Origin of the sequence: Marinoscillum sp. 108 (genome assembly GCF_902506655.1) — a bacterium.
Lineage (GTDB): Bacteria > Bacteroidota > Bacteroidia > Cytophagales > Cyclobacteriaceae > Marinoscillum > Marinoscillum luteum.
This window is the reverse complement of the sequence record NZ_LR734808.1, coordinates 3,178,976-3,294,318: the sequence shown is the minus strand read 5'-3', so window position 1 is coordinate 3,294,318 and position 115,343 is coordinate 3,178,976. Positions and strand designations below refer to the sequence as shown.

The 115,343-nt window shown below is 44.5% G+C and carries 115 protein-coding genes and 1 riboswitch (2 of these 116 running past the window's edge); of the genes, 53 read left to right on the top strand and 62 right to left on the bottom strand.

What is annotated here, in order from left to right; translation table 11 throughout:
• Positions 1 to 450, bottom strand: partial view of an iron-sulfur cluster repair di-iron protein gene (locus GV030_RS13395; RefSeq protein WP_159582845.1) — the 5' portion only. It extends 267 nt beyond the left edge of the window; the window shows 450 of its 717 coding nt (coding positions 1-450); its start codon is at positions 448 to 450; its stop codon lies beyond the left edge, outside the window.
• A gap of 131 nt (positions 451 to 581) precedes the next feature.
• On the opposite strand from GV030_RS13395, the gene GV030_RS13390 reads away from it, so the two are divergent.
• The 3 genes from GV030_RS13390 (at position 582) to GV030_RS13380 (ending at position 4,577) form a co-directional block, all read left to right on the top strand.
• The gene (locus tag GV030_RS13390) at positions 582 to 2,210 is read left to right on the top strand and encodes a S41 family peptidase (RefSeq protein ID WP_159582843.1); all 1,629 of its coding nucleotides are present in this window, start codon (positions 582 to 584) and stop codon (positions 2,208 to 2,210) included.
• Positions 2,211 to 2,222: 12 nt separating this feature from the next.
• Positions 2,223 to 3,383: a homogentisate 1,2-dioxygenase gene (locus GV030_RS13385; protein WP_159582841.1), complete on the top strand. Its 1,161-nt coding sequence runs from the start codon at positions 2,223 to 2,225 to the stop codon at positions 3,381 to 3,383.
• 84 nt (positions 3,384 to 3,467) lie between these two features.
• Complete coding sequence (locus GV030_RS13380) at positions 3,468 to 4,577, top strand: MBL fold metallo-hydrolase (RefSeq protein ID WP_255465396.1); 1,110 nt, start codon at positions 3,468 to 3,470, stop codon at positions 4,575 to 4,577.
• Here GV030_RS13380 and GV030_RS13375 read toward each other — a convergent pair whose 3' ends face one another.
• The gene (locus GV030_RS13375; protein WP_159582837.1) at positions 4,578 to 6,428 is read right to left on the bottom strand and encodes a glycosyltransferase; all 1,851 of its coding nucleotides are present in this window, start codon (positions 6,426 to 6,428) and stop codon (positions 4,578 to 4,580) included.
• Between the two features lie 158 nt (positions 6,429 to 6,586).
• Here GV030_RS13375 and GV030_RS13370 point away from each other — a divergent pair, with 158 nt between their 5' ends.
• Both GV030_RS13370 and GV030_RS13365 read left to right on the top strand, forming a co-directional pair.
• Positions 6,587 to 6,745, top strand: coding sequence for a hypothetical protein (locus GV030_RS13370; protein ID WP_159582835.1), 159 nt, complete (start codon positions 6,587 to 6,589; stop codon positions 6,743 to 6,745).
• A 197-nt stretch (positions 6,746 to 6,942) separates the two neighbouring features.
• Positions 6,943 to 7,845, top strand: a complete 903-nt coding sequence (locus GV030_RS13365; protein WP_159582833.1) for a hypothetical protein — start codon at positions 6,943 to 6,945, stop codon at positions 7,843 to 7,845.
• 50 nt (positions 7,846 to 7,895) lie between these two features.
• On the opposite strand, the gene GV030_RS13360 is transcribed toward GV030_RS13365, so the two are convergent.
• Both GV030_RS13360 and dusB read right to left on the bottom strand, forming a co-directional pair.
• Complete coding sequence (locus GV030_RS13360; RefSeq protein ID WP_159582831.1) at positions 7,896 to 8,786, bottom strand: DMT family transporter; 891 nt, start codon at positions 8,784 to 8,786, stop codon at positions 7,896 to 7,898.
• A gap of 22 nt (positions 8,787 to 8,808) precedes the next feature.
• Positions 8,809 to 9,801 (bottom strand): tRNA dihydrouridine synthase DusB, encoded by a 993-nt coding sequence (gene dusB / locus GV030_RS13355; RefSeq protein ID WP_159582829.1) that lies wholly within the window; start codon positions 9,799 to 9,801, stop codon positions 8,809 to 8,811.
• A 38-nt stretch (positions 9,802 to 9,839) separates the two neighbouring features.
• Between dusB and GV030_RS13350 the strand changes: the two genes are divergently transcribed.
• From GV030_RS13350 to GV030_RS13315, 8 genes are all read left to right on the top strand, one after another.
• Positions 9,840 to 10,775, top strand: a complete 936-nt coding sequence (locus GV030_RS13350) for a CPBP family intramembrane glutamic endopeptidase (protein ID WP_159582827.1) — start codon at positions 9,840 to 9,842, stop codon at positions 10,773 to 10,775.
• The gene (locus GV030_RS13345; protein ID WP_159582825.1) at positions 10,768 to 10,974 is read left to right on the top strand and encodes a DUF2007 domain-containing protein; all 207 of its coding nucleotides are present in this window, start codon (positions 10,768 to 10,770) and stop codon (positions 10,972 to 10,974) included. Before GV030_RS13350 ends, GV030_RS13345 begins: the two co-directional genes overlap by 8 nt.
• Positions 10,967 to 11,785 (top strand): phosphatidate cytidylyltransferase, encoded by an 819-nt coding sequence (locus GV030_RS13340; RefSeq protein WP_159582823.1) that lies wholly within the window; start codon positions 10,967 to 10,969, stop codon positions 11,783 to 11,785. The genes GV030_RS13345 and GV030_RS13340 overlap by 8 nt, the downstream gene beginning before the upstream one ends.
• Before the next feature lie 68 nt (positions 11,786 to 11,853).
• A complete protein-coding gene (locus GV030_RS13335) occupies positions 11,854 to 13,128 on the top strand; it encodes a Glu/Leu/Phe/Val dehydrogenase (RefSeq protein WP_159582821.1) in 1,275 nt (424 codons plus the stop codon).
• Complete coding sequence (locus GV030_RS13330) at positions 13,128 to 13,784, top strand: phosphatidylserine decarboxylase family protein (protein ID WP_159582819.1); 657 nt, start codon at positions 13,128 to 13,130, stop codon at positions 13,782 to 13,784. The genes GV030_RS13335 and GV030_RS13330 overlap by 1 nt, the downstream gene beginning before the upstream one ends.
• Positions 13,785 to 13,930: 146 nt before the next feature.
• Complete coding sequence (locus tag GV030_RS13325; RefSeq protein WP_159582817.1) at positions 13,931 to 14,515, top strand: DUF4389 domain-containing protein; 585 nt, start codon at positions 13,931 to 13,933, stop codon at positions 14,513 to 14,515.
• Between the two features lie 12 nt (positions 14,516 to 14,527).
• Entirely contained in the window at positions 14,528 to 15,061 is a 534-nt protein-coding gene (locus GV030_RS13320) for a DUF4870 domain-containing protein (RefSeq protein WP_159582815.1), read from the top strand.
• 8 nt (positions 15,062 to 15,069) lie between these two features.
• Positions 15,070 to 15,855 (top strand): M48 family metallopeptidase, encoded by a 786-nt coding sequence (locus GV030_RS13315; protein WP_159582813.1) that lies wholly within the window; start codon positions 15,070 to 15,072, stop codon positions 15,853 to 15,855.
• On the opposite strand, the gene GV030_RS13310 is transcribed toward GV030_RS13315, so the two are convergent.
• Positions 15,856 to 16,326, bottom strand: a complete 471-nt coding sequence (locus tag GV030_RS13310) for a GAF domain-containing protein (RefSeq protein WP_159582811.1) — start codon at positions 16,324 to 16,326, stop codon at positions 15,856 to 15,858.
• A 10-nt stretch (positions 16,327 to 16,336) separates the two neighbouring features.
• Positions 16,337 to 17,356, bottom strand: coding sequence for a bifunctional diaminohydroxyphosphoribosylaminopyrimidine deaminase/5-amino-6-(5-phosphoribosylamino)uracil reductase RibD (ribD, locus tag GV030_RS13305; RefSeq protein WP_159582809.1), 1,020 nt, complete (start codon positions 17,354 to 17,356; stop codon positions 16,337 to 16,339).
• Positions 17,357 to 17,374: 18 nt separating this feature from the next.
• Here ribD and prmC point away from each other — a divergent pair, with 18 nt between their 5' ends.
• The gene (gene prmC / locus GV030_RS13300; protein WP_159582807.1) at positions 17,375 to 18,226 is read left to right on the top strand and encodes a peptide chain release factor N(5)-glutamine methyltransferase; all 852 of its coding nucleotides are present in this window, start codon (positions 17,375 to 17,377) and stop codon (positions 18,224 to 18,226) included.
• 1 nt (position 18,227) lies between these two features.
• Here prmC and GV030_RS13295 read toward each other — a convergent pair whose 3' ends face one another.
• Together GV030_RS13295 and GV030_RS13290 are read right to left on the bottom strand one after the other, a co-directional pair.
• Complete coding sequence (locus GV030_RS13295) at positions 18,228 to 19,529, bottom strand: energy transducer TonB (protein ID WP_159582805.1); 1,302 nt, start codon at positions 19,527 to 19,529, stop codon at positions 18,228 to 18,230.
• Positions 19,516 to 20,091: an RNA polymerase sigma factor gene (locus GV030_RS13290; RefSeq protein ID WP_159582803.1), complete on the bottom strand. Its 576-nt coding sequence runs from the start codon at positions 20,089 to 20,091 to the stop codon at positions 19,516 to 19,518. The genes GV030_RS13295 and GV030_RS13290 overlap by 14 nt, the downstream gene beginning before the upstream one ends.
• A 114-nt stretch (positions 20,092 to 20,205) precedes the next feature.
• Here GV030_RS13290 and GV030_RS13285 point away from each other — a divergent pair, with 114 nt between their 5' ends.
• A complete protein-coding gene (locus GV030_RS13285; RefSeq protein WP_221413342.1) occupies positions 20,206 to 22,023 on the top strand; it encodes a VWA domain-containing protein in 1,818 nt (605 codons plus the stop codon).
• Here the strand turns inward: GV030_RS13285 and GV030_RS13280 are convergent.
• Positions 22,017 to 22,652 (bottom strand): hypothetical protein, encoded by a 636-nt coding sequence (locus GV030_RS13280; RefSeq protein WP_159582801.1) that lies wholly within the window; start codon positions 22,650 to 22,652, stop codon positions 22,017 to 22,019. The two genes, GV030_RS13285 and GV030_RS13280, sit on opposite strands and share 7 nt — an antisense overlap.
• Before the next feature lie 126 nt (positions 22,653 to 22,778).
• Here GV030_RS13280 and GV030_RS13275 point away from each other — a divergent pair, with 126 nt between their 5' ends.
• Positions 22,779 to 23,348: a DUF4136 domain-containing protein gene (locus tag GV030_RS13275; protein WP_159582799.1), complete on the top strand. Its 570-nt coding sequence runs from the start codon at positions 22,779 to 22,781 to the stop codon at positions 23,346 to 23,348.
• Between the two features lie 64 nt (positions 23,349 to 23,412).
• Here GV030_RS13275 and GV030_RS13270 read toward each other — a convergent pair whose 3' ends face one another.
• The 3 genes from GV030_RS13270 to pnuC all read right to left on the bottom strand — a co-directional run bounded on the left by GV030_RS13270 (position 23,413) and on the right by pnuC (position 27,154).
• Complete coding sequence (locus GV030_RS13270; protein WP_159582797.1) at positions 23,413 to 25,863, bottom strand: TonB-dependent receptor; 2,451 nt, start codon at positions 25,861 to 25,863, stop codon at positions 23,413 to 23,415.
• 48 nt (positions 25,864 to 25,911) lie between these two features.
• A riboswitch (TPP riboswitch) is annotated at positions 25,912 to 26,023 on the bottom strand.
• Positions 26,024 to 26,039: 16 nt separating this feature from the next.
• Positions 26,040 to 26,558, bottom strand: a complete 519-nt coding sequence (locus GV030_RS13265) for an AAA family ATPase (protein ID WP_159582795.1) — start codon at positions 26,556 to 26,558, stop codon at positions 26,040 to 26,042.
• Complete coding sequence (pnuC, locus tag GV030_RS13260) at positions 26,555 to 27,154, bottom strand: nicotinamide riboside transporter PnuC (protein WP_159582793.1); 600 nt, start codon at positions 27,152 to 27,154, stop codon at positions 26,555 to 26,557. The genes GV030_RS13265 and pnuC overlap by 4 nt, the downstream gene beginning before the upstream one ends.
• A gap of 87 nt (positions 27,155 to 27,241) precedes the next feature.
• Between pnuC and guaB the strand changes: the two genes are divergently transcribed.
• From guaB to GV030_RS13215, 9 genes are all read left to right on the top strand, one after another.
• Positions 27,242 to 28,711: an IMP dehydrogenase gene (gene guaB, locus GV030_RS13255; RefSeq protein WP_159582791.1), complete on the top strand. Its 1,470-nt coding sequence runs from the start codon at positions 27,242 to 27,244 to the stop codon at positions 28,709 to 28,711.
• Between the two features lie 87 nt (positions 28,712 to 28,798).
• Positions 28,799 to 29,089: a hypothetical protein gene (locus GV030_RS13250; protein WP_159582789.1), complete on the top strand. Its 291-nt coding sequence runs from the start codon at positions 28,799 to 28,801 to the stop codon at positions 29,087 to 29,089.
• A 252-nt stretch (positions 29,090 to 29,341) separates the two neighbouring features.
• Positions 29,342 to 29,818 carry a hypothetical protein gene (locus GV030_RS13245; RefSeq protein ID WP_159582788.1) on the top strand — a complete coding sequence of 159 codons (477 nt, stop codon included), beginning with the start codon at positions 29,342 to 29,344 and terminating at the stop codon, positions 29,816 to 29,818.
• Between the two features lie 235 nt (positions 29,819 to 30,053).
• The gene (locus tag GV030_RS13240; protein WP_159582787.1) at positions 30,054 to 32,099 is read left to right on the top strand and encodes a SpoIIE family protein phosphatase; all 2,046 of its coding nucleotides are present in this window, start codon (positions 30,054 to 30,056) and stop codon (positions 32,097 to 32,099) included.
• Positions 32,100 to 32,104: 5 nt separating this feature from the next.
• Entirely contained in the window at positions 32,105 to 32,446 is a 342-nt protein-coding gene (locus GV030_RS13235) for an STAS domain-containing protein (protein ID WP_159582786.1), read from the top strand.
• Complete coding sequence (locus GV030_RS13230) at positions 32,436 to 32,852, top strand: ATP-binding protein (RefSeq protein ID WP_159582785.1); 417 nt, start codon at positions 32,436 to 32,438, stop codon at positions 32,850 to 32,852. Before GV030_RS13235 ends, GV030_RS13230 begins: the two co-directional genes overlap by 11 nt.
• A complete protein-coding gene (locus GV030_RS13225) occupies positions 32,849 to 33,703 on the top strand; it encodes a peptidyl-prolyl cis-trans isomerase (RefSeq protein WP_159582784.1) in 855 nt (284 codons plus the stop codon). Before GV030_RS13230 ends, GV030_RS13225 begins: the two co-directional genes overlap by 4 nt.
• Entirely contained in the window at positions 33,657 to 35,009 is a 1,353-nt protein-coding gene (locus GV030_RS13220) for a peptidylprolyl isomerase (RefSeq protein ID WP_255465389.1), read from the top strand. Before GV030_RS13225 ends, GV030_RS13220 begins: the two co-directional genes overlap by 47 nt.
• A gap of 15 nt (positions 35,010 to 35,024) precedes the next feature.
• A complete protein-coding gene (locus tag GV030_RS13215) occupies positions 35,025 to 35,990 on the top strand; it encodes a MoxR family ATPase (RefSeq protein ID WP_159582783.1) in 966 nt (321 codons plus the stop codon).
• A gap of 12 nt (positions 35,991 to 36,002) precedes the next feature.
• Here the strand turns inward: GV030_RS13215 and pheS are convergent, their stop codons facing one another.
• The 32 genes from pheS to GV030_RS13055 all read right to left on the bottom strand — a co-directional run bounded on the left by pheS (position 36,003) and on the right by GV030_RS13055 (position 70,114).
• On the bottom strand, positions 36,003 to 37,016 hold the full coding sequence (gene pheS / locus GV030_RS13210) for a phenylalanine--tRNA ligase subunit alpha (protein ID WP_159582782.1): 1,014 nt from the start codon (positions 37,014 to 37,016) through the stop codon (positions 36,003 to 36,005).
• Between the two features lie 40 nt (positions 37,017 to 37,056).
• Entirely contained in the window at positions 37,057 to 38,160 is a 1,104-nt protein-coding gene (locus GV030_RS13205; RefSeq protein WP_159582781.1) for an MraY family glycosyltransferase, read from the bottom strand.
• 106 nt (positions 38,161 to 38,266) lie between these two features.
• Positions 38,267 to 39,652: an undecaprenyl-phosphate glucose phosphotransferase gene (locus GV030_RS13200; RefSeq protein ID WP_159582780.1), complete on the bottom strand. Its 1,386-nt coding sequence runs from the start codon at positions 39,650 to 39,652 to the stop codon at positions 38,267 to 38,269.
• Between the two features lie 56 nt (positions 39,653 to 39,708).
• Positions 39,709 to 40,638 (bottom strand): GDP-L-fucose synthase, encoded by a 930-nt coding sequence (locus GV030_RS13195; RefSeq protein ID WP_159582779.1) that lies wholly within the window; start codon positions 40,636 to 40,638, stop codon positions 39,709 to 39,711.
• Positions 40,639 to 40,696: 58 nt separating this feature from the next.
• On the bottom strand, positions 40,697 to 41,809 hold the full coding sequence (gmd, locus tag GV030_RS13190) for a GDP-mannose 4,6-dehydratase (protein ID WP_159582778.1): 1,113 nt from the start codon (positions 41,807 to 41,809) through the stop codon (positions 40,697 to 40,699).
• Positions 41,810 to 41,958: 149 nt separating this feature from the next.
• Positions 41,959 to 42,321, bottom strand: coding sequence for a cupin domain-containing protein (locus GV030_RS13185; protein ID WP_159582777.1), 363 nt, complete (start codon positions 42,319 to 42,321; stop codon positions 41,959 to 41,961).
• Positions 42,314 to 43,291: an NAD-dependent epimerase/dehydratase family protein gene (locus GV030_RS13180; protein WP_159582776.1), complete on the bottom strand. Its 978-nt coding sequence runs from the start codon at positions 43,289 to 43,291 to the stop codon at positions 42,314 to 42,316. Before GV030_RS13180 ends, GV030_RS13185 begins: the two co-directional genes overlap by 8 nt.
• Positions 43,288 to 44,046 (bottom strand): WecB/TagA/CpsF family glycosyltransferase, encoded by a 759-nt coding sequence (locus tag GV030_RS13175; protein WP_159582775.1) that lies wholly within the window; start codon positions 44,044 to 44,046, stop codon positions 43,288 to 43,290. The genes GV030_RS13180 and GV030_RS13175 overlap by 4 nt, the downstream gene beginning before the upstream one ends.
• Complete coding sequence (locus tag GV030_RS13170) at positions 44,039 to 45,208, bottom strand: glycosyltransferase family 4 protein (protein WP_159582774.1); 1,170 nt, start codon at positions 45,206 to 45,208, stop codon at positions 44,039 to 44,041. Before GV030_RS13170 ends, GV030_RS13175 begins: the two co-directional genes overlap by 8 nt.
• Positions 45,209 to 45,215: 7 nt before the next feature.
• Positions 45,216 to 46,307 carry a polysaccharide pyruvyl transferase family protein gene (locus tag GV030_RS13165; RefSeq protein WP_159582773.1) on the bottom strand — a complete coding sequence of 364 codons (1,092 nt, stop codon included), beginning with the start codon at positions 46,305 to 46,307 and terminating at the stop codon, positions 45,216 to 45,218.
• 1 nt (position 46,308) lies between these two features.
• On the bottom strand, positions 46,309 to 47,547 hold the full coding sequence (locus tag GV030_RS13160) for an O-antigen ligase family protein (RefSeq protein ID WP_159582772.1): 1,239 nt from the start codon (positions 47,545 to 47,547) through the stop codon (positions 46,309 to 46,311).
• On the bottom strand, positions 47,541 to 48,695 hold the full coding sequence (locus GV030_RS13155) for a glycosyltransferase family 4 protein (RefSeq protein WP_159582771.1): 1,155 nt from the start codon (positions 48,693 to 48,695) through the stop codon (positions 47,541 to 47,543). The genes GV030_RS13160 and GV030_RS13155 overlap by 7 nt, the downstream gene beginning before the upstream one ends.
• Entirely contained in the window at positions 48,692 to 49,576 is an 885-nt protein-coding gene (locus tag GV030_RS13150; RefSeq protein WP_159582770.1) for a glycosyltransferase family 2 protein, read from the bottom strand. Before GV030_RS13150 ends, GV030_RS13155 begins: the two co-directional genes overlap by 4 nt.
• Positions 49,577 to 51,013 carry a lipopolysaccharide biosynthesis protein gene (locus tag GV030_RS13145; RefSeq protein ID WP_159582769.1) on the bottom strand — a complete coding sequence of 479 codons (1,437 nt, stop codon included), beginning with the start codon at positions 51,011 to 51,013 and terminating at the stop codon, positions 49,577 to 49,579.
• On the bottom strand, positions 51,010 to 51,954 hold the full coding sequence (locus GV030_RS13140; RefSeq protein WP_159582768.1) for a glycosyltransferase: 945 nt from the start codon (positions 51,952 to 51,954) through the stop codon (positions 51,010 to 51,012). The genes GV030_RS13145 and GV030_RS13140 overlap by 4 nt, the downstream gene beginning before the upstream one ends.
• 51 nt (positions 51,955 to 52,005) lie before the next feature.
• The gene (locus GV030_RS13135) at positions 52,006 to 52,899 is read right to left on the bottom strand and encodes an NAD(P)-dependent oxidoreductase (protein WP_159582767.1); all 894 of its coding nucleotides are present in this window, start codon (positions 52,897 to 52,899) and stop codon (positions 52,006 to 52,008) included.
• A 475-nt stretch (positions 52,900 to 53,374) separates the two neighbouring features.
• A complete protein-coding gene (rfbH, locus tag GV030_RS13130; RefSeq protein WP_159582766.1) occupies positions 53,375 to 54,688 on the bottom strand; it encodes a lipopolysaccharide biosynthesis protein RfbH in 1,314 nt (437 codons plus the stop codon).
• The gene (rfbG, locus tag GV030_RS13125; RefSeq protein ID WP_255465387.1) at positions 54,685 to 55,800 is read right to left on the bottom strand and encodes a CDP-glucose 4,6-dehydratase; all 1,116 of its coding nucleotides are present in this window, start codon (positions 55,798 to 55,800) and stop codon (positions 54,685 to 54,687) included. The genes rfbH and rfbG overlap by 4 nt, the downstream gene beginning before the upstream one ends.
• Positions 55,788 to 56,555 carry a glucose-1-phosphate cytidylyltransferase gene (gene rfbF, locus GV030_RS13120; RefSeq protein ID WP_159582765.1) on the bottom strand — a complete coding sequence of 256 codons (768 nt, stop codon included), beginning with the start codon at positions 56,553 to 56,555 and terminating at the stop codon, positions 55,788 to 55,790. Before rfbF ends, rfbG begins: the two co-directional genes overlap by 13 nt.
• A complete protein-coding gene (locus GV030_RS13115) occupies positions 56,552 to 57,628 on the bottom strand; it encodes a Wzz/FepE/Etk N-terminal domain-containing protein (protein WP_159582764.1) in 1,077 nt (358 codons plus the stop codon). The genes rfbF and GV030_RS13115 overlap by 4 nt, the downstream gene beginning before the upstream one ends.
• A gap of 102 nt (positions 57,629 to 57,730) precedes the next feature.
• Positions 57,731 to 60,214, bottom strand: coding sequence for an SLBB domain-containing protein (locus GV030_RS13110; protein ID WP_159582763.1), 2,484 nt, complete (start codon positions 60,212 to 60,214; stop codon positions 57,731 to 57,733).
• Between the two features lie 75 nt (positions 60,215 to 60,289).
• Positions 60,290 to 61,051 (bottom strand): 3'(2'),5'-bisphosphate nucleotidase CysQ, encoded by a 762-nt coding sequence (gene cysQ / locus GV030_RS13105; protein ID WP_159582762.1) that lies wholly within the window; start codon positions 61,049 to 61,051, stop codon positions 60,290 to 60,292.
• 73 nt (positions 61,052 to 61,124) lie between these two features.
• The gene (gene cysN / locus GV030_RS13100; RefSeq protein ID WP_159582761.1) at positions 61,125 to 62,417 is read right to left on the bottom strand and encodes a sulfate adenylyltransferase subunit CysN; all 1,293 of its coding nucleotides are present in this window, start codon (positions 62,415 to 62,417) and stop codon (positions 61,125 to 61,127) included.
• Between the two features lies 1 nt (position 62,418).
• Positions 62,419 to 62,769, bottom strand: coding sequence for a four helix bundle protein (locus GV030_RS13095; protein ID WP_159582760.1), 351 nt, complete (start codon positions 62,767 to 62,769; stop codon positions 62,419 to 62,421).
• A gap of 94 nt (positions 62,770 to 62,863) precedes the next feature.
• Positions 62,864 to 63,769 (bottom strand): sulfate adenylyltransferase subunit CysD, encoded by a 906-nt coding sequence (gene cysD / locus GV030_RS13090; protein ID WP_159582759.1) that lies wholly within the window; start codon positions 63,767 to 63,769, stop codon positions 62,864 to 62,866.
• A 3-nt stretch (positions 63,770 to 63,772) separates the two neighbouring features.
• A complete protein-coding gene (cysC, locus tag GV030_RS13085) occupies positions 63,773 to 64,363 on the bottom strand; it encodes an adenylyl-sulfate kinase (protein ID WP_370519073.1) in 591 nt (196 codons plus the stop codon).
• Positions 64,364 to 64,433: 70 nt separating this feature from the next.
• Positions 64,434 to 65,687 carry a nucleotide sugar dehydrogenase gene (locus GV030_RS13080; RefSeq protein ID WP_159582758.1) on the bottom strand — a complete coding sequence of 418 codons (1,254 nt, stop codon included), beginning with the start codon at positions 65,685 to 65,687 and terminating at the stop codon, positions 64,434 to 64,436.
• 10 nt (positions 65,688 to 65,697) lie between these two features.
• A complete protein-coding gene (locus GV030_RS13075; RefSeq protein WP_159582757.1) occupies positions 65,698 to 66,642 on the bottom strand; it encodes a UDP-glucuronic acid decarboxylase family protein in 945 nt (314 codons plus the stop codon).
• 1 nt (position 66,643) lies between these two features.
• A complete protein-coding gene (gene rfbC / locus GV030_RS13070; protein WP_159582756.1) occupies positions 66,644 to 67,186 on the bottom strand; it encodes a dTDP-4-dehydrorhamnose 3,5-epimerase in 543 nt (180 codons plus the stop codon).
• Complete coding sequence (gene rfbA, locus GV030_RS13065) at positions 67,177 to 68,043, bottom strand: glucose-1-phosphate thymidylyltransferase RfbA (protein ID WP_159582755.1); 867 nt, start codon at positions 68,041 to 68,043, stop codon at positions 67,177 to 67,179. Before rfbA ends, rfbC begins: the two co-directional genes overlap by 10 nt.
• Positions 68,040 to 69,086, bottom strand: a complete 1,047-nt coding sequence (gene rfbB / locus GV030_RS13060) for a dTDP-glucose 4,6-dehydratase (protein WP_159582754.1) — start codon at positions 69,084 to 69,086, stop codon at positions 68,040 to 68,042. Before rfbB ends, rfbA begins: the two co-directional genes overlap by 4 nt.
• A gap of 8 nt (positions 69,087 to 69,094) precedes the next feature.
• On the bottom strand, positions 69,095 to 70,114 hold the full coding sequence (locus GV030_RS13055; RefSeq protein WP_255465386.1) for an NAD-dependent epimerase: 1,020 nt from the start codon (positions 70,112 to 70,114) through the stop codon (positions 69,095 to 69,097).
• Positions 70,115 to 70,204: 90 nt separating this feature from the next.
• Between GV030_RS13055 and GV030_RS13050 the strand changes: the two genes are divergently transcribed.
• The 14 genes from GV030_RS13050 (at position 70,205) to rodA (ending at position 84,002) form a co-directional block, all read left to right on the top strand.
• Complete coding sequence (locus GV030_RS13050; RefSeq protein WP_159582752.1) at positions 70,205 to 70,858, top strand: heme exporter protein CcmB; 654 nt, start codon at positions 70,205 to 70,207, stop codon at positions 70,856 to 70,858.
• Between the two features lie 14 nt (positions 70,859 to 70,872).
• A complete protein-coding gene (gene ccsA, locus GV030_RS13045; protein ID WP_255465471.1) occupies positions 70,873 to 71,532 on the top strand; it encodes a cytochrome c biogenesis protein CcsA in 660 nt (219 codons plus the stop codon).
• A gap of 4 nt (positions 71,533 to 71,536) precedes the next feature.
• The gene (locus tag GV030_RS21490) at positions 71,537 to 71,746 is read left to right on the top strand and encodes a CcmD family protein (RefSeq protein WP_221413340.1); all 210 of its coding nucleotides are present in this window, start codon (positions 71,537 to 71,539) and stop codon (positions 71,744 to 71,746) included.
• A 3-nt stretch (positions 71,747 to 71,749) separates the two neighbouring features.
• Positions 71,750 to 72,154 (top strand): cytochrome c maturation protein CcmE, encoded by a 405-nt coding sequence (locus tag GV030_RS13035; RefSeq protein WP_159582750.1) that lies wholly within the window; start codon positions 71,750 to 71,752, stop codon positions 72,152 to 72,154.
• 3 nt (positions 72,155 to 72,157) lie between these two features.
• Positions 72,158 to 74,677, top strand: coding sequence for a heme lyase CcmF/NrfE family subunit (locus tag GV030_RS13030; protein ID WP_159582749.1), 2,520 nt, complete (start codon positions 72,158 to 72,160; stop codon positions 74,675 to 74,677).
• An 11-nt stretch (positions 74,678 to 74,688) separates the two neighbouring features.
• A complete protein-coding gene (locus GV030_RS13025) occupies positions 74,689 to 75,468 on the top strand; it encodes a Rossmann-like and DUF2520 domain-containing protein (RefSeq protein ID WP_159582748.1) in 780 nt (259 codons plus the stop codon).
• Complete coding sequence (locus GV030_RS13020; protein WP_159582747.1) at positions 75,465 to 76,340, top strand: geranylgeranylglycerol-phosphate geranylgeranyltransferase; 876 nt, start codon at positions 75,465 to 75,467, stop codon at positions 76,338 to 76,340. Before GV030_RS13025 ends, GV030_RS13020 begins: the two co-directional genes overlap by 4 nt.
• Entirely contained in the window at positions 76,331 to 76,912 is a 582-nt protein-coding gene (gene purN / locus GV030_RS13015) for a phosphoribosylglycinamide formyltransferase (RefSeq protein WP_159582746.1), read from the top strand. The genes GV030_RS13020 and purN overlap by 10 nt, the downstream gene beginning before the upstream one ends.
• A gap of 34 nt (positions 76,913 to 76,946) precedes the next feature.
• Complete coding sequence (gene purH / locus GV030_RS13010; RefSeq protein ID WP_159582745.1) at positions 76,947 to 78,473, top strand: bifunctional phosphoribosylaminoimidazolecarboxamide formyltransferase/IMP cyclohydrolase; 1,527 nt, start codon at positions 76,947 to 76,949, stop codon at positions 78,471 to 78,473.
• A gap of 62 nt (positions 78,474 to 78,535) precedes the next feature.
• Positions 78,536 to 79,564 (top strand): rod shape-determining protein, encoded by a 1,029-nt coding sequence (locus tag GV030_RS13005; protein ID WP_159582744.1) that lies wholly within the window; start codon positions 78,536 to 78,538, stop codon positions 79,562 to 79,564.
• Positions 79,565 to 79,571: 7 nt separating this feature from the next.
• Complete coding sequence (gene mreC / locus GV030_RS13000; RefSeq protein WP_159582743.1) at positions 79,572 to 80,387, top strand: rod shape-determining protein MreC; 816 nt, start codon at positions 79,572 to 79,574, stop codon at positions 80,385 to 80,387.
• Positions 80,384 to 80,899 carry a hypothetical protein gene (locus tag GV030_RS12995; RefSeq protein WP_159582742.1) on the top strand — a complete coding sequence of 172 codons (516 nt, stop codon included), beginning with the start codon at positions 80,384 to 80,386 and terminating at the stop codon, positions 80,897 to 80,899. The genes mreC and GV030_RS12995 overlap by 4 nt, the downstream gene beginning before the upstream one ends.
• Complete coding sequence (locus GV030_RS12990; protein ID WP_159582741.1) at positions 80,896 to 82,737, top strand: penicillin-binding transpeptidase domain-containing protein; 1,842 nt, start codon at positions 80,896 to 80,898, stop codon at positions 82,735 to 82,737. Before GV030_RS12995 ends, GV030_RS12990 begins: the two co-directional genes overlap by 4 nt.
• Positions 82,734 to 84,002, top strand: a complete 1,269-nt coding sequence (rodA, locus tag GV030_RS12985) for a rod shape-determining protein RodA (RefSeq protein WP_159582740.1) — start codon at positions 82,734 to 82,736, stop codon at positions 84,000 to 84,002. Before GV030_RS12990 ends, rodA begins: the two co-directional genes overlap by 4 nt.
• Positions 84,003 to 84,008: 6 nt before the next feature.
• On the opposite strand, the gene GV030_RS12980 is transcribed toward rodA, so the two are convergent.
• Positions 84,009 to 85,361: a hypothetical protein gene (locus GV030_RS12980; RefSeq protein WP_159582739.1), complete on the bottom strand. Its 1,353-nt coding sequence runs from the start codon at positions 85,359 to 85,361 to the stop codon at positions 84,009 to 84,011.
• A 17-nt stretch (positions 85,362 to 85,378) separates the two neighbouring features.
• Between GV030_RS12980 and GV030_RS12975 the strand changes: the two genes are divergently transcribed.
• From GV030_RS12975 to chrA, 6 genes are read left to right on the top strand one after another with little or no spacing between them, the layout of a single operon-like run.
• Positions 85,379 to 85,699 carry a 2Fe-2S iron-sulfur cluster-binding protein gene (locus tag GV030_RS12975; RefSeq protein WP_159582738.1) on the top strand — a complete coding sequence of 107 codons (321 nt, stop codon included), beginning with the start codon at positions 85,379 to 85,381 and terminating at the stop codon, positions 85,697 to 85,699.
• The gene (locus GV030_RS12970; protein WP_159582737.1) at positions 85,700 to 86,293 is read left to right on the top strand and encodes a thymidine kinase; all 594 of its coding nucleotides are present in this window, start codon (positions 85,700 to 85,702) and stop codon (positions 86,291 to 86,293) included.
• Positions 86,265 to 88,427, top strand: a complete 2,163-nt coding sequence (locus tag GV030_RS12965) for a hypothetical protein (RefSeq protein WP_159582736.1) — start codon at positions 86,265 to 86,267, stop codon at positions 88,425 to 88,427. The genes GV030_RS12970 and GV030_RS12965 overlap by 29 nt, the downstream gene beginning before the upstream one ends.
• The gene (recO, locus tag GV030_RS12960) at positions 88,427 to 89,116 is read left to right on the top strand and encodes a DNA repair protein RecO (RefSeq protein ID WP_159582735.1); all 690 of its coding nucleotides are present in this window, start codon (positions 88,427 to 88,429) and stop codon (positions 89,114 to 89,116) included. The genes GV030_RS12965 and recO overlap by 1 nt, the downstream gene beginning before the upstream one ends.
• A gap of 42 nt (positions 89,117 to 89,158) precedes the next feature.
• The gene (locus tag GV030_RS12955) at positions 89,159 to 90,121 is read left to right on the top strand and encodes an isopenicillin N synthase family oxygenase (RefSeq protein ID WP_159582734.1); all 963 of its coding nucleotides are present in this window, start codon (positions 89,159 to 89,161) and stop codon (positions 90,119 to 90,121) included.
• A complete protein-coding gene (gene chrA, locus GV030_RS12950) occupies positions 90,121 to 91,302 on the top strand; it encodes a chromate efflux transporter (RefSeq protein WP_159582733.1) in 1,182 nt (393 codons plus the stop codon). The genes GV030_RS12955 and chrA overlap by 1 nt, the downstream gene beginning before the upstream one ends.
• 141 nt (positions 91,303 to 91,443) lie before the next feature.
• On the opposite strand, the gene GV030_RS12945 is transcribed toward chrA, so the two are convergent.
• From GV030_RS12945 to GV030_RS12895, 11 genes are all read right to left on the bottom strand, one after another.
• The gene (locus GV030_RS12945; RefSeq protein ID WP_159582732.1) at positions 91,444 to 91,986 is read right to left on the bottom strand and encodes an OmpH family outer membrane protein; all 543 of its coding nucleotides are present in this window, start codon (positions 91,984 to 91,986) and stop codon (positions 91,444 to 91,446) included.
• Positions 91,987 to 92,003: 17 nt separating this feature from the next.
• Entirely contained in the window at positions 92,004 to 92,540 is a 537-nt protein-coding gene (locus GV030_RS12940) for an OmpH family outer membrane protein (RefSeq protein WP_159582731.1), read from the bottom strand.
• A 4-nt stretch (positions 92,541 to 92,544) separates the two neighbouring features.
• Complete coding sequence (locus tag GV030_RS12935; protein WP_159582730.1) at positions 92,545 to 95,187, bottom strand: outer membrane protein assembly factor; 2,643 nt, start codon at positions 95,185 to 95,187, stop codon at positions 92,545 to 92,547.
• The gene (locus GV030_RS12930) at positions 95,187 to 95,927 is read right to left on the bottom strand and encodes an isoprenyl transferase (RefSeq protein ID WP_159582729.1); all 741 of its coding nucleotides are present in this window, start codon (positions 95,925 to 95,927) and stop codon (positions 95,187 to 95,189) included. The genes GV030_RS12935 and GV030_RS12930 overlap by 1 nt, the downstream gene beginning before the upstream one ends.
• A gap of 82 nt (positions 95,928 to 96,009) precedes the next feature.
• Positions 96,010 to 96,717 (bottom strand): DUF6089 family protein, encoded by a 708-nt coding sequence (locus tag GV030_RS12925; RefSeq protein ID WP_159582728.1) that lies wholly within the window; start codon positions 96,715 to 96,717, stop codon positions 96,010 to 96,012.
• 3 nt (positions 96,718 to 96,720) lie between these two features.
• Complete coding sequence (locus GV030_RS12920) at positions 96,721 to 97,806, bottom strand: DUF6089 family protein (protein WP_159582727.1); 1,086 nt, start codon at positions 97,804 to 97,806, stop codon at positions 96,721 to 96,723.
• Between the two features lie 69 nt (positions 97,807 to 97,875).
• Positions 97,876 to 98,751: an NAD kinase gene (locus tag GV030_RS12915; RefSeq protein WP_159582726.1), complete on the bottom strand. Its 876-nt coding sequence runs from the start codon at positions 98,749 to 98,751 to the stop codon at positions 97,876 to 97,878.
• A 5-nt stretch (positions 98,752 to 98,756) separates the two neighbouring features.
• Complete coding sequence (locus GV030_RS12910) at positions 98,757 to 99,395, bottom strand: cbs domain containing protein (RefSeq protein WP_159582725.1); 639 nt, start codon at positions 99,393 to 99,395, stop codon at positions 98,757 to 98,759.
• A gap of 23 nt (positions 99,396 to 99,418) precedes the next feature.
• The gene (locus tag GV030_RS12905; RefSeq protein WP_159582724.1) at positions 99,419 to 100,177 is read right to left on the bottom strand and encodes an alpha/beta fold hydrolase; all 759 of its coding nucleotides are present in this window, start codon (positions 100,175 to 100,177) and stop codon (positions 99,419 to 99,421) included.
• A gap of 23 nt (positions 100,178 to 100,200) precedes the next feature.
• Positions 100,201 to 100,746 carry a CvpA family protein gene (locus GV030_RS12900; RefSeq protein ID WP_159582723.1) on the bottom strand — a complete coding sequence of 182 codons (546 nt, stop codon included), beginning with the start codon at positions 100,744 to 100,746 and terminating at the stop codon, positions 100,201 to 100,203.
• Positions 100,747 to 100,749: 3 nt separating this feature from the next.
• Complete coding sequence (locus tag GV030_RS12895) at positions 100,750 to 101,199, bottom strand: GatB/YqeY domain-containing protein (RefSeq protein WP_159582722.1); 450 nt, start codon at positions 101,197 to 101,199, stop codon at positions 100,750 to 100,752.
• 47 nt (positions 101,200 to 101,246) lie between these two features.
• On the opposite strand from GV030_RS12895, the gene GV030_RS12890 reads away from it, so the two are divergent.
• The 8 genes from GV030_RS12890 to GV030_RS12855 all read left to right on the top strand — a co-directional run bounded on the left by GV030_RS12890 (position 101,247) and on the right by GV030_RS12855 (position 107,478).
• Complete coding sequence (locus GV030_RS12890; RefSeq protein WP_159582721.1) at positions 101,247 to 101,960, top strand: pyridoxine 5'-phosphate synthase; 714 nt, start codon at positions 101,247 to 101,249, stop codon at positions 101,958 to 101,960.
• Positions 101,961 to 101,974: 14 nt separating this feature from the next.
• Positions 101,975 to 102,739, top strand: coding sequence for an alpha/beta fold hydrolase (locus tag GV030_RS12885; protein WP_159582720.1), 765 nt, complete (start codon positions 101,975 to 101,977; stop codon positions 102,737 to 102,739).
• An 8-nt stretch (positions 102,740 to 102,747) separates the two neighbouring features.
• Complete coding sequence (locus GV030_RS12880; RefSeq protein ID WP_159582719.1) at positions 102,748 to 103,461, top strand: SAM-dependent methyltransferase; 714 nt, start codon at positions 102,748 to 102,750, stop codon at positions 103,459 to 103,461.
• A 58-nt stretch (positions 103,462 to 103,519) separates the two neighbouring features.
• Entirely contained in the window at positions 103,520 to 104,773 is a 1,254-nt protein-coding gene (gene metK, locus GV030_RS12875; protein ID WP_159582718.1) for a methionine adenosyltransferase, read from the top strand.
• 123 nt (positions 104,774 to 104,896) lie between these two features.
• Positions 104,897 to 105,406: a hypothetical protein gene (locus GV030_RS12870; protein WP_159582717.1), complete on the top strand. Its 510-nt coding sequence runs from the start codon at positions 104,897 to 104,899 to the stop codon at positions 105,404 to 105,406.
• Positions 105,407 to 105,415: 9 nt separating this feature from the next.
• Complete coding sequence (locus GV030_RS12865) at positions 105,416 to 105,952, top strand: RNA polymerase sigma factor (RefSeq protein WP_159582716.1); 537 nt, start codon at positions 105,416 to 105,418, stop codon at positions 105,950 to 105,952.
• The gene (locus GV030_RS12860; protein ID WP_159582715.1) at positions 105,949 to 106,668 is read left to right on the top strand and encodes a hypothetical protein; all 720 of its coding nucleotides are present in this window, start codon (positions 105,949 to 105,951) and stop codon (positions 106,666 to 106,668) included. The genes GV030_RS12865 and GV030_RS12860 overlap by 4 nt, the downstream gene beginning before the upstream one ends.
• A gap of 63 nt (positions 106,669 to 106,731) precedes the next feature.
• Entirely contained in the window at positions 106,732 to 107,478 is a 747-nt protein-coding gene (locus GV030_RS12855; protein WP_159582714.1) for a TerC family protein, read from the top strand.
• Here GV030_RS12855 and GV030_RS12850 read toward each other — a convergent pair.
• The 6 genes from GV030_RS12850 to infB all read right to left on the bottom strand — a co-directional run.
• Positions 107,468 to 107,929 (bottom strand): heme-binding domain-containing protein, encoded by a 462-nt coding sequence (locus GV030_RS12850; protein WP_159582713.1) that lies wholly within the window; start codon positions 107,927 to 107,929, stop codon positions 107,468 to 107,470. The two genes, GV030_RS12855 and GV030_RS12850, sit on opposite strands and share 11 nt — an antisense overlap.
• A 110-nt stretch (positions 107,930 to 108,039) precedes the next feature.
• Positions 108,040 to 109,230, bottom strand: coding sequence for a sodium ion-translocating decarboxylase subunit beta (locus GV030_RS12845; protein WP_221413339.1), 1,191 nt, complete (start codon positions 109,228 to 109,230; stop codon positions 108,040 to 108,042).
• Positions 109,231 to 109,232: 2 nt separating this feature from the next.
• A complete protein-coding gene (locus GV030_RS12840; protein WP_159582712.1) occupies positions 109,233 to 111,083 on the bottom strand; it encodes a biotin/lipoyl-containing protein in 1,851 nt (616 codons plus the stop codon).
• A gap of 6 nt (positions 111,084 to 111,089) precedes the next feature.
• The gene (locus GV030_RS12835) at positions 111,090 to 111,329 is read right to left on the bottom strand and encodes a hypothetical protein (protein WP_221413338.1); all 240 of its coding nucleotides are present in this window, start codon (positions 111,327 to 111,329) and stop codon (positions 111,090 to 111,092) included.
• A gap of 403 nt (positions 111,330 to 111,732) precedes the next feature.
• A complete protein-coding gene (locus GV030_RS12830; protein WP_159582711.1) occupies positions 111,733 to 112,176 on the bottom strand; it encodes a hypothetical protein in 444 nt (147 codons plus the stop codon).
• Positions 112,177 to 112,508: 332 nt separating this feature from the next.
• Positions 112,509 to 115,343, bottom strand: partial view of a translation initiation factor IF-2 gene (infB, locus tag GV030_RS12825; RefSeq protein ID WP_159582710.1) — the 3' portion only. Its footprint extends 27 nt past the window's final position; only the last 2,835 of its 2,862 coding nucleotides appear in the window; the start codon falls outside the window, past its right edge; the stop codon is at positions 112,509 to 112,511.

Sequence of the window (115,343 nt, the reverse complement as noted above, 5' to 3'; positions counted from 1 at the left end):
CTGAGGGTTTGAAACTTCTCCTTTTTGAATCTTCAGAAGCAAATTGATATAAGAGAAAAGGGTGTCCTCCTCCTCATATATGTGATTGATAAACTCTTCTACAAACTCAGGAAAGATCAGCTTGAGGTCATTCAACGTCTCATATTGATGAACCAGATTGGCGATATAAGGCAATTTCTCCTTAATAAAGAGGTGGTGGGCATATTTGAGGTATTCAATCACTATTTCCAAAGGATATTTACCCAGCTCCTGAAAGGAAAACCGATGTGACCGATCAAATAAATAGAAAGCTTTGAGCACCTGACCTTTCTGCAAACCCATCTGACTGCATACCTCTCTGAGCGTACGGTCAGGGTGGCGATAGAAGTCTATCCCCAGGTAACTTAGTGCCCGGGCGTAGATGTAATTTTCATCTACTAGTGATCGTATGGTCAAATCAAATACTCTCATCCACCCTCAAAGATACCAATATGATTGAAAACGATGGGTTGATTTTGGTCAGAAACGTTTTTGATCATCCGCACGTTTAATTTTGACCTCATAAGGCTGTAATTTTAAACGCACAATAAATTCTGAATCCATTGGAGACTCCAAAAAATAGTAAAAGCGCCATCAGACTTCCTTTATATATCGCCCTGGGAATTGCCCTGGGAATTTTCATCGGAGCCAATATGGCGGAAGGCAATGACCCTTCTGACAGCTTGTATGAAAGCATTTACAAGTTTAGGCAGGTGATCACCCACATTCAGAATGACTATGTGGATGAAGTAAATACTGAGGAGCTGGCCGAAACAGCCATTACTGAGATGCTGGAGAAGCTAGATCCACACTCAGTCTATATTCCTGCTAAGGAGCTGGAAATCTCCCAGTCTCAGCTGGAAGGAAACTTTGAAGGCATCGGCATTGAGTTCAATATTTTCAAAGACACCATACATGTGGTGAGTCCACTCAGCGGTGGTCCTTCTGAGCGCCTGGGCATTATGCCAGGTGACAAAATCATTAAGGTAGACGACAAAACTGTGGCTGGCACAGGCATTAACAACCGGGGAGTAATAGACCTGCTCCGTGGAGAGCGCGGTTCTAAAGTGAAGGTGGAAATCCTGCGAAAAGGAAATAGTGACTTGCTGGAGTACATGATTGTGAGGGATGTGATTCCTCAGTACTCAGTGGATGTGTCTTATATGGTAGATGATGAAATTGGCTACATCAAAGTGAGTCGTTTTGCAGCTACTACCTTCATGGAATTCAAAGAAGCCATGAATAAACTCAGTCAGGCTGGCATGCAGCGATTGATTCTGGACCTGACAGGCAACCCGGGTGGCTATATGGATCCGGCTATTAAGATTTCGGATGAGTTGCTGGCGGGTACTCAGATGATCGTCTACACCAAAGGCAAAGATCCACGCCACGATGCAGAATACTTTTCTAAAACAAAAGGCGATTTTGAATCTGGCTCGGTCATCGTGCTCATCGATGAAGGCTCTGCTTCGGCTTCCGAGATTGTGTCAGGCGCCCTTCAGGATCATGACCGGGCACTCATAGTAGGCAGAAGATCTTTTGGAAAAGGGCTGGTGCAGATGCCCATCCAACTGAAAGATGGTTCAGCCCTTCGCCTGACCATCTCCAGATACTACACGCCAAGTGGTCGCTCCATTCAGAAACCTTATGATGGTTCACTCGAAGACTACCATCTGGAGTTTTATGAGCGTTTTCAGAATGGTGAAATCTACTCTCAGGACAGCATCAAATTTGCGGACTCGCTGACTTACCAAACCGACAAGGGTCGCACGGTTTACGGAGGTGGTGGTATCATGCCCGATTATTTTGTGCCGCTGGACACCTCTGCCAACAGCAGCTATATGACCAGACTGTTCAACACCAACAGCATCGCAGAGTTTAGCCTGATCTATGCTGATGAAAACCGATCAAGACTGGAAAAGATGTCTCTGGCAGACTTTAAGTCTTCTTTTCGGATGACAGATAAAATCTGGGCTGACCTGCAAAACACAGGCACCCAAAATGGCGTGAAGTTCAACTCAAAAGAATTCGAAAAGTCCAAACAACTACTGGAAATTTATACCAAAGCTTTCATTGCCAGAAACATCTGGAAAAACGATGGCTTCTACCCCATCTTCAATGAGCAGAATGAGGTATTCCAGAAAGCACTAACCCTAATAGATGAAGCCAACAAGTTGGCAGAAAACCAATAACCCCCAAACAACATGACCTTTTATCATCGACTCGGAGAGATACCCCCAAAGAGACATACCCAGTTTAGACAGCCGGACGGAAGTCTTTACGCGGAAGAACTGGTCTCCTCCAGAGGATTTTCCGGTATCTATTCCAATCTTTATCACATTACGCCCCCTACCAGGATCAAAGCTGTGAAACAGTCGATCCCGTACGACACCAAAATCGTCAAAGAACACGGCCTGAAGCAAACACACCTGAAAACCAGTGGTGTGCGAGAAACGGGGGAGGACTACCTGGGAGCCCGCGAAGTGGTGCTTATGAATAGCGATGTGAAAATGGCATTGTGCAACCCCAGGAGCCGAAGCATGGACTACTATTATAAAAATGCAGAGGCCGACGAAGTAGTCTTTATCCATGATGGAAATGGATACCTCCTCTCACAGTTTGGCAAGCTACGTGTGAAACAAGGAGATTACGTGGTGATCCCGCGAACGACTATTTACAAATTTGAATGGGACGAAGGTCCGTTGAGGTTGCTCGTTATTGAGTCCGCCTCTCCGGTGGAAACGGTCAAGCGATACCGAAACGAGCTGGGTCAGTTAATGGAACACTCACCCTATTGTGAGCGTGATATTAGGCCGCCCAGCGAATTGATTACCGAAAAGGAAAGGGGAAGTTTTCTGATGAAAATCAAGAAAGACGGCATGCTCCATCAATACGAATATGATCAGTCCCCTTTCGATTTGGTAGGCTGGGATGGCTATCTGTTTCCTTATGCCCTTTCGATTCATGATTTTGAACCTATTACCGGGCGCATCCATCAACCACCACCAGCCCATCAGACCTTTCAGAGCCAGGGTTATGTCATTTGCTCCTTTGTTCCCCGATTGTTCGATTATCATCCGCTGGCCATACCGGCTCCTTATAATCACTCCAACATCGATAGTGATGAGGTACTGTACTATGTAGATGGGGATTTTATGAGCCGAAAAGGAATAGACAGAGGCTCCTTCACACTGCACCCCGGAGGTTTACCTCACGGTCCACACCCCGGTACTGTGGAGAAAAGTATTGGTGCCAAGGAGACCAAAGAGCTCGCCGTAATGCTGGACACCTTCAGGCCACTCTATGTGACCGAGGAGGGAATGAAGTATGTGGATGAAAAATATCCCATGAGCTGGACGGAGTAAGCTTTTAGAAAAAGAGAAAACCAAATGAACAGTGATGACGTTATTCATCACTGTTCATTGTTTTTTATGCCCAAAACAAAACGTGTGTTGTTAAAATTCTCAGCCTTTCTTTTGGGCGCCATCCTTCTCTTTTTCCTATCTATTATGGCTTTCATTCATTTTGCGCCTCAGTTTGGCGCTAAACCCTCCGGCGAACATCTGGAGAAAATTGCTCGGTCTCCTAACTACGACAGCAAGCAGTTTATCAACCTGATAGAAACCAAAATGGATAACAGCCTGAGCAATATGTGGGGGATGATCAAAGAGTATGCATCGGCCAAAAACACTGCTCCCTCAGCCACCATCGAAACTCAATTTGGCAAGGAAAATAAATCAACATCGGACACCACCGTGAGGGTCACCTGGTTTGGTCACTCAGCTATATTATTGGAGATCGGGGGCAAGCGCATCTTTCTGGACCCCATGCTGGGGCCAGCAGCCTCACCAGTCCCTTTCTTTGCCAAACGGTTCAAAAACAAACCCGCATTTGACCTGAAAACGCTCGGGAAGCTGGACGCAGTGATTTTTTCTCACGATCACTATGACCACCTGGACTATCCTACTATAAAGGCCATTCAGGATCAGGTGGGACATTTCTACACCCCCCTTGGATTAGGCTCCCATTTGCAGGCGTGGGGCGTTCCCAAAAATAAAATCACTGAACTGGATTGGTGGCAAAGCGCCCAACTGGGTAACCTCACCTTTGTGGCGACTCCTGCCCGTCACTTTTCCGGTCGGGGCACCGTAGATGCCAACAAAACATTGTGGGCCTCCTGGGTCATTCAGGGTTCGGGAAACAATATTTACTTCAGTGGTGACAGTGGCTATGGGCCTCATTTTAAGGAAATAGGAGAAAAATACGGTCCGTTTGACTTTGCCATGATGGAGTGCGGGCAGTATAACGAACGCTGGAAAGCCATCCACATGATGCCTGAGCAAACGATTCAGGCGAGTCTGGATCTAGGGGGCAAGGCTGTTATGCCCATCCACTGGGGAGCCTTCACGCTGGCACCTCATGAATGGTATGAGCCCGCCGAGCGTGTGTTGAAAGCCGCACAAGAAGCTGGGGTCAACCTGATCACTCCACGAATTGGTGACAGCTTCATCCTGGGAGAGACCCTGCCACAAACCACGTGGTGGCACGAAGTGCAGTAGTTATTCTATTTCGAGCGCTCTCAGATAAGCCTGGTCATAATAGCGAATGAGATTGGACCAGTCAAAAAGGGAAGAGGAACTCTCGGTTCTGTTTCGGAGATCAATCCTATCTCTTCTGCTCAGCCGCACATAGTTGTACATTTTATTGGCCAGGTTACCTGCTGCTTCGTCAAATGACTTTTTATTTCTTTTGACCAGGTAAATCCCGCGGCGATCATGGTCTGGCACGTTGTCCTGCACGTAATCACCAAATCCCGCCAGGTCACTGGTGACTGTAGGGACTCCGGAAGCAATACACTCCAGCGGCGTGTAGCCCCAGGGCTCATAGTAGCTGGGGAATACACCAAGGTGACAGCCCCGCACAAACTGACCATACTCCATGGAAAACAGTGGGTTGGTGTAATTGATGAAATCCGGATGATAAACCACTTTCACCCTGTCATACTCATTGTTGATCAGGTTGGAAGTGCGCAAGAAATTAAGAATCTCGTCATTGGCATCATCATGGAGATTGTGCGTAATGATGGGAGGTAAGGAAGTTGATTTCCAGGTCTGGAGCGTCCTTCTAAACCTCAATCTCCAGTAATCGTCCACGAACTCATTGAGTTCAGGAAGTTTGGTGTCTTTTCTACTCACTGCATCGAAAAGCAAACGCTCTCCTACCTGCTTCTTGATGGAATCTATCACATGTCTGAACTCTTCCAGCAACGCCCTGCTCTCAAGGATATCCGGATTGATGCTATAATAGGGCCTTTTGGTGATGAAAAACATCACCACAGTGACATCAGACTTCTCTGTTTGCAGCCGGTGGTTGAGACGCGCCAGGGCCTCCAGTGTAAGGTCGTACCCCTTATTGAGGAATTCGTAGCGTCCAGATGTAAAAAAGTAAAGCGTCTTATCCAGGTCAAAAGTGTAGTTGGAAAAGAAGTGAGTCATCGTGAACGAGTGAATCTTATTCTTGTTTTCCAGGTGCAGATTCTGAAATTCATGCAGCGCTTCGAAGCGCTGATTGTTAATGCCATTCGGCAAAATCACATCGGGATTTCTTCCGAGCAGCTGACGGCATTCTGCAGCAGTGACTTCACTCACCGTACTGAAAACATGTGATCCATGGGCGGCAGCGCGCTCTATCATCACATTCGCTTCAATATTAAAATGCCGGGCCTCCTTTTGCCAATCCATGAAGGAGAGGTGATCATAAAACTGCGGATCATTCATGGCCAGGTACCTGCCCAAAAGTGTGGCATGGGTGGTAAAGATGGTCTTCACGTTCACGCGATCTTTTCTCAGACCAGGGATGCCCGAAGCGGCCATCCATTCATGAAAGTGAGCGATAATTTGTTTATTGCTATCCTTGGTTTCCTCGGCCAGTTCTGTAAGAAAAAGCTTCACCAACTCACCAAAGGCCAGGACGTCATTCAGCAAATGATCATCGCTCGGTGTGGAAATCCCATGGTTTTCCCACAGCAAATATTTGATCTCTCCGAGCTTATGCATGACGCTCCCCAGATCGAAAAGGACCGCCTTGGGTCGGCCAGAAACCAACCACACACCATAGTGCACACCATAGCCCTTTTCACGCATCCGACGCACTGCCCTTCCAATGGGGTCATTATTGAGTGGCTCTTCAGGTTCGAATTCAGCAGTTACATTGGCAGACATGTAAGGGCCCAGCAGGCAGTAATTATTTCCCCACTTGGGGATCACAGTGGGCACTTTGGAGCGGATAACCGTATAAATACCCCCTACCTGATTGAGCACTTCCCACGCTATCTCCAGTAGTAAGGTGTTGGAGGTATGGGTTTTTGTAAGTCGCTTTGCTTTCACCGTTGTTTTGCCCTGCTTAACCATATGTTTGAACGTTTCACTTTACTCTAAAGAAAAACAATTCTTGTGGCTTTTCTCATAACAGGGTCAGTATTTGGTGGTAAAATGTAACGATCCACAGAAAGGAGAGTATTTTTTGAAAAGATGCAACCTTATTGGTCAAAACGTCATCAATACATTGAATGAAGTGGACTAAGCTCATAACGCTATTAATGATCATCTCGCTCCTCACCTACCTGATGGAAATGGAAAGAAGGCTGCGAGACATCATATCGCCTCAGGTTGAGACTATTTCTCTACAGTTGGAGGCCCCCGTGACTCACCTGCTGGCAGCCCAATAAATCCCACAATACCAGCCGTAAGGCTCCATTTCAGCTTAAAAAGTCAAATCAGAACAATTTGTTTTCTCTTTTATTGAATGCTTTATATTAGTTTTCCGCAAATTTGATAGTCCGCCAACATATAAAATGTTTGAGGTTTTAATAATTTTCGGTTAGACATAGCAGTTTAACTTTAGACATTCATCATATAAAGCATTATGAAAACTAACGATTCCTATTTGTCCTTTCTTGATATCTGGCATGTAGCCATGTGGTACCTCTTTCTGGTAGCTATTGGCCTCACCCTTATTTTTGTCATCAGGTATTGGATCAAATATTCCTTTGCTGGCACACTCAAAGAAAAATTTGATGTGGCCAGTCAGTATGAGATCAAAAGTTACCTCCGAGCCAATTATGTGTTAGCCGCCGGTATTTTTTTCTTTCTTAACACGGTATATGATGAAACGGTCGTTCTCAGCCCTGTTTGGTTTTTCATCAGGATTTTTGTCTCCTTTTGCATAGGCACGCTCCATATCTACATCGCATACCTTATTTTCAAATACTACTACCCTGGCCCTCTGGAGAAAAAACTCAAAAAACTGAGATATACACCTCGTATCAATCCGGGCACGGGTAATGAAATGAAGCTTCTGAGCGAGGATGAAGAAGATACGTATCTGGATGAGGGAATGCAGGCTGAAGAAGATGCTTTCTCCGTGGACTACGATGTATGGATAGATCCGGAAACTCAGGAAACCAAGATTGAAAAATATCAGGGTCACCTTAGCGCATTCGAATGCGACCGATGTGGTTTCCAAACCTTGAAACTGGTCAAAGAAGACATCCTGAAACCTGCCACTGATCACGAAGATGGTGAAATACAGAAGGAGTACGAATGCTCTTACTGTGGACGGGTAAAAAGGAAAACGCAGAAACTCTCCAAGAATATTGACAAGGACTCTTTGGTAGCTAAGTCAACGACTCATGCCATCCCTAATATAGAGGCCATCAAAGTGGAGATCCATGACACAGACGGTCACACCAAAATGTTCGAGTTTCAAAACACACAGCAGGCGAAGAAATTCCTGGAAGAATTTGATTTTTCGAAATTGCACGACTAAGGTCTTAGTCTGCCAAAAAAGGCGACCCGATGCTATCGGGTCGCCTTTTTTTATGCCTTCCTCTTACTGGAATTGGCCACATACACTCCTACCAAAATAGCAACTATGCCGAGTATATGACTCAATAGAAGCACCTCGCCATCCAGCACTCCCCACATCACTGCCACGATGGGAATGATATAAGTCACCGAAGAGGTAAAAACAGGATCGGTGAGATTCACCAGCTTATTGAAAATAATCAATGCAATGGCCGTGCCTACCACTCCAAGTGTGAGGATATAGCCAGTAGCCTCCAGTACACCCTCCACCTCCATCACCCTAGTGGGGAAATCTGAAAAGAACACAAGCTGCACAGCAGCGATCGGCCCCACAAAAGCCAGCGATATGCTGGTGATGGTCATAGACCTAAGCTCCTGCAGGTGATGCTTGATGATGTTGAGATTGAGTGCATACATGATCGTGGCCAGCACCACAAAAAATGCATAGAAATTGAAATTGGATAGCTCACCTCCCGAGCCGGCCATGACCAGTGTAGCAGCACCCAAAAACCCTACAAATACTCCCACAAATACCCGTGGAGACTGCTGCTGTTTATAGACAAATAAGCCCACCAGCATGGTGAATATGGGTGTCATGGCATTGAGCACTCCGGTGATCGAACTTTCTAGTCGGGTCTGAGCTATGGCAAATAAAAATGCAGGAATAAAACTCCCGAGAAAGCCAATGGACACCAGATACTTGACCTGATGTCTCTTGACCTTTTTCAGGTTTCGAATCACAAAGGGCAGTAAAAAAATAGATGCAGAGAGGATTCTCAGAGAGCCCACTTCAAAAGGAGTGAGTCCCAAAAGGCCCTTCTTGATCAGGATAAAGGAGCTTCCCCATATCAAGGATAGGGCAAGCAAAAGGCTCCAGGCCTTTACGGTTGGTTTTTGGGTCATATTGGGGTTGGGCTTTGGGGGGTCAGGCGATTATCGCCTCCTGAAATACTTCCGGAATTTCATCCAGAATGCTTTTCAACTCTTCAAATGAAGCAGACTCTACCAGACGTGTACGGTAGGGTTTGAAGTCCGGTATGCCTTTGAAATAGTTGGTGTAATGTCGCCGCATCTCGAAAATCCCTTTCAACTCACCTTTCCACTCTACAGAAAATTCCAGGTGTTTTTTGGCAACAGCTACCCGCTCGGTCAAAGTAGGTTTATCCAGGTGCTCTCCAGTAGCCATGAAGTGCTTGATCTCATTGAAAATCCATGGGTAACCAATGGCCGCTCTCCCGATCATGATTCCATCTATGCCATACTTCTCCTTATACTCCAGGGCCTTCTCGGGACTGTCAATGTCGCCGTTCCCAAAAATGGGAATGTGTATATCGGGATGGTTTTTTACCTCCGCTATTTTGGTCCAGTCTGCTTCGCCCTTATACATCTGCTTTCGCGTACGACCATGAATGGTCAGCGCCTGAATGCCCACATCCTGCAGACGCTTGGCCACCTCCACTATACGGATGGTGCTATCGTCCCAGCCCAGTCGGGTCTTCACCGTCACAGGTTTATTCACCGCTTTCACGATTTCGGCGGTCATTTCCTGCATCTTGGGGATATCCAGCAAAATACCCGCACCCGCTCCTTTACAGGCTACCTTTTTCACAGGACAGCCGTAGTTGATATCAATAATTTCTGGATTGGCCTCCTCGGCAATGGCAGCCGCCTGGCGCATGGAGTCAATTTTATCTCCAAAAATCTGAATGCCTATCGGCCGCTCGTAATCATAAATATCCAATTTCTCCACACTCTTGGCAGCATCTCTGATGAGCCCCTCCGAGGAGATGAATTCCGTATACATCAAATCCGCTCCGTTTTCCTTGCACACGGCACGGAATGGCGGATCGCTCACATCCTCCATAGGTGCAAGCAACAGTGGGAATTCCCCGATTTCTAAGTTTCCTATTTTGACCACAGTCTTATGTCCAATTTTGCCGTAAATTTAGGGCAATTATGCAGAATATCCTGAAAAACACCGATGAGGGTGATTCCACCCCTTGGATGTTACTACTAATTTTGGGTGGTTATGTTTTAGCTGCCCTTTTTTTGTTTTCATTCATTGCCCAGGGGCTGATCATGCTCCTATTTAATTATGACGTACAGGAATCGCTAGGCATTCTCACCAACCCCTACGGGTCTGAAAGTGCCAAATTACCCCTGATGATTATTCAGGCAGTAACCTCCATAGGTGCCTTCATCGTGGTGCCTCTTTTCTTCATCAAAGTCAACCTAAAAGGGCGGTACGCTCCGTTCTTCAATTTTCCAGAGCAGGCGCTTCGCCCCATACTGATGACAGTGGTGATCCTTTTTTGCTTTATGGTGGCCAATAGTGTGGTTATAGAGTGGAATCAGAATGTGGATATGCCCGACATCTTTTCGTGGTTTGAAAACTGGGCGCAGAGTAAAGAAGCACAGCTGGAAAAACTCACCGAATACCTGACTACATTTTCTGGAATTCATGAATACCTGATCGCGCTGGTGGTCATCGCCCTGATACCTGCCGTGGGTGAAGAACTCCTTTTTCGCGGACTGATTCAAAATCTTTTTGGGAAGGCCTTCAACAATCCGCACGTGGCCATCTGGCTATCGGCTATTATTTTCGGTATTTTCCACTTTCAGTTTTACGGAGTGGTCCCCAGGATTTTTCTCGGCGCACTCTTCGGCTATCTGTATTATTGGTCTGGCTACTTGTCACTGGCCATGGTGGGGCATTTTATCAATAACGGGCTCACCCTGACGCTGCTCTATTTCAGTCAGATCAAATTCATCAATTACAATCCTGCGGAAGCGGACTCTTCTCCGCCACTCTATGTGGTGGGAATCTTTTTTCTGGCCGGTGCGGTATTGCTATATTTATTCAGAAATTTATTCCCTGAAAAAAATGCGTGATTGGCAATGCGTGTACCGTGACTCCCTGGAATACCGGGCGGAAATCGTAAAAGCCGTGCTGGAAGATCAGGAAATGAGTCCTGTGGTGTTGAACAAAAAAGATTCTGCATATCAATTCGGTACATTTGAAGTTTTGGTGGCCCCGGAATACATCATCAAAGCAATAAAAATTATAAACGACGAAATCAAATTTGAATAAATTCTCCGACCTCTACCAACGCATCATTTCTGCTACAGCAGGTGCAGCGATCATTGTTTCTTCCCTTATCATCGGCGAGTGGGCCTACTTTGTAGTATTTCTCACCATTTCGTTGCTGGCCCAGTGGGAGTTTTACCGCCTCATCAAACTCCAGAGCTATCTGCCCATCAGGCTACTGGGAGTGGCTATAGGAGGTGGGCTTTTCATTTTGTCCTTCTTTGTGGCCCGTGGCTCGCTCAACTCCAATTTTTACTTTATCATTTTCCCGATCGCCTCCCTGATCTTTTTGATCAAACTATATAAGAAAAATGACAACAACCCATTCCTGAACATTGCACTCTTCTATCTTGGCCTGACCTATGTGGCTCTGCCTTTTGCCCTCATGAATGTGGTGGTGCACTACCACGGCTGGTACAGCTATGAGATATTACTGGGCCTCATGCTGATCATCTGGGCCAGCGATACAGGTGCCTACTTTGCCGGAATCCGTTTTGGCAAACGAAAACTTTTCGAGCGTATCTCCCCAAAAAAATCCTGGGAAGGGGCCATAGGTGGGGCACTGACGGCTGTGGCATTTTCTATTGCCATCAGCAGATACAGCACTGGTCTGGCCATGTGGCAATGGATCATCGTCTCGCTCATAGTGGTCATCGCGGGCACTTACGGTGACCTGGTGGAGTCCATGTTTAAGCGTACTATGCAAATCAAGGATTCGGGTACTTCCATACCCGGACATGGAGGCTTTCTGGACAGGTTTGACAGCCTCATTTTGGCCGTCCCGTTCATCGTTGTTTTCCTCAAACTTTTCTAGTTAAATGTGGGGAAACGCGTAGCTTTGCTGCCAAATAAACAATAACCCCATTTAAATTATTAACAAGCATGGCTTACATTGAACCGGCTCCTATTAAGGATAAAGGAAATCCTTTCGAGTCAATGATGTCAAGATTTCACATTGCAGCGCAACACCTCGGCCTGGATGATGAAGTTTATAATGTATTAAAATCCCCCACCAAGCAAGTCATCGTATCACTCCCCATCACCATGGACAATGGATCTATCCAGGTATTTGAAGGCTATCGAGTGATTCATTCCAATATTCTGGGCCCTTCCAAAGGTGGGATCAGGTATGACATGGATGTGAACCTGGACGAAGTAAAAGCCCTGGCTGCATGGATGACCTGGAAATGTGCGGTGGTCGATATTCCCTATGGAGGTGCCAAGGGTGGCATCAAGTGCAACCCAAGAGCCATGTCTGCCGGAGAAGTGGAACGACTCACCCGATCATTCACGCAATCCATGTTGGAGATTTTCGGTCCCGACCGGGACATTCCGGCACCAGATATGGGTACCGGACCGAGAGAAATGGCCTGGCTAATGGACCACTATTCCAGAGCTCAGGGCATGACCGTCAACTCGGTTGTTACGGGTAAACCGCTGGTATTGGGTGGATCACTGGGCCGAACAGAAGCTACTGGCCGGGGAGTAATGATCTCAGCCATGGCGGCTATGGAGAAGATGAAAATCAATCCATTCAAAGCTACCTGTGCCGTTCAGGGATTTGGTAATGTAGGCTCATGGGCGGCCATCCTGTTGGCAGAAAGAGGTGTCACTGTGGTATCAGTCTCTGACCTTTCGGGTGCTTACTATAACAAAGAAGGCATCAACATCAAGGAAGCCATCAATTACCGAAATGAAAACAACGGATCACTGGAAGGTTTTGCAGGTGCTGAAAAAATAGATCCGGATGAACTCTTGCTACTCGATGTAGACGTGCTGGTGCCCGCTGCTGTGGAAGATGTAATCACTGAAAAGAATGCTGGCCAGATCAAGGCCAAGCTGATCGTGGAGGGAGCCAACGGCCCTACATCCGCCAAGGCTGACGCCATACTCAACGACAATGGCATCATGGCTGTGCCGGACATTCTGGCCAACGCCGGTGGGGTTACCGTCTCTTACTTTGAGTGGGTACAAAACAGGCTGGGTTACAAGTGGACCGCTGAGCGAGTCAACAGAAGGTCTGACAGGATCATGAAAACGGCTTTTGATAAAGTATACGAGACATCTCAACAATATAATGTTTCCTTGCGTATCGCTGCATATATTGTGGCCATAGACAAGGTGGCTAAAACCTATAAATACAGAGGAGGATTCTAATGAACATTCACAAAGAAGGATACAAGATCATACCCATTGCAGCCATTATTCTAGTGCTGCTCTACGCACTGCTTTATTGGCTCATCCCATTTCAGGTGGTGCAGGTCATACTGGGCCTGGCAGCGGTTATTTTCTTCATCCTTGTGGTACGTTTCTTCAGAGATCCTGAGTTTCCTGTGGAAAAAAACCCTTCACAAATCATCGCTCCGGCAGATGGTAAAGTGGTGGTAATCGAAGAAACCGAAGAGTCTGAATACCTGAAAGACAAAAGAATTCAGGTATCGATCTTCATGTCGCCGCTTAACGTGCATGTGAACAGAAGCCCGGTAGCAGGAGAAATCTCTTACTTCAAATATCACCCGGGTAAATTTCTGGTGGCGTGGCATCCCAAATCGAGCACAGACAATGAGCGCACTTCTATCGGGCTGAAACTGGCCTCCGGAGTGGAGATCATGATGCGTCAGGTGGCGGGTGCTGTGGCTCGGAGGATTTGTTTTTATTCGGAAGCAGGAAAACCAGTAGAGCAAGGTGAAAAATTTGGCTTTATCCGTTTCGGTAGCCGAATAGACCTCTATCTTCCACTGGATGCCAAAATCAAAGTAAACATTGATGACATTTCTTACGGAGGCAAAACGGTCATTGCCGAGCTGTCATAATAGAGAAAAGAAGTCATAAAAAAAGGCCTGGTGATCATCAGGCCTTTTTTTTGGCGTTCCCTGTCCACCCGCGGGAGGATTGCAAATAGTTCTTTGATCCTTTTCTAAAAAAAATTAACTTCCGATTTCACAAAACCTAACCTTAAATGAAGTTAACCATCCAACATCAGGAGTACTACTCCCGTGGAGAGCTCATCTTGCGCTCACTCTTTGGTGCGATTTACATCGCATTCCCACACCTCTTTCTCCTTATTTTCGTCAGCATCTGGGGAGCCATCTTACAGTTCATTGCCTGGTGGATTGTCCTTTTTACCGGAAAATACCCTCAAAGCTTTTTTGAGTTTCAGGTGGGTCTGTTGCAGTGGAACCTGCGACTGAATGCCCGATTGATGAACCTTTCTGACGGGTACCCGGCCTTTGGCATCAATGCCTCCGACGAGTACACCTCACTGGAAGTACCTTACCCTGAAAACATCAGCCGAGGATTGCTCCTGCTCCGTGCGTTCTTTGGTTTTATTTATGTGCTTATCCCACATGGATTTATTCTTTATTTCCGTACGCTCTGGGGAATTATCCTCTCTTTTCTCGCCTTTTGGGCCGTGCTTTTCACTGGTAAGTATCCGGAATCCTGGCATACCTTCAATGTGGAAACATTGAGATGGAGCACCCGCGTGAGCTTATACATGGGCTTTATGGATGATCAGTATCCACCATTTTCCGGTAAGGAATAATCACTTAGAAACATGACAGACACATCCGAAAAATACTACCCTATTGAGCAGGTAGAGGATATCAGCATGAGGGATCGGGAAGATGCCATGGGGGCATACCTGATGATGTTTGCCGCTCTGGCGGCAGGCCTCCCTTTGCCTATTTTGAATCTCATCGCTGCGGTGATCTACTATTATGTGAACAAAGGCAAAAGCAGATTTGTGAAATTTCACGCTCTGCAATCCCTCTATTCGCAGATCCCCACCACTCTGATGAACGCAGGGTTGGTTTTTTGGACCTTCCGGATCATCTTCAATGAAGGGTCATTTCGCAGTAGTGATGTGTTTATGGAGGGATTTGCTACCGTATCGGAGCTCTACTGGGGTTACCTGTGGGTGGTAGTGGCAGCCAATCTGTTGTATGTCATTTTCAGTCTGGTGGGAGCCACAAAAGCCCGAAAAGGAAGGTTCTATTATTTCCTTTTCTTTGGCAAGCTGGCTTATCACTTTGCTTATCGCAAAGAGGAGTCTTCTGACGCTCCCGTTCTCAATGAGCCTCCCAAATAATTCAGCAAATGATCAAAGGACTCTATAAGGAACTGCTCATCGTCATTGGGGCATTTCTCATTGGTTGGTTAGCTTTCACCCTGTTTAGATGGGTGCCTGATGCCCCCGAACTGTCCGTGTCTGTGGAAACGGAGCAAGAGCTGGGAGACCTACTGGCCGACCAGGTGCTGCGAGAGTATGAAGCGGTAGAAAACGATACGGTGAGTGAAGCCATTCTGACTATCAAAAAGAGACTCCTGACGGCCATCGGTCCTACCAACTATGACTATCAACTCCATGTGCTGAATGAACCGGAGGTGAACGCTTTTGCTACGCTGGGTGGACATATCTTTATTTTCTCGGGAATCATCAGGCTCTCAGAGAACCCAGAGGAGCTGGCAGCAGTACTGGCCCATGAAATGGGTCATGTGGAAGAACGCCATGTTGTGAATAAAATCCTGAAGGATCTCGGTATCAATGTGGTCTTTTCCATCCTTACCGGAAGTGATCCGGTACTGGTAGGGGAAATAGCCAAAGCCACCATCTCCTCCTCATTTGACAGGACTCAGGAGACAAGTGCGGACCAGTTTGCCTTAAAGACACTGGAAGAAGCAGCCATCAGCCCCCGGTATGTTTCCACGATCTTTAGGCGGCTGAAAGAAAAGTACGGAGAAGGTGACGACCGGCTGGATTTTCTGATGTCTCACCCCAATCTCAATAAGCGCATCAAGGAAGCACTAGAGTATCCACTAAAAGAAAACTTCGAAGCTGAGCCGATGAATATTGACTGGGAGCTGGTGAAGTCAGCACTATAATCAGAGCTTGGAAACCAATCTTTCGAGAAACTCCTGATCCACCTCATCAAAGGTGTTTAGTTGATCACTATCCACATCCAGTACACCTATCACCGCACCATCTTTGATCACAGGCACCACAATCTCTGATTTGCTATCAGAACTGCAGGCGATATGTCCTGGAAACTGGTCTACATCGGGCACGATAATGGTTTGGCCAGTGGCCCAGCTTTGTCCACAAACACCTTTGCCTTTGTTGATCCGAGTACAGGCGATGGGCCCCTGAAACGGAGCCAGCACCAATTGGTCATTTTTGACCAGGTAAAACCCCACCCAAAAGAAATCCATCCCATATTTGAGTGCTGCGGCGATATTGGCCAGGTTAGCAATCAAATCCTCCTCATCAGCAATCAGCGATTCTATTTGCGGTATGAGAGAAGCGTATTTTTCCCTCTTGTCAGTGGTATGGATAATGTTTAGTTCTTCTGCCATGGTAGCGCTTTCAATGATTTTTATAAATTAATAACCGATCTCCTAAAACGTCCTCTGCTGACAAAAGTTCACCGGAAATATGAGGGGCAGCAATGCCTTTACCAAAAGTGTGAGGGGCAATGAAAACCCTGGCTTCATCCCAAAGTCCACGTTCAATGAAAGAGTTGAGTAACCCGCTTCCACCCTCCATAATCAAAGACTGGATTTTCAATTCGCTGATCGAAGCTAAAATGGCTTCAGGTGCAATCTGCTCCTGCTGAATAAATGTCAAATTCTGCCTGTTTTCACCCTCCCCTTCCGTAAAACAATAAGTAGGTACGGTTCCATCCATGAGATGCATTCCCTTGTTCAACAACAACGTTCTGTCAATGAAAAAACGCACAGGATTTTTGCCCTTCCAGTCTCTGGTGGTCAAAGATGGATTATCGTAACGAGCCGTATTGGTCCCCACCAAAATAGCATCCTCCTCAGCACGCCACTTATGCACCAGCTGTCTCGAATAAGTATTGCTGATCCATTTGCTGTCATAGTTTTCACGGGCTACAAAACCATCAGCGGTCTGTGCCCACTTCAGGATCACATAGGGTCTTTTCTTTTCAAATGCAGTGAAAAACCTTCTGTTGAGCACTCTCCCCTCTTCCCTTAACAAACCGATTTCCACTTCAATTCCGGCATTCCTCAGTCGCTCAATGCCCTGCCCGGCTACCAAAGGATTGGGATCCTCATTACAAATGACCACCCGCTTTACCTGATGACGCACCAGCAAGTCGGCACAAGGTGGAGTCTTTCCGAAATGCGAACAGGGCTCCAACGTGACATAAGCGGTGCTCTGAGCCAAAAGGGACTGATCCTTCACAGCTTGTACAGCATTCACTTCCGCATGCGGCCCTCCGTACTGCTCGTGATAGCCCTCCCCAATGATTTTGTCATCTTTCACAATCACGCACCCTACCATAGGGTTGGGGCTCACATTGCCCAAACCCAGACGGGCAAGCTCCAGCGCTCTTTGCATCCATTGTTGATCTGACATATTCGGTAACTTCGTGCTGTGAATCACAAAGTGTCCGCAATTTACAAAGAATCAGTTCTTCAACTCACTCCTATCTATGGAGAAAGAGAGGCAGAGTCAATCATCAATCTCTTGCTGGAAGATCATTTGGGGATCACCCGGATCCACCGACTCACCAATCCTGAAAGAGAGCTTTCGGAAAGTGACCATGAAAAGCTCCGGTCTGCCATGCTACAGCTGCTGAGAAATGTGCCCGTGCAGCACGTCATCGGCTTTGCTTATTTTATGGATCGAAAATATCTGGTGAATAAACATACCCTAATTCCCAGACCAGAAACCGAGGAGCTGGTGGAGTTGATACTTGATGAGAATGATCGTCATCAAAAACTCAATATCCTGGATATAGGTACTGGCACCGGATGCATTGCCATCAGTCTCGCGCTGGCCATGAGGGCCTCAAATGTGACTGGTTGGGACATCTCTGAAGGAGCTGTAAAAACCGCTCAGAAAAACAGCCAGGCGTTGGGAGCTCAAGTCAACATGGAGGTACAGGATGTGTTTGGGGAAATTCCTCCACAGCAGTATGACCTCATCGTGAGTAACCCTCCTTATATACCGGAGGCGGATCGCATCGAAATGCATGAGAATGTGGTGGCCTTTGAGCCGGAAGGGGCACTCTTCGTCTCGAATGATGACCCGCTCATTTTTTACCGACGCATTGCCGAGATTGGGCTAACTCACCTAGCCCCGGGAGGAAAGCTCTATTTCGAAATCCATGAGGCCTTTGGACTGGCAACGAAAGACATGCTGAGAACAAAAGGATACGAAGACGTAAAAGTTTTTCAAGACCTGAATGGCAAAGATCGCATGGTAAGGGCAATACTCCTCTGACCTACTCCGGTTGGAATACCACCTTTACCCGAACCTGACTTTCTACAGGCTCTCCATTTCTGGTGGCTGCTCTCCACGGGGGACCTGTTCGTACCAACCTCATCGCCTCCTCATCACAGCCAAATCCGAGGCTTCGCTTCACTTCAATCGTTCCTATCTCTCCAGTGGCGAGAATGGCAACTTTCAGGATTACTTTACCTGAAACATTGCTGTCGATAGCCGTCCTGGGATAGTTCAGTTCTCGCTCCAGGTAAGACCGGTAGGCTTTTAATCCCTCTGCCGGTTCGGCACTCTCAAAGCTCATTTCATTGGTCTCCGCATAGGTGGTCACTACCACCTCGGAGAGTGCCTGTACATCCGTCTCCAGCTCCACGTTCAACTGCCTTCTGTCGCCTACCTTCAGCTCTATCTGGTCATAACCCACATAGGAGAACACAAGCACAGCGCTTCTATCTGCGAGTTCCAGGTTGTATTGACCATTGCTATCACTCATCACTCCATAGGCGGTGCCTTTCACCACCACCGTCACTCCTGGCAATGGGGTTCCAGCTTCATCAGTGACCGTGCCCGTCACCATATTATCTACCCCCAGAGCTGATCGGGTCACTGCTCCTGTGGATCTGCTCATAGCTACCGCTTCCTTCTTCAGTGCGGAGCTCTCTTCCGGAATCACCTCTTCCATCACCACCTCAGCCAGTGTCTCATCTGCCAGCTCAATGACCTGATCCTCCTCCATCAATTCATCTGCAGAGGGTTCCGGACGCCTGGTAGTGATCGCTACATCTTCCTGAGAAGGACCCTCCTCATTTTCTTCCGTCAGTATGTTTTCTTCGGGCTTTGGTCGGGTTGCTTCAGCAACCGGGACGCTTTCTTCTTTGATGAAAGGTGGCTCCGGGATGACAACCTCTTCTTGCACAATTTTGGAATCTCCCATATCAGCCGCGTCTTTTTCCTGTTTGTCTTCTTCTTTCAGGGATAGCTGGTCACTGGCAGGGTCTAAGGACGGTACCACCAACCAAACAACCACAGCAGCCACCGCAAGGAGTGCGAAAGTAGCTGCCCAACGCCACGCATAACTCTGGCGCTTTTTGGACCTTGCTGCCACCCTTTTCATCAGCCCATCCAGATCCGTTTCGGTAAGTTCTGGATCAAACAGTGCATATCCTTCCATAGCCTCCTCGTCAAAAGGATCATTGAGCAACTGACGCTCCACCGCATGGGCATTTTTGCCCGTCAGTTTTCCCTCCAGATAGTTCCGGATCTGCTCTCTGGTTAATGTGCTATGTTTTCTACCTGTCGGCATGTTGCTTTTCTATACAGATTTTCAAATTTCTCTTCCCATTTTGGATATAGCTCTTCACCTTTTTCAGCGCAAAAGTGGTTTTCGTACTCACCTCTTCGTAACTCAGCTCTTGCAAATAAAACATCCGCAAGCATTTTTGTTGATCATCCCGTAGCTGTTCCAGGCATTTTTCCATGGCATCAAGGTCATCGGTCACATCGGTAGGCATTTCTTCTATTGGATGCAAAAACACCTCATTTTCCATAATTGATCCATTCAAATCTTTGCTGGTTCCGGCTTTGCGAAGCTCCATGAGACAGTGATTTTTAGCCACCATATAGAGCCAGCTCTTGAAATACTTTACGTCATGGTCCAGAAGCTTTTTAAAAAGAGATTCAAAAATGGTCATCACCGCATCCTGTGCGCCATCCCGATCTTTCAGGTACTTCAGGCAAAGTCCATACACCAGATGCACATACCTGCTGAAAAGTGCTCCAATCAAAGCCTTATCGCCAGTCTGTTGGTAGCGGATGAGCAGTGCTTCATCCGGTTGTTCGTCCTTATTTGAAGAAATAAATTTCAAATAACCTGTTGTTTTACAGTCAGTTAAAAATTAAGTAGGGAAATAATTTCACTCCACTTATGGAATTAAGGTCGGTATCACATCTCAAGAATACAAATCAAATATGATACCGATATGAAAAAGCTCTTATTACTTCTCAGCATGGTGATGGTTTTCAGTCTGAATGCCATGACCCTCCCAATAACCGGTTCAGTTTATGACGAATCCGGCAACCCGCTTCCTGGGGTAACCATAGTAGAAAAGGGAACAACGAACGGCGCACAAACGGACAAGTATGGAAAGTACTCCATTCAGGTAAATGATACCAACAGCACCCTGGTCTTTTCATTCGTGGGCTTTCAAACTGAAGAAATCCGCGTCGGAAAAAAACAACAAATCAACGTGATCCTCTACACCGATGTGCAACAGTTACAAGAAGTAGTACTTCAGGATGCTTCATCATCTTCCTTACGTAAGCGATTGAATGCCACAGGGGCAGTATCAAGGGCCGCTGGCCCTTCCTACATGGTAGGTGAGTCCAACCCATTTCACAACACCGAATCCTATGACGCCATTGAGGAAAATATCTTCCACAAAAGTGCCGATAAGCCACTTTCTACTTTTTCAATAGATGTGGACGCCGCTTCCTACAGCAACATGCGCCGCTTTCTCCACATGGGTCAGCTACCGCCCAAAGATGCCGTACGCATAGAAGAGATGATCAACTACTTTCATTACGACTATGAAGGGCCTAAAGACGACAAACCCTTTGCCATACACACTGCTAAAACCAGAGCTCCCTGGAATGAGGATCACCTGTTGGTGAAAATTGGCATTCAGGGGAAAAAACTGGCCATGGAGCAGCTTCCGCCATCCAACATCGTTTTCCTGCTGGATGTCTCCGGCTCCATGAACGCTCCCAACAAACTACCACTCCTCGTCTCCAGTCTAAAAATGTTGACCAATGAACTACGTCCGCAGGATAAGGTGGCCATAGTGGTCTACGCAGGCGCTGCGGGGCTGGTGCTGCCTCCTACAGACGGAGCGAATAAGCCTGCAATCATCGAAGCACTGGAAAATCTGGAAGCAGGGGGCTCCACCGCTGGTGGTGCCGGCATCAAACTGGCGTACAAAGTTGCGAAGGAGCATTTTGTGGAGGGTGGCAACAACCGGGTGATATTGGCCACCGATGGAGACTTCAATATTGGGGCCTCTAGCAATGGAGAGATGCAGCGCCTCATCGAAGAAAAACGGGAGGAGGGTGTATTCCTAACCGTACTGGGCTTTGGTATGGGCAATTACAAAGATTCTAAAATGGAAACCCTGGCTGACAAAGGCAACGGCAACTATGCCTACATCGACAACATCCTGGAAGCCAAAAAAGTATTGGTGACAGAGTTTGGTGGTACTCTTTTCACGATCGCCAAAGACGTGAAAATTCAGGTGGAGTTTAACCCCAATGTGGTGCAGGCCTACCGCCTGATAGGCTATGAAAACAGAAAGCTCAATGATGAGGACTTCAACGATGACAAAAAAGATGCTGGCGAGCTGGGGAGTGGGCACACGGTGACCGCTCTTTACGAAATCATTCCGGTGGGAGTCAAAAGCAATTTCACCAAAGAGGTAGATGACCTGAAGTACCAGTCGCAGACCATCACGGGAGATACAGATGAGTTACTGACCGTAAAATTCAGATACAAGGAGCCAAATAAAAATACCAGTCAACTCATAGAACAGCCTTTGGCCAATGACAGCACATTTGATGAAGACGAAAACCTCAACTGGTCGGCCACGGTAGCCAGCTTCGGGATGGTGTTGAGAGATTCAGAATTTAAGGGAAATCTCACATTCAGCAAAATACTCACCATGGCCCACCAGTCTGTCGGGGTGGACGAATTCGGCTACAGAGCAGAGTTTATCAAACTGGTAAACATTGCTAACAGGATTCAGTAATCTAAATCCTCAACCACCAAGTAAGGGGGATGGCTGCAGTGGATCTCAGCCTCCCCTTCTTTTGCCTTGACCACCTCCAACTCCTGATCATGTGAGGCTTTCACATCTTCCTGAAATCCCACGACATCCCATCTCGAATCCTCACTCAGGGCCATCAATGTAAGCCGCGTACCGGCAGGCAGCCATTTTTTGAATGTCTCATTCTTGACAAAAAGGAACTTTTGTTTTTCTGTAAATACCACCAGATCCAACTGGTTGAGCCACTGGGTAAGCAATTGGATCACATCAAAGACCGACGCTTCATCTGTGATGATATTCACCGCACGATGACCTTCCTTTTGGAGTACTGTCAGCCCGGTCATTAAGAAGTGGGAATCGTCAATGGCGATGATTTTAACGGGCTGTTGATTATCCAGGCGGCCTTTCCAGCTTTCAAAACGGTTTAAACTCACCAGTGCAAAATCCAGCTTATGGCCCAGACTGGTGTATTTATCAATACCCGGTTCACAACAGATCACCGTCGGTGACCACTCCAGGAGTGCATGCAAATGTGAGACCGGAAAGGAGTCCAGGCGGTGCAAAATTAAGGCCGGTTCCTGCTGATCTCTGACAATGTGGTGTGATGACATTCGGAAATATTAAAATTCGGTGCTAAATTATAAGTGTTTAAATAACAGAAATCCAAAACAAAAACAGTTTGTAAAGAATTTAATAGATAAGAACGTTTCACCAAACCCCGCCAAATTTCTACAAAAATGAAAAATTTGCTCATTATTACCTCGTTTATCCTGCTCTCCGGATGCATGGCAGAGCGGGAATTTATCGTAGAGTATGATTACAGTTATCGCGGGAAATTTAAGCGCTACGATACCTTCAATTTTCTAAACCTGGGAGACACCGTAAACTACAATGGCCTTAGTGACAGCATGATCAAAAGAGAAATTGAACGTAGGATGATTTCTCAAGGCTATAAAAAATCCGATAAGCCCTCAATTTACATTGCTTACAAAGTATTCTCCAACGACATGTCTTTCAAAGGCTACGAGCAGCTGGAGCTGGAGAGCTGGGATGCCCTGTACGCAGAGCGCGCTGAGAATGAAAACAACCTGGAGTACATCCGTGAAGCGAAGTATACCAATAAAGCCTATGAACTTAAGAAAGGCACCCTACTGATTGACTTTGTAGACCGCAAGTCCAATGGTGTCATCTGGCAGGGCTATGCCAGTGGGCTATTCGATGACAGAACTTATTTCTCTAAAGACGTGCGGTATTCGGTACGCAGTATTTTGAATCAATACCGACTACTAGCGGCCAGCTACCAGTAAAAATAAAAACGACTCCAAATAAAAAAGCCTTCGGAATCCATATTCCGAAGGCTTTTTTTGACACTTAAAACTTCAGTGATAAGGCCAGCATGAAATTAGTCCCCGCCTGAGGGTAATAGTAATTTTCACGCACCACATAGTCTCCTCCGGCATAGCCAAAGGTGTAGCCATTGCTCACATATTGCACATCGAAAATGTTATTCACCAAAAGTGAGATGCCAATTTGCTTCACCTGCTTGCTGGCAAACGTGAGATCCATTTTCAGGTCATTCACAAAGTAGGCATCAATGCTGCGATCATCATTAGACGTATTGTCCAGATACTGCTTACTCACATACTTGCTCAACAAAGAAATCTCCAGGAAGCTCAGTGGCTTGTAACCAATCTGCGTGCCACCAATCACATTGGGAGAGAATGAGATGTCAGTATCGGTGTATTCATTTTGGATTTCGTTGTACTCGTCAAAGGCCGGACCATAGTCGTAAATCACCTCTGTAAAGTTGGCAATCTTGTTTTTACTGAGGGTCAGATTTCCAGACAGGGTCAGGGCGTCCATCACCTTCACCGCTCCCACAAGCTCCACACCCATCCGGTAGCTATCAGGCACATTGACCCGTATGGATGAACCCACATCATTCACCGCACCGGTGAGCACCAGTTGGTTTTCATAATCCATGAGGTAGTAGTTGGCTGAATAGCTATAATTCCCTGCAGCTTTACGATACCCAACCTCCAGGTTGCGCATGGTCTCTGCCTTTGGAATCTGACCCTCGGCAGCATCTACAAAATCACCACGCACCGGCTCCCGGTTGCCCACGGCGTAAGAGGCATAAAAACTTTCGCCCCGCTTCACCAAATAGGTCATGCCCACCTTTGGGTTGAAAAAGGCGTAAGTGTCTCCTGTATCTATATTCCTCAGGTCGCTGTCCACTCCCTTCGTGTGATAATCCAGCATTCTGACCTGTGCATCTGCAAAGAGGTTCACTTTAGGAGCTACCTGATAGTTTCCCTTCAGGTAAACATTGAAATCGGTTTTCCTTCCGAAATTGTCATAATAACGATCCCGAATGGCACTGGTACTGGCATACTGTGCCCAGATGATTTCACCAAAATGATCCCCATCATATTTGTTCCAGGCACCTCCAAAAGACAAATCCCATTTCTCCTTAGTGTAGTTAGCTGAAAAGGTGAATCCATAAAAGTCGTTGTCCAGCCATCTGCGACGAATCAGGTCTGTGGATGAGATGGTGCTGTCACCAATCACTACATCCGGCAACGCGTAGTCCGCCAGGTCATCATCCGCTCTGTACTGCTCATAGTACCCACGTCCGTAGGTATAGTGCAGGGCTCCGTTCACATTGAAATTAGGATTGAAAACATGACTTAAATGGAGCTGATAGTGGTCTTGCTGATAGTTGTCCACTTCATTGTCATACTGATAGTAGTTGTAGGTGCGTCCTGAGTTGAGCAGATTATCCGCCTGTTCGTCGGAGAGTCCATTGTTGGCAATGACCTCCATCATCCCGTCCACGTCATTGTTCAGCCGGGCCTCAGGAGTACCCCACCAGGCCTGATAAGTCACTTCCTTGCCTGCAAAAACCACAGCTTTCACGGTAGTCTTATCTCCATAGTACCCGCCAGACAGGTAGTAAGACTTCAGATCGGCCGATGCACGATCCAGGTATCCGTCAGAGGATATCTGTGACAATCGCCCCTGAAAAGCCCATTTTTTGTTAATCAGACCGGTATTCATTTCTACCGTGTGTTTCCAGGTATTGAATGACCCAAAACTATTGTCCACTTTGGCGTAAGCCTCCTGAGAAGGCATGTCCGTTTGCAGGTTTACGGAAGCACCGAAGGCTGCCGCACCATTGGTGGACGTACCCACCCCACGCTGAATCTGAATGTTGTTGACAGAAGAGGCCATGTCCGGCATGTTTACCCAAAACGTACCATGCGATTCCGAATCATTGATCGGCACACCATTTACGGTCACGTTGATTCGTGTGGGGTCGCTCCCCCGGATCCTGATCCCTGTATAGCCTACACCATTTCCTGCATCGGAGGTCACCACCATAGAGGGCGTATGCTGCAGAATAAAAGGCAGGTCCTGGCCCATGTTTCGGCCTTCTATCTCCTTGTTGGAAATGTTTGAAAAAGTGGTGGGTGTTTTCTCATTAGCCCGGGTAGCGTAAACAAAAACCTCCTCGCCTTTAATCACATTCTCATTCAGCGAAATCTCCAGAGAAACGTTTTCATTCACCTTCAGTACTTTCGTGTAGGTTTCGTAGCCCACAAAAGAAACACTCAACTCAAAAGTACCCGCTGGCACCTTGCTCAACATAAAAATACCATCCCCATCTGTAGAGGTGGCATACTTAGACTGGTTCAGCCATACGTTGGCTCCGGGCAAAGATTCACCCGCTTCGGTGACTACCTTGCCATCCACAGTGAACTGACCAAACGCACTGAATACAGCGGTCATTGCCAGCATTGACATCCAAAAAACTTTCATTTTAAATTGTTGTTAACATTTAACCATACGGAAAGCGGGGAACTTCCCTACTGGTTTATCATACTTCCCTACGCCGGCATTATCCGGATCAGGTTATTTGGGTATGATCTCAGCCCGATAGACTCCTTTTAGAATCCGTAAGGCACCCCTTTTGTAGCCGCAAACTTAGGCCAAAACTATTTGTTGAAGAAATCCTCGATTAAATCCTGAGCACATTTGACCCTGAGGTCTTCGATCCCTGATACAATGGCATACGGCAGGTCATGCTCCTTCAGGTAGGTTTCGTATACATCAAAAAAGTGCTTTCTCAACTTGGGGTGCTCACGCTGCGGATCAGGCCGCCAAATCAAGTCTATATTACCCAGCAGGTAAAAATCGTACTGGCGCCTCTCCAACTCCTCCAGTATCCAGGGGTCGGCTTCACCATACTTGTGCTCACTCCAGACCTTCATCACAATGAGGTTGGTATCACAAAAAAGATACCCACTGGCCTGCTCGGCCTTATCATCTTCCCAGGCCATCTGGCCCTGCGCTATATGCAGAAGATCCTCTTTTTGGTATTCTCCCTCTAGTCTGTCCAGATAAAAACGAGCGTACTCCGGCACCCATTCGGTATCGTAAATCCGTGCCAGATGCTGGCACAACTCACTTTTCCCGGTAGACTCGGGACCAATTATCGCTATCTTTCTGATCATGACTTAAGCAACGTTTTTCTCCATGAAAAATACCCCCAGGTGGCCAGTACTGTAAACACAAAAAACTGAAAAGCTGTAAATGGCAATCCTTTATACAAGTAAAGCGGCACCGAAATAATATCTGCAATGATCCAGGCAATCCAGTTCTCAATTTTCTTTTCGGCCATCAGCCACATACCTACCAGGGCAAATGATGAGGTAATGGAATCCCAGTTGGGCACATCGCTATCGGTGAAGTAAACCAAAACGGTTCTGATCACAATGAAAGACACAATGAAGAACAAAATACTGATCACATTTTGCTTTTTGCTATTACTTGTAATAGGAATCTGCGGCTTATTCTCGCTATCGGTCCAATGATACCAGCCATACACACTCATCACAAAATAATATCCATTAATACCCATATCGGCATACAGCTTATATTCAAGTGTGAGGTAGATATAAATCAGCACGGACACGATACCGGTGGGATACACCAAAATATTTTCCTGCTTGGAATACCACACACTCAACAACCCAAAAAACACCGCCACAGCTTCCAGCCATGTAGTCTGATACATCTGTTCCAGTAGCTGCGAGAAGAATTCATTCATGCCTGTAAATTATAAATCACATTAAGTTTCGCAATCTCTATAAGACCAGTTAATTTTGCCCGGCAAATAATAACAAATATTGTTTGCATGAATCTCGACGATAAATTCCTCTTTGAAGCACTAACCTATGATGATGTGCTTCTCCTTCCAGGTTACTCTGAAATCCTCCCCAGAGATACCGACACTTCCACCAGAATTACCCGCAATATTAGGCTGAATATCCCACTTGTGTCCGCTGCTATGGATACGGTGACCGAAGCTGAGCTGGCTATTGCCATGGCGCTGGAAGGCGGTCTGGGTTTTATTCATAAGAACATGCCTGCCGACCAGCAAGCCGCACAGGTGCGCAAAGTGAAGCGATCTCAAAGTGGAATGATTCTCGATCCCATCACCCTCTCTCACGATAGTGTGGCCGGAGATGCAGAAAAGATCATGCGCGAAAATAAAATTGGAGGAATACCTGTCATCGACCAAAATAAGAAATTGATCGGGATCATTACCAACCGTGATTTGAGGTTTCAGAAAAACATGAAGCGCCCGATCCGGGAGATCATGACCACAGAAAATCTCGTCACAGCAGAAGTGGAAGTGGGTCTGAAGGAAGCCGAGCAAATTCTGCAAGAATATAAGATAGAAAAGTTGCCAATCATCGATAAAGACGGCAAACTCACAGGGCTTATCACCTACAAGGATATCCTGAAAAACAAAGACCGCCCTAATGCCTGCAAGGACGAATACGGCCGACTGAGAGTAGGCGCAGCTGTGGGTGTGACTCCAGACATGGTAGATCGGATCAAGGCATTGGTAAATGCGGGTGTGGACGTGGTGAGCATAGACACTGCTCACGGTCACTCCAAAGGCGTAATCGACGCAGCTAAAAACGTCAAGAAAGCTTTTCCGGATCTGGAACTCATCGTGGGCAACATTGCTACCTATGAAGCGGCAGAGGCGCTGGCAGCAGCCGGAGCTGATGCAGTGAAAGTAGGTGTAGGTCCTGGAAGTATCTGTACCACCCGCGTGGTTGCGGGCGTAGGCGTACCACAGTTATCAGCCGTGTATGAGGCTGCCAAAGCCCTGAAAGGAAAAGACCTACCCATCATAGCCGATGGAGGTATTCGTTTCTCCGGCGACCTGGTGAAGGCACTTGCTGGTGGTGCCAGCAGTGTGATGATTGGCTCTCTTTTAGCAGGAACCGAAGAAGCTCCAGGGGAGATGATCATCTACGAAGGACGAAAATTCAAAACTTACCGTGGAATGGGCTCCGTGGAAGCCATGGAAGACGGCTCGAAAGACCGTTATTTTCAGGATGCGGAGGACGACATCAAAAAACTGGTACCGGAAGGCATAGTAGGCCGGGTGCCTTACAAAGGCATGGTTTCTGAAGTCCTTTATCAACTCACTGGAGGCCTCAAAGCAGGTATGGGTTACTGTGGAGCCGGGACTATTGAGCAGCTACACAATGCTAAGTTTGTGAAGATCTCTGCAGCCGGAGTGGCAGAAAGCCACCCACATGACATCACCATTACCAGAGAAGCTCCTAACTATAGCAGGAGATAGAGATTCGAGAATTCGTCGGCTCTTTTAGATAGGGGTAAAAACAGTTGCGTTTCATGCGCAGCTTTTTTTATCTTTATCTGAATGCCCATGAAAAATACTTTCCTCGTTATTGTTGGATTTTTATTACTTAGCTGCAAAAAGGACTGCTGCGAGTCCATTCCAGACCGACCTGCATTCAAGTTTGTCAACGCCGATGGACTGGATTTACTAAATCCAATCACCCCAGATTCATTGGAGGCCGACGATATTGAATTTTGGACGATCAAGGACAACAATCAAATTCCATTGTTCGCCTCCATTCAAGAGCGAATAAGATTCACTTCAGACACCAGCTTCTGGTTACTTTCATTCGTGAAGACGGGAAAACTGCCTACATGAACAATAATTCAGGTGCCTGGGAAGTATTCATTCGGTTTAAAAGTAAGGATATAGACACCATCCCCTGGGTCACATCAGGAAAGGGCGGAGCTATCTTTACAGATGAAGTTCGATATAATGGCAAAATTGTTGACTTAGTTCCCTGCGAGACTTCTATACCATTGAGAAGCACTTTGATTAGGGTTTGAGGTGGTCATAAAACAGCCATTCGATTGGGTTTGAGCACTAATTCAGCTAACAAGGTCTAGAGCTATGAAAAAACCACAAGTAATCATTCTGACTTTAATAGCCCTTGCAATGGCCTGCTCTAAAGAGGGAGGTGAAAATCGGGCAACATTTCCAAAACTAAGGCTGGTGACTGACACTGGGGTTGACTTGTTGAACCCCGATAGTCCAGAATCCTATGACCAGAATCAAATGGAGGTTTGGACTATACAAAATGACTCCAAGGTCAGCGGGAAAATAGAAATTTGGCCAAGGGAGATAACTGCCATGGATAGTTCTCTTTTTATATTAGGAGTCGATCTCTTTTATCGAGGGTCAAGATATATTGAAGATACCGGCAACAAGGAGTTCTTTATTAGGTTAACAGAATCAGATATTGATACAATCACTTGGGTGGTAGGAGGCACAAGTAGTTTTAACACCTGGACCTCAGAGGTGAAATATAATGGGCAAACAGTAGAACTTAGTGAACTTCAGGATTACTATGTAATTATAAAGGAGTGACCCATCACCCTCAAATTTACCTTGGTATGCTCTCCAACATAAAGCTCAAAGTAAAGGCTTAGGCTTCTAGAGGCCTTTTACCGCGTCAATGAATAGTTGGTTGATATACTTCTGATATTTTATGGTCACTTAAACCAATAACTGGCTGGAATCGTTAAAAAAAGTGAAAGCCGTCCATACATTATATGGATGGCTTTTTTATTAAGGGTCACCCCCGTATTTTTGCGGCACGCCGATGCTCTCCGAAAAACTCAAAATACGACTTAGCTTTTTAGCAGGCATCCTGTCATGGCTACTGTTTACTTTTTTTGATCTCTACCTCCTTTTTGTAGACCAGTACCAGCTCAATGTAGACTTGTCGGCCATTTTGCCACAGATTTTCCTGACGACCCTGGTGCTTTCCACCCTGTCTTACTACCGGTACACCATCACCAAGGCAGATAGCATCAACTTCATCGATCTATTATGGCGGGTGTTCATTACCGGCCTGGTCACCACCATCGGCTCGCTTTTCATCCGGTTGTTTTTCTATATTTTCGGTAACAGCACCATCAGTGAAAATCCATTCACGGTAAATTTCCTCTACAACATCCTGATCGGGCTAGTGGTCGTCTATCTGGTTTCCACATTTGTGGTTTGGAAACGACTGATCCTGTATCAGAAGTCCAAAAACCTCATCCAGCTCTGGGGATTCTTCGAGTATGCCTTGCTGGGAAGCCTGATTTTTGACCTGTTTGGCAACAAATTTCTCAGCGTCAACTTCAATACGGCACTGATCTTTTTAGGAGGCCTGGGCATTATCCTTGCTTTTAACCTCAAGTGGATTGCCTACCTCAATTTCAAACAGAAGTGGAAAAGCATTCTTTTCATTATTCTCTCAGGCATCTATCTGTACCATTTCCTGCTGAACCTGATGAATTTTTCGGAGACCGGCGCCCTCAATCTGGACCTGCTGGATCGGGCCTACTTCGTTTCGCTGTTTATCTTCATCATATTGTATGCGGGCATTTCCATCCTGGTTACCCTCTTCAACCTACCCACTTCTTCTGTTTTTGAGCGGAAGCTCCAGGAGGCTATTGACTTTCAAAAGCTGAGCCAATCCATTCCGGCAGGGCAGAGTGCCGAGCAGACCTACGACATCCTGCTGGAGAGCTCTATGAGCGCCGTATTTGCGGATGCTGCCTGGCTGGAGATCAGTGGAGAAGAGCCCATCCTACTCACCCGTGGCGTCACTACCCTCACTGTGAAAGATATTAAAGAGAGTGTACGACAGGACTTTATCAAAAAAATACTGAGTCAGCAGGTCTCCAATGAATTTGCCCCCAGCAAGGTCATTGGCACCCTCAATCATCCTGACTTCAAATCCATCATCGCCGTGCCGGTCATGGTTCAAAACGAACAAATAGGTTCTCTGGCTTTACTGCAGGAGGTAGGCGACGCCTTCAACCGGGAGATGGTGGACATCATCACCACGTTTGTAAATCAGGCCAGCATCTCTATTGAAAACTTCCACCTCATCAGGGAGGCACTTGACAATGAGCGTTACAAGGAACAATTGAAGATTGCTAAAAGTGTGCAAAAGAGCCTGTTGCCTTCGGTACTCGAACGCAACGACTGTTTTGAAATAGAAGCCTATAGCATGGCTGCCGATGAAGTGGGGGGAGACTATTATGATATCATTGAGCCTTCTAAGGACATCTTTAACCTGATCATCGGGGATGTGTCTGGTAAAGGCACGTCCGCTGCGTTCAATATGGCTCAGATGAGGGGTATTTTTCACAGCCTGGCCCAGGATGTAAGTACCCCAAAGGAATTTATCACCAAAGCCAACTCCGCCATAGGCCGTTGCCTGGAGAAAAACTCCTTCATTACCGCCATTTTCTTCGTGATCAACACCCGGGAAAAAAAATTCTGCTATGCAAGAGCGGGGCACTGCCCGGCCATGTATTATTCAGCTTCAACCGGAAATATCACCCTTTTAGAGAAAGAAGGACTGGGACTGGGTATCCTGAGAAACTCGCAGTACAACGAATACGTTCAAGAAGAAACCATAAACTACCAGCCAGGTGACTTATTGCTCCTGTACACAGATGGTATTTCAGAAGCCAAAAATGAATACAAGAAGCAATATGGCGCGGATGGCCTGAAATCCTCACTGCAAAACCACATTAATGCGCCTTTGGGTAAACTGAAAGATATGCTCATTAACGATCTGCTGAAATTTTTGAATGGAAACAAATTGGACGATGATTATACACTTACCATCGTCAGGTTTAAATAATAACTATGGTAGAAATAAACATACAGGCTGAGTCGGATTACCAACTCATAGAGGTCAGGGGAGAAGTGGATGCCAGCTCATCGATAGAACTGGACAATGCATTGAAATCGGCAGCTGAAAACTATGCTAAAATACTGATCAACCTCAGCAAACTAGAGTATATCTCTTCCGCTGGGTTGGGGGTGTTTATTTCCTATCTGGAGGAGCTCAAGACCAATGACATCAAATTGGTTATTTTCGGTCTCCAGGAAAAAGTCAGAGAGGTTTTTGACATTCTGGGGCTACAGCATTTGATGAATATTACCAATAACAAAGAAGAAGCCCAGGCGCTTTTGAATGGAAAATAAGCTGACCATATCGTGTAGCAAGCAGAATCTTGCCAAGATCAGACAGTTTGTTGCCGACATCCTACATCGTCAGGCCATCAAAGAAGTGGAAGCACACAAGCTCGTACTTGCAGTGGATGAAATCTGTGCCAACCTGATCATTCACTCCAATCATTGTAATCCCACACAAACCATTGAAGTCTACGTTGATTTTCAGCCAGCCGAGCAAGTCACTTTTGTCATCCGAGACCAGGGGATCAGCTTCAATCTGAGTACTTATGCTGAACCCTCGCTGGATGAGATCGTCTCTTCCAGAAGGAAAGGTGGCGTAGGGCTGATGCTGGTCAAGAGAATAATGGACAAAATAGAGTTCTCTACCGAGAAGAATTACAATATTTGCAAGCTGACTAAAAAGCTGAGTGAATGAAATATGGCTGGATCATAATTTTGGCATTTTCCTACGGATGCGAGTTTTTCAAACCGAAAGAAACAGCCACCGAAGCGCCCATTGCCAGGAGCATGGAGAGCTACCTCTACCCTTCCGATCTGGATGGACTTTTTCCCGCCAATATTTCCTCTGATGACAGCACCAAGCTGGCGGAGAAATACATAGAAGACTGGATCAAGAAGCAGCTGATGATTTCACGATCTTCGCAAGCAGTGGATTTTAACGAGGCAGAAATCGAGCGTAAAGTGTTGGATTATCGCTATGCCCTCATGGTTCATTCTTTCGAGAAAAAATACATCACACAAAACCTGGACCGAGAGGTAAGCACCGAGCAGGTCACCAACTACTACAACGGCAAAGCCGATAACTTTTTGCTCAAGCAAAACATCGTGAAATGCATCTTTGCGCAAGTTCCCAAAAACGCACCCAACCTTGCCCAGTTTCGGCGTAACTTCCGGGCGCATCCCGAAGGAAATCTGGAAGACCTGAAATCATACGTTTCTCAATTTGCCACTAAATCATACCTCGAGGATACTACCTGGATTATTTTCGATGAACTCATCCTGGGAACTCCGCTGGAAACGCTGGAAAACAAAAACCAGTTTCTTTCGAAAAACAAGTACTCCGAAACGACAAATGAGGAATACATCTATTTTCTAAATATCTTCGATTTTAAAATTTCAGATGAGATTTCACCGTTAGAGTTTATCAGAGAAGACATTAAAAACATAATCATCAATAAGAGGAAAATTGCGCTGAAGAAGGAGCTAGAAGAAAAAATTTATGATGAATCAAAGGAACAACATCTGTTTGAAATATATCGCGATTAGCATCGCTCTCATCTTACCGCTTATTACCAATGCCCAAACAGAGGGCGTGGTGGTAGATAAGATTATTGCTAAAGTGGACAATTACATTATCCTCAAATCTGACCTGGAAAAGGCTTATTTGGATTACCTGTCTCGTGGGGAGTTCAGAGGAAGCACTGCCAAATGCAACATACTGGAACAGCTGGTGGTGAACAAAATGCTGGTAGCCAAAGCTGAAATAGACTCTGTGGAGGTAGCCGATGAAGAGGTGCGAAGCAACCTCGGCAGGAGAATGGAGTACATGATCTCTCAGATAGGCTCCCGGGAGGAGATAGAGGCCTATTATAAGAAGTCAATGGATCAGATAGAAGCAGATCTTTTTGACGACATCAAGGAACAAATGGTCATCCAGCGGATGCAGCAAGATATTACTGCTGATCTGAAGGTGTCTCCGGCAGAGGTGAAGAGATTCTTTGGCAAAATTCCTCAGGATAGCCTTCCATTCTTCTCCACCGAGGTGACAGTAGGGCAGATCGTAAAGCAACCCAAAGCTGGTACCAAGCAGAAGGAAGATGTAAAGAAGCTCATGTATGAAATCCGGGGAAGGGTTCTCCAGGGAGAGTCTTTTGCCGCTTTGGCCAGGCAATATTCTGAAGATCCGGGCTCAGCAGCCAGAGGTGGGGAGCTCCCCTTTTACAAGCGGGGAGATTTGGCACCCGAGTTTGAGGCCACAGCCATGACCTTGAAGGAAGGCGAGCTTTCTATGCCCATAGAAACTCAGTTTGGCTATCACCTGATAGAACTTCAGCAAAAACGTGGAAATACCTTCAAAACGCGGCACATACTCATCTCTCCGAAACCTTCGTCTGAGGATGTGATCAAGGCCCGGACTTACCTAGACAGTCTCAGAACCGCCATTGTGAATGACAGCATTACATTTCAGGCGGCAGCTAAGGAATACTCTGATGATCAGCTCACCTCATCCAATGGTGGCTTTTTTCTGGATGATAATGAGTCCAACAGGGTCTCAGTAGATCAATTGGATCCTACCATATTTTTCACATTGGATACCATGAAGATCGGGAGCATCACCAAACCACTGGAATTTCAGCAACCCGATGGCTCCACCGCTTTCAGGATTCTTTATTATAAGAATAGATTGGCCCCTCATCAGGCCAACCTGAAAGATGACTATCAAAAAATAGCAGCAGCTACCCTCAATAATAAAAGAAATAAAATTTTATCCGAATGGTTTGATGATGCCAGGGATGAAGTTTACATTGATATCGATCCAGAATTTGATCACTGTAACCTACTGGAACAATAACCGAAAAGTCTGAATATGTCTGAAATGGAGAATGAAGTAGAAGTGGCGAATGAGTTACATGCCGCTTATCAGAAACTGGAACAAGAAATCGGCAAAGTAGTAATCGGTCAGAAAGAAGTGGTCAGATTGCTCATCACTTCCATTTTCTGTGGCGGACATGCACTGCTGGTGGGTGTTCCTGGTCTGGCGAAAACCCTTCTGGTTCACACCATGGCTCAGTCACTTGGGCTTAATTTCAGCAGGATTCAATTTACTCCCGACCTCATGCCCTCGGATGTACTAGGCGCCGAAACTTTAGATCAGGAGCGCAATTTCCGCTTCATCAAGGGACCTATTTTCTCCAATGTCATCCTGGCAGATGAGATCAACAGAACGCCTCCTAAGACCCAGTCTGCGCTCCTAGAAGCCATGCAGGAAGGCGCGGTAACTACCGGAGGTAATAACTACATACTTGACAAGCCGTTTTTCGTGCTGGCCACGCAAAACCCCATTGAGCAGGAAGGTACTTACCCGCTCCCTGAAGCCCAGCTGGACCGCTTCATGTTTATGATCAAGCTTAATTACCCATCTCTTCAGGAGGAGTTGAGTATTATCAAGCAAACCACTTCGGGTGACGACTATGCTGCAGGTGAAATTCTCACTAAGGAGCAAATTATTAAGTTTCAGAAACTTGTGAGAAAAGTACCTGTGGCTGATAATGTCTTTGAATATGTGGTCAACCTGGTCCATAAGACCAGGCCATTTACTGAAAATGCAGACCCAATTAGCAATGAGTACCTGGAATGGGGAGCAGGGCCTCGGGCCAGTCAGTTTTTAATCCTGGCAGCCAAATGCAATGCGCTCCTCAAAGGAAAATACTCACCAGATATCGAAGACGTACGGGAAGTCGCTAAGCCAGTCCTCGTTCACAGAATCGTAAAAAACTTCAAAGCCGAAGCTGAAGGCAAAACCGAGGAAACCATTATTGATCAGCTGTTATAAGCAAGTGATTCCCTAAAACTGCTTCAAAAACCTAAGGTCATTTTCTGAAAAGAGTCTGATATCATCAATCTGATACTTCAGCATGGTGATTCGCTCAATACCCATACCGAAAGCAAATCCGCTATACTCCTTCGGATCTATACCACAGCTTTTCAGTACATTGGGATCTACCATTCCGGAACCACCAATTTCCACCCAACCTGTGTGCTTACAGATTTTGCAGCCATCGCCCTTGCAAATGAAACAGCTAATGTCGATCTCCGCACTGGGTTCTGTAAAAGGGAAAAATGAAGGCCGAAAACGAATCTGAGTATCTTCTCCAAACAGCTCCTTGGCAAAATGATAAAGCGTCTGTTTCAAATCTTTAAAAGACACGTCCTTGTCTACATACAGGCCTTCCACCTGATTGAAAAAGCAATGGGCACGCGCTGAAATGGCCTCATTTCGAAACACCCTGCCCGGCATGATAGACCGGAATGGGGGCTTACCCTGCTCCATTAGTCTGATTTGCACATTGGATGTGTGGGTTCTGAGCAAAACATCCGGGTTCTTGGAGATAAAATAAGTGTCCTGCATTTCGCGCGCAGGATGGTTTTCGGGAAAGTTGAGTGCTGTGAAATTATGAAAGTCGTCCTCGATTTCAGGCCCTTCTTTGACACTGAACCCTTGCCGCTCAAAGATTTGGATGATCCTGTTCTTAACTTTGGAAAGGGGATGCACAGAGCCCTCTTCCACTATGGGGGGCAGCGTCACATCCAGGTCTTGTGCACCGGCATCACTCATAGAGGAGCCATTCACATGATCAATTAGCTCCTGAAATTTCTCCTGAGCCTTTTGCTTGAGTACATTGAGCTCCCCGCCGATCTCCCTTTTTTGCTCATTCGGGACTTTCTTAAACTCTTCAAAAAGCTCAGTCAACACACCTTTCCGGCTGATAAATCTCAACCTGAACTGTTCGAGCTCTTCCTTATTTTTGGCAATGGCTTTGTCTATGGCCTCTATATATGTCCCGATCTTCTCTTTCATCTTTTCTAGCTATCGGGCAAAAATAATAAACAGAAGCTTCTTAAGCAGACTTAGAAATATAAAGATCAGATGATTTAGTGGCCACCGGAGTAATCTTACCAAGATGCCCCTTTCGTTTGAGTTTGTAACCCAATGTCATAGTCACTCCCACACACATGGCGGTAATGATCAGCATAAGCGAGCCATTTCCCAAATAAGGGTCGAGCAGCAGAGCCATTGACAGAATTAGTAAATTGAACAACCCGAGAAAGATTGTAGCCTGAGCGTGATTCAAGCCTAGCTTTAGTAATCCATGATGTAGGTGATTCCGATCTGGATCCAAAGGATTCTTTCCGTTGCTAAAGCGAATGGTAAAAACACGCACTGTATCAAATATGGGAAGAATCAATGCTGCAATGCAAACCGATACACTGGAAGTAATTTCAAAGTACCCAAGGGTCATCCCTGGAGCTACGTTGATAAACAAGATAGCCAGTGATGAAATAATAAAACCAAGAATCATGGAGCCTGTATCGCCCATAAACACGCGAGATGGATTCCAGTTGTAGAGCAGGAAAGCAAACAATGACCCTACCACAGAAAGGCAGAGTACAGAATATGCATAGTACCCTCCAGTAAGAAACACCCACCCGAAAAAGGATAATATCAGTATACCAATGGTACCCGCCAGACCGTCAATACCATCTATGAGATTAAAGCTATTGGTCAGCCCAACTAATACAAAGATTGTAAACGGAATGCTAAACCATTCTGGCATCTCCCCTATTCCAAACATGCCATAAAAGCCTGTGAGCCGTATGTCCGAAAAGTAGACAACCAAAAAGGCCGCAAATACCTGTGCCAAAAGCTTGTGCTTAGCCATGAGACTCGAGATATCATCCCGGATTCCCATAAAGAATATGATGATCAGTCCAAATAAGAAAAACTTGAGAGTTGCCAATTCAGCCAAAGGAACGGCCATGAAAACAGCGACCATAAAGCCCACGAATATCCCAATACCCCCAAGCGCGGGAGTGGATACCCTGTGAATCTTTCTTCTGTCAGGTGCATCTAACAAATCCACAGACCTGCTTACCTTAATAATGATGGGTAGCAGGATAAAGGTGACAATGAAGGCGGCGATAATAGAAATGATGATAGACATTTAACCAGCTTTAAACCTAGCATCTAAAGTATAAAAATAAATAGATTTAATATTCTTATTTCGATAAAGTAAGAAATAAACTAGTTGGGGCTGTTAATACTAACGTTTAGTAGGCGTTCTCACTGCCCTTCATAATGGAGATCACAGTGAGTAAAATAATTTTAAAGTCCAGCACAAGAGACCAGTTTTTCACATAAAACCGATCCAAACGGACCCGGCCACTCATATCACTAAATACGGAGGTCTCCCCTCTGAAGCCTTTGGCCTGAGCCAATCCGGTAATGCCAGGCTTCACCGCATGACGCTGGATAAAGCGATCGATCTTAGGTTGAAATTGCTCATTGAGCTTGATAGGGTGAGGCCTTGGTCCCACCACAGACATATCTCCCAAAAAGACATTGATAAACTGGGGAAGCTCGTCAATACTCGTCTTTCTCAAAATAGCCCCAATCTTGGTGATTCTGGGATCATTTTTGGTGGCTTGCTTAGAGTCAGCTTCATTGTTCACCACCATCGTTCTGAATTTCCAGCACAAGAATGGGTGATTGTCCCTTCCGTTTCTGTGTTGTTTGAAAAACACCGGACCCGGAGACTCCATTTTAATCAGCAAAGAGATGATAGGAATGAGCCATGAAAAGATAAATATCATCACCAATGAGCTGAAAATAATATCGAAGGCACGCTTTATAACCTGATTGGCCATACTGTCAAGTGGAATTGCCCCCACATTAATGACAGGAATATCGCCATACTTCTGGATACTCAGGCTCTTATTTCCCAATCGGCTGAACTGCGAGATAATTTTGATCTTGATTAGGTTATTTTCTGCAAAATCAATCAGCTTCTTGATCTCCTTGTCATACAATCTGGGGAGACAGCAAAAAATAACGTCCACGGAATGCTTCCCAACATAACTCTTCACCTCATTGACCATCCCCAAATATCTTCCACGGGCCTCCTCAGGGTTATTATCAAAATACCCCAAAAACTTATAACCAATTCCAGGATTATAGCGGAAGTAACGCTCAAGATCAGTGGCCAGCTCACCGTAACCCACAATCACCACATTTCTTAGGTTATATCCCTTCCTTCTGTAATAGCGAATAAAATAATGCCAAGCCGATCTCCAGAAAATAAGGAGCAAAGTGAAAACCAGATAGGTAATGAACAGATGCTGTCGGGAGTAATAAAAAGGTTTAGCCACAAACCACAAGGCAAAAACCACAGAAAGATTGATCACCAGCCCTGTCAAAACCTTATTGAGGTGATCTATCAGCCTGAATTCACGACTGATTTCATGAAGCTTGGTAGAGAAGAAAATCATCAACCAGGCAAGGTTCAAGACCACCTGAAGGGTCAGATAGCTCTCATTGGTATAGAGTAATCCTCCAAACCGCTCGTAGTTAGCCGAAAATATACCCAGATTCAGACAAGCCAGATCTGCGAGTAAAAAAAGAACAGGGAAATATTTGGAAAAACGATGCTCCGACATATTTTAAAAATATGAACGGCAAATATAAATATTATTACAGAAGCGGTAGCAAAATTTTACCAAAGCGATTTATCCACTTCGGAATATACTTTTCGGATACCATCAGCAAGTGAAATTTTGGGCATCCAACCCAACGCGCGTAACTTCGAACTATCCATTAGCTTTCTTGGAGTCCCATCCGGTTTGGTTGAATCAAACACCAAGGCTCCGCTAAAACCTACCACATCCTTTACCATCAGTGCCAAATCTTTTATAGACAAGTCTTCACCAAAGCCCACATTGATGGTCTTCTCGCTACTATAATTCTCCATCAGAAAAAGACAAGCTTCCGCCAAATCATCCACATGGAGAAATTCGCGAAGCGGAGATCCGGTACCCCAAATGGATACTTCCTGAGCATCGGTCGCCTTTGCAGTATGGAATTTACGAATCAGTGCCGGCAGAACGTGAGAGTTGGCCAGGTCATAATTATCGTTGGGCCCATAAAGGTTGGTAGGCATGGCACTGATAAAATCAACACCATACTGTGCCCGATAAGTCTCGCAAAGTTTAATCCCCGCTATTTTGGCGATGGCATAGGGCTCATTGGTCTCTTCCAGCGGACCAGTCAGTAGACTATCCTCTTGTATGGGCTGGTTGGCCATTTTAGGATAGATGCATGAACTACCCAGAAAAAGGAGCTTTTTCACACCGCTCACATAAGACTGGTGGATCACATTGGCCTCAATCATGAGGTTTTCATACAGGAATTGTCCCCGATAAATGTTGTTGGCATTGATGCCCCCTACTTTGGCGGCTGCCAAAAAAACATAATCCGGCTTTTCGTAAGTAAAAAAATCCTCCACCGCTTTTTGGTTGGTGAGATCCAACTCCGAGGAAGTCCTGAACACCAAATTGGTAAACCCATCCTGTTGAAGCTTTCTCACAATAGCGGAGCCCACCATGCCCCGATGGCCGGCGATATATATTTTAGCGTCTTTTTCCATAGTATTGGAAATGTTATTTCTTTAGAAGAATATGATTGATGAATGGGGTTTGGTCTGACTATTCAGCCTGCTTCAAAATATCGTGACCACCTTCGAGCAAATACTTATCCTTCTCGAAAAGTTTGAGATCACTTTCCATCATTTCTTTCACAAGTGCTTTGAGGTCGTACTCTGGCTTCCAACCTAATTTTTCATTGGCCTTGGTCGGGTCACCAATCAGCAAATCCACTTCCGTAGGTCGGAAATACTTTGGATCGATGCGAATCACCTCCTGACCCACCTTGAAGGCATAACCCGCATCAGATATAGCCTGAACATATCCGATTTCATCCACTCCTTCTCCTTTAAAGGCAATTTTTACACCCACTTCTGCAAATGCCATGCGCAGAAAATCACGAATGGTGGTAGTCACACCTGTAGCCAGGACAAAGTCTTCCGACTTGTCCTGCTGTAGCATCAGCCACATACCTCTTACGTAATCCTTGGCGTGGCCCCAGTCCCGCTTAGAGTCAATATTACCCATGAACACTTTATCCTGAAGTCCAAGGGCCATTTTGGCAATAGCCCGGGTAATCTTTCTGGTCACAAAAGTTTCCCCTCTCAACGGTGATTCGTGATTGAAGAGAATCCCATTACAGGCGTACATATTGTAAGCCTCCCGGTAGTTTACCGTGATCCAATAAGCATAAAGCTTGGCGACCCCATATGGAGATCTCGGATAAAAAGGAGTGGTCTCCTTTTGAGGAACTTCCTGTACCAACCCGTAAAGTTCGGAAGTCGATGCTTGATAGATTTTCGTTTTTTGAGTCAGCCCAAGTAACCTTACGGCCTCCAACAACCGAAGCGTTCCAATGCCATCAACATCGGCTACATATTCGGGCGTTTCAAAACTCACTCGCACATGCGACATGGCACCCAAGTTGTAGATTTCATCAGGCTGGATTTCCTGAATCAATCGCGTCAGATTCATCGAATCAGTCAAATCCCCGTAATGCAAAAACAACCTTGTCTCGGAGCTGTGGGGATCCTGATACAAATGATCAATCCGATCAGTATTAAAAGATGAGGCTCTCCGTTTAATCCCATGAACTTCGTATCCTTTTTCCAATAACAGCTCGGATAGGTAAGCTCCGTCTTGCCCTGTGATTCCGGTGATGAGTGCTTTTTTCATATCCTTTGGCAAAGTTACAATAGAAGTGGGACTATTCGATTAAACCTTTAGTGTTCAAGCGCACATAAGCACCGGAAGAAACATAGACAAAATGTTTCACCGGATTGGCCCTGACAGCTTCCTGAATAAATTTTTCGAATAGATCAAATCTAGTTAGAGGAAGAATTCTCTATTGCGATTCCAAAATAAACAAACTCAAGGTTTTCAATACTATCGTTCCGAAACTCATGGGGGGTGTTCGGGGGTATTCTTAAAAAGGTGCCTGGTTTAATCCTAACAAGTTCTCCACCAACCTTATACACACCAAAGCCTGAAATGAAATAAAAACACTCCATCATGGTAGGATGCACATGATTTTCACATTTTTCTCCAGGCATGAACGAAGCATATGCAAATTGGGTTATGGCCGAATCCGTGTCATCACATGTAAGGAAAACCTTCTTAAAGCCAGAAAGGTGAGCAGTTGGCTCACCTTCCATATTCTCTAAGTATTGAGAAATTTTATTAGACATTGGCTGCTTGTTTCTCCCTCACTTGTTCAGAAATCCATTTATAAGTTATCTCAGTTCCCTCCCTAAGAGACATACTTGGAGCCCATTCTAGCTTTTCCCTAATCAACTTATTATCAGAGTTTCTTCCGGCAACACCTGTAGGCCCTTTGATGTTCCTTATGGTAATCTCCTTACCTGAAATATCAATGATCATTTTTGCGAAATCATTAATGGAGATCATTTCCTCAGAACCAATATTGACAGGACCATGAAAATCGGATTCCATTAACCGACGTATCCCTTCTACACATTCATCCACTAACAAGAATGACCTAGTCTGTTTGCCATCCCCCCATACCTCAATAATGCCACCCTCGGGTGTTTCAGCGACTTTCCTACACAATGCGGCTGGCGCTTTCTCCCTTCCTCCGTCCCATGTTCCTAAGGGACCAAAAATATTGTGAAATCGTGCTATTTTTACGTCGATTCCATGGTTCCTACCGTAAGTTAGATATAGACGCTCACTAAACAATTTTTCCCAACCATATTCACTATCCGGAGCTGCAGGATAGGCACTATCCTCACTACACTTAGGATTGTCTGGATCCATCTGGTTATACTCCGGGTACATACATGCAGAGGAGGAATAAAAGATCTTTTTAATACCCTTAATTCTCACCTCTTCCAATACGTTCAAGTTGCATAATGCTGAATTATGCATGATGTCCGAGTCATTGTCTCCAGTAAACACAAAACCAGCTCCGCCCATATCAGCAGCCAATTGATACACTTCATCTAAGTCTTGGGTAACAACCTCTGATACTATCTTAACATCACGCAAATCTCCAATGATAAACTCATCAGCATTGTTATTGCCATACTCGTTATCCTTTAAGTCTACTCCACGTACCCAATAACCCTCTTTTTTCAAACGGTTTACCAAATGACCGCCAATAAACCCGCCGGCCCCACAGACTAATGCTTTCTTCATGATTTTTTCTTGTAAAATTTACCAGTAACGAATTCTGCAAAGTTATAATAAATAAACAAAGGGACAATCTCAAAATATCGTTTCCACAAGCGCTTTGGCTCCATGAACAAACGAAAACACCACTCCATGCCGAGCTTTTGTATCCAAGAAGGCGACTGCCTTACATTACCTATATGAAAATCAAAAGCAGCACCAACGCAGATAATAAATTTTACTTCAGTGAACTTGGACAAATGATAAGCAAATTGCTCCTGCTTGGGCGTGCTCAAACCTATCCAAACAATATCTGCCTTACTCTCTGTGATTATCTTTGCTATCTCCTGATAGTTGTACTCACTCACCGGCTTAAACGGAGGACAAAAGGTTCCTACAACATTATGGTTGCCAAACTTGATTTCACAGACTTCCTTTAGACGGTTGGCCACGCCTTCCTTTCCTCCACAAAAGAAATGACTGATCCCTTTGGAGGCCGTTGATGCGATCATTACCTCTTTAAAGAAATCAGGGCCGTAGCATCGTTGCATTCTTTTGGCTCCTTTCATTCGGCCTACCCATACCCCTGGCATTCCATCGGGGAGGTTTAGGTGAAATGATTCCAATATTGATCTAAATTGAGGTTTTTTTCGAGAGTAGACTAGCCCGTGAGCACCTGTGGCGCTCAGACATTTATTGTCCCTTTCTTGCTCAGAAAGGATTTGTCCGATAGCAGTCGAAATATCTCTATCATAGAGTGCGATGCCTAATACTTTAACCATTATTCTTACTCATTGCTAGCCGATATGCTTCAACATGTCTCTCGACACATTTGCTTGTGTCAAACAATTCAATTGCATCTTGCCGGTTGTTTATTGAGAACATCCGTCTCTTCTCTGGATCCATGTACAATTCTTCGATAGCAGACTTCACAGAACTTAAATCATCAAAATCATATAGGAATCCATTTCTTTGATCCTTGACTATTTCTGGTATGGATCCAACCTTAGTGCTAATGATGGGTAAACCCACCGACATTGCCTCTAAAATTGCAGTAGGCACTCCCTCTGCAAAAGATGTTAAAAGAAATACATCAGTTGCAGACAGTATTTGATCTACTGTTATTTTTCCGGGTTCTAGAACATCAAAGAAATCATTGCAATACAAATCATATTTTTTAGCAAGGTTCAAAACACTTTTGGTATAAATTTCTCTCTGTGAATCGGTAGATTGTCCACAAATCCTGAAGTAAATTGATTCGGTATTTTTGAACATTGCTGCAACTTTGACAAATTGTTCATGTGACTTTTGTCGATTTTGATTGCCCACCGTACTAATCAGAAAGCCATCTTCAGGAATTGACAAATAACGCCTAGCCAGTTTTCTCTTCTCTGCTGTATATGTAAAGTCAGCGGTATTTACAGGAGGATAAAACGGTATCAGCTTACTTTTTACCTGCTCGTTGAATGGGTGTTTATCAACAATCATCATTCCTGTAGACATAACAACATGAGCAAACTTTCCAACAATAGGTGTATAGATCGCTCTAAGGATTTTAGGAGCAAAAGTACTTAGCAGTTGCCAAACCAATGGCTTTTTTAACCTTCTTGACAAAATTGCCCCATGAATATGCATCAATCCACAAACTTGAATAAGGTCAATGTTGTATTTGAGTACAATCTCCTCAAGATTTTTTACTTCCTTCCTTAAATTCCTAAAATAGAAGATATTACGCCAAGGTTTTAATGCTCTTATTCTACTAATATTTGTCCGAATAACTTGAATCCCTGCACTTTTAAGCCGATCATAGCCATCCCCTTCTTCCTCGGGTAAAACAACAATAAGTTCCCACCCATAGACTGCTAGAGGTTCTTTTAACCTAATCATTTGGTTATGCGGACCACCAAAAGTAGGTGTATGAATTAATACCAGAACGTTTTTCAATTTCTTATTATCTAAAAAACAAAAAATTATTCTCTGCTGACTTTATTGCTTGTGAGATTTCGAGTTTGGGTATAAATCGGCTGTTATTATTGCACAATTCCTTAAGCTTCCTTTTGAAGATAGTCCTTTCTTCAAAATTGCAAATCGAACCTCTATCCAATCCAACCGAGTCAGTGAAATCGGTTAGTTTAGCGTGGTAGGGTACTATCAAAATATTACAACCAGAAAGAAATGAGGTTACTGCTGAGTGATATCTAGTAGCAATGAAATATTTACAACTCCTCATTTCACAGAGAAAACGATCTATTGAGTTAGGTGTTTGTATAGTAGTTCTACTACTGTCATGAGCATAGAGTTTTTGATAAAGCACTTTGCTCAAGAGATAATCACTTTCTTTCTCTCCTGTACGAAATACAAAAATCCTTATAACAATATCGGATCTCTGATAAAGATCCAGAAGTTCTTCAAATATGACTTCATACCAAAATTCATCATTCACTCCGACACCAGAATATTCAAGTGAAGTTATAGAAATTCCTAAATCAAGACCCTGAGGTGACTTATCCCTAACAGAAAAGGAGGGATGTAATGCCGCAAGATCAAAATTGATAGGTATTGATTTAGTGTCAACTCCTATTGTACTCAAACGTTCTTTTGACATAATATCTCTTACTGTTATTCCCGTTGTTAAAGCAGTGCTCATTCTAGTCATCAACTGAACTGACTTTCGATTAAACGGACCAAACCCCATTCCCAAATAATAAACTTTTTTGAAAAAGATTCGGAAAATTAATGTAATTAAAAATATCCGAAGCAAATAAAGTCTATGACGCGAATATCGTTGATCATTGTAATCATCATGAAAGTGGGTCCCCCCTCCTAATATAAGTGTATCCGACCAAAAAATACCTCGGATTAATTCTCGAAGACCTAAACCAATATACTTCACCTTCCAAGTGCTAGCTGGTGGCGCCTTCTTGGTCACAACCCTTATTGATTTTACTTTAGGTTTTTTCTGCAACTCATGTAATATACCATGAAGCATAAGCTCATCACCTAAATTATCGCCTCCATAGTGACCAATTACAAATAATCTCATTTCAGCAATCTTCTTGAACTTGAATTTTATTAAGAATACCAGTGTACATAAGTACTAAAGCCACACCACTTGGGCCTCCACTTGCCGCAAATATGTTCTCAATACTTAAAGCACCGATTAAAATTATAGAAAACTTAAGCATTAATGTGAATTCACTTTTTATTGTTGATGATAGACGCCATAAGAAAGCAACGAAAACGATGATTCCAATGACACCAAATTCGTAAATAACCCTAAGGAATTCGTTATGAGCGATTCTGTTGTAATCCATATTAGCTTCGGTATATGCTGGCATCATTTCAATCATCAATGTGCCTGTGCTGCAAATACCTTGGCCAACAGCTTGGTAAAAAACGCTCGAATTCATGAAATCATTGAACATAAACAACCAAATCGCAACTCTAAATTTAATAGTACCAATTTCAGTAACTGAAGCTGAATTAGAGGAAGCAATAAAATCCAAGCCTCTTAGCTTAGAAATAGCGTCAGATCCAATACCAAGAACACCAACAACTGTTGCAACAATAATTAGTAACGTAGAGATTTTTAGTTTCAGACGTTTTAATGTCATGAAGTCTAATATAAACGTTGCTCCAAATAGAATCAAAGAGTACCTGCTACCTGTTAGTAGTAACTGAATCAATATTATAATAAGAAACAAATATTCTTTAGCACCTTTTCGCTTACTATAATCATTTATTAAAATGAATAAAACAACCAAATACAACGCATAGGTTTGGGGACTTGTGAAAGTTGTAAAACGTTGATTATTAACCCCTCCATAGTAGTGTCCTAAGAAGTAGGTTTGCAAAATGGCAAAAACTAGGGGAAAGAAAATCAAATATATGTATGAATTATTTAACCAATCTTTAGACAGAACCTTTTGTAATATGAAATAACTTATTACAAAATTCAGTAAGTATATATATTGTTTAACCGCTTCTATATGAAGACCACTTAAGATAGAACTCGAAAGCGTTAATACCAAAACACCTGAAACCGCATAAATAAGGCTTTTATTATAATGAAAAGTTAGTTTTTCCGCATGAACGATTCGTAAGTAAACGACCGAAGGGATAACTAACAATCTTAAAAAATTAAAAGAAATACTTTCTATACCTGAAGAATCAAGCATGGCCACCAAATCAAAATGATAGCTTGACAGCCAAATAATAATCGCGTACTTAAGGCGTAAAACTAGTACTAAAAAGACAAAAAAAAGGGTTAGAGGGATTAGCACAATTGATTGTTTAAATAAGTACGCCAATTCTCATCGAACCTGTCGATACTAAAAGTCTCAATTTCCTTCTGGGCCAATAGTCCCATTTGTTTAAGTTTAATCGGATTCATTTTGATCACTTCCCTTAAGGCTTTAATAACGGATTCAGATGTTCTTTCGATAAGAATTCCTGTCTCCCCATCAATCATGAATTCCTCGACCCCATATACTTTAGTCACAATTAATGGAAGGCCTGCTGCCGCCGCTTCAAGTGAAACCAAGGGAAATATTTCATAATTAGTTGGAAAAATAAATACGTGCGAATGCTCTAGAAACCGGTATACATTCTTTTGAAATCCTGTGAATTTCACATAGTCCTCAATTCCAAGGCTTTTAGCTTTTTCTTTGTACACTCTTATCAGTGATTCACTACCCCCCACAACTGTCAGCATTAAATGCTCCTCTTGTAGTTTCTGAAGAGAGTATAATATAATATCCAGTCCCTTCCTTTGAAAATGTCCTAAAGCTATAAAGCAAAGTTCGACCCTGTTGTTTTTGGTTTGCCACTTCTTTTCTATGACTTTTGCATTTAGTCTTTTACGGACCTTCTCAATATCTACAGTGTTATAAATTACTTTAATCTTATTTTTTGTAAAAGGATAAACTCGCTCGAGTTCCCTTTTAATCCCATTTGATGGGACAATAAAACCCTTTATTCGTTTGTAAACCAATGGCTCAATCAGTGCTCTTAAAAAATGGTTGAGAAAATAAAAAAAATGTAGCATTCCTCCCTCTGAGAGTTTAAAATGCTTCTCCAAATATTCTTTATGGCAGAAATGAACGTAGCTAATATCTCCGAATAAAAGATTGTTCTCACTGATAATAACCTTATCAAACCTTTTATTCCCTTTCAGCTTGTGTATAAGAAAAACTATTGGGGCAATGATATGAAAGGTTAAAAACATTAATACCATAGGCCTCTTTAACAATGGAACCTTTACCCATTCAATGTTATGATCCTTTATATTTCTGTCAAATTCATTAGCAAAAACCACTATTTCATGATCCTTTGAAACAGCACTGATCATCTTATGCATACAACTACCTGACGGGTTATTTTCAATTACTTTATAATGGAAAACTGCTAACCTCATCTTTCCTTTTATCATTTAACTTTTAGTAATCCCAATAGTAGCAATTTTATCATGGTGATAAAATCATAAAAATGAAGACGCTTATACGTATATTTCACGAAAATATTCAATGCTTCCACATACATCTTATTCAAGATACAAGCATTTAAGATGTTTCTTCCAATAAAGACCTCTTTAATCATCTGATTTTTAAGATATTGATTAGCAAAAGAATAAGAAACATCCGGTGACCACCCTCTCTTTTCGAGGTTGTAATCTTCATTCCAATAGACCTTCACTAAGCTATCCTCAATTAACCTAAAGCAAGCTCCAACTTCCTCCGCCGTTATTACAAATTGGTAATCTTGATGTCTGGCAAGATTCTCATCAAATAAGATTTTTTTTGCAAAATGTCTGTGAAGAAAAAAAGTGCTTGTTTGCATTAAGCCCTTCTCCAAGAACAAATACTTTTCGACAGGTGTCATATGGCTTTTCTCAAAGCTTGGCAACACAATTGTGTGATGTTTTCTAAAAATCTTCGCTTGACAGTAAATAACTACTTTTTCTGAATTTAATTTACGAATAAATTCACGTTGTCTCATTAGCTTATTTGGCTCCCACTCATCATCTGAGTCTAAAAAGGCTATATATTTTCCTATTGCCATCTCTATTCCAATATTTCTACAAGTTCCTCCTCCCTTTATTCTTGTCTTGGGTCGTTCAATAATTTTAAAACGAGGATCAGTAGAAAATTCAGTTCTTACCCTTTCAAGTGTACTGTCTGTTGAACCGTCATCAATAATCAAACACTCCCAATTTTCATAACTTTGTTTGATTACAGATTTTACCGCCCTTACAATAGATATTTCCCTATTAAAAACGGGTATTATAACACTTATTTCTGGTACTCCTGACATTCAACCCTTTTTAAAGTCTCTGATCAAATCCGAAAATATTTTTCGGTGTTCTTGTGATATTAAAAATAATATTAAGAAGACTATTAAATTAATTAATAGGTTCAAAAACATATTATCTCTTCTATAATACGATACAAAACATAAAACTAAGCCTAGGATACAACTAGTACCGATTGGCACCATTAGAATCTTAAAAAATTTTATCAAAGGCTTTTTTAGCCCCCTCACTATTAAGAAATAAAATGATTGAATAAAATTCAAACCAAAAGCAAAAATCAGACCTAACCCGACATGTTCTAAACTTCGGCCTAAAAAAATACCATAGCAAATACCTGATACCATAAAAAACGAGCTTATCAATCCAGAAACAAAAAGCAAATCCGTTCTATCTATAGATTGAAATATAGCACCCGAACTAGATAAAACCATCTGTAATCCTACTGTCAGCGCAAGTAGCTTAAATATAGGAACACTTGCATCCCATTGAGAGCCAAAAATAATATAAACAATTTCCGTTGAGGAGTAAAACAAGAAGAAGGATAAAGGGAAGCCAATCAAGGCAAGCACCTTCACGACCTTTAGATATGAAACAAAAATTTTGTCATGGTCATCCTGGAATTCAGATAATATTGGCTGTAGGGTGGGAGTAATTACATGTGTCAAGTTTTGAACCGGCATCATCATTAATCGATAGGCTTTATCATAATAACCTAAGAGGGCAGGACCAAAATATTTACTAATAAGTAAGTTATCTGTGTTTCTTGAAAAATAGTTGATGAAATTGAACATAAATTGATAAGAAGAAAACCCTATTATTTTTTCTATAGATATCCATTTGATTCTTAAAGTGGGTTTAACAAAGCTTAAGGAAAAAAAAATAATGAAGCTTAATAAACCATCAAGTATGCTTTTAACGATTAGTGAAAAATAACTGTACTCAAAATAAGCAAGTATAATTGCTACAGTCCCTGAACACAATTGGATAGCAACATTTAGTATTCCTACCTGCTTGAACTTGAGCTTTTTGAAAAGTAGTGCCTTTGGGACAACACTCATCGAAAAAAATAAGACGGAAATTGAGAGAAGCTTGATTATATCCTTGAGTTTTTCATCTTCATAAAAAGACGCCACTAGATGATTGGAAAGAAAAAAGATTGAAGCAAGAGCAATGCTCACTATTACCGAAAAGGAAAAAATTGATTGCAAATCCTTTTCTGTTAGATTCTTGAATTGAATTACCGCAGGGCCAATTCCAAAATCTCCAAGCACATTAAAAAAGGTGGTAAAAACCATAACCACAGCTACGACTCCAAACTCAAATGGAGTTAAGAGTCTAGCTAAAATAGCCGTAATCAGTATGGTAATTAGTACATTAGAATATCTTGACAGAGCAGTATAGAAAACTCCTTTCGATATGATGCCTTTAGTGGAATTCATTTCAGATACTCTCGAATTTTCAGGAAAATGATGTGTGTGACTGCAAAAAGTGGAAAGCAAATCTTAAATAGAAATGTACCATTTTTGGAGAACTCAACTTTAATATATGCTTTCATGACACCCCTAAATCCGTTACGTTTATATGCTAGTAACCTGCCAAATTGTTGATAATAAAAATACAATTGAAGTAGCGTCTTCCTCAACATACCAACCTCAAGTTTTGAATAGTTATCAAAAACTTCATTAAACAATCCATCCTGGTCATAGCCCCAATCTTTTTTCTCTTGACCCGGCTGAGTAACTTCAATCGGAAATTCTGTTAGGTGAAAAATATGGCCATGAAGAGAAGCAAATGCGGCAAAGAAAATAAAGGGATACATATTGCTCACTTCATTCTTTTGATAGTATTCAAGTATGTGCCTATCAAATACCAAACCACTCATTTGATGCCCCCTCCAAGACATTTTCAGGCACGTCGCAAAGCCTGGTGAATAGATTTTTGATTCCTTTCCAAGGTCTCTGCTCCCGGATAATTCTTCACCCGAAATACCGACCTCTTTAAACGCTGGTATAATTCCAGAAACATTTTTATCCGTGGTTATTAACTCTATTACCTTCAATAAGTAATCTTCAGAAAAAAAATCATCATCACCAAGCCACATAAACTTTTCGGTTTTAGACATAGCGGCAACATAAATTAGGTTGTCCTGAATCTTCAATTTTCTTGTGTGATGATGAACTCGGAAGTGAAATTTCGGTGTGTATGTATTTAAAATTTCATCTAACACGTCAGAAGTTTTATCTTGAGAGTTATTATCAGAAACATTAATACTAACTAAATCCTCTAAACCATTTTTCGCAAGTATTTCGAAGATATGTAATATATTTCTTTTTACAGTTTGATCTCTGTTATACGTTGGGATACAAATACTAAGCATCATGGTTAACCGATATGGGGTTAGGAATATTAAATATTGGTGGAATCAAAATTATTATTTACTTGGGTGAGATGCTATTAAATTTTCAATTGCATCTTTCCAGGTCCACCTTTTGACCCAACCAATATTTCTCAAATCTTTAGTATTGGCAACAAAATTGTCAATTTCTCCCTCCCTTTGAGGGATCAAACCAAAAGCCAATTCCCTAGTTCTGAAACCTTTGCTATTAAGAGAATCTTTGATCTCGCAAACAAAATCCTTTAGGCATACAGAGCTCCCACTACCAACTTCGAAGGTCTGAAAATCTCTGTGAGATGAATATGATTTTAACACTTGTTCATAGGCGTGAACTACATCATCCACATAAATAAAATCACGAGTTTGAGTACAACTTGTTAAAGGAATTGGAGACATACTATCTTTCATCAATTCAGAAATAAGCCAAGGAATAAATTTTGATTGAGAATCATTTTCTCCGAAAACATGAAATAATACCATATTACAAAATATCGTTTCTCTTCTGTCAGGATACAAGCTCTTTATATACTCCCAAGCCAATTTCTTCGTACTAGTATAGTCAGACAAATAAGAGTAGGAATCCATTTTAGTGAAAAAAGTATCTGTATTTATAAATAATTTACAGCCCCCCAAAGTAGCTAGTCTAGCTAATTTTAAAGGTAGGCCTATATTAGTCTCGATAAGATCCTCGCAAGAATTTTTTTCTCGACCATAGTTTGTTGCCAAATGAATTACCGCATATATTGAAAAATCATCAAATGGGCGATCTAAATCATCAATACTATAAAGATAATTCACTTTATTTATTAATATTTCTTTTGAGGCTTCACTCCTGTAATAAGCCAAAATACAATAGCCCGATACTCTTAAATGCCTTACTAAGTGCCCTCCTAAAAATCCACTAGCGCCCGTTACTAACACTTTATCCATGCTTTTCAATATTTACTATTCGGCTATCACTTCCGTGATGAAAATCAGTTTCACTTTGTCCAATCCTTTATAGATACCTATCCACAACGTATGTTTCATAATAATATCTGAATCTCCCATCTCTCCACCAATCGGGTTCTTCTCTTGGCGTGAAGAGTTTATAAGTACATTCCTTGGGAATATAAAGACCCTTTCGGTTGTTTGATTCAACCCAGATAGGAACACCTTGCCACTGCATTGAACCTTTTCCTTAGCATTTCACCATTTGAACACACAATTTTTGCTTGGTCTATTGGAGTAAACAGAAAAATGGGGGTGACTAATATGTCGGGTTTCGAAATGGAGTAATAAATTTCTCTAATGTGAAAATTCGATCCAGAGGGTTCATTGAAATTGTAGGACAGTAGCAAACTCTCCGTTATCATCCTAGTATAAAACTTAGAACCAACTTCAATTGCCGTCTCAGTAAACTTCATTAGGCGTTCTTTTTGATAAAATCTTCAATTATCTGAGAAATGTAGTTGTAGTGATTCTTATTAAGTCCAGGCCATACCCCCAACCAGAATGAATCATTCATTACTTTATCTGTATTTTCAAATGTTCCAACGGTACGCTTTTCAATTCCAAGATAGGCTGGTTGTCTCATCAGATTGCCAGCAAACAAAAGTCTGGTTCCAATCTTATTATTTTCTAAGTGTTGCACTAGATCATGACGGTCGATTTCCACACCATCACGAATAGTCAACATGAACCCAAACCAGCTTGGATCTGAATTTGGTGTAGCTTCGGGCAAAATAAAATATTCTTCAAACTGTTTCATTGTTTTGTATAGCATCTGAAAATTTTCACGTCGCTTAGCGACAAACTGGTCTGCCTTTTGTAATTGACTCAATCCAATAGCTGCCTGCATATCGGTCACTTTGAGGTTAAACCCTATATGACTGTATGTGTATTTATGATCATAACCATAGGGCAAATCACCAAGTTGCCACTCAAAACGCTTTTTACAAGTATTGTCTTTTCCTGGATCACAGTAACAATCACGACCCCAATCCCGAAAACTCGCAGCGATCATTTTCAGTCGAGGATTATTTATTAAAACCGCTCCACCTTCCCCCATTGTAATATGGTGAGCAGGATAGAAGCTGACAGTAGCCAAGTCTCCAAATGTGCCCGTTTTTTGTCCATTAAATGTCGCTCCGAGAGAATCACAATCATCTTCGATTAGCCATAAATTATATTTTTTAGCGATTTCTGTCACTACAGCCAAATCAAAAGGATTACCAAGGGTATGTGCCATCATAATGGCCTTTGTCTTGGGTGAAATTGCCTGTTCCAATAACTCCACCTTTGCGTTATATGTAGGGATATCGATATCTAGAAATACTGGAACTGCACCAAATTGTATAATCGGGTTAACTGTAGTTGGAAATCCAGCAGCAACGGTTATCACCTCATCACCGGGCTTTATTGCCCGGTCACCCAGTTTCGGGGAAGTAAGTGTATAGAACGCTACCAAATCAGCTGATGATCCGCTATTTACCAAAATAGAGGACTTACTCCCAAAATATTTTGCAAACTCATATTCAAATTTTCTTCCAAATCTGCCTGCTGTTAACCAGCCATCCAGAACAGATTCAACACCATAGAGCAGGTCGTCTTCATCTAAGACCTTCCCTGTTACAGGAATATAATCAATACCTGGTGTAATTACCTGCTTTACTTTTTCAGCAGCAATCTTTCGAAGACTGCTTATTAGATGATCATCAATCAGGTTCGTAAATTTCATTCTGCTTTCTTTAAATATTTCGAAATATCTTTTAATAAAAGGTCTTTTGAATTTTGACCTGAAATAAAATCTTTATACCATTGAATGGTTAAATGAATGGCTTCTTTACTATCGAACTTTGGTTTCCAGCCTAATTCATTCAATGTTTTATTAATATCCAACTTTAGCAAACCCGCTTCATGGGGATCTTTATCGTTTGAGATATCCTTACTGGTTCCACTGCCCCAAATTTCAATTGCATGATCAACCAGCTTATTAACAGTAATGTTATCTTGCAATAAAGGACCAAAATTCCACGCTTTCGCAAATTGACAGGGGGTTTCAGATAATCTAGCTCCCAAGAGGAGATATCCTGCCAAAGGTTCAATCACGTGCTGCCAAGGTCTGACGGCTCTGGGATTTCTCATTTCCACTGTCTTATTTGACCTGAGTGCCTTGACAATATCTGGGATTATTCTATCTCGAGACCAATCACCTCCACCTATTACATTTCCTGCACGAGCAACCGCTATGGCTTTTTGGTGATATTGATATTGGTTTAGATTAAAGTACGAATTTCTAAATGAATCAATTAACAATTCGCAACATGCTTTACTAGAACTATACGGGTCATAACCTCCCAAACGATCTGTCTCACGATAAGGATAGTGCCACTCATTATTTAAATAAACCTTATCCGTAGTGATTAAAACTATAGCGCAAGGATTGTCTAATTTTTTTATGGCCATTAACAAATTACCAGTACCTATTACATTAGTTTGGTAAGTATCAATTGGATAATCATAAGAATAACGAACAAGCGGTTGAGCTGCTAGATGAAATACATAATCCGGTTCAAAATCAACGACTTCTGATTCGAGCCTCTCATAGTCACGAATGTCACCAATTTTAGACTCATGATTACCTTTAATTTCTAGGCTCTCAAAAAGATTTAGCCCATGCACAGGTTCAAGGCTATATCCCTTTACAATGGCTCCTATTTCGATTAGCCATGTTGTAAGCCATGATCCTTTAAATCCTGTATGACCGGTGATAAATACTCTTTTGCCAGCATATTTTTCCCTAAAATAATTTTCCACGCCGAAAGAAGTCATTGCTTTTAATTTATCCACGGAGCTTCACCCGACTCCCATAATTGCTCTAATTCCATTTTATCTCTTAAGGTATCCATTGGCTTCCAAAATCCAGTATGTTTATAAGCCACCATTTCGTTACTAGCTGCAATCCGCTCCATTGGAGTTCTCTCCCATATACTTTGGTCACCATCAATAAAATCAATAACCTCAGATTCACAAACAAAAAAACCACCATTGATCCAATTACCATCACCCTTAGGTTTTTCCAGAAAAGAGGTAACACTATCCTGTTTGTCTATGTTTAACGACCCAAATCTTCCTGATGGTTGCACAGCTGTTACAGTTAGTAACTTCTTATTTGTTCGGTGAAAGCTCATTAACTCTTGAATATTTACATTGCCAACCCCATCGCCATAGGTCAGCATAAAAGGTTCGTTGTTGAGATAATCCTTTACTCTTCGAATACGACCTCCGGTCATTGAGTCCGAACCTGTATCAATTAAACTTACCTTCCAAGGCTCAGCCTCTGACTTATGATACTCCACACCATTAGATACCATATCAAAGGTGACGTCAGACATGTGCAAGAAATAGTTAGCAAAGTATTCTTTGATAACATAGCCCTTGTATCCAAGGCAAATAATGAAGTCATTAAAACCATGCTGAGAATATGTTTTCATGACATGCCACAGAATTGGCTTTCCACCAATTTCGACCATAGGCTTAGGCTTCAATACTGTTTCCTCGCTCAATCTTGTCCCAAAACCGCCTGCTAAGATGACAACTTTCATTTTTTATCTGAATTTTTGAATATTGAAAATATTATGGCTATTATACCCCCAAAAAGAGACATGCCGATGAGAATTAAACCTCTCTTCGGTGAACTGTTTCCCACAGGCACCTTTACCGGCTCCAATATAGTAAACACTGGCGTTTCCTCCTTTACCTTAATCTTGGCCTGCTCAAGCTGAGTGGCCAAGCCCTTGTACACCTCAAAGGTGATGTTCATTTCGTTTTGGAGTCGCTGGTACTCTATCTGCACCAGGGAGCTGGTAATGTTCTTATTTCGATCCGTAAAACGAGCTAGCTGCTTTTGTTTGGCTTCATACTCCTTCTCGGCCTCTGCATAACGCTCCCGGATAAACTCCAGATTAACCTGCGCCTTTTCTACTTTGTAGTTGGTCACCTCACTGGTAAGCTTTTTTACCACCAGATCGGTTACCCGCGCCGCGGCATAGGGGTCTGGCATTTCGGTGGTTACGGTAATAATGCCCGTCTTATCATCTACAGAAACACTGATGCGCTCGCGGTATGTTTCTACCAGACTCCAATCTTCTTTGGTCAGGCGAATCAGGTCATCATTAGCTGGGTTGGAAGGCGCCACTTCCTCAGCAGTAAAGAGTCCCTTGATCTTTCCTGGCAGTCCAATGGTATACTCGGTGATGAAGCCAAAGAGTGACGGCCTGTCCATTTCCGTGAAGTACGTGTAGCTGCTCATTAGTGAATCGAGCTTTTCAAAGCGTATGGGTGTGTGGATAAGCTGTAGTTGAAAAGGGACGCTTTTTACAATTTCCGGATAGAGCTGAGGGGTGAGTGAGCCGGTGGTTCCCAGCCCCAAATCTATCCCTGCCAGGCCTGCCAAGCCACCGAGGCCACCGAGCTTGCCTTTTGTGCCTTCCTGGCTCTCGGGCATCAGCTTGCAGGAAGCTTCGTATTCCACTTTTGAGGCGAAAGAGATGATAAGACCAAGTACCACGAAGATGCCTGTTACTTTCAGGATGAAGCGGCGTTTGGACCAAATGACTCGTACGAGTTCGAGGAGGTCTATTTCGTCTTCTTGTATGATTTTTTTTGATTCTTTCATACTAATCGGAGCGCAAAGGTAAGCTTAAAAAATGAGGATTTCGGTAAAGGTTCATTTTGTCATGAAGTAGCAAACTGAAACAAACAAAAGCGTAACCCAGCATCACCTAGTCAAATTATTAATAATCAATGCTAACGTACCTATACCTGTGGTAATGCTAATAATCTCTCCGGGACTTAACTTTCTCCGCTCAGGCTTCCTTGGAATAATTATCTCCGCTCCAGGCTCTACCTTGGGATAGTCTTTAAACCACAGAAAACTTCGGGTCCGTTCGGCGCTACCGTTGGCATAAACCACGTAAGACTTGTTTCTCTTGGCGTTGTCTGCAAACCCCCCCGCCTTCGAAATAAATTGATTGAAGGAATTCGACTTATCAAACCGCACGGTACTTGGGTAGAGTACCTCACCACGTATTCTTACAGTTTGCAATTCCCTTGGTATACTGATCACATCCCCCTCCTTGAGGATCAGATCAAAACCAGAGCCGGGGTTTTCAAGAATTTCTACTAAACGGATCCCTATCGATTCCTGTGCCTTAAAAGCTTGTTGACTCTTATCCACGAGCGTATCCCGAGCTAACAGACCCTTCAATTCTTCTCTTCTAATCTTTGCCGCTTCATCCCCTTCATCATCTGAAACATAATACTCCGTTCGTCGAATCAGTGTCGCTCCTTTGGCGTAAGCGAAAGCCGTCAATCCCCCAGCACGCTTCAACACATCAGAGATGCGCTCGTTTTTAGTTTGCAAAGCGTATTTTCCGGGATATTGCACTTCTCCTTCAATCTCTATAATACTTTGTTTTTCATAGAAAGGTGACTTACGGATCACCACCAGATCAAAGGGTTTCAACTCAAATTGCGAACCAGTTGCATTCAACGACAAATTCTGATCAATTGGAAAATTGAAAATCTCAGATGCATTGCTCCCGTCTCCCATGTCCTCTGTAACCCTACGAGCCACCTCCACAAAAGACTTAGCTGCAGTTTCCTTAAAACCATTCGCCAGATAAATGAGATTCTCCACGGTCATCCCTTTTGCAAACGGATAATTGCCAGGGATCAACACCTCACCCTGAATAGACACCGTATAGTTCTCTTTCATGTCGAAAAGCGATTGAACCCTAATCAGATCTTCTGATTTCAATGCCAAATCAAAGGTTCCATTCAGTACTTCTTGAGGAGAAAAAGCCAAATTTGAAAGGGTTAAATCATCATTCTGCCTGATCACTATCGCTCTTGGCAAGAAGACATCTGCTCGGAATCCATCTGAAACAGCTATTAGATCAGACAACATCATGCCTTCTTTGAGTTCAAACTCACCGGGATGATTCACTGCTCCCTCTATCCGAACCCTTCCGATAAACTGATCCTGAATGGCCCCGATCTCAATATAATCCCCCCCCTGTAACTTAAATCCTGCAAAGTCCTCAGGTGATATGGTCTGGACGGTTTTTCGGTTTCCCAAATTTCTTCTTAGTGAAATGCTTGCCTGGTAGGCCATGGCGGTGAACCCGCCAGAGAACTCAAGGAGCTTTGATAAAGATTCCTCAGCCTTGATTTCATATATGGCCGGACGCTTCACCTCTCCATCAATGGAAATCCGATTGAGATAAGGCTTTACCAACAGTACATCCTGATCCTGAAGCATGATGTTTTGACCCTCGCCGTAAATCAAAAAACTATAAGCATCCAGGGTAGCCACTTTTTGCCCGCCCCTGAATACTTGAATATCTCTCAGTGAACCCTTATTATTCGGACCTCCCGCAAAATACAAGGCATTGAAGGCTGTCCCAAATGAGGACATTTGATAGGTTCCCGGCCGGTCTACTTCACCAATCACATTGACATTAATGGTTCTTGTTTGACCCAAACTCACCTGAGCATGAGTATTGTCCCCCAGAGTGCTGTAGATGGCTTTCAACTTGGACAAGATCCTTGATTCGGCCCGCTCCATAGAAAGTCCATTCAGATAAATAGGCCCCAAACTTGGAATAATGATAGACCCCTCTGGTGATACTTCTAATTGATAGGTCTGTTCTGAAGCGCCCCACACATCAATAATGATTTGGTCTCCAGGACCAATCTGATACCCTTTTGGAGTGGCGATACTTAAACTCGGCTCAAAGGTGAGGTTCTGATTCTTAAAAAAAGAAAGTCCAAAAATCTTTAATTCTGAATCATCCTTTAAGGTATCTAGTGGGAAAATAGATGCAAAGGGATCAAATGTTGACGACCGGTTTTCGTCGTTGGCCTGTCTATTGTAATCGATCGTTGAGGTTCTACCTCTAGATATTTCCTTACTTCCTCCTCCACTGCTTCCTGATTGAAGCTTTGCTATCCTTTGTCTAAGCTTGGAAAGCTGTGTAGATGACATCCCACGGGCTCTGGCAAGGACTTCAAGCTGTTGTTCCGAATACCCACTGGCCTCCATTTGGTCGATGAACTTCTGAACCTGCTCATCGCTCAGTTCATCTACATTCACATTCTGCAGATTTTGAATACTGGAAGCGTCCTGGGCTTTGGTGATCGCAACATGTGCAACGGTAATGATACAAACCAGAAAAATTCTGATAATGACTTTACTCATTCTATTTTCAAATTTCGGATGCAAAGGTAGTAAAACGATTGATGAATCTGATTGGTATGAAAAAAACCTGTTGACCTAGCTTTTTAACCGGCCAGTCACCAAAAAATGCGGATTCAACAGGTTCTGCTTGTTATAAGCCACCGGCTCATTGGTCCCTTTTACGATAACGGCGCCGCCAGCTTCCTCAACGATAATCTGGGCGGCTGCGGTATCCCATTCCATGGTGGGCGCATAACGCGGATACAGATCTGCCACCCCCTCCGCAATCATCAGCAATTTCAAGGAACTGCCCTTGGATAATGTCTGAGGCTCATTCAGTTCGTCCAGATAGGCCTGCGTTTCGTCATTCAAATGAGACCTGGAAGCCACTACATTGAGGCCTTTGTCACTCAAACTAAAGTGATTTGAACTTATGCGGTCACCATTTTTAAAGGAACCATCTCCTTTGACCGCCCAAAAAAGATCATTCAACACTGGTGTAAAAACCACCCCAAGTATGGCTCGATTCTCATGAATCAACGCAATGTTTACCGTGAACTCTCCATTTTTTTTGATAAACTCCTTGGTTCCGTCCAATGGATCAATCATCCAGAAGTAATCCCACTGGCTTCTCGTTTCATAGGGAATCGAATTTCCTTCTTCACTCAGAATGGGAATTCCTGTCGGCTCCAACTCCTTAACAATGGCCTGGTGTGATGCCTTATCTGCCAGGGTCAGAGGTGAGTGGTCAGATTTTGCCTCAATAGAAAAATCACCCGAGTCGTAAATACGAAGAATTTCTACACTCGCCTTTTGGGCGGCAATTTTGGCTATCTCTAAAAGGTTGTTAAAGTCCATACATGTAAAGAAAAGTCACCTGCACTCTATAATAGAATGCAGGTGACTGTTAGGTTATTGTTTTTGAATAAAATCAGATAATCATACCTGCTGCCACAGTCTCGTTGGTAGCATCGTCAACCAATATGATACTCCCTGTCTGTCTGTTTTTTCTGTAAGAATCCGCCAGAACTGGCTTGGTAGTCCTCAGCTGTACCCTACAAATATCATTCATCCCTACATTCTTGTCTTCCTCATTCCGGTGAAGGGTATTGATATCCAGCTTATATCGCACCTCTTTGATCATGGCTTTCATGTCAGCAGTGGTATGACGAAGCGTATACTTAGTCCTTGGCATAGGACCTTTCTGGTTCAACCAACAAAGCATCACTTCCAAATCCTGTTTTGCTTCGGGCTGATTATTAGTTCTCACCAGCATGTCTCCTCTGCTCACATCCACGTCATCCTCCAGTGTGATCGTCACCGACATGGGCGCATACGCCTCCTCGATAGGGCCATCAAAGGTTTCAATCGATTTGATTTTAGAACTAAATCCTGATGGCAGCACGGTCACTTCATCTCCAGGCTTGAAAATTCCTCCGGCTATGCGGCCGGCATACCCTCTATAGTCATGATACTTATCAGATTTAGGCCTGATAACCGTCTGTACAGGAAACCTGCAATCGATGTGGTTGTGATCGCTACCGATGTGCATATGTTCCAGGGTATAGAGCAAAGTAGAGCCTTCAAACCAGGACATATTCTCACTTCTGTTCACCACATTGTCCCCCTTCAATGCGCTGATAGGTATAAACCTCACATCCTTTACTTCCAATTTCGAAGCAAAATTCTCAAAGCTCTCTACGATATTGTCATAAACTTCCTGGCTATAATCCACCAGATCCATCTTATTGACACAAACCACGAGGTGTGGAATCTGAAGCAATGAAGCAATGATCGAGTGACGACAAGTCTGATCTACAACGCCATTTCTGGCATCTATAAGGATCAAAGCAACATTGGCCGTAGACGCCCCTGTGACCATGTTTCTGGTATACTGTATATGGCCCGGTGTATCCGCAATAATAAACTTCCGCTTGGGTGTAGCAAAGTATCGGTAGGCCACGTCAATGGTAATTCCTTGCTCACGCTCATCCTTTAGCCCGTCTGTCAGCAAAGCCAAATCTGCCCCTTCGAGTCCCTTTCGCTCACTTGACTGACGCACCTGCTCCATCTGATCCTCAAAAATCGATTTGGAATCAAATAACAGTCTTCCAATGAGGGTGCTCTTTCCATCATCCACACTGCCTGCGGTGGTGAATCGAAGTAGCTCCATGTCCAGGTAGCTATTCGCTTTGGCTGTTGGCTGTTCGCCTGTTTTGCTCATTTTAATTCAATTTATTCCTAAAAGAATTTAGTTGTTTTGCAATAATATCAAGATCATCAATTACAGATGAAAAATCTCTCTCTGATAAATGTCCCAACTTATTGGAAATAACCAGCTGGGTTTTAAGCTCAAAAGCCGACCCAATCGCAATTTCAATGAATCTCTTGAAATCCTTTTCTGATGATCGACTACATCCTTCGGCAAAATTAGAAGGCACTGAAACCGAAGCCCTTCTCAACTGGCTAACGAGTCCATATTTTTCTTCACCCGGATAGTTGGCTGTGAGGGAATAAATCTTCACTGATAAGCTGATTGCGTTATTCCAAACATCATACTTCGTAAAGTCCCTCATCTAGTTAGTTCAAAAGTCAAATAGCTTACAGCTATAGGCCAATACCTATACCTAGCCGCCAAAGCCTAATACCCAACAGCTAATGGCTAATCCACTAAAAATACCCCTGCCGCTTTCTGTCTTCCATAGCCGTCTCAGAGCGCTTGTCATCTTCCCTGTCTCCTCGTTCCGTGTTCCTTGCCGCGGCTACCTCTTCCACGATTTTTTCAAGGGTATCAGCATCTGACTCCACCCCGCCTGTAATGGTAATATCTCCCAGCGTTCGGAATCTTATGATCTTTTCCACCACTTCTTCTTTTGGATCAATCTGTATGAAATCCGAAACAGGAAGCCAGGTATTGCTTCGTCTGATCACCTTCCGCTTATGCGCGAAATACAATGAAGGGATGTCGATGTTCTCAGCCAAAATGTATTGCCAAACATCCATTTCCGTCCAATTGCTCAATGGAAACACCCTAAAGTGTTCACCATGGTGCTGCTTCCCATTGAAGATATTCCAAAGCTCAGGCCTTTGATTTTTAGGATCCCACTGACCAAATTCATCTCTGTGAGAAAAAAACCGTTCTTTGGCTCGTGCCTTCTCCTCATCCCGTCTTGCTCCACCTATGGCCGCATCGAATTGATTTTCCTCGATTGTATCCAGTAGTGTCACTGTCTGAATGGCATTTCTGGTGGCATTTTTACCTCGCTCCTCGGCCGCTCTGCCATCATTAATGGACTTTTGAACAGACCCTACTACCAGTTTTGCTCCGAGGGTCTCCACTAACTTATCCCGGAAATCGATGGTTTCAGGAAAATTGTGACCAGTATCGATATGCACCAATGGAAATGGAATCTTTGCAGGATGAAAGGCCTTTCTGGCAAGGTGGGTAACTACAATAGAATCTTTACCCCCAGAAAATAAAATGGCGGGATTTTCAAATTGCGCAAAAACCTCTCTCAAGACGTATATCGACTCTGCTTCTAACTCCTTAAGGTGCGTCAAATTATAGCTCTTCATTTGCTATTTTAATTTTGGTACTATTTGTTCGATCAATTCTTTAAGGGACTCCTCCACTGATTGGCCGGCAGTCCGTATGTGTACATCAGGATGTTCCGGGGTCTCAAAAGGAGAATCTATCCCTGTAAAATTCGGAATTTTTCCCGCTCTCGCCTTGGCATATAGGCCCTTCACATCTCTTTGTTCACACACCTCAATAGGTGTATCCACAAACACCTCAATGAAATTTTCTCCTCCCACTAAATCCCTGGCTTGCGCCCTATCTGCCCTAAACGGTGAGATAAAAGCCGTTAACACCACTACTCCGGCATCCACGAAAAGTTTAGACACTTCAGCAATCCGACGAATGTTCTCCACTCGGCTGGAATCAGAAAAATCCAGATCCTTATTCAAACCCGAACGCACATTATCTCCATCCAGAATATACGTACCATATCCCTGATTGAACAGGTAGACTTCAAAAGCACTTGCCAATGTTGATTTTCCAGATCCTGAAAGACCTGTAAACCAGATCAGTTTAGGTGCATAGCCGTTCTTCCGGACTCTGTCTTCCAGTTTAATGGCATGATCGTGCGGTATGATGTTTTCCTGGATACTCAATGTTTTGTTATTGAAACTGATTATTTATTCAGTTTTTTGACGAATTGTTGAAAAAAACAAACCATTAAAGGCGCGAATCTACAAATTCCTTAGGTAAAAGCCCCTTTACATCAAAAATTACTGATATATTATTTCGTATTGACGACCAGTCCAATTCCAGAAACTGACCGTGAGCGACTGCCAGTATAATCGCCTCGTAACTGCTGTAAACTGGTTCATTAAGCATATTTATACCATATTCTACTGACACTTCTACCTGATCCGCATTGGGGTCGAACACATCCGTATCCACCCCAAAGTCAACCAGTTCTCTGTAAATATCAATGACACGCGAGTTTCGGATATCCGGACAGTTCTCCTTGAAGGTGATTCCCAGAATCAGCACCTTTGTTTGCTGACTTAGCTTTTTCTTCTGTGAAAGCAACTTGATCGTCCGCTGGGCCACATAAGCTCCCATGTTGTCATTGATCTTCCTTCCCGAAAGAATCACCTGCGGATGATAACCCAACTCCTCAGCTTTATAGGTAAGGTAAAAGGGATCAACCCCGATACAATGCCCCCCTACAAGGCCAGGTGTGAATTTCAGAAAATTCCACTTGGTACCAGCAGCTTCCAAAACCTCCTGCGTGTCAATTCCCACTCTATCAAAGATCAAACTCAGCTCATTGACGAAGGCAATGTTAATGTCGCGCTGGGAATTTTCAATCACTTTCGCTGCCTCAGCCACTTTAATAGAAGAGGCTTTGTAGGTACCTGCAGTGACGATAGACTTATAAAAATGATCCACTGTTTCTGCAGCTTCCGGATTGCTCCCACTCGTAACTTTTAGGATGGTTGTCAGCCGGTGAACTTTATCTCCAGGATTGATCCTTTCCGGTGAATAGCCGCAGAAAAAGTCTTCATTGAATACCAGTCCACTCTTCTCGAGCTCCGGCACACATATCTCCTCTGTACAGCCAGGGTAAACTGTGGACTCATACACTACTATATCTCCCTTTTTCAAAAGGGATGAGATCATCCTGGAAGCACTAATTATCGGACTCAGATCTGGTTTTTTGTGCTGGTCCACAGGAGTGGGCACTGTAACAATGTAAAAATTGCAATCTGAAAGAGCTGACGGCTCTGAAGAAAAAGTGAGGTGCTTTGCGCCCAACAAATCCTCTTTATCCACCTCTTGAGTTCTATCGGTGCCTGCCTTCAGTTCCGATATTCTTGTGGTATTAATATCAAACCCGATTGTTTTGTATTTCCTCCCTGATTCCACTGCAAGTGGTAGTCCTACATATCCCAGACCTATGACAGCAATTTTGAATTCCATCACCTTCTAATTAACCTAGTACTTTTTTCTTGAAATACTCAAGGGTTGGTTTCAGGCCTTCGGACCGTGTATACTTAGGCTCCCACCCCAGTAGTTCCTTCGCCAGGGTAATATCCGGCTTGCGCTGCTTCGGATCATCTTTGGGCAGCGGGTTATAGCTGATCTTGGACTTGCTTCCTGTCAACCGGATGATCTCCTCGCCGAACTCGTTAATGGTGATCTCTTCCGGATTACCAATATTCACGGGGCTGGCATAATCGCTTTTCAATAATCGATAAATCCCCTCCACCAAATCATCTACATAGGTAAATGACCTTGTCTGAGAACCATCCCCAAAAGCCGTCAGGTCTTCGCCTTTAAGAGCTTGGGAAATAAATGCCGGCAGCACCCTGCCATCGTCCAACCTCATTCTGGGGCCAAACGTGTTGAAGATTCGTACAATTCTCGTCTCCAAGCCATGAAAAGTATGATAAGCCATAGTCAGAGCCTCTTGAAATCGTTTGGCTTCATCGTAAACTCCTCTGGGACCCACGGGATTGACATTACCCCAATAATCCTCTGTCTGAGGATGCACCAACGGATCCCCATATACCTCAGAGGTAGAAGCGATAAGCATCCGAGCTCCTTTATCCTTAGCCAGGCCCAGGCAATTTAATGTACCAAGGGAGCCTACCTTCATGGTCTGAATAGGCATCTTCAGGTAATCAATTGGACTAGCCGGAGAAGCAAAGTGGAGAATGTACTCAAGGTCTCCTGCCACGTGTACAAACTTAGACACATCATGGTGTTGGAACTCAAAATCCTTGTGTCCCATCAAATGCTCTATATTGGAAATGTCGCCGGTAAGCAAATTATCCATGGCTACTACTGCGTAACCTTCAGCGATAAAGCGATCACATAAATGCGAACCCAAAAAACCTGCTCCTCCTGTTATTAATACTTTCTTCTTTGTCATTCTAATTAAATAATTCAGCTTTTGACATCAGGGACTGATGTTGATCTTTTGTGGAAATCTTTGGCGTTCCATTTATGCCCCAATCAATATTTAAATCAGGATCATTATATATGATTCCCCGTTCACTTTCGGGTGAATAAGAATTGTCCACCGCATAATAGAAAATGGTTTCATCCGCTAAGGTATAATAGCCATGGGCAAATCCTTTTGGGATCAGTAAAAAAGTGTCCTGTGTACTGATCTCGATTTTGAGAGACTGACCAAATGTGGGCGAGGATTTTCTGATATCCACCACCACATCAACTACAGCTCCCGAAATCACCCCCACCAGCTTGGTTTGTCCAAAGGGTGCTACCTGATAATGGAGGCCACGCAAAACATTTTTCTCAGATTTGGCAAAGTTAATCTGCTTTACGTCAAAATGAATGCCTTGCTCGGCCAGTCCTTTCTGGTTGAATGATTCCAGAAAAAATCCTCGTTCATCACCAAAAACTTTGGTTTTTATGATGAAGCAATCCTTCAATGCTGTCTCAATCACTTCCATTTTGGTACCTGAAGTAAGTATTCCCCATATCCACTTTTCAATAGTGGCTCCGCCAGCGCTTCCAACTGTTTCTGGGTGATGAAACCCATTTTGAAAGCAACCTCCTCAATACAACCTATTTTTAACCCTTGACGCTCCTCGATCGCTCTAACAAATTCACCAGCCTGCATAAGTGATTTGAAAGTGCCGGTATCCAGCCAGGCCGTTCCCCTATCCAGCTTCTCTACCCTTAACTTTCCGGCCTTTAGGTATTGGTTGTTGACCTCCGTGATTTCAAGCTCGCCCCTTGAGCTGGGCTTGATACTCTTGGCTATGCCCACCACTTCATTGTCGTAGAAATACAATCCGGGCACGGCGTAGTTTGATTTGGGATTGGCTGGCTTTTCCTCTATTGAGAGCACCCGACCATGCTCGTCAAAGTCAACCACTCCGTAGCGCTGTGGGTCTGTCACATGATAGGCAAAAACGATTCCCCCAGTGGGATCAGCACATGCCTGTAACTTTTTGGAGAATCCTGAAGCATAAAATATGTTATCCCCAAGCACAAGAGCAACGGTGTCAGCACCAATGAACTCCTCACCAATGATAAATGCCTGTGCCAGACCTTCAGGCTTTTCCTGAACCGCGTAGGAAAACTTACAGCCCAGATTTTCTCCATTGCCTAAGAGTTCCTCAAATACGGGTAAATCTCTTGGGGTAGAAATGATCAATATCTCCCGGATACCAGCCAGCATGAGCACTGAAAGAGGATAATAGATCATCGGCTTGTCATAAACAGGCAGAATCTGCTTACTAATGGCATGTGTCAAAGGGTGCAGTCTCGTACCTGAGCCGCCGGCTAGTATGATTCCTTTCATTGCTGGTAATGTGCGTTATAATAATTTTGATACTCCCCCGAAGTGACATCTGACAACCAATCCTGATTTTCCAGATACCAGTCGACCGTTTTCTCCAGCCCTTCTTCAAACTGTAGGGATGGCTCCCAACCGAGTTCATTTTTAAGTTTGGATGCATCAATGGCATACCTCAAATCATGACCAGCCCTGTCGGTGACGAATGTGATCAGTCGATCAGAAGTGCCAGGCACATGGCCAAGTTTCCGGTCCATAATCTTGCAGAGCAGTCTCACTAAATCAATATTGGTCCATTCGTTGAAACCACCAATATTATAGGTCTCGCCAGTTTTCCCTTTGTGGTAGATCACGTCAATGGCGATCGCATGATCCTCCACAAACAACCAATCCCGGATGTTCTCGCCTTTTCCATATACGGGGATTGACTTCCCTTGCTGAATATTATGTATGGTAAGTGGGATCAACTTTTCCGGAAAATGAAAAGACCCATAGTTGTTAGAGCAATTGGAGATAATGACAGGTAGTTGGTAGGTATTGTGATACGCCCGCACAAAATGATCCGATGCAGCCTTGGAAGCCGAATAGGGCGATTTTGGATCGTATGGTGTAGCCTCGGTAAAGTAACCTTCCGCTCCTAGAGAACCATATACCTCATCCGTTGAGACATGATAAAAACGCTTGCCTGGTTTTCCTTTCCAATTAGCCTTCGCTGCGTTGAGAAGGGTTACCGTTCCCAAGACATTAGTTTCCACAAAGGCCATCGGATTACTGATGGATCGGTCCACATGTGATTCTGCAGCCAGGTGAATGACCCCATCAAAATCATTTTTTTCGAAAAGCTCCTCCAACAGAGAAGCATCGCAAATATCTCCCTTAATAAAGGTATAATTAGGAGCAGCCTCGACATCACGAAGGTTCTCAAGATTCCCTGCGTAGGTCAATTTGTCCAGATTGAAAACATGGTACTCAGGGTATTTTTTTACGAACAATCGGACCACATGAGATCCTATGAAGCCTGCTCCCCCTGTGATAAGCACTTTTTTCATTCCTCAATTTATAGATTATAGTACTCCCTGTACCAGTCCATGAAGTTATTAATTCCTGTCTCAATACTTGTCGAAGGCTTATAGCCCACGGCTTCCTCAAGCGCTGAAACATCCGACACGCTTGATGGTACATCCCCGGTCTGGAGAGGTAAGAAATTGATTTTAGCCTTTTTCCCAATCTTCTTCTCAATCGCCTCAATAAAATCCATCAATTTGACAGGCGAATTGTTTCCAATATTGAATATCCGGTAGGGTCCAAAACTTGTACTGGGATTAGGATCATTGGAGTCCCATGCCGGATCAGGAAGGCTTGGCTGGGGCAATAACCTGCAAATGCCCTCAAGTATATCATCTACATAAGTGAAATCCCGGAGCATCTGCCCATTGTTATAAACATCTATGGGTTCATCTTTGAGCATTTTGGTAGCGAATATGAACATGGCCATATCGGGCCTGCCCCAGGTACCGTAGGCCGAGAAAAACCTCAATCCAGTAGTAGGAATGTTATAATTCACCGAATAAGCATGAGCCATGAGCTCATTGGCCTTCTTTGTCACGGCATATAGAGAGACCGGGTGGTCAATATTGTGTTTTTCGGAAAAAGGCAAATTGGTATTTGCGCCGTACACCGAACTGGAGGACGCATATACAAGGTGCTTAATTCCGAACTTTTTACAAGCTTCAAGAATATTCAGGAAAGCAGTGAGATTGTAATCAATATAATCCTGCGGGTGTGTCAGTGAATGCCTCACGCCAGCCTGCGCCGCGAGATTCACGGCATATTGAAAGCCATGCTTCTCAAAACATTCGAACACCTTAGGTTTGTCCATCAGGTTGAAGCGGTAAAAGGTAAATCCCTCGAACGCTTCGAGTATTTTAAGCCGATCTTCCTTGAGCTGAAGATCATAGTAGTCATTGACCATATCTATGCCTACAACCTGATAACCTTCGTTCAATAATCGGCGGGCTAAATGAAATCCTATAAAACCGGCTGTACCGGTGACCAAAATGGGTGTCTGCTTCTCCAAGGGATTTTTTTTATGCAATGCTAAAATCATTGTGCCCTTTTTACAAGTAATCATGAGCATTGTAAGGTTTTTAACTCTTAATTTTGCCACATGCTCAAGCAACTGAGATGGTTGATTTACAAAGATTTACAAATAGACTGGCGCTCGAAATACCCGCTGGCGGGCATTCTGCTGTATATCACCTCACTGATCATCACCAGTTACCTGTCCTTCACGGGCTTTATTGAGCCCAAAACCTGGAACGCGCTTTTTTGGCTCATTTTACTCTTTATCTCCATCAATGCCGTGGCAAAGAGCTTCTCACAAGAGGAAGACCGAACGCTTTACTATTTTCATCTGATCAGACCGGAGCGCATCATTCTAGCCAAGCTCATCTATTATAGCCTCTACCAATGGCTTCTCATCGGAGGAGCATTGTTGGTCTATACCATTTTCCTGGGCTTTCCGGTAAAGGAAATGACACCTTTTCTGGTCAACCTTTTGGTGGGTTCATTTGGTTTATCCTCTGCATTTACCATGGTTTCATCAATTGCCAGCAAAACCAACAATAATGCTGTGATGATGGCCATTTTAGGATTTCCAGTCATCATACCTATCCTTATACTAGCCATTTCCAATTCCAAGACGATTGTTTTGGGCGGATCTTGGAGTGACATAAACGACAACCTGATTACACTCCTGAGCGTGAATGTTATTATCATTGCGCTCTCTTATATACTGTTTCCTTTTACCTGGAAATCCTAGCTATGAATTATCTTTTGAAGACGGACTGGTGGAAGTGGCTGGCAATGATTTTACTAGCCTATATAGTAGTGGGTGGCCTTCTTTTTACGGTACCACGTCTTCCTATTCTGAATGAAACCATCCGCGTGCTTCACTTCCATGTACCGATGTGGTTTGGCATGCTTTTTTTGTTTTTGGCTTCCGTGATCCACTCCATCCGCTATTTATCAAATGGTGAACACAAGCACGACATTATCAGTAGCCAACTGGCCACTGTCGGCATTCTATTTGGGGTGTTGGGGATGGTCACCGGCATGTTCTGGGCCACTTTCACCTGGGGCGAACCGTGGAGTAGCGATCCCAAGCAGAACGCTTCAGCCATTGGGCTACTCATCTACTTTGCATACTTCATTTTGCGAGGATCTCTTCAGGATGAACAGCAAAAAGCCCGGATTTCAGCAGTATATAACATTTTCGCATTTGCAGCCTTGATCCCGTTGCTCTTTATCCTCCCCAGGATGACAGACAGCCTGCATCCTGGCAACGGTGGAAACCCGGGATTTAATGCCTATGATCTGGACAGCAACCTCAGAATGGTTTTTTACCCAGCCGTGATTGGCTGGACACTCCTCGGCTTTTGGGTGACTACCATTAAAATCCGATATGCGCTTTTAATTCAAAAAACAGATGATTAACCTCATGTACTTACTACCGAACTTATTGAACAGCCTGGGGGTTGTTTTGAGCACCATCCTCTTGCAGATTCCCATGGCGGACACTTTTCGAAGTGAAGGGAAAATATATGTGGTCCTGGCGGTGGTCCTGATCATATTGGGCGGTTTATTTTATTACCTGCTGAGGATCGACAGGAAACTGAAGAAATTGGAAGAAGACATCAATAAAAAATAACCCATGAAAAAGAGTCACATTTTTGGAATCATCATCATCGCTATTGCCATAGTGGTCATCATGACCACCGCAGGTGACGCCAGTGCCTATGTCACTTTCGAGGACGCCAAAGCACTGGCCGAAAAGGGTAACAACAACAAAATCCACGTGGTAGGCAAGCTCAAAAAGACTTCAGAAGGAGAAGTAGTTGGGATCGAAAGCAGCCCGGATATGCTTTCCTTCAAATTTGAAATGCTGGATGAGAACAATGTTTCTCAAGTCGTGTATTACCCTAACCCCATGCCCACGGACTTTCTTCGTTCTGAGCAGGTAGTGGTGGTGGGAGCCTACCAAAACGGAAATTTTGTAGCAGACAAAATATTACTCAAATGCCCTTCTAAATACCAGGAAGAAGGCGTCAATGTATAATCTATGATTCACTACTTCCCGGGCAACTTGGGCCACCTCCTGGTTATATTGGCGTTCGTATCAGCCATAGTTGCCACTTACGCTTTTGCCAAAAACATCAATGACAATGAGCAGAAATGGACCCGATTTGCCAAAGGGGCCTTTTATGTACATGCCATAGCTATATTCAGCATAGTGATCACCCTCTTCGTGATGATCTCAGGTCACATGTTTGAGTACCATTATGTTTACAACTACACCTCCAAATTCCTGCCACCATACTATCAGGTGTCCAGCTTTTGGAATGGCCAGGAAGGATCCTTCCTACTCTGGATGTTTTGGAATGCGGTCCTAGGCCTCATCCTGATTCACACCAACAAATCCTGGAGACCGTCCCTCATGGCGGTATTTACCTTTACTCAGGTATTTCTGGTTTCCATGATTATGGGGGTAGTGATTTTCGATGTGAAGATCGGGAGCTCCCCTTTCATCCTACTAAGAGATGTTGTGAGCGATGCCATATTCCGGATTCAACCAGACTTTATCCCAGAAGATGGACGAGGATTGAACCCTCTGCTTCAAAATTATTGGATGGTCATTCACCCTCCTACCCTGTTTCTTGGTTTTGCCACTACGGTCATCCCCTTTGCTTATGCTATAGCAGGATTGATCACGGGCAAATACAAAGAATGGATCAGGCCAGCCCTTCCATGGGCTCAGTTCTCAGCAGCAGTACTTGGTGTGGGCATTTTGATGGGAGCCTACTGGGCCTACGAGACCTTGAACTTTGGTGGCTACTGGAACTGGGACCCTGTAGAAAATGCCATTTACGTACCATGGCTCGTCATGGTGGCAGGCATTCATACCATGATAGCTTTCAAGAAAAGTGATGCCGCACTTAAGGCTTCCATTATCTTGATTCTGTCTACCTATGTACTCATCGTGTATTCCACCTTCCTCACAAGAAGTGGAGTATTGGGCAACGCCTCAGTACACTCTTTTACTGACCTGGGACTCTCAGGGCAGTTGCTCATCTACTTGTTTGTGTTCACTGGTCTGTCCATATTTTTGGCGGCCAGGGCCTGGAAAAATATTCCAGAGAGTAAAGAGGAGACCTCTGCCTATTCACGTGAATTTTGGATTTTCATGGGAGCCACTGTGCTTTCACTAATGGCATTTCAGGTCATCATCCCCACCTCCATTCCGGTCTGGAACGAAATCGTGGAAGCCTTCGGAGGCTCTTCCAATATGGCACCTCCTGCAGATCAGGTAGGCTTTTACACGCAGTTTCAGCTTTACTTTGCCATACTATTGGCCGTACTTTCAGGAACCGGCCAGTTTTTTTGGTGGAAAAAGATCGATGGCAAAAAACTCAAACAAGAGCTCACTGTGCCAGTGATGCTTTCATTGGTGGTAACCGCCCTGATTTTCATTCTGGCCAAAGTCCAGAACATCTGGTATCTATTATTACTGACGGCTTCCGTATATTCTATTTTTGCCAATGGGAAAATTCTCATCTCAGTAGCCAGGTCCAACATAAAGCTCTCAGGCGGGTCCATTGCCCACATCGGGGTGGCCATGATGCTGATTGGTATTCTGTTCAGCTCGGGGTATTCCAAAATACTTTCGAAAAACAACACGGGTCTGCTCTGGAGTAAAGAATTTCCGGATGAGGTCAACCAAAACAATCTCCTCTTATTTCTCAATGAGCCAAGGCAGATGGCAGGCTACTCCCTCAACTACAAGGGACTGAGGAAGCTGACCAAAAACTCGGGTTATGTAGACATCAACGACATTGCAGGAGCCATCAGCCCACTACAGCTGGTAATGGGTAATGACAGCCGATCGAGCACCGATGTAGCCCTCAAAAAAGGAGATACCATAGCCATCATCAATCCTGAAAACAGCTACTTCGAAATAGAATATAGCAAGTTGGATGGGAGCAAATTCACGCTTTTCCCGAGGGTGCAAATCAATGAAACAATGGACATGATTGTGTACTCGCCCGATATCAGCCGTACCCTCAAAGCTGACCTCTATACACATGTGAGAACCTTTCCCGACCCGGAACAAACTGTGGAGTGGAGTGAAATTCAAGAAATCACCGTGACTCCCGGAGATCAGTTTTTCATCAATGACTATGTGGCAAGGTTTATCGACATGGTGCCCGTATCGCGCATAGAAGGAGTGGAAATGGGCCCATCGGACGTAGCAGTGAAAGCGATCATCGAAATAGAAGGTGAACAAAAAACGTATACTGCCGAGCCTATTTATATCATCAAGGACAAAATGGCCGGCCGTATTCCCGATGTGGTCAGTGATCTTGCCTCCAGAATCACGATTCAGTCCATCAGGCCAGAAGAGAATAGCTTTGTTTTTGGTCTGAGTACCACGCAAAAAGACTGGATCATCATAGAGGCAGTAGAAAAGCCATGGATCAATATCCTCTGGTCGGGCACGTTACTACTCGTTATCGGTTTTGGTATCGCTATCAACAGACGCTACACTGAGTTTAAAAAGATGCGTGACAAAGGAATGGAGTAATTTGCATGGTCATGCCGTTTAAAATTGCAATTCTTGGAACCGGAAACGTGGGTTATCATTTGGCCAGAAGGCTGAAAGAAGTGGACCATGAGGCCAGCATGGTCATAGGACGGGATGCTGAGAAGGCTCGTTCGATGGTCGAGACTTTAAGCCTTAATTCAGCGTATACTTCAGAAACAAACTTCTCTGAAACGCCATTTGACTTTGTGCTCCTGGCAGTACCGGATAAGGCCATTGAAGAGGTCATCAGCCGTTACCGATTTCATAAAAACACCGTGATCATCCACACATCTGGCGCTCAGCCTTTGGATTTATTGAAAGGAGTGGCTCACTGTGGTGTGCTCTATCCGTTTCAGACTTTTACCAAAAACAAGCCTGTAGATTTTGAGCAAATCCCCTTGTTAATCGAGGGAAATAGTGAGCAGAGCGTATCCAAAATCCTTGAACTGGCTACCCTGTTCGGACACGACATCCACCAGGTAAATTCAGCAAAAAGACTAAAAATCCATCTGGCAGCGGTTTTTGCCAGTAACTTCACCAATTACCTCTACACCATAGCCGATGATATTTTGAAAGACACCGGCCTTCAGCTCAGTGACCTCAACCATCTCATGCAGGAAACCGTAGAAAAAGCTATTGAATTAAACCCAAGAATGGCACAAACCGGACCGGCTATACGCCACGACGAAGAAGTAATCCAAAAACACCTGAATTTGCTGGAGCGTCACCCAGACTATAAAACCATCTACACAATAATCAGTGAGCAGATTGGTTTACTAAACAAAAAATGAAAAGACTGATCCGATACGATTTTGTAGGGTTTCTAATTGCGAGTCGCATCCCTAACCTGATCGTGATTGGAGCTACTCAGTACCTCACTGCTTTGTTTCTGGTAAGCACCTACCCTCATAAAAATGAGCAAATAGCAGGTCTTGGTTTTTTTGCAATGGTGGTCAGCACCATGATGATAGCCGCCGGCGGTTACATCATCAACGACTACTACGATCAGAAAATAGACATGATCAACCGGCCACAAAAAGTAGTGGTGGGCACCATGTTTAGAAGGCGCCTGGCCATGTTAGCTCATTTTCTCCTGACACTTGGGGGGATAGGTCTGGGATTTTATCTGGATATCAAAATTGGCGTACTTCATATAGTTTCTTCCTTCTTCCTCTGGTACTACTCCAACTACCTCCGCCGAATCACGCTGATTGGCAATGTAGTCATCGCCATGCTGACGGGACTTACACTTCTTGTCGTGATCGTATACCTACAGCGCAACGAAGTACTGGTCTACATCTATTCGCTCTTCGCCATGGCGATTATCCTGATACGAGAAGTGCTCAAAGACATAGAAGATGTGAAAGGAGACGCCACCTTCGGCTGTCAAAGCATTCCCGTGATCTTCGGTATTCGAGGAGCCAAACTCTTCATCTATCTGGTCTGCCTGGGGAGTGCTGGTCTTCTGGTCTCCTTTCTGATCACCGTAGACATTTGGTTGGTCCGATATTACTTTTTGGGACTCGTTCCCGTTTTTCTCTGGTTTATCTATCGGCTGGTGATGGCAGATCGGCAGAAAGAATACAATTCCCTGGTTAAATTTACCAACCTCATTATCCTATCGGGGCTAGTGAGTATGATACTCATAAAAACATGGATTTGAACATTGCCATTTTTGCATCGGGAAGCGGCACCAATGCCGAGCAGCTAGTCAAACATTTTAGTCAGGTAGACGGAATCAATACCTCTGTCATACTATCCAATAAGCCCGAGGCATACGTGCTGGAACGAGCCAAAAAATTGGGAATTCCGTCCTTCACCTGTTCCAAAACGGAATTTATCTCTTCTGCTTTTCTGAAAGTACTGGCGCGCCATGAGGTTGATTACATTGTATTGGCGGGCTTCCTCTGGAAGATCCCAGACTACCTGATCCAGGCTTTTGAAAATAAAATCATTAACATTCATCCGTCGCTTTTGCCTAAATATGGAGGAAAGGGGATGTACGGAAGTCACGTACATGAAGCTGTCATTGCTCAAAAAGAGAAAACCTCAGGGATCACCATCCACCTGGTCAACGAGAAATATGATGATGGCCGCATCCTTTTTCAGGCGAGTTGTGACATTTCTCCTGAAGACACACCAGATGCCCTTGCTTCGAGAATCCACGCTTTGGAACATCAGTATTTTCCGCAAATAGTGGAGGATTACATCAGGGATAGCACCTTAAAAACATGATAAATCTTTAGCTTTGCAGCTTATTTTCAGATAGATGAGCGAAGTAAAGATCAAATCAGCACTAATTTCAGTTTTTTATAAGGATGGATTGGCTCCAATCGTTGAAAAACTCAACGAATTGGGGGTAAAACTCTACTCCACAGGAGGGACTCAAAAATTCATTGAGGACATGAATGTGGCCGTCACACCGGTGGAAGATATCACCGAGTACCCTTCTATTTTTGGCGGCAGGGTGAAAACCTTACATCCGAAAATCTTCGGAGGGATTCTGCACCGCAGAGACTACGAGGGAGATCAAAAAGAAAAAGAGCAATTTGAAATACCTGCCATCGATCTGGTAATCGTGGACCTCTATCCTTTTGAGGAAACCGTAGCCAGCGGTGCCAGTGAAGAGGATATCATCGAAAAAATAGATATTGGTGGCATTGCACTCATTAGAGGAGCGGCTAAAAACTTTCAGGATGTGCTGATTGTAAGCTCTCGTAACTACTACGGAGATCTGCTGGACCTCCTGAATAACAAAAACGGAAATACGGAACTGGCAGACAGAAAGCTGTTTGCTACCCGGGCCTTTGACACTTCCTCCCATTACGACTCAGCCATTTTTACCTACATGAACAGAGATAATTCTGTTCCTTCATTCAAGGTAAGTGGAGCCAATGGAAAAGTGCTGAGATATGGTGAAAATCCCCACCAGCAGGGAGTGTTTTACGAAGAGTCTGAATCTTATTTTGATCAGATTCATGGCAAGGAGATTTCTTATAACAACCTCGTGGACATAGAGGCTGCCATACAGCTCATTGGAGAATTCAAAGATGAGACAGCCTTTGCAATACTGAAGCACAACAATGCATGCGGCGTAGCCACTGGCAATGATGTCAAAACTGCTTACCAAAAAGCGTTTGCTGCTGACACCATTTCAGCCTTTGGCGGGGTGCTCATTTGCAATCAGGAAATCACCAAGGAAGCTGCCGAAGAAATGCACAGCCTGTTCTTTGAAATATTGATTGCCCCTGCATTCAGCGATGAGGCGCTCACCGTATTACAACAAAAGAAAAACAGAATCCTTTTGGTCCAGAAGAAAAGCTGGAACAGGGAAAAGATCCATAAGAGCATGCTCAACGGCACTTTGGTGCAAGACTATGACAACATCACTGACAATGAGGAACATTTGAAAGTGGTGACCAAAGTAGCTCCATCGACTGAGGACGTAAAGAGCCTCTTGTTTGCTTCAAAAGTTTGTAAACAGTCTAAATCCAACACCATCATTCTGGCAAAAGACGGGCAACTGTACGCCAGTGGTGTAGGGCAAACTTCGCGCGTAGATGCCCTGGAGCAGGCCATTGCCAAGGCTCAGAAGTTTGGTTTTGATCTTCAGGGAGCTGTCATGGCCTCAGATGCTTTCTTCCCATTTCCCGATTGCGTGGAAATAGCCGATAAAGCAGGGATAAAAGCGGTGATCCAGCCAGGAGGCTCAGTGAAAGACCAGCTTTCTATCGACTATTGTGATCAAAATGGCATGTCTATGGTCTTTACAGGAACCCGTCATTTTAAACATTAGTAAAACAGTACAATACATATTAAATTCGTAGCTTTCCCTACCAATAATACAGCGAGCAGAACATGGGTTTTTTTGATTTCTTCAACAGTGACATAGCGATAGACTTAGGCACAGCCAATACCTTAATCATTAGCAAGGACAAAATTGTGGTGGATGAGCCTTCTATCATTGCCATCGACAAAAACAGCAATAAAGTTTTGGCGATAGGTCGTGAGGCGATGCAGATGCATGAAAAAACCCACGAAAATATCAAGACCATCCGTCCTCTTAAAGACGGTGTGATTGCCGACTTCCATGCTGCAGAGCACATGATCAGAGGGATGATTAAAATGATCGACAATGGCAACAAAAAATGGTTGCCCTCTTCTCACAGAATGGTCATCTGCATACCGTCGGGAATCACCGAAGTGGAAAAACGAGCGGTACGTGACTCTGCAGAGCATGCAGGAGCCAAGGAGGTCTACATGATCCATGAACCGATAGCCGCTGCCATCGGTATCGGCATCAACATTGAGCAGCCTATAGGCTCCATGATCGTAGATATCGGGGGAGGTACCACAGAGATCGCTGTTATTGCTTTGAGCGGTATAGTGTGTGACCAGTCCATTCGTGTGGCCGGTGACTCATTCAACAAAGACATTCTTGACTACATGAGACGTCAGCACAACCTGCTGATTGGTGAGCGAACCGCCGAGCGGGTGAAAATTGAGGTAGGATCAGCCCTTACCGAACTGGATGACGGACCGGAAGATTATGAGATCAGAGGTCGTGATTTGATGACGGGTATTCCAAAAGTGATCAAGATCTCTTACTCCGAAATCGCTTTTGCCATTGACAAGTCAGTATCCAAAATAGAAGAAGCTGTACTTAAAGCATTGGAGATATCTCCGCCGGAGCTTTCTGCAGATATCTACGACAATGGTATCTACCTAACAGGGGGTGGTGCATTGCTCAGGGGCCTTGACAAGAGGCTCTCTATGAAAACCAAACTACCAATACATATCGCTGAGGATCCATTGAGAGCAGTGGTAAGAGGCACCGGACTGGCACTGAAAAACCTGAACCAGTTCAAGCCTGTTTTAATGACGTAATTTCTGAATGCAAAATTTACTCTACTTCCTCTATCGGTTTAGAACCTTTGGGTTATTTCTGCTATTGGAAGGGATATGTGCCTGGCTGATTATCGGTTACAACAATCAGCCAAATGCTGCATTCCTTAACTCATCAAACAGGCTGGTAGCCGGCATCAACACCCTCACCAGCAACACCGGAGATTACTTCCAGCTAAAAACGATCAACGATCAACTGATCCGTGAAAACTTGCTTCTGCGTGAGCAACTGGCCAATGTGAGTCTGGGACTTGTGGAAATAGATTCTTCGGTCAGAAAATATAATCTGTTCAAGGCCAAGGTGATCAACAACACATTCCAGCGATCTATGAATTACCTCACTCTGGATGTAGGATCAAAAGATCAGGTGCTACCGGGTATGGGTGTAATAGGTGGGGAAGGAGTTGTTGGTCAGGTGAAGTCTGTATCCGGCAATTTTGCTACGGTCACCTCACTGCTTCATAGAAATCTGATGATTTCCAGCTCTGTAAAACGCACCCGCACCCTCTGTACTGTTCAGTGGGATGGAAACAGCCCCTTGGAAGCTTCATTGAAATACATCCCAAGGCACATCCCCATCAATATTGGGGACACCATTGTCACGTCGGGGTTCAATGCGGTATTCCCTGAAAACATACCAATCGGCACCATCAGCGAGTATCAGTTGGAAGACAACGACGTTTTTTATGAAGCCAAGATCAGTCTGGCTGTGGATTTCAGCTCGCTGGAATATGTGTACCTGGTACAAAATGTAATGAAAGCTGAGCAGGATAGTCTGGAAACCGAAACCCAAATGGTGCAATGATCCGAGTCAACATACAACAGCAGGTTTTGCATTTTATCGTCTTTTTGGTGATACAGATACCTTTTTTGTATAAGCTTATTTTGTTCAATAGTGCTTTCGGTTTTTTCTACATCGGTTTTATTCTCTTTTTGCCTTATGCTTTGAACAGGAGCCTGACCATGGTCATCGCCTTTCTGACAGGCCTCATCATTGATGCCTTTTCAAACACCCCGGGCATACATGCCTCAGCATGCATTCTCGTAGCTTTTGTAAAAGATGGCTGGTTTAACCTCATGATGGGCACCTCCGATGATGATGTTTACCTTGACTGGAATGAATTGAAAGTCTGGGGATCTATCAAATATCTCCTACCTCTTATATTCATTCATCACATCATCATTTTTACAGTAGAAAATGGTGGATTTAATTCATTCGGATTTTTGTTCAGTAAAATACTATACAGCGCTCTGTATAGTTTCATCATTGTATTTGGGCTCAGCTTCCTGATGGCCCCGAAAGCAAGAAGAATATGAACACCAGAGCAATCATCATACAAGGTTTTATTTTGTTGGTGGCACTCATCTTTTCTATCCGTTTGTTCTCCATACAGGTGATAGACGATGAGTATAAGCTAGCTGCTGAGAACAACATTGTTCAGAAAATAGTGGATTACCCTTTCCGCGGGTTGATGTACGATCGGTTTGGCGAACTGATGGTTTACAACACGCCTGTGTATGACCTCATGATTGTGCCCAAGGAAGTGAACCTGAGCGATTCCTCCGATTTAATAAAGCTTTTAGAAATTGACCATCAGACCTTCGTGTCCAGGTATCAGAAGGCCCGAAAGTATTCCTCTATTCTGGCATCCAAGTTTATGGAGCAGATACCCAATGATTTTTTCGCCAAAATACAAGATCGGTTGGTCGCCTATGATGGCTTCTATGTGCTACCCCGTACAGTAAGAGGCTATCAGCACAACATGCTCTCCAATACACTGGGATATGTGGGCGAGATCAACAGGAGTCAGATTATCCGGGACACCAGCAACTACTACAAGTCTGGTGACTACATTGGGATTTCCGGGGTAGAAAAGCAATATGAAGAAAAGCTCAGGGGCAAAAGAGGACTGAGGTATAAGATTGTCAACGTTCAGGGCGTGGAGAAAGGAAAGTTTAGGGACGGAGCCTTCGATACGGTGTCTATTCCTGGCAAGAGCATTCACCTCACCATCAATACGGAACTTCAGGAGTATGCCGAAAAGTTACTGAAAGGTAAAGTGGCGGGTTTAGTAGCCATTGATCCGAGAACCGGTGAAATACTAGCGATGGTTTCCACACCTTCCTATGATCCTGCGCTACTCAGTGGGCGAGATCTGGGTAAAAATTTCCAGAAGATCAGAGAGGACTCTCTTACTCCGCTTTTCAACCGGCCTTTGCAGGCCATGTATCCTCCGGGATCTATGTTTAAGACCCTCCAGGCGCTCATCGCCATGGAGGAAGGTGTATTGAGGCCCAGAGAACAGATCTACTGTGAAGGCAACCTCATCGGTGATCTCGCTCCCATCGGGAGTTATGATGTGGTAAAAGCCATCACCTATTCGTCGAATAATTACTTCTACAAGGTATTCAAAAGGGTGATCGAACAAGGTGAGCACGAAAGCAGGTTTATTGATTCGCGAATAGGATTGGAAAAATGGAACGGGTATGTCAATCAATTTGGGCTGGGCCGCAGACTGGGCGTGGACATTCCCAATGAACAAGCCGGGTTGGTCCCCAATATTCAATATTACGACCGATACATTGGCACCAACCGGTGGGCATTCAGCAATATCTACTCCCTCAGCATCGGACAGGGTGAGCTGCTCGTTACCCCACTACAGATGGCTAACCTTGGAGCCATATTAGCCAATAAAGGATACTATTATACACCGCACATTGTAAAATCAGTGGAAGGCGAACCCGCCCTGAAAATTGAAAAAAACAGCATTGACATTAAGCCTGAGTATTTTGGAGTGGTGATAGACGGTATGGAGAAAGTGATAGAGGAAGGTTCCGGTAGACGCGCGTATATCCCTGATTTGCCCATATGTGGCAAAACCAGTACGGTAGAAAACCCCCATGGAATGGACCACTCCGGCTTTATGGGTTTTGCTCCAAAGGACGATCCGCAGATAGCCATAGCAGTCTATGTGGAAAATGCCGGCTGGGGTGGACGTGCTGCAGGTAGCACAGCCAGTCTAGTGATAGAAAAATACATCAAAGGAGAAATCTCCAGACCGTGGGTAGAGGAGTTTGTTCTGAAGGGAGACTTCCTGGATGAAAAGCAGAAAAAGACATTGAAAGAAATGAACATGGCCAAGCTTAACCAATGAGAAACGATCAACTCATCAATAAGCTCGATTGGCAGGTAATACTGATTTACCTGATCCTGGTATTCGGCGGGTGGCTCAACATTTATGCGGCGGACTACGACCCGGACGTGAACAATGGCATACTCAACTTCAGCATGAGTTCGGGAAAGCAGTTGATCTGGATAGGCTCCTCTTTTCTGCTCATCGCATTGATCATGCTGCTGGATTTTCGCTTTTATGACTCCTTCGCTTACATTATTTATGGAATTCTGATCTTTCTGCTGATAGTCGTCTTGATCCTTGGTAAGGAAGTGGCCGGGTCCAAATCCTGGTTTGAGCTAGGCGCTTTCAAATTCCAGCCGGCTGAATTCACCAAGTTTGCTGCGGCGCTTGGTCTGGCCAAGTACCTGAGCAAGTCCACACGTAAATCTTCAGACCTGAAGGTTCAAAGTATTGGATTTCTTTTCATTGGGTTACCCATGATCCTCATCATATTACAAGGTGACCTGGGAAGTGCCATGGTGTTCGGTAGTCTTATTTTGGTCATGTTCAGAGAAGGAATGCACCCCCTCATACTTATCCTCGGCTTGGGTGTTATCATTCTTTTTCTTCTCACCCTGCTGGTCAGTCAAACGGTATTGCTCATCGGGATAGTGGTGGTCACATTGCTGGCGCTGGGCCTGGTGGCCAAGTCTCCACCTAAAATTGCCATTGTGCTTATTGCAGGACTTCTCACAGCGGGATTTATCCGAAGTGTGGACTTCATACTGACTGATGTACTCAAACCACATCAGCAAAAGCGTGTGATGTCTCTGATCAATCCCAATGCTGATCCCCTGGGAGTAGGTTGGAATGTGACCCAATCTAAAATTGCCATCGGATCTGGAGGCCTCACCGGAAAAGGTTATTTGGAGGGTACACAGACAAAGTTTGACTTTGTGCCAGAGCAAACCACAGATTTCATTTTCTGCACCATCGGTGAAGAGCAGGGCTGGATCGGTAGTTTTTTGTTGGTGGCATTGTTCAGCACACTGTTCGTGCGCCTCATCTATCTGGCCGAACGACAAAAATCCTCCTTTGCTCGTATCTATGGTTACGGGGTGGCCTCTATCCTTTTCTTCCACTTTGCAGTGAATATAGCCATGACGATTGGGCTGTTTCCGGTCATCGGTATTCCGCTACCCTTTTTCAGCTATGGAGGTTCATCCCTTTGGGGATTTTCAATCCTGCTCTTTTCTTTTCTGAAATTGGATGCCCACAGGATGCAGGTACTTCAGCGGTGGTGATAAATCTTATCTGAATTTTCTAAAGACTACTTTCAGGAGTTCCTTGACCTCCTCACTGTTCATGTCCCAGGCACGCTCCTTGGCATAAGTTTGCACCAGCAATTCCACGGCATCATCAAAAGATTCACAAGCCTCAATGGCGGCTATGGCTTCCGTGAAAGCCTCGCGGCTACCATCAAACAACTCCTTGGTAAACATGTATCGATGATTCACGGAGATCGCTTCCATGATCGTTTGCACCTTCTTTTGCTCCAGCTGATCAGCAAGGGTATTACTTTTCTTGCTAAAGGTGTCATTGATCGTTTCTCCGGCCTCTGGAAATTGTTCGTTTACAGATTCTTCAGGCGCTATTTCCTCATCTGGAGTTTCTTCTGGCCAATCCTCCGCAGCAGACGAATGCTCGGCCACTTCTTTGGTATCTTCCTCCTCTTCAGGTTGTACCTCTTCATCAGATTCTACCTCCTCTTCGTCTAATGGCTCTTCCTCTACCTCCGTGGTTGCTTCCACTTCATCAGATGATGCCTCCTCTTCCTCCTCAGCCGCTTCAAAACTCAGCTCCTCATCTTCCTCTTCGTTGGCTTCCGGCTCTTCAATGACTTCACGCTCCAATTCTTCATCTTCATATGCCTCTTCGTCTGAGTAAAACTCCACCTCCTCCTCTTCATCAGGCTCCTCTTCCATCAAATCATCCTCCATTTCGGGAATCTCCTCCTCGCTTTCCTCATGGCTCTCGAAAGAGTCTTCATCCATGAAGAGCTCCTCTTCTGACAATGGGACTACCCGTGACAGGAGTTCCAACTCATGAGCTACTACCTCCGCAGTATCCAGTTCGTCAAAGTGGGCCTCGGCATTGTCCAGAAACTCATCCAGAGACACTTCGTTATTTTCTTCGAAGAAAGATTGAACCTCTTCTTTATGAAGCCTAAGGTATTTGAGGATAGGTTTGGTAAGTTTCTCATTCACCTGAGGCACATCCAGGGCGTCAAACTCCATGATGAGGTAGCTCCCCGGGTCTGCTGCAATCAGCAGCGTATCAGCCACCGCTTCCTCCAACATGCCCACCAGGTGCTCCTTACCCATCTCTATATGCTGAGACAGGGTGTTCATAAACTGAACCATGGCTTTTCTTACTTCCGTATTCTTATAATTAAAAAACGGGCTCTCAAGCCGTTTCATTTCCTCTTGCCACTTGCGAAAGAGGATTTTTAATACAAAAAAATTAACCTGCTTGGAAGGAGTCAGGCTGAGTATTTGCTTACCGGAAATTTTCTCTTTTTGCTGAAAAAAATCAGAGGCGATTTTTTCGGAAAACTCTTCACTATATTCCTTTATAAACTCATCGTTTAGTTTCCTTTGCATAAGAATGGAAGATTGAAATGCCTGAAGTCACAATAAAAAACCTCAATAGTAAAACTATTCATTGCAACTCTAAAACGGAAAAACTTCTGGATATTTTACTGACGGAAACAGACTGGATGCATGCCTGTGGCAAAAAAGGTAAGTGCACCACCTGCACCACAGAGATTCTAGCAGGACAAGATGCCCTGAGTGGGTATACGGAGGCTGAAAGGAGATTTATTAACTTAGGGAGATTAAAAGAAGGTGACCGTCTGGCATGTCAGGCAGAAGTGCATGGAAATGTGACTGTAAAGGCACCTGGTGCATATAAACTTCCACACATTGATTATTCTGAATAGATGTTTGTAGAACCCAATATTGGAGGCAGGTCCATCAGCAAGGCTGGCTGGGTAGAAGTGATTTGCGGATCCATGTTTTCAGGAAAAACCGAAGAACTCATCCGTAGGCTCAACCGGGTACTGATCGCCCAGCAAAATGTAGAGATTTTCAAGCCTACCATCGACAAGCGGTACTCCAAAAAAAAGGTGGTGTCCCATAATGAAAATGCCATTCACTCCACACCGGTCAATTTCGCTCATGACATCCTCCTGCGTGCGGGACACTGTGATGTAGTAGGTATTGATGAAGCACAGTTCTTCGACGATGAAATTATTTCGGTTTCCAATGAACTGGCCAATCAGGGAAAAAGAGTGATCATTGCCGGACTTGACATGGATTTTATGGGGAAGCCATTTTCCCCAATGGACCAACTGATGGCCACCGCAGAATACATCACCAAAGTACACGCCATCTGTATGGAATGCGGAAATATCGCTTCTTACTCCTACCGACGGACTAAATCCAAGCAAACCGTCGTTCTAGGTGAAAAAGATGTTTATGAGGCCTTATGCAGAAAGTGTTTTTATGAAAAAATGGATCACAAGCCTCGTTAGTTTCTGGTCAGTCGCACTGACCTTTTGTTTTGCTCAGAATATCCCCATCGATACGTGGCGAACTCACTTCAGCTACAACAATGCACGGATACTGGAGGGGGGCAATGGAAAAATCTTTTGTGCAGTAGAGAACGGTCTCTTTTATATAGATCTGGCAACTGGGGCCATCAATACCCTTTCAAAAACCGATGGGCTCTCAGATGCAGGGATCACTGCCCTCAGCTATAGCGAAGACTTCAAGACACTGGTGATCGGTTATGAGTCGGGGTTGGTGGATCTGCACCACGATGGGAAGGTGACGACCATTAGGGACATAAAGAACGCCACCCTGGTGGGGAGCAAAAAAATCCACCAGATTATCACACATGGGCAACTGGCTTATGTGGGAACCAGCTTCGGGATTATTGTCGTTTCTCTGGAAAGACAGGAAATAGTAGACAATCATCGCTCCTTTGGCCCCAATGCCACAGATGTCACGGTCACCGAAATGTTGGTATTTGGGGAACGACTATTCGCCATTACCAATGCAGGGCTTTTGAGTGCCTCCCTTCAGAGTAATCTTTCTACTTACACCAGCTGGATACTGGAAGCAGATAGTGCCAGCTTCAGCCACCTGACGGCCACCAGTGAAAACGTGTTTGTCATCAAAAACGACACGCTCATTGCTCAACGAGTGGGTAATCAATGGATAGATGCCAGCTGGGCGAGCGATGAATCGATAATAGACATGAAAGCTGATCATGAATTTCTCTATCTGTTGACTTCCTCCAATATTCATCAATATCAAAGCACTGGCCCCACTGCGCTAAAGTCTATTGCTCACCTTCAGGCCAATACATTCCTGCCATCTGATGGCTTTTGGATTGGTGATCTCCGCTCCGGGCTTATTGATCCTGCCGGGCAGTCCATTACCCCCAATGGCCCTTTGAGTGATGACATCACCGAAATCAGGTACATAGATCAGCATTGCTATGCCTTTTATGGTCCTCATCCTGAAGACTATTATGGGCAAACCGACTCACTGGGCTATAGCCTTTTTGATAATACCTCCTGGGGCACTGAGACAATCGAGGGATTTTATAACATCACAGACGTGGCTTTCTTTGAAAATAACCACTACTTCTCCTCAACCGGATATGGTCTTTATAATCAAACCGAAGGTTCCCTGGTGACTGGCCTCTCCAAAAACCTGGAAGGTTACGACCCACTCATCCCTCAACTCACCACTTCATCAGACCTGCTCTATATCCCCTCCTACGAAAGTGGAGAGCCCCTTTACACCCTGGATGAAGCGGGTGAACTCAATCCCTATAGCCTCTCCTTTATAGGCACTTCCTTTCCCCTGGCCGTATCCCTCTCCCAAAGGGGGGTTCTCTGGATCACCAGAGGCATTAACGATGGTGGAGGATTTATTGCTCTAAACCTGAACAATCAGGATTTTAGGGAGCTGACCACTGCTGATAAGATCCCCTCCAATCAGATCAACGGTGTAGCCATTGACCTGAGCGATGAAACCTGGATAGCCACTGTGGGCGGGCCAGCGATTTTCACAGAAGCATCATTCATTTTTGACGACCTCAATGCCATTATCCCTATTTATGATAATAAAGAGGTCTTTGAGGATGAGAGCGTGACGGCCATTGCGGTAGATGGGGGCAATAGAATCTGGATGAGCACCAGAGAAGGTCTTTGGATTTTTGATAACAGTTTGAGTCAACTCGAGGCCCATTTCACCACGGATAATTCGCCACTTCCTTCCAATATGGTATTAAAGATGGCCTACAATTCAAAAAACGGTGAGATGTTCATCCTTACAGAAAAAGGGCTCGTTTCCTACAGAAGCGGGTCATCGGCAGGTGGAATCACCAATCGGTCCGTCTCTGTCTTCCCCAACCCGGTGCGCCCGGGATATGAAGGAATGGTGGGCATAACCGGACTGGTGCGTGATGCCTCGGTGAAAATCACAGATGTAAACGGTAAGCTTATCCGTGAGGTAGCGGCTAAAGGCGGCACCGCCTCCTGGGATTTGCTGGACTACAATGGTCAAAGAGTAAGGTCCGGGATTTATATCCTGTTCAACGCCTCTCAGGATGGTTCAGAAACACACATTGGCAAAATAGCCGTGATAAACTAATGGTCACAAAAACCAGGGGTATTGTTATCAAATACCTGAAGTATCAGGAATCCAGCATCATCGTTCAGATTTTTACCGAACAGTACGGACTCATGTCCTTCATGGTCAATGGTATCAGAAGCCCCAGGTCGAAGCGCAGTATCGGCTACTTTCAGGCCTTTTCTCTACTGGAGCTGGTCGCTTACATCAAACCCAACCGATCGATTCAGAGGCTTTCAGAATACAAATATTACGCCACGGCTCACCATATTCAGCAAGACATTCGCAAGGGAACCATTGTACTTTTCCTATCGGAAATTCTGAGCAAACTACTCACCCATGAGCAGGGCGAATCACACGAAAGACTGTTCGCCTTTCTATCCAATGCCATAATTACATTCGACAGCCTCCAATCAGAAATCGAAAATTTTCACCTTCATTTCTTACTTAAAATGTTGCCATTTGTTGGCCTGGATGTGGAGGATGGCACAGCCCTCATTCATAGTATGGAGCTGGAAATGATCGAGGAAGATCATAATCTTATTACCTTTATATCAAGCATCATTAGTTCGGATTACACTGAGCCTGTGCATGGATCAGGTGCTTTACGGTTCAAAGCCCTGGAACTTATTTTGAATTACTACGAGCATCATACTACCCAGCTTGGTGAGATCAAATCTTTAAAAGTGTTGCACCAAGTGTTCAGATAATTGTACAAATGATTTTATTTTTGAGCTAACCCAATAATCTCTATGAACAACACTCTCTACAGTGAAGTCCCCTCACTAGATCTTGCAGATTTCACCTCCGGGGATGCTGCTACCAAAAGTAAGTTTGTCAACGATCTGGGACATGCTTATCAAAACATTGGATTTGTGGCCATCAAGAACCACGGCCTCTCAGATGATCTGACCAAGCAGCTTTATGAGTCTGTACAGAAGTTTTTCATGCTCCCGGATGAAGTGAAGCTGAGGTATGAAAAGAAAGAACTGGCGGGTCAGCGTGGCTATATCAGCAAAGGCAGGGAAAAAGCCAAAGGCAGAAATACCGGAGATCTGAAGGAGTTTTACCATGTGGGGCAGCCCACGGAGAATAAGTTGGATGAATATCCTGAAAATATCTGGCCCGAAGAGGTTCCGGAGTTTGAGGCCCTGACATTGGAAGCTTTCAAGACCCTGCAGGAAGCGGGCATTCAAATGCTCAGAGCCATCGCCCTACACCTGGGATTGGACGAGCTGTATTTTGATGATAAAGTCCGTCAGGGAAACAGTATTCTCAGACAGATTCATTACTTCCCAATAGAAAACCCCGATGAAATACCCGCAGATGCGGTGCGAGCCGCCGAACACGGAGACATCAACCTGATCACGCTGCTCATGGGGGCGAGTGCTGACGGACTCCAGGTACTCAGGAGAGATGGCACATGGATTCCGATTACGGCTCTGCCGGATCAGATCGTGGTGAATGTAGGGGATATGCTGGACAGGCTCACCAACCATAAATTAAAATCAACCATCCACCGGGTGGTGAACCCACCAAGAGAAAAAATGGGAACCTCTCGCTTTTCTATTCCCTTTTTCATGCACCCCATTTCCTCCATGGACCTTACCTGTCTGGACAGCTGCGTGGATGCTGATCACCCCAAGCAATATGAAGATGTTACCGCCGGAGAATTTTTGGATGAAAGATTGAGAGAAATCGGATTGAAATCCTAATGTCGGTCAGAAGGGTCAGATACCTCATATTTCTAAGGGATGTCCTGATCCTTAGTGTTACCTCATTTGGTGGTCCTACGGCACACTTGGCGCTGATTCTGGACATGATGGTGACCAAGCGGGGTTACCTGTCGGAGACCGACCTGATGGAGCTTTACGCCCTCTGTCAGATACTGCCCGGCCCCACTTCCACACAAACCATTACCGCCATTGGATTTAAAATCGGTGGACCAAGCCTGGCCTACCTCACGCTGCTCATTTGGGCCCTGCCAGCACTCACCATCATGATTTGTATGGGTATTATGGTGAATGTCTTTCAGGATATGGACATCTCACTGTCATTTCTTAAGTTCATACAGCCTATTGCCGTGGGTATCGTGGCATACTCAGCCTATAGAATCTCCAGTAGCGTGGTGAGTTCGCGTACGGGCTTTTTCCTGATGATTATTTCCACCATGGCTTCCTATATATTCAGAACACCATGGGCCTTTCCTATCATGCTGCTGATAGGTGGATCCATTACAGCCTTCAAATTCAAACAACAGCCACTAGAAGAGAAATCAACCATCAAAATCAATTGGTCCAACTTTATTCTATGGATCTCTGTACTGGTCTTCGCTGCGGTGCTTGGTGGAGTGACGCAGTATCTTCCCATCAGGCTATTTGAAAATTTTTATAGAAATGGAAGCCTGATTTTTGGGGGAGGCCAGGTGCTGGTACCGCTGCTTTACACGGAGTTTGTCGAATTCAAAGGCTGGCTCACCTCAGAGGAGTTTCTTTCTGGTTACGGATTTGTGCAAGCGCTCCCCGGGCCTGTATTTTCATTCAGTGCCTATGTGGGGGCCGTGAGTATGCACAATACGGATATTCCGCAGCAAATACTGGGTGGCGTGATGGCAGCTGCCGGAGTATTCTTGCCCGGCACCTTCTTCATCTTCTTTGTGAGTAGGTTTTGGGAGGATTTGAAAAAATATCGAATGGTCAAAGCCTCGCTCGAGGGCATCAACGCTGTGAGCTCCGGAATGGTGATCGCTGCGGCTTTTTTCCTGTTTGAGCCCATTGCCCCCACCACCCTCAACTACTCCCTAATGCTAGGAACAATGTGCCTGATGTTCTTCACCAAGGTGCCTACCCCTGTGATTATCCTGGTGGGCCTGATTACGGGGATTATTCTGAAATAGGGCTCTGCATTATTGCTCGGTTGCCGGATAGGGAAAAGCGGGGGACATAGTGATCTGGGATAAACCCTTCCCCGTGAAGTCGTAAAACAAAAAAAGCCCGGAAAACCGGGCTTTTTTAATCCATTAATTTCTTAAAAGGAATTACTTTCCTTCCACCGCAGGAGGGGTGATTCCCAATTTCTTCAAAATGATATTCGATACATCATCCTGCTCTCTGGCGTACAACAGCACGTCAAATCCTGGAGCTCCAGCACTAAAAATGTGCGTATAGCCATTCTCGATAGCTATTTGCTCTATGGCATTGCCAATTTTCTCATAAACCGGCTTCAGCAACTGGTTACGTTTGTTGCCCATGGAAGTCTCGGCATCCTGAGAAAACTTCTGAATGCTCTGCTGCAGGCTCTGGATTTCCTCTTCTTTATCCGTGCGGATCAGGTCGTCCCAGGTAGCTGCATTCGCCTGATAATCGCTCATCTTGGTTTGCAGGTTGTTGTATTTGGCTTGTATCTGATTCTGCAATTGCTTCTCATATGCTTTCAGCTCAGCGTCGATTTGCTTAGCCTCAGGCAACAGGCTGAGAACATAGTCTGCATTGGTGTAGCCAATCTTGAGATTTTCCTGCGCCGACACCTGTGCCGCACATGCCATCAACACCACAATTACACTTAAAATTTTTGCTTTCATAATAAAATTGTTATTTCCTAATTACTACTTTCCTGGTTTTCACCCAGACCCAATTCTTCCAATACATAATCAGTATAGTCATGAATTGGGTCAGTATAAATCATGACTAAGTCACCCGACTTGTCAAAAACGATCTGCAATCTATTGTTTTTTGCGACACGTTCCACTGCTTCAAACACCTGATCTTGTACAGGCTTTACTAATTCCTTCTTTTTTAGAAAATAAAGGCCATCAAATCCAAAAATTTGCTTCTGATATTCCTTTACCTCTTTCCACTCCCGGTCTATCTCCTGCCGGCGCTCGGCGCTCATCTCAGCCGTCAATAGTACCTCCTCGGCCTGCAATGCAGCCTCCATCTCCTCCACCTTTTTGTACATACCCTGAATCTCCGTCTCCCAACCCCTGGCCAGCTTTTCGATCTCCGCCTGAGCCTCCTTGTACTCGGGCATTCTGCTCAGCACATATTCGGTATCCACATACCCAAATTTCTGAGCAAAAGTATTACTTATTGCGAACAAAAACAGGCAGAACACTAACAGGGCGCTTTTCTTCATAGTTTTATCTGATTTGTTGTCCGATAGAGAAGTGGAATTGTGGACCACTCACCTCCAGAGAACCCGGTGCCGGATCCAACCCATATCCCCAATCCAGACCCAGTAACCCAAACGCAGGCATGAAGATTCTTACACCAAGCCCGGCTGATCTGTACAGGTTATAAGGATTGAAATTGTCCAGATTATTCCAGTTGTTACCGCCTTCAAAGAACGTAAGCACATAGATGGTAGCCGATGGGTTAAGTGATATCGGATATCGAAGTTCCATGACAAACTTGGTAAACATCGTTCCTCCTTTAGTACCGTTAGCATCCGTAGGCGTTATTACATTATTCTCATAGCCCCGCAAACCGATCACGTCCGTACCCAAAAGGAAATTCTGACCTGTCAAACCATCTCCACCTAATTGGAACCTTTCAAAAGGTCCCACCCCAACTTTATCCGTATAAGAACCCAGCATACCGAAGTGTGCACGAGGAGCTAGAACCAAATTCCCTGCCAACTTTAAATAATACTTGAAATCGAGGTTCCATTTGTGATACTCCAAAAGGTTATAAAGGTCTTGCGAGGAAGCATTCTCATAGTCCAGCTTGCTCCATAGCGAATAGGGTGGCGTAAAAGAAGCACTGAGCGAAAGCGACGATCCGGTTCTTGGATACATAGGATTATCGACTGAGTTTCTCGCCAGGGTGTTGTTAAAGGTCAAACTGTGTGAATCTCCGGAAAAGCCGTAAAAAGAAGTCAAAGAACCCTGCAATGTATATTTCTGGTAGGAGAAAGAATTGCTCACAGTGAAGTAATCATCCGGCCAGGTGACCCTTCTACCAAGGGATACTGTAGCACCTGACACCTGGAGTTTTCCAATGGTCTCGTTGCTCAAATTCAGTGATCGTTGAGCAGAGTGGCTAAAGTTCACCCCAAAGTTGTTGGGCTTACGCCCGCCAAGCCAAGGCTCATTAAAGCTCATGGAATAACTTTGATATCTTCTTCCGTTGGCCTGCATCCTTACCGACAGCTTCTGTCCATCTCCCATAGGGAGTGGACGCCACTTATCCAGGTGCGGGATGTTCTTCACCGAGAAGTTGTTGAAAGATAAACCAAGGGTACCTACAAAACCGAAGGTTCCACCCCATCCTCCTGATAGCTCCACCTGGTCATTGGGTCTCTCCACCAATTGCCATTCAATATCCACGGTTTCATCCGCAGGATTAGGCTTGGGCACAGGATTTACCTGCTCTGGATCGAAATACCCAAGCTGTGACAATTCCCTTTGGGTACGGATCAGCTCAGATCGGCTAAACTTCTCACCCGGCAAGGTCCTGATCTCCCGTAGCACCACGTGATCATTGGTTTTATCATTTCCGCTGATGGTGACCTCATTGATGGTGGCCTGCGGTCCTTCATACAGCCTCATTTCCAGATCAATGGAGTCCTGACTCACACTTACTTCTACAGGATTCACTCTGAAAAAGAGATAGCCATCATCCATGTACAGGGAGCTTATGTCAGCGCCTGTCGGATTATAATTCAGTTTTTTATTAACCAACTCCAGGTCATAAACGTCACCTTTTTCGATGCCCAAAACCCTATCAAGGAAAGCGTCATCGTAGATGTAATTGCCAGACCAGATGATATCCCTAAACCGGTACTTGTTTCCCGGGTTGATGTTGATGTCCACATTCAAATACTTTCGGTCGATGCTGTATACCGAATCGGTTACAATTTCTGCATCACGATACCCTTTGGAGTTATAGAAAGTAATCAGTCCTTTCTTATCCTCCTCAAATTCGCTTCGGACAAACTTGGCAGACTTAAACACGTTCACATTTACCTGTTCTCCCAAATATTCCTTGAGTTCGCGAGTACTCGTTTCCTTTTTGTGGGTTAGAAAATAGAAGAGATTTTTGGGCTTCAAAACCATCAGGGTTTTTTCAATCAGATCTACTGGAAGTCCAATTCTTGGCTTTTCACCCGTGTTTTTCAGCTTACTTCGGAGCTTCGCAGCGGTGAAATTATCGTCCCCGTAAAAATTTATATTCTTGACCTTGACCTTTTGGTTTTTCTCCACAATGATCACAATATTGACACTGTTGGCCAGTAGTGTATCTTTTTGCTGTTTGATTTTCACCTCCGCATTCAGATACCCCTTACCTTCGAAATACCGCTTCACCGACAGCTCAGTATTTTTGATCACCACATCTGTCAGGATCTTTCCCCTTACCAAATCTACCTTATCCTTGAGTTCAGCAATCTGACTTTTGTTTGCTCCCTTAAATTCATATTTGGTGAGCCTGGGTCGTTCACTGAGCGTAATGATCAACCAGATTTTGTCTCCCTCTATCTTTTCTGCTTCAATGGACACATTTCCGATGATCCCTTGCTTCCACAGTTTCTTGATCGCTGCAGATATTTCATCCCCGGGGATCTTGATTTTATCTCCCACGCGAAGACCGGAAAGGGAGATTAAGGCGTTGTTATCCAAAAACTGAACACCCTGAACCCGGATATCAGCTATTTCGTATTCCCTCGGACTGGAGTAATTGATGGCCACTCCATCACTCGCAGGGCTGCTTTTCTGACCAAAACGAATCTGGCCATCTACACCATACGATATTAAAACTGCTAGTATTAGTAAATATTTTTGCATTATCCGAGGTTGACCTGTTCACTTATCTTTCCAAAACGCCTTTCTCTTTTCTGATAAGACACTATGGCCTCATGAAGGTGTTCTTTTCTGAAATCCGGCCAGAGGACGGGAGTAAAAAATAATTCTGTATAGGCCATTTGCCAAAGTAAGAAATTGCTTATTCTCATTTCACCACTTGTACGTATCAACAATTCCGGATCCGGAAAGCCGTACGTAGAAAGGTGTTTTTCTATCTGTTTATGATCCACCGCCTCCGCCTTCAATACTCCTTTTTCTACCTCCAAAGCCAATGCTTGCATGGCATGGGTCAAGTCCCACTTCCCACTATAATTAAGTGCCAAAATGAGTTTCAATCCATCATTTTTGGAGGTCTTGTCAATGGCCTCCTGTAGCTTTTTCTGTGCCTTTTCAGGTAATTGAGAAATATCTCCAATCGAATGAAGGCTCACATTATTCTTCATCAATGTTGGAACCTCATCATTGATGGTAGCCACGAGCAAGGTCATAAGTCCTTGTACTTCCTGCTTTGGACGCGACCAATTCTCTGTACTGAAGGCATAAAGTGTGAGGCAACTCACTCCCAGCTCTGCACAACCCTCAGTAGCCTCCCGAACCGCTTTGATGGCATTTTTGTGACCGAAAATTCTGGCCGCACCCTGCTGTTTTGCCCATCGCCCATTTCCATCCATGATAACGGCAATATGCTGAGGTAAATTGCCCTGATTAATTTGCTCCTTCATCCCCTGATTAGGCTAAAATGCGAAAGACCACAAAGTTGTGGTTTTTTTTACTAACGATGAATGATTAAACATTTTTTAACGCTTAATAGGCCCGTATGCGGTTAAGGATAGATTTGTTTGGGATGTAGGGGAAAGGGCAAGGGATTTTGTAAAGCACATAAGTCAGACTGATCCCGGTATAGAAATACCAATCCTTATCATTGGGATTACCATATTGATAGTTTTTGATACTCTGATCCCCATCTGATATTCCATCGAGGTAGTCGAAGAAGGTCTTGCGAGCTCCGAGTTCACCTGCCAGCGTAAATCTCTTACTCAAAAGGAACTTCACTCCTCCACCCATCGGGAGCACGGGTTGGATACGTAGATAGTCCTCATAAGCTGTGGCCGTATTGTTAAGCTTGACAAACCCCAATCCAAAAAAAGCATAAGGAGACCACTTGTTTTTATACTTTTCTGATCGGTAGCTCATGAAATGGTACTCAAACACCCCACTTAACTCCAGAAAATTGTGCTTAAATTGATATTGGCGATTCTCTCCCAAAGCATCAACAGGCTTACTGTCATCCCCAGAGATACTCCCGGCTGTAAAGGCAAATTTGAAGCTTACTATATCCGAAAAATTGAGGCGATAGATTCCTGATCCGGCAAGGTTGGTATGATCCAACCTGGGCACACCATTCAAATCACCCGTATAATGGCTAACCCCCAAACCTCCTCCAAACTCGACAAACTGAGCTGAAAGCGTGAGAGGTAGTAAAAAAAGAAAAATGAGTTTGTACTTACCCAAGGGCTATCTGAATTTTGCTGATGAGCCAGTCTTACCAACGATCCAGATAAGTTTCAGGGTAGTCATAAACATCATGTCATTATCTTTTGAATTACCTCTTATTCCCTCACCAGTATCATCCCTTCCGCCACCTAAGTCAACCGATGAATAGTACTCAACCCCATCAGACATGGTGCTGCTAGCAATCTTCACACCACTCCTATCAATACCGCTCCATGCTGCCACGGGCTCCGCACTTCTGTCAGACATGATTCTGGCAAGTGGGTCATCAAATTGATCAAAAGGAACGTAATTCGTACTCACATCATCAACATAATCTGTAAACAAATACCTGTACCCTAACTCCAATCCTACATCAAATGGGCCAGGTAGCCTGAAAGTGGCCCCTATAGCCAAAGGAATTGAAAGCTGGAACGGACTGTACTTCTTAACGTCACTTCCATCCAGAAATTGTCCTTCAGTACCCAATTTCCTTAATTTCACCCATTCACCTGCACTGGGGGCCACTTCCGTGCCTCCGGTAGTATAATCCATATCTGGAACCAGCCCCTTAGGCTCATGATGAAAGACTGCCCCGCCCACGAAAAGGTATACATTGAATGGTGGTCTTATATTTGGGCCGCCATAGTTTGGAAGAAGGAAAATTTCGAAGCCCATATGAAACTCCTTAATGTCATTTCGGAAGCTTAGGTTTCTCAAATATCTGGGATAGGCCTGCGTCTCGGCCGGATCTGAAGAGATATCGTCTCCTTTGAGTCTTCCATAGTTAAAACCTGCTCTTACAGCGGCATAAGGTGAAAACTTATACCCTACGTTCACTCCGAAACCAGGCTGAGTAAAGGAGATATCAGTACTGGCTGCCTTATTGACAGGAGCAAGATCTCCGTAATAATTCAGTGCATTGACATTACCAGAAAGGAAGCTGTAGGGTCGGAATTTCCCCCCAACTGAGCCCCCATGGTACCTGGAGATGGATTTATTCTTGTTTTTTCTCTTGCGGTATTTGTTTCTCCTTTGCGCCTCCGCGTCTATTGTCGAAAACAGAAACAGGAGAACTAAGCCGAGAGATAGTAAAATTTTGCCTTTCATTAGTCTTTTAGTAAGAGAACCCAAATTTAAAGATAATATTCCAAGTGGATTACATCTAGAAATATTAAGTTAATTTCTCTTATCCAAGCCCCAGGTTAACTTATTTCTTAAAGTATCTAGAAAAGAACTCCCCTCAACTTTAATTAACCGAGAGGTAAAAGGTGCCTTTTTGATCCTGAATTCTATTTGATCATCGATGGACTCAGACCGGGAATCGAGGGAAACCTGATAGGACTGGTTGCTGGACTCTACCCGAAAGATCAGCTCACTGTCTTCGGAAATAATCAGAGGTCTTACATTCAAGTTGTGAGGGCTGACGGGTGTAATGATGAAATTGCTGGTGTTGGGCATGATGACCGGGCCACCACAGCTAAGAGAGTATCCCGTAGAGCCCGTTGGTGTGGCAATCATCAGCCCATCGGCCCAATAGGTATTGAGAAATTCTCCATCCAAATAGCATTTAACCACAATCATGGATGAAGTATCCTTTCTTAAGATCGCAAATTCATTCAGCGCGTAATTCTTTCCGTTGAACAATGGCACGTTGGTTTCTAAAGCCAAAAGGGAGCGATCCTCATAAGTAAACTGACCAGCGAAATAAGCGGTGAGTGCATCGCGAATATTTTCTCGTGAAATAACCGCCAGAAATCCGAGTCTCCCCAAGTTAATACCCAGTATGGGAAGTTGGGAAGATCCAACATGGGTGAGTGTATCGAGCAAAGTTCCGTCACCACCCAAACTGAAAACAGCCTCGAACGTTTCCATATCCTTGCCAGGAACATAATGAGGGTAGTTCTTGAAAATTTCCTTAGACTCAGATATAGCAGACATTTCCGGGCTAACGAATATTTTTCGCCCATTTGACTCGATGATCTTTACTATATCGCGAACGTAACTGGCAGAATCCGGGGATATCCTGCGTCCGTGGATGGCAATTTTCCTCATGCCATCTATATTTTTAGGTACTTCATCAAAATATCAATGCGCTCTTTCTCCTCGTAGCTGGAGTCTCGCATATTGTAGGAATTCTCCACGAAAAAGCCATGCTGCTCCAATGAAGCCACAATATGGGTAATTTCTTCTTTATTGATTTTGAGGGTGAGGTTGAGCTCTCCTGGTTCTATGGAGTGCGGGCTGAGGTAACTGCTCAGAATCTTCGCTTCGTTAGATTCTATGATTCGGCTAATCTCCGCAAGGGAGTAATCATGCAACTTCAGACGTAAGCCGAGAATGGCACCGGGGGTATTCACTGAGGAGTTTTGAGCGAAGGCCTCCACCACATCTTCTATAGACACCACTCCCAGGTATTGATTGAGTTCGTCAATCACCGCCACTATCCTGAAGCCCTCCAACCCTGAAGTTTTGAGTACGTCATAATAGTGATTTCCAGCATGAACCATACACTGCTGGCCTACCAGAGGATAATCTCCCACTGCCGGATACCTCAATTCATCATTGAGCAGCAGCTCCTCATCAATCAATCCGAGAAAAAGACCACCTTCCACCACTGGCAACTCTGATAAGCGCAACTCATCCATCCACTGCTTGGCCTTGGATATCTCATCCTGAGGCTTCAGTGGTGGAATCATATAGTTTATCAGGTCTTTGGCAATCATACGGCCACTTCTTTCATCAAAAATGTTTCTAAAATCTCATTAAACTCCTCTGGACGCTCCATCATCGGTGCGTGACAGCACTTATCGATGAACCTCAAAGTAGTATTCGGAATCAATCGATCAAACTCATGGCCAACATAAGGCGGTGTAATGGTGTCATTCAGTCCCCATATCAACAAAGTGGGCACTTTTATGTTCGGAATATCATCCGCCATGTTGTGACGCTGAGCCGATTTGGCAATAGCCACAATCCGCAAGGCTTTGGGAATGCTTTTGGTCGTTTCAAACACCTCATCCACCAACTCTTTAGTAGCGGTCTTTGGGTCGTAAAAAGTATACGCCACCCGCTCCTGAATGTATTCGTAAGATCCTCTTTTCGGATAAGATCCTCCCATAGAGTTTTCAAACAAACCCGAACTCCCGGTAAGGATCAGTGAATTGACTTTCTCCTGGTTCTTCAGAGTAAAAATCAAACCAATGTGGCCCCCGAGTGAGTTTCCAATGATATTGAGACCGCTCAAGTTTTGTTTCTCCACGAAATCCTCCACAAACTTATTGAGGGTATCCAGCCCAGCCTCTCTGACTGGCATGGTATATATAGGAAGCAGGGGAATCATCACCCTGTAATTGGAAGAGAATCGCTGAACCACCCCATCCCAATTGCTCAGAGCCCCGAAAAGCCCATGCAGCAGCAGCAAGACTTCTCCTTCTCCTTCATCTATAAACCTAAAACCGTCTTGTTCTTTAATATGCATCTTGTATAAATAAACAAAAGAATTTACAAAAAGGTATAAACTGCCTTCCCTTTCTCACCAATATTTTTCAATGAATCAATCATGTCCTCCATAAAAGGAAGCACTTTCGAAATCCACTCAAAGGTTTTCGGGCCAATGCTCTCTATATACGGAAAAATAAGCGATCCGTCTGACTGTCCGGATGGGAGGTGCACCCCTATGGAATCAAATACCCAAAAGAAAACACTCACAATAAAAGCCCATTTGAAGATTCCGGCCAGTGCTCCCAATAGGTTGTCGAGGAATCCCATAAAAGTAAGATCCACAGCCTTCTTTATGACTTTAGCAGCCAGATTGATCAACAGCACGGCTACCAAAAATAAAGCCACAAAAACGCCCACAGTCAGCAATTGATAATAATCACTTGAATCAAAAAAACGATTGGCCACAGGTATGGTAAGTTCAATCGCCACAAACAAACCGACAAAAAAGGCAACAAAAGAGAATATCTCAATAATAAAGCCCTTCATGTAGCCTTTAATGCCACCGATAATGAACACCACCAGAAAAAAAATGTCTAGATAATTCACTGTTTAACTCAATAACTTCTTTGTCAACATTGACACTGTCTTTCCATCAGCCACTCCGGCAAACTTTTTAGTAGCCACTCCCATCACCTTGCCCATGTCCTGAGGACCGGAAGCTCCCACCTGGGTGATGATCTCTTTAAGCGCTTGCTCCAATTCTTCTTCGGTCATTTGCTTAGGCAAAAACTCTTCTATTACTGCCAGTTCACTCTCTTCTTTAGCCGCAAGGTCCTCTCTGTTTTGCTCACGATAAATGGCCAATGAGTCCTTTCGTTGTTTAGCAGCCTTGGTCAGCAGTTTCAGCTCCACCTCCTCAGACATTTCGTCACCGCCTCCTTTTTCCGATTCGGCCAAAAGAATAAGCGCCTTGATAGCACGGAGAGGGGTTAGTCTTGCCTTGTCCTTATTCAACATGGCCTGCTTTATTTCGGCTTCTATTTTCGTTTTTAAACTCATAATCTATTTTTTATAAACAAATTTGCTACGGATTCAGTGTAACAACTATGACCAAACTTAGCGTAAACATCAACAAAATTGCAACCCTTCGCAACGCTCGGGGGGGTAATAATCCTGACGTAATACAGGTAGCTCTTGACTGTGAGCGTTTTGGCGCTCAGGGCATCACCGTGCACCCGCGACCAGACGAGCGACACATCCGATACGATGACGTCATGCAGCTGGCCAAGGTTGTGAAAACGGAATTTAACATAGAAGGATACCCGGATGCCAGGTATATGGAAATTATCGAAAAAGTGCGCCCGGCTCAGGCCACGCTGGTGCCGGACGGTCCCGATGTACTTACTTCCAATGCCGGGTGGGATACCATTCAGCATCAAAAGCAGCTTACTGATATGATCAGCACCATCAAAGGGTGGGGAGTGCGTACATCTGTCTTTGTGGATCCGGACATTAAAATGGTGGAAGGTGCCAAGGCAATAGGTGCCGATAGAATAGAACTTTATACCGAACCTTATGCTTCGGGATTTGCCGAAGATAAAGCCGGGGCCATCGCCGATTATGTAATGGCAGCTCAGACAGCTCAGAAACTTGGCCTGGGTTTGAATGCCGGGCATGATCTGGATTTGAACAATCTCAAATTCTTAAAAACAAACATTCCCTTCCTGGATGAAGTCTCTATTGGGCATGCGCTCGTCTGTGATGCTTTATACTATGGATTAGAAAACACCATTCAGATGTATCTCCGACAGATACAATGAGTTAAGAATAGACTATGAAATTAAACTACAGAAAGCTGGGATCCGGATCCCCGCTCTTTATTTTACATGGAGTATTTGGCTCCTCTGACAACTGGCAAACACTAGGGAAGGAGTTTGCCGAATACTACACCGTCTACCTGATCGACCAAAGAAACCATGGAAACTCTCCGCACAGCAGCGAGATGAGTTACGAGGCAATGGTATCTGACCTGCAGAAACTCATGGACAACGAAGGGCTCAATACCATCGATATTTTAGGGCATTCTATGGGTGGGAAAACAGCTATGAATTTTGCTGTGACCTTTCCCGAGCGGATTGAAAAATTGATTGTAGTGGACATTGCACCAATCTATTACCCCCCGCATCACCAGCAAATATTCGAAGGCTTTCATTCTATCGATCTCCAACGCATTGAAAGTCGCAAGGAAGCCGATCAGCAGATGGCCAAGAAAGTAAAAGAGTTCGGGGTAAGGCAGTTCATCCTGAAAAACCTCACCAGAAACGAGGAGAATCAATTTGCCTGGAAAATCAACCTGCAGGCCATAGAACAAAACATAGAAACGTTAGGCAGCGGCCTTACTGAGGGACAAACCTTCGATAAAAAAACCCTCTTTATCGGAGGATCCAAGAGTGACTACATTCAGCAAAAAGATCATCAGACGATCCAGAATCATTTTCCTCAGGCACGTATACGGATGGTCGAGGGTGCCGGACATTGGGTACACGCCGAAAAGCCAGAGGAACTGAAAACACTGGTATTAGCATTTCTTCAACAATAAAAATATTCATGCAAAAAGGCTCCGTTTTTCTTATCCCCACATACCTCTCAGATCACCATGAGGCTTCATTTTTGGCTCCATTGGTGCTGGACGTGATCAAAAACACCGACTACTTCCTGGTAGAGAATGTGCGGACAGCCCGCAGGTTTATCAGCAGTCTGAAACTTGGTTTGGACATCAGCACTTTAGAATTTGAGGTACTGGATAAGAAATCAACCCCTGCCGAAATCAGCCAATATATGGCTCCTGTCATAGCAGGAAAAGACGTTGGCGTGATCTCTGAAGCCGGGCTTCCCGGGCTGGCCGATCCAGGTCAACTAGCGGTGACTTTTGCTCATCGAAATGGCCTGCGGGTCATTCCACTTCCGGGCGCCTCATCCATTCAAACAGCGGTGACCAGCTCAGGATTCAGCGGTCAGCAGTTCACTTTTCATGGCTATTTGCCGATTCAAAAGGCTGAGCGGCTGAAAGCCATTAAAAATCTGGAACAGCAGCTGACCTCCACCGGGTACACACAGGTATTTATGGAGACACCCTTTCGTAACATGAGCCTGATATCCGATCTCGTAGACACCCTTTCTCACCATGTCAATTTGAACATTGCTGCAGATATATTTGGACAGCATGAATTTATCAAAACACAAACCATTGCGGCCTGGAGAAAACAGAAAAAAGATTTGCACAAAATACCGTCTGTGTTCAGCATTGGTCATTTCTCCTAAAACCTTCTGATAATTCGCTGAAAATCCTAAATTTGCTCCCTTTTAAGAAAATAGATTTATGTCATACCTATTTACCTCTGAGTCCGTGTCTGAAGGGCACCCGGACAAAATTGCTGATCAGATTTCTGATGCGCTAGTCGATCATTTTTTGGCTTTTGACCCGCAATCCAAAGTAGCCTGCGAAACGCTGGTAACTACCGGACAGGTAGTGCTGGCCGGGGAGGTAAAATCCAAAACCTATCTGGATGTACAGCAGCTTGCGCGGGATGTCATCAGGAAAATAGGCTATACCAAGTCTGAATACATGTTTGAAGCCAACTCATGTGGTATTCTATCTTCCATCCATGAGCAGTCTCCGGACATCAATCAGGGGGTAGACAGACAGGACCCCAAGCTACAAGGTGCAGGCGATCAGGGCATGATGTTTGGCTATGCCACTGATGAGACAGAGAATTATATGCCTTTGGCTCTGGACATTTCTCATCGCATTCTGAGGGAGCTTGCGGCACTGAGAAGAGCCAACGACGAAATCACCTACCTGCGTCCGGATGCAAAGTCGCAGGTGACTATCGAATATTCTGACGACAATCAGCCAGTGAAAATAGTGGCTATAGTGGTTTCTACACAGCACGACGATTTTGATGAAGAGTCCAAAATGCTGGAGAAAATCAAAAAAGACATTATCAGCATTCTTATCCCGAGGGTGAAAGCCCAGCTCAGCCCGGAATTGCAGAAACTATTTACTGATGACATCAAATACCACATCAATCCTACCGGGAAATTCGTAATCGGCGGTCCTCACGGTGATGCAGGCCTCACAGGCCGTAAAATCATCGTGGATACTTATGGTGGAAAGGGCGCACATGGAGGAGGAGCCTTCTCAGGCAAAGACCCCTCTAAAGTAGACAGATCTGCTGCCTATGCTACCCGACACATCGCCAAAAACCTGGTAGCGGCGGGAGTATGTAAAGAAGTATTGGTGCAGGTTTCATATGCCATAGGCGTTGTGGAGCCTATGGGTATTTTCATTGATACCTACGGCACCTCCAATGTGAGTCTTACGGACGGAGAGATTGCCAGAAAAGTAGAAGAGATCTTTGATATGACGCCATATGGAATAGAGACCCGACTGAAACTTAGAACCCCCATGTATCTGGATGCTGCGGCATATGGACATATGGGAAGAAAGTCTGAGACGGTGACACGAAGTTTCACCAATGGTGAGGGCGAAACCAAGTCCATGACTTTTGAAACTTTTACCTGGGAAAAACTAGACTATATAGATAAGGTGAAGGCAGCATTTGCTCTATAAAGACTTTACTAAAGCGCTTTAAATAATTCAAAGGTGACCAATGGTCGCCTTTTTTTTGTTTCAGAATGTCCCTTTTCTACAATGGTGGCATTGTAAGGTTAAACAATTCAAAAACCGAACCCTATGAGAACCGTTTTATTCATTGCCTCCCTATTTCTGCTTTATGCGTGCACCGAGAGTGACACCCCTGTCCCCAACCAAACACCCGCCGAACAGGAAGTGGATACTACTTCCGAAAATGGCACCGAGGACCCTGAAACTGCCGATTACTCTATTCAGGGTGATTGGACTACCACCTCAGAGCAACACACATTCTGTCAGCTGCCCGAGAATCAATGCAGCGTGGAGAGCTATACCTCCATCAATGCATTTTGGATATCCCGAATGGAGTGTACCTCAGACTCCGTCTTTTTCTACAATGAAAATGCACCAGACAACCTCTATGGTAAGTATTCCTACGAAACGCTGGATTCGGTCACCTTCGCCATCGACTTAGGGCCCAACACTTTGATCTATGGTATTTTTCAAATCAATTGGTCTGATTCTGATCATCTCTCCCTCACCAATGAGTTTTACAACGAGGACTCCAGCTATTTTTTCTCCGATATTTACTTTCTCAACAGGGATCAATAAGCTCCTGACATGACCAGGGAAGAAGAATTAGCGTTGATAGAAGCCAGCAAAAAGGAGCCAGGAGCTTTCCGGCCCCTTTACCAAAAATACTATGGCCAAATCCTTGGGTACGTGGCAAAGAAAATAGGGAATACCACCCTGGCTGAAGAAATCACCTCAGATGTCTTCTTCAAAGCACTGACCAAAATTAACCTTTTCCGGCCCTCAGGGCATTCCATCTCTCCTTGGCTCTATAAAATAGCACTGAACGAAATCAGAATGCATTTTAGGAAAACTCAAAAAGAAAATTACCTATTTGACAGGAAGACCTTAGTAGAACCTCTTCATCTTTTTGAACTGCCTGGAGATCATGAAGTGCTTGAGCGGCTGGAAAAAATACTCCTCCAACAAAAGGAAAAAGACCTCACCCTGCTGGAACTCAGGTTTTATCAGGGTCTGAAATTTGAAGAAGTAGGGCAGGTACTCGGCATGAGCCATGAAAACGCTAAAAAGAGGACGTACAGGCTGCTGGAAAAACTAAGAACAGAACTAATGGAGAAGGCATGAGCAATGACAGGAAAATCATATGGAACCCTGAAGAACCGGTATTTATTTCCGATTCCTCCAAAGATTTCGACCGACTGGTTCGTCGGGCGCAGCAGCGAAAGTTTACTGTGAAGATCTGGCGCCAAGCATCCACCGCATCCATTATGGGAATAGGAGTACTCACCATAATCCTCTTTAATCTGCCTGAAACAGAGTCCCCAACTCCGAACATTCATACAGCACCTCTTTCGTCGGAGATCGGCCCTTTCTTGTCTCCCATAAGCATGGTGGAAATCCCCGCTAATTCCCAACGAATTTCTAAGACCGAGCTGGCGATTCCAGCAGCCAACGAGAAGCCTGAAAATGAGCTGGAAAGGAAGGAAGACAAAGAGACTTTCACACCTACTGAGTACACACGGGCATACCCTGCAGTGGGAATGGACAGTCTATATGCTTACTTCAACACAGGCATTCATGACCTCCTGAAGTCTGGTGAGTATCCCGTGACCAGCACCAAAACAACCGTTAATTTTATGATTGATCAAACTGGCCGGCCTGTTAAAATAAGCGTGAATGCCCTGGAACATACTCTATTGGAAGAAAAAATCATTGGTCTGGTGACTGGAATGCCCGAATGGGATCCTGCCACTGCCGATGGCGTGCCTATCGCTACCTGGTTTGCCATCCCTCTTGGCCTGGAATATCAGGTGGTATTGGATTCAGGCGAAGTTAAATAACCGGCTGACTGAATTTTTCACAGAATGATCTCTCAGTTTTTCCTGATTCATTAAATTTCCTTCATGGAAATATTTCTTCAGCCAGAAGCATGGATCGCTCTCCTCACCCTTACCTTTTTAGAAGTGGTGCTGGGCATTGACAACATCATTTTTATCTCGATCGTCACCAATAAGCTCCCCAGGGAAAAGCAAGGGAAGGCACGAACACTTGGATTGGCCCTGGCCCTGTTGTTTCGCATCGGGCTGCTTTTGGGAATCACCTGGATCATTACCTTTACAGAGCCCCTATTCTCTGTATTCAATACTGAGATCTCCGGAAGAGACCTCATTTTACTCGTCGGGGGACTCTTTTTACTCTTCAAAAGCACCCTGGAAATCCATCATAAAATGGAAGGCGAAGAAGACCATGAAAACCAACGAGCCGTGCGGTCCTTTCTGGGCACCATCGTTCAAATCATTCTGCTGGACATCATCTTTTCGTTTGACTCCATCCTCACTGCCATTGGGCTCACAGAGGAAATCCTTCTCATGATCATTGCTGTGGTTATCTCCATCGTCATTATGATGATCTTTTCTAAGAAAATCAGTGATTTCATAGGCCAGCATCCCACATTGGAGATATTGGCGTTATCATTTCTGATCCTCATAGGTTTTATGCTGATGATTGAGGCGCTCCATTACCACGTACCCAAAGGCTATATCTACTTTGCAGTATTCTTCTCTCTGGTAGTGGAAATGCTCAACATGAAGATGCGTAAGAAAAGAAACCCTGTAAAACTGAGAAAGCGAATAAGCGCTCCTAAAGAGTAATTTCTTCCATTCGCGCTTTGGCCCAACTGATCAATACTTCTATTTGAGCTTCAGTAAGTCTTCCCTCGGGATGAGTGATGTTATAAACGGCAAGTGGCATTTCGCCCTCTTCCACCATTTCTATCACCTCTTCCAGTTTGTGGTGCTTCCGCTTGGCAGAGTAAGTAGCCCATTCCGAAAAGTTCAGTTCATCTCTGCCCTCGTTAGTATCGTGAATGACCAGCCAAGATACAGGAGCCACACTGGCGTACCAGGGATATTTGGTTTCGTTGGAGTGGCAATCGTAACATGCAGCTTTCAGGATACCACTTACTTCGGGGTTCACCAGCACTTCGTTGTGAATGTCGCCGGGATTATCAGTGCTCACTGCTGGCTTCTCCCCAGGAAAGAACTGAATGATGATTAATCCAAGAAGCAGAAAGTAAGCGATACGTTTGATCCATTTTTTCATATAATTAAAATTACACCTTACAGTCTATTTTTCATTCAATCTCGTGAAGAAACTCTTCACAGCCCTCAAAATGATTAGATCATTCCATTCATGGCCCGAATACCAGCTGATTATCCTAAAAATGAAATCAGCACACCGGCAGCCACGGCCGAACCAATCACCCCTGAGATGTTGCTAGCCATCGCATATTGCAAAAGATGGTTGTTGGGGTCGTGTTTCAGGGCGATTTCGTTGGCCACACGTGAGGCCATGGGCACGGCACTGAGGCCGGTCGCTCCTATCAACGGATTGATTTTCTTTTTGGCAAAGAGGTTATAGACCTTCACGGCATAGATCCCTCCAGCGATGGAGATGGCAAACGCAATAAAGCCCCCAACGATGATCATGATGGTTTCCATATTTAGAAAAGCCTTAGCTGTCATAGTAGCTCCAACGGCCAGTCCCAAAAAGATGGTTGCAGCGTTCAGAATGGTATCAGAGGCAGCCTTATGTAGCCTGCCTGTGGAGACTCCTATCTCCTTCACCAGGTTGCCAAACATCAACAAACCAATCAACGGTACGGATGAGGGTACAAGCAGGGCCACGATGGTGCCTACGCCTATGGGAAAAAGTATTTTCAGGGTCTGAAGGTCCTTGATCGGGCGCCTGGATGGATACAGCTTATCCTGCTGTTTCATGTTGATGAGAAGTTCCTTCTTATTGGTCGTAAGCCGAACCACCAATGGAATGATTACCGGCACGAGCGCCATGTAGGAATAAGCAGCGATCGCTATGGGGCCGAGCAAATGCGGGGCCAGTTTGATGGTGGTATAAATCGCTGTGGGGCCATCTGCTCCACCAATGATACCCAGGGCAGCTGCTTCCTTCAGTGTAAAGCCGAATGCTACGGCCGAAATCAAAACAGTGAAAATCCCGATTTGGGCAGCAGCACCAAAAAAGGCCAATCGCAGATTGCGCAGCATGGGCCCAAAATCCGTGAGTGCTCCCACCCCAAGGAAAATGATCGGAGGCAAAAACCCGGTCTTTATGAGCGAATAATAAACAAAGTTCATTATGCCATGATCCCTGGCGATCTGATACAGGGTCAGGTTTTCATCAATTTTCTCCACCCCCATCTGACCTCCCGGGAAATTGGCGATCAGCATACCAAAGGCAATTGGGACCAGTAGCAAAGGCTCGTATTGCTTCTTGATGCCCAGATAAAGCAAAAACAAGGCGATGAAAATCATGAGTAAAATCTGAGGCTCGTCCACCATATTCTGGATGGCGGTCATCTGGTAAAGTTTCTCTAAAAGTTCCAATCCTAGTTCAGTTTAATCAACACATCATCATCATATACCTCGTCACCTTCATGTACCAGGATTTCCTGTACCACTCCGTCGGTATCTGACTTCACGGCGTTGGTTACCTTCATGGCCTCAATATAGCAGACTACATCTCCCTTTTTCACCGGGTCCCCCACTTTCAGGGGCTTTTCTCCGGCACTTTTCGTCATGAAGATCTTGCCCTCCAGCGGCGCAATAATTTCATGAGACGCCCCATTAGAAGCAGGCGAACCTGCTGAGGCGGTTGCTTTCTCCGGGGCACCATCCGCTGCACTGTAGCTGATGGACACTCTGAACTTTTGGCCATCCACCTCCACGTCCAGCGCCGTGGGTTTGGCTACCGCTGAAGCTCCTGTGCTGGTCGCGCTATCGGTCTTGCGCCTGGCCAGGTCTGTCTCAAAGTCGCTTTTGGCTTTACCGGACTTGTAAGCCTCGTACTGCTGTGGGTGCATGGCATACTCAAACAATTCTTCATCGTCCTGCCCGGTATCCCAGCCTTGTTCCTTCATTTTCTTACGGAAATCCTCCAACGCATCGGGCTGCAGGTCCTGCGGGTCTCCTTCGAAAAAAGACCGCTCCTGGGCCTTGGCCAGCTTCTTCAGCTCGGGCGCCAGCTCTCCGGGTACTCTTCCTGATTTTCCCAGGAGCATATCCCAGGTATTGTCGTCCAGGAGCGACCAGCGGTCCTTTCCTTTCTCCATCTGCATCACATTGACCAGTGCCGCATTTTTCACATATTGGCTATAGGGAGTCACCAGCGGAGGATAACCCATCTTGGGCCAGATTTCCTCCACCTCTTCAAACAGCTTAATGAGCAAATCATCCTGAGATAGAGGCGCCTGATTGTTTTTTTCCTTCCACTTATTGAGCCCTTTGAGGTTGTTTTCCAGATCTGACATGAGACTACCCATCATTCCTCCGGGCAAGCCCGGGCCGATGAGCAGAGCGTTCATGTGGCGATTTTTAGGGTTGATGTAATACCCCAAAAAATCGTCGATAAACTCCTGAGTAAGTGATCGTGCCTGCATGTAGGCCTTCATGTTAATATCCGGGAGGCTAAAGCCCGCATCTCGGAGCACCTCATGTACCGTCAGCAGATCGGCATGGCCCGTACCAAATGAAAGGGGTTCCATCCCAACGTCTATAAAGTCTGCACCGGCTCTGGCCGCCTCCAGAGAAGACGCCACCGAGAATCCGGGCCCGGAGTGCCCGTGATAGGTCACGGGGATGTCCTTATTAAGTGCTTTGATGCCAGCAACCAACTTACCCATGGAAGCTGGACGGCCTATTCCGGCCATGTCTTTGATACAAATTTCTTCGGCACCCATTTCCATTAGCTCCTCCGCCATTTTGATGTAATAATCGACGGTATGAAGCTTGGAATGCGTGATGCACAGGGCCGTCTGGGCAATCATTCCACCCTCCTTGGCATAGTCGATGGAGAGCTTAAGGTTTCGGGTATCATTGAGCCCATCAAATGACCGGGAGATATCCGTACCCTGTAGTTTTTTCAGTTTAAACATTAGCCTGCGCACATCTCTGGGGACAGGATACATGCGTAGCCCATTGAGTCCACGCTCCAGCATGTGCGTCTGTATTCCTGCATCATTGAAAGGTTGCGTCCAGTCCCTAACTGACTTGTTCGGGTTTTCGCCATACAGGAGGTTGATCTGCTCAAATCCGCCCCCATTGGTTTCCACCCGACGAAAACAGCCGATCTCCACGATGGGCTCTGCCACCCTGACCAGCTGATCTACCCTGGGAACATACTTACCGGACGATTGCCACATGTCTCTGTAGACAAGACCGAGTCCAATTTCCTTTGCCATGATCTATTAATTTAACTTTTCTATACGGGTCACCTGTCCCTTGCCTTCTGTGAAAATATTGACCGCCGCAGTAATGGCCGCCACCTGAGCTTTTTCCAGTGAGTCATCTGCCGGCGCGGGAGCCAGCCTGTTCACCACCCGAATCAGCAGGTTGCCGGTGATGACCACCAGAAGCAAAACCACAAAAACGGTGATCATGCCGATGCCCAGAAGAGAAAATGCTGTAGAGAGATCCGAATTCATCATCAGTCTAAATTGTATCGTAACCAAACTTAGTGAATACTTACTGGACTTACCATGAATCAAAGTTCTATTGCCTGCCCTACTCTTAAAATAACCTGCCTCATAAGGGTAGGTGACATTGATCAGGGATTAACACATCCAAGGTAGGAAGAGCGAAAACGTGCCTACGGTTTTCCCCTTTCATGCGCATGAAAAAAAATTTCGTGCCTATGAAATCCCGCACTTATGCTTATGAAAATAATTTTTAAGCGCGTCGGTTGGTCTTGTGACCAACAAAAATGATGAAGATAGGCTGCAGAATGACTCGAAAATTCCAGTTTCTTGAGAGATGCCTGCCCCAAATCTGAGGGGTCATCGGATCACGATACTTGCTTGTTGGAGGCAACTCCAACAAGGGTAAGAGGAATCATTTGATAGTCTGGAAAATTTCTACACCAATGAGTATTATGTTTTGACCTGGGAACCTTGAAAAATCACCGTAAGTTGTGAAACAAAAGGCCAACTCTGAATTACAAGTTTTGCATCTATATAACTTAATAAAGGCTTCCTTTCGTCCATAAGCTGTTTCATATTGAAAGGAATGTATTCCTGTCTTAGGATAAGTTTGCTCAAGTAAACCAAATTTATTCGCAAATTTTCTAAGCTCAAACAAAGTGTATTCGGAAGTATTTGGAAATTTCAAATCGATAGTTCCTACCTCCATTAAACCACCAGTAACAAGGGGAAACTGACCAGTTTGTTTGCAAATTGGACATTCAAAGATTACTGTACTTTCTCTGCTATATTCATGTGGCACACCAACATGAAGAGGATTAATTTCACCCTCAGTATTCAAAAAAATCTTTCCCATTTAATCAAGTGGTTGAATATTAATGATTTCAATTTTTTCCACATCCCGCCTTTGTTGATCTTGTGACCAACAAAAATGATGAAGCTAGCCTGCATGATGAGTCAAAAATTCCAGTTTCTGGGAGATGCCTGCCCCAAATCTGAGGGGTCATCGGATCCCGCTAACCTGAGTCTCGCTTGTTGGAAACTACTCGAACAAGGGCAGAGGAAGATCCTTGAGCCTCGCTTCGGTGGGGCTCTTTTTTTACCCAGCTCTCCCAAGATCAATCATAAAAAAAAACGGGCCCCAAAAATTTGGAGCCCGTTTGTATGAATATATTTGGTCGTAAGCTTTTATAGCGTACGCTTCACTTCTTTCTCTGTGAATCCTTCTATGATATCTCCCACCTTGATGTCGTGGAAGTTCTTAATAGAAACCCCACATTCGTAGCTCTGCTTCACTTCGGCTACATCATCCTTGAATCGCTTCAGCTGGTTGATTTCACCTGTGTGAACCACGATACCATCACGTACCAGTCTCACTTTATTAGATCGCTTCACAGTACCTTCCGTCACATAACATCCGGCTACCGTTCCCACTTTGGTGATCTTGTACACCTCACGCACTTCAATGTTACCCGTGATCACTTCCTCTGTGGTCGGCTCAAGCATACCTTCCATCGCATCCTTCACGTCATTGATGGCGTCATAGATGATGGAGTATAGCCTGATTTCGATTTCCTCGTTCTCAGCCACTTTACGTGCACTGGAAGATGGTCTTACCTGGAAACCGATGATGACCGCATCCGATGCAGAAGCCAGCAACACATCAGATTCAGAAATCTGACCCACAGCTTTGTGGATGATGTTCACCTGAACTTCCTCAGTAGAGAGTTTCAATAATGAATCGGAAAGTGCTTCGATAGATCCATCCACGTCACCTTTCACAATCACGTTAAGCTCCTTGAAGCTACCAATGGCCAATCGTCTACCGATCTCATCCAGGGTAATGTGCTTCTTGGTACGGATAGACTGCTCACGCTGGATCTGCTCTCGCTTGGTGGCAATCTCACGAGCCTCCCGGTCAGATTCCATCACGTTGAACTTGTCTCCAGCCTGTGGTGCTCCGTCCAGTCCCAGCATCAACACAGGAGTGGATGGTCCTACATTGGTCAATTTCTTGCCTCTATGATCAAACATGGCTTTTACTTTACCGAAATTTGATCCGGCCAGTACCACATCTCCCACTTTCATAGTACCTGATTGCACCATAAGGGTAGTCACATAACCACGGCCTTTATCCAAGGTAGCCTCTATCACTGAACCAACTGCAGGCTTATCCGCATTGGCTTTCAGTTCCAAGAGCTCTGCCTCCAGCAATACTTTCTCCAGCAACTCATCGATGCCTTCGCCTGTCTTGGCAGAAACGTGCTGGCACTGGTATTTACCACCCCAGTCTTCTACCAATATATTGATCCCGGAAAGCTCCTCCTTGATTTTATCAGGATTGGCATTGGGCTTATCTACTTTGTTGATGGCAATCACGATCGGTACACCAGCCACTTGAGCGTGGTTGATCGCCTCTTTGGTTTGTGGCATCACCGCGTCGTCCGCAGCCACCACAATGATGGCAATATCCGTGATTTTCGCACCCCTGGCTCTCATGGCTGTAAACGCCTCGTGACCCGGTGTATCAAGGAATGCTATGCGTTTCCCTGTCTCGGTCATCACATCGTAAGCACCAATGTGCTGTGTGATCCCTCCAGCTTCACCTTCGGTGACTTTAGAGTCTCTGATATAGTCAAGTAGAGATGTTTTACCATGATCCACGTGTCCCATGATGGTAACAATAGGTGCGCGATCCGTAAGATCCTCAGGACTGTCTTCGGCCTCCTCTATTTCAGTATCATCATCCTCAGAGGTAAACTCTATGTCGTAGCCAAACTCATCGGCTATCACCGTGATCGACTCTGCGTCCAATCGCTGATTGATCGACACGAACATTCCAAGTGACATACACATAGAAATCACTTCATTCACGGAAACATCCATCAATGATGCCAAATCACTGGCCGAAATAAATTCGGTCACTCTTAGTGTTTTTGCATCTTCCTGCTCCGCCTGTAGCCTTTCTTCCTCAGCCTCAGCTTTGGCGCTTCGCTTATCCTTTCTGTATTTGGACCTTCCGGTACCGCTTCCTGACTTACCGCCTGAAAGCTTCGCCAGCGTGGCTTTGATTTTATCCTGGATTTCCTTGTCAGAAAGCTCTTCAGTCTTTCTCAAATCACGTTTCTGACCTCTGCTACCAGGTGCTCCTCTCGGAGGTAAAGCCGCATTATCTCTACCCTGTCTGTTAGGTGCAGGGCTGTTAATTCTTTTCCTAGGTCTCTTCTTGCGATCTTTTCGCTCATCAGAGCTGGCCACCGGTTTCGGTTTTTTCTTATCAGCCGGCAGTTCGATTTTACCCAAAACCGTCAAGCCCTTCAGTGAATCTGCCTTAGCAGCGATGGTCTTTTCTTCAGGTTTTTCGGGCTTCTTCTCCTCTACTTTGGGTGCAGCAGGCTTAGGAGCCTCTTTCACCTCTTCCTTCGCCTTCTCCACTTCAACTGGTGGCTCCGGCTTTTTCTCTTCAGCTTTTGGCTTTTCCTCTACCGGGGCAGGTTTTTCTTCCACCGGTGGAGCGGGCTTCTCAGCTACTGGTTCCGGCACTTTAGGCGCCTCCTCCTCTTTCTTCTTCTCTACCTCCTTAGGTGGCTCGGGGGTTTCTTCCACCTTGGCCTTTTTCTTAGGTTCCAGATCGATCTTACCCACCACCTTTGGTCCTTCCAGTTTCTGACGAAGGATCACCTTGTCAGAATCATCTTCTACTGGCTCTGCCGGTTTTTCCTTTTCTTTAGGAGCCTCTTTCGCATTGTTGTCCTTGATGAGAATCTCTTCCTCGTCATCTCCTTCGCTCTTGTCGGAATCCTGCGAATCTTTGATGACCATATTGTCAACATGCTTGTTTCCTATGGTTAAACCAGAGGCTTCCTCTTTTTCCATGGCAGAAGACGCAAATTCCTTGGAAAGCAAAGAATATTGCTCCTGGGTAATTTTCGAATTGGGACTGCTATCCACCTCAAAGCCCTTTCCGGATAGATAATCCAGAATGGTGCCTCTGCCGACATTCAGTTTTCTAGCAACCTGACT

Excerpts from the sequence above, each read along its gene's own strand:
- GV030_RS13385 (WP_159582841.1), top strand. The coding sequence starts at position 2,223 with ATGACCTTTTATCATCGACTCGGAGAGATACCCCCAAAGAGACATACC.
- GV030_RS13375 (WP_159582837.1), bottom strand. The coding sequence starts at position 6,428 with ATGGTTAAGCAGGGCAAAACAACGGTGAAAGCAAAGCGACTTACAAAA.
- GV030_RS13370 (WP_159582835.1), top strand. The coding sequence starts at position 6,587 with ATGAAGTGGACTAAGCTCATAACGCTATTAATGATCATCTCGCTCCTC.
- GV030_RS13365 (WP_159582833.1), top strand. The coding sequence starts at position 6,943 with ATGAAAACTAACGATTCCTATTTGTCCTTTCTTGATATCTGGCATGTA.
- GV030_RS13360 (WP_159582831.1), bottom strand. The coding sequence starts at position 8,786 with ATGACCCAAAAACCAACCGTAAAGGCCTGGAGCCTTTTGCTTGCCCTA.
- GV030_RS13350 (WP_159582827.1), top strand. The coding sequence starts at position 9,840 with ATGCAGAATATCCTGAAAAACACCGATGAGGGTGATTCCACCCCTTGG.
- GV030_RS13345 (WP_159582825.1), top strand. The coding sequence starts at position 10,768 with ATGCGTGATTGGCAATGCGTGTACCGTGACTCCCTGGAATACCGGGCG.
- GV030_RS13335 (WP_159582821.1), top strand. The coding sequence starts at position 11,854 with ATGGCTTACATTGAACCGGCTCCTATTAAGGATAAAGGAAATCCTTTC.
- GV030_RS13330 (WP_159582819.1), top strand. The coding sequence starts at position 13,128 with ATGAACATTCACAAAGAAGGATACAAGATCATACCCATTGCAGCCATT.
- GV030_RS13325 (WP_159582817.1), top strand. The coding sequence starts at position 13,931 with ATGAAGTTAACCATCCAACATCAGGAGTACTACTCCCGTGGAGAGCTC.
- GV030_RS13320 (WP_159582815.1), top strand. The coding sequence starts at position 14,528 with ATGACAGACACATCCGAAAAATACTACCCTATTGAGCAGGTAGAGGAT.
- GV030_RS13315 (WP_159582813.1), top strand. The coding sequence starts at position 15,070 with ATGATCAAAGGACTCTATAAGGAACTGCTCATCGTCATTGGGGCATTT.
- GV030_RS13310 (WP_159582811.1), bottom strand. The coding sequence starts at position 16,326 with ATGGCAGAAGAACTAAACATTATCCATACCACTGACAAGAGGGAAAAA.
- ribD (WP_159582809.1), bottom strand. The coding sequence starts at position 17,356 with ATGTCAGATCAACAATGGATGCAAAGAGCGCTGGAGCTTGCCCGTCTG.
- GV030_RS13295 (WP_159582805.1), bottom strand. The coding sequence starts at position 19,529 with ATGCCGACAGGTAGAAAACATAGCACATTAACCAGAGAGCAGATCCGG.
- GV030_RS13285 (WP_221413342.1), top strand. The coding sequence starts at position 20,206 with ATGAAAAAGCTCTTATTACTTCTCAGCATGGTGATGGTTTTCAGTCTG.
- GV030_RS13280 (WP_159582801.1), bottom strand. The coding sequence starts at position 22,652 with ATGTCATCACACCACATTGTCAGAGATCAGCAGGAACCGGCCTTAATT.
- GV030_RS13275 (WP_159582799.1), top strand. The coding sequence starts at position 22,779 with ATGAAAAATTTGCTCATTATTACCTCGTTTATCCTGCTCTCCGGATGC.
- GV030_RS13270 (WP_159582797.1), bottom strand. The coding sequence starts at position 25,863 with ATGAAAGTTTTTTGGATGTCAATGCTGGCAATGACCGCTGTATTCAGT.
- GV030_RS13265 (WP_159582795.1), bottom strand. The coding sequence starts at position 26,558 with ATGATCAGAAAGATAGCGATAATTGGTCCCGAGTCTACCGGGAAAAGT.
- pnuC (WP_159582793.1), bottom strand. The coding sequence starts at position 27,154 with ATGAATGAATTCTTCTCGCAGCTACTGGAACAGATGTATCAGACTACA.
- guaB (WP_159582791.1), top strand. The coding sequence starts at position 27,242 with ATGAATCTCGACGATAAATTCCTCTTTGAAGCACTAACCTATGATGAT.
- GV030_RS13250 (WP_159582789.1), top strand. The coding sequence starts at position 28,799 with ATGAAAAATACTTTCCTCGTTATTGTTGGATTTTTATTACTTAGCTGC.
- GV030_RS13245 (WP_159582788.1), top strand. The coding sequence starts at position 29,342 with ATGAAAAAACCACAAGTAATCATTCTGACTTTAATAGCCCTTGCAATG.
- GV030_RS13240 (WP_159582787.1), top strand. The coding sequence starts at position 30,054 with ATGCTCTCCGAAAAACTCAAAATACGACTTAGCTTTTTAGCAGGCATC.
- GV030_RS13235 (WP_159582786.1), top strand. The coding sequence starts at position 32,105 with ATGGTAGAAATAAACATACAGGCTGAGTCGGATTACCAACTCATAGAG.
- GV030_RS13230 (WP_159582785.1), top strand. The coding sequence starts at position 32,436 with ATGGAAAATAAGCTGACCATATCGTGTAGCAAGCAGAATCTTGCCAAG.
- GV030_RS13225 (WP_159582784.1), top strand. The coding sequence starts at position 32,849 with ATGAAATATGGCTGGATCATAATTTTGGCATTTTCCTACGGATGCGAG.
- GV030_RS13220 (WP_255465389.1), top strand. The coding sequence starts at position 33,657 with ATGATGAATCAAAGGAACAACATCTGTTTGAAATATATCGCGATTAGC.
- GV030_RS13215 (WP_159582783.1), top strand. The coding sequence starts at position 35,025 with ATGTCTGAAATGGAGAATGAAGTAGAAGTGGCGAATGAGTTACATGCC.
- pheS (WP_159582782.1), bottom strand. The coding sequence starts at position 37,016 with ATGAAAGAGAAGATCGGGACATATATAGAGGCCATAGACAAAGCCATT.
- GV030_RS13205 (WP_159582781.1), bottom strand. The coding sequence starts at position 38,160 with ATGTCTATCATCATTTCTATTATCGCCGCCTTCATTGTCACCTTTATC.
- GV030_RS13200 (WP_159582780.1), bottom strand. The coding sequence starts at position 39,652 with ATGTCGGAGCATCGTTTTTCCAAATATTTCCCTGTTCTTTTTTTACTC.
- GV030_RS13195 (WP_159582779.1), bottom strand. The coding sequence starts at position 40,638 with ATGGAAAAAGACGCTAAAATATATATCGCCGGCCATCGGGGCATGGTG.
- gmd (WP_159582778.1), bottom strand. The coding sequence starts at position 41,809 with ATGAAAAAAGCACTCATCACCGGAATCACAGGGCAAGACGGAGCTTAC.
- GV030_RS13185 (WP_159582777.1), bottom strand. The coding sequence starts at position 42,321 with ATGTCTAATAAAATTTCTCAATACTTAGAGAATATGGAAGGTGAGCCA.
- GV030_RS13180 (WP_159582776.1), bottom strand. The coding sequence starts at position 43,291 with ATGAAGAAAGCATTAGTCTGTGGGGCCGGCGGGTTTATTGGCGGTCAT.
- GV030_RS13175 (WP_159582775.1), bottom strand. The coding sequence starts at position 44,046 with ATGGTTAAAGTATTAGGCATCGCACTCTATGATAGAGATATTTCGACT.
- GV030_RS13165 (WP_159582773.1), bottom strand. The coding sequence starts at position 46,307 with ATGAGATTATTTGTAATTGGTCACTATGGAGGCGATAATTTAGGTGAT.
- GV030_RS13155 (WP_159582771.1), bottom strand. The coding sequence starts at position 48,695 with ATGATAAAAGGAAAGATGAGGTTAGCAGTTTTCCATTATAAAGTAATT.
- GV030_RS13150 (WP_159582770.1), bottom strand. The coding sequence starts at position 49,576 with ATGTCAGGAGTACCAGAAATAAGTGTTATAATACCCGTTTTTAATAGG.
- GV030_RS13145 (WP_159582769.1), bottom strand. The coding sequence starts at position 51,013 with ATGAATTCCACTAAAGGCATCATATCGAAAGGAGTTTTCTATACTGCT.
- GV030_RS13140 (WP_159582768.1), bottom strand. The coding sequence starts at position 51,954 with ATGATGCTTAGTATTTGTATCCCAACGTATAACAGAGATCAAACTGTA.
- GV030_RS13135 (WP_159582767.1), bottom strand. The coding sequence starts at position 52,899 with ATGGATAAAGTGTTAGTAACGGGCGCTAGTGGATTTTTAGGAGGGCAC.
- rfbH (WP_159582766.1), bottom strand. The coding sequence starts at position 54,688 with ATGAAATTTACGAACCTGATTGATGATCATCTAATAAGCAGTCTTCGA.
- rfbF (WP_159582765.1), bottom strand. The coding sequence starts at position 56,555 with ATGAAAGTTGTCATCTTAGCAGGCGGTTTTGGGACAAGATTGAGCGAG.
- GV030_RS13115 (WP_159582764.1), bottom strand. The coding sequence starts at position 57,628 with ATGAAAGAATCAAAAAAAATCATACAAGAAGACGAAATAGACCTCCTC.
- GV030_RS13110 (WP_159582763.1), bottom strand. The coding sequence starts at position 60,214 with ATGAGTAAAGTCATTATCAGAATTTTTCTGGTTTGTATCATTACCGTT.
- cysQ (WP_159582762.1), bottom strand. The coding sequence starts at position 61,051 with ATGGACTTTAACAACCTTTTAGAGATAGCCAAAATTGCCGCCCAAAAG.
- cysN (WP_159582761.1), bottom strand. The coding sequence starts at position 62,417 with ATGAGCAAAACAGGCGAACAGCCAACAGCCAAAGCGAATAGCTACCTG.
- GV030_RS13095 (WP_159582760.1), bottom strand. The coding sequence starts at position 62,769 with ATGAGGGACTTTACGAAGTATGATGTTTGGAATAACGCAATCAGCTTA.
- cysD (WP_159582759.1), bottom strand. The coding sequence starts at position 63,769 with ATGAAGAGCTATAATTTGACGCACCTTAAGGAGTTAGAAGCAGAGTCG.
- GV030_RS13080 (WP_159582758.1), bottom strand. The coding sequence starts at position 65,687 with ATGGAATTCAAAATTGCTGTCATAGGTCTGGGATATGTAGGACTACCA.
- GV030_RS13075 (WP_159582757.1), bottom strand. The coding sequence starts at position 66,642 with ATGACAAAGAAGAAAGTATTAATAACAGGAGGAGCAGGTTTTTTGGGT.
- rfbC (WP_159582756.1), bottom strand. The coding sequence starts at position 67,186 with ATGGAAGTGATTGAGACAGCATTGAAGGATTGCTTCATCATAAAAACC.
- rfbA (WP_159582755.1), bottom strand. The coding sequence starts at position 68,043 with ATGAAAGGAATCATACTAGCCGGCGGCTCAGGTACGAGACTGCACCCT.
- rfbB (WP_159582754.1), bottom strand. The coding sequence starts at position 69,086 with ATGAAAAAAGTGCTTATCACAGGGGGAGCAGGCTTCATAGGATCTCAT.
- GV030_RS13050 (WP_159582752.1), top strand. The coding sequence starts at position 70,205 with ATGCTCAAGCAACTGAGATGGTTGATTTACAAAGATTTACAAATAGAC.
- GV030_RS21490 (WP_221413340.1), top strand. The coding sequence starts at position 71,537 with ATGTACTTACTACCGAACTTATTGAACAGCCTGGGGGTTGTTTTGAGC.
- GV030_RS13035 (WP_159582750.1), top strand. The coding sequence starts at position 71,750 with ATGAAAAAGAGTCACATTTTTGGAATCATCATCATCGCTATTGCCATA.
- GV030_RS13030 (WP_159582749.1), top strand. The coding sequence starts at position 72,158 with ATGATTCACTACTTCCCGGGCAACTTGGGCCACCTCCTGGTTATATTG.
- GV030_RS13025 (WP_159582748.1), top strand. The coding sequence starts at position 74,689 with ATGCCGTTTAAAATTGCAATTCTTGGAACCGGAAACGTGGGTTATCAT.
- GV030_RS13020 (WP_159582747.1), top strand. The coding sequence starts at position 75,465 with ATGAAAAGACTGATCCGATACGATTTTGTAGGGTTTCTAATTGCGAGT.
- purN (WP_159582746.1), top strand. The coding sequence starts at position 76,331 with ATGGATTTGAACATTGCCATTTTTGCATCGGGAAGCGGCACCAATGCC.
- purH (WP_159582745.1), top strand. The coding sequence starts at position 76,947 with ATGAGCGAAGTAAAGATCAAATCAGCACTAATTTCAGTTTTTTATAAG.
- GV030_RS13005 (WP_159582744.1), top strand. The coding sequence starts at position 78,536 with ATGGGTTTTTTTGATTTCTTCAACAGTGACATAGCGATAGACTTAGGC.
- mreC (WP_159582743.1), top strand. The coding sequence starts at position 79,572 with ATGCAAAATTTACTCTACTTCCTCTATCGGTTTAGAACCTTTGGGTTA.
- GV030_RS12995 (WP_159582742.1), top strand. The coding sequence starts at position 80,384 with ATGATCCGAGTCAACATACAACAGCAGGTTTTGCATTTTATCGTCTTT.
- GV030_RS12990 (WP_159582741.1), top strand. The coding sequence starts at position 80,896 with ATGAACACCAGAGCAATCATCATACAAGGTTTTATTTTGTTGGTGGCA.
- rodA (WP_159582740.1), top strand. The coding sequence starts at position 82,734 with ATGAGAAACGATCAACTCATCAATAAGCTCGATTGGCAGGTAATACTG.
- GV030_RS12980 (WP_159582739.1), bottom strand. The coding sequence starts at position 85,361 with ATGCAAAGGAAACTAAACGATGAGTTTATAAAGGAATATAGTGAAGAG.
- GV030_RS12975 (WP_159582738.1), top strand. The coding sequence starts at position 85,379 with ATGCCTGAAGTCACAATAAAAAACCTCAATAGTAAAACTATTCATTGC.
- GV030_RS12970 (WP_159582737.1), top strand. The coding sequence starts at position 85,700 with ATGTTTGTAGAACCCAATATTGGAGGCAGGTCCATCAGCAAGGCTGGC.
- GV030_RS12965 (WP_159582736.1), top strand. The coding sequence starts at position 86,265 with ATGAAAAAATGGATCACAAGCCTCGTTAGTTTCTGGTCAGTCGCACTG.
- recO (WP_159582735.1), top strand. The coding sequence starts at position 88,427 with ATGGTCACAAAAACCAGGGGTATTGTTATCAAATACCTGAAGTATCAG.
- GV030_RS12955 (WP_159582734.1), top strand. The coding sequence starts at position 89,159 with ATGAACAACACTCTCTACAGTGAAGTCCCCTCACTAGATCTTGCAGAT.
- chrA (WP_159582733.1), top strand. The coding sequence starts at position 90,121 with ATGTCGGTCAGAAGGGTCAGATACCTCATATTTCTAAGGGATGTCCTG.
- GV030_RS12945 (WP_159582732.1), bottom strand. The coding sequence starts at position 91,986 with ATGAAAGCAAAAATTTTAAGTGTAATTGTGGTGTTGATGGCATGTGCG.
- GV030_RS12940 (WP_159582731.1), bottom strand. The coding sequence starts at position 92,540 with ATGAAGAAAAGCGCCCTGTTAGTGTTCTGCCTGTTTTTGTTCGCAATA.
- GV030_RS12935 (WP_159582730.1), bottom strand. The coding sequence starts at position 95,187 with ATGCAAAAATATTTACTAATACTAGCAGTTTTAATATCGTATGGTGTA.
- GV030_RS12930 (WP_159582729.1), bottom strand. The coding sequence starts at position 95,927 with ATGAAGGAGCAAATTAATCAGGGCAATTTACCTCAGCATATTGCCGTT.
- GV030_RS12920 (WP_159582727.1), bottom strand. The coding sequence starts at position 97,806 with ATGAAAGGCAAAATTTTACTATCTCTCGGCTTAGTTCTCCTGTTTCTG.
- GV030_RS12915 (WP_159582726.1), bottom strand. The coding sequence starts at position 98,751 with ATGAGGAAAATTGCCATCCACGGACGCAGGATATCCCCGGATTCTGCC.
- GV030_RS12910 (WP_159582725.1), bottom strand. The coding sequence starts at position 99,395 with ATGATTCCACCACTGAAGCCTCAGGATGAGATATCCAAGGCCAAGCAG.
- GV030_RS12905 (WP_159582724.1), bottom strand. The coding sequence starts at position 100,177 with ATGCATATTAAAGAACAAGACGGTTTTAGGTTTATAGATGAAGGAGAA.
- GV030_RS12895 (WP_159582722.1), bottom strand. The coding sequence starts at position 101,199 with ATGAGTTTAAAAACGAAAATAGAAGCCGAAATAAAGCAGGCCATGTTG.
- GV030_RS12890 (WP_159582721.1), top strand. The coding sequence starts at position 101,247 with ATGACCAAACTTAGCGTAAACATCAACAAAATTGCAACCCTTCGCAAC.
- GV030_RS12885 (WP_159582720.1), top strand. The coding sequence starts at position 101,975 with ATGAAATTAAACTACAGAAAGCTGGGATCCGGATCCCCGCTCTTTATT.
- GV030_RS12880 (WP_159582719.1), top strand. The coding sequence starts at position 102,748 with ATGCAAAAAGGCTCCGTTTTTCTTATCCCCACATACCTCTCAGATCAC.
- metK (WP_159582718.1), top strand. The coding sequence starts at position 103,520 with ATGTCATACCTATTTACCTCTGAGTCCGTGTCTGAAGGGCACCCGGAC.
- GV030_RS12870 (WP_159582717.1), top strand. The coding sequence starts at position 104,897 with ATGAGAACCGTTTTATTCATTGCCTCCCTATTTCTGCTTTATGCGTGC.
- GV030_RS12865 (WP_159582716.1), top strand. The coding sequence starts at position 105,416 with ATGACCAGGGAAGAAGAATTAGCGTTGATAGAAGCCAGCAAAAAGGAG.
- GV030_RS12860 (WP_159582715.1), top strand. The coding sequence starts at position 105,949 with ATGAGCAATGACAGGAAAATCATATGGAACCCTGAAGAACCGGTATTT.
- GV030_RS12855 (WP_159582714.1), top strand. The coding sequence starts at position 106,732 with ATGGAAATATTTCTTCAGCCAGAAGCATGGATCGCTCTCCTCACCCTT.
- GV030_RS12850 (WP_159582713.1), bottom strand. The coding sequence starts at position 107,929 with ATGAAAAAATGGATCAAACGTATCGCTTACTTTCTGCTTCTTGGATTA.
- GV030_RS12840 (WP_159582712.1), bottom strand. The coding sequence starts at position 111,083 with ATGGCAAAGGAAATTGGACTCGGTCTTGTCTACAGAGACATGTGGCAA.
- GV030_RS12835 (WP_221413338.1), bottom strand. The coding sequence starts at position 111,329 with ATGATGAATTCGGATCTCTCTACAGCATTTTCTCTTCTGGGCATCGGC.
- GV030_RS12830 (WP_159582711.1), bottom strand. The coding sequence starts at position 112,176 with ATGGGAAAGATTTTTTTGAATACTGAGGGTGAAATTAATCCTCTTCAT.